The organism is Synechococcus sp. KORDI-100 (assembly GCF_000737535.1).
Taxonomy (GTDB): domain Bacteria; phylum Cyanobacteriota; class Cyanobacteriia; order PCC-6307; family Cyanobiaceae; genus Parasynechococcus.
In genome coordinates this window covers 2242964-2353667 of record NZ_CP006269.1, presented here as the reverse complement: position 1 = coordinate 2353667, position 110704 = coordinate 2242964, and the positions used below count along the sequence as shown (strand labels likewise).

Below are 110704 nucleotides of genomic sequence, written 5' to 3'. Positions count from 1 at the left end.
CAATATCGGCGACTTTGAATAGATAGACTCAACTGAATAATCACATGCATTCCGTCATCAGTTCTTTCAGGCTAATCCTATGAAACTTCTTCCACTCATCGGTTCACTCCCTATCTCAGCAGTTCCAGTTCAGGCTTTTGTAGCATATGAGGAAGTGGAAAAAGCTTGTGATGCTTCAGAAGAAATCGGTAATTTGTGCGTAGTTGCTGCACAACTCGGTGCTGGAATGATGACGATGACTATGCTTTGTTGCTTAGAAGAAAAAGGCAGGATTACAAAAGAGAATTTAGATTTGACTTTGGATGAAGTTGTTGCGTTGAATGGTTGGGCACCACTGCCGGATGAAGCAGTAGAGATGACATTAGAAAAATTCCCAGACTGTCCAATTAAACCTATACCCTAGTTGTCATAACAGTTCTTTCAGGCTAGTCCTATGAAACTCTTTCCGCTACTTGGCGCACTGCTTCTTTCAACAGCTCCAGTTCAGGCGTTTGAAACATATGAGGAGCTAGATAAAGCTTGCCTAGCTACAGAAGAAACTACTAATTTGTGCGAAGGTGCTGGTGATTATGTTTCTTCGTCGATGGTGGCGTATTTGCTTTGTGATTCAGAAGAAAAAGGTATACTTACAAAAGAGGAATTATTTTTATCTTGGGATAAAGTGAATAAGATAATGGCTGAGAATAATGCGAGCCCTATGTGGAATGCAGGAGCAGAAAATATGCTAGAGAGCTTCCCTGAATGTTCACTTAAACCTTAGTTGTAGGTTCCAGCAAAAAGGCTCAATAACAAACGACGATGATTTACCGTTTAAATGGGATTTGTTGAAGCAATAAAAAACCACTGTCAAGCAGGGGCTTTGAGGGCGTAAGCTACGGTTGTCTTTTAGTTAGCTGTGAGCCAGAGTCTGCAGCCTCTATTTTGACCGCCAGGTGCACCTTCCAGCTCATCGTCTGACAATTCTTTTCCCTTAGATTGAATATCCTCTGCGCTAATTGCAAACCCAGCTTCTTTAGCGATTTCAATAGCAGCTTCAGGGGAGGCTGCTGGCTTGAGCTTTTCCTGCAATTCGGTGTCAGCTTTGATCTTCTCTAGAAAGGCGTTGAGTTGCTCTTCTGACATTGGTAACGGAGGGAGTATGCGCTGTGTTAATCAATATCAGTCGTCGGGTGGTGTTCCGTGAGGCACAGATCACCTCGCATTAAAAAACACGCCATTACTGACGGGGTGGTGGGTGTGAGGTTTAGTCGGGAGATCGATCAGCACAATCAAACTGCCATGTCTTTCCCTTCAAGGGTTTTGTATAACTTTCAGCCGCTCTGCTGAGGCATCAGCGAACAGGAGTGCGAGAAAAGACAAACCATAAATATAATATAAAAAAGGGCAAATCAACCACGATCCAGTTGTCAACCCTTGTCTGCTCGTATGTTTTGCAAAAAGGTATTTTAATTCTCCAGCCACCAGCCCTTTCAATCCAATAGTTATGCTCTCTTTGTTTGTATCAAATCTCTCTGAAGAAGATGAAGTATTTCGTTTCGCGAACTCTTACCCCCAACCTGCGCTCATTCTCAGCGTCGCACCATTCATAGCTTTCATCTTCGACAAATTTACCTTTTTCCCATCGATTCCATGACCAATGACTGGTGCTGATGCTGCCGCTTTCGTCGTACTGCTCCCACATCTCTGTTCCTACCGGGAATCGACTTCCTCGTCTGAAGGATTTTCCAAAGTGATCTTATCCATAATCTGGAAGGGGGCAAGCCAGTACAAGATCACTTTTGACCTTGCTCACATGGACGACAAGGCAATAAAAAAACTTGCCATTGCTGACGGGGATAAGTGTTGATAGTGCTAAGTAATGGATGCTGTTTGATGAGCTTTTGGATGTGTGTGAAGAACAAAAACCAGTGATTGAAAGGTTTTGATTTCTTATTCGAACCCATACCTCTATCGCGCACATTAACTTAAGTTGCCCGGCTGTGCTGAACAACATCCAAGCCAGGCCGAATTAAATCGTCCAGCACTCAGCTCCGCCAGCCGCAGCATCGAGCTGTTCGTCCGAAAGCTCCACTTGAGCTGCCTGTAGATCCTCCGCAGAAATCGTAAAGCCTGCTTCTTTAGCAATGTCCACAATGGCACCAGGGTCAGTGACGCCTTGGAGCTTTTGTTGAAGCGCTGAATCTGCCTGAATAGCTTCCCAGAAAGCCTTAAGTTGGTCTTCTGACATTGGTGAAGAAGGACGCCTACGAATCCATAGCAATATCAGCCATCAGGTGGTGTTCCGTGAGGTACCTTTTAAGGGCTCTTGGACAAGAGATGCCTGCCTGACAGTTTGTACCTAAAACACACATTCGACCTGCTACGGAGCCACATAGGACCATCTGAAGCAAGGCTACGCAGAGCATGTTTAGAAGCAAATACTTGTATCTAAGGCTGCAGACCAAGCTTTAAGCTGTGAATTCCCTGTGCATACCGGGTGGTTGAGAACCCTGGTGAGCACTGGACTGTTACAGCTTGTGGACCTTCATGACGAAAGTTCTGGTTTCCGATCCCATCGACCAGGCCGGAATCGACATCCTCAGCCAAGTGGCGCAGGTTGATCAGCGCACCGGTCTTTCCCCGGAGGATCTGATCGGGATCATCGGTGACTACGACGGCCTGATGATCCGCTCGGGTACGCAAGTCACAGCTGATGTGATTGCTGCGGCGAATCAGCTCAAGATCATCGGCAGAGCCGGGGTCGGTGTCGACAACGTCGATGTCCCCGCCGCCACCCAGCGGGGAGTGCTCGTGGTGAATTCACCGGAGGGAAACACGATTGCGGCTGCGGAGCATGCGCTGGCCATGATGCTGTCTCTCTCACGTCATGTACCGCAGGCCCACGCGGGAATGCGAAACGGACAGTGGGATCGCAAGAACTACGTCGGCAACGAGCTCTACAAGAAGACCCTCGGTGTGGTCGGCCTGGGCAAGATCGGCTCCCATGTCGCCCGTGTGGCCAGGGCGATGGGGATGGATGTGATTGCCTACGACCCCTTCATTGCCGCCGATCGCGCGCAGCAGATGCAGGTGCGCCTGACCCAGCTGGATGAGCTGTTCCGCATGGCCGATTACGTCACACTGCACATCCCCCGCACCAAGGACACCGAAAACCTGGTGAATGCGGAGCTTCTGCGCTCGATGAAATCGACGGCTAGGATCGTCAACTGTGCCCGTGGGGGCATCGTCGATGAAGCGGATCTCGCCGAAGCGGTCGACAACGGCGTCATTGCTGGAGCCGGATTGGATGTGTACGCGAGCGAACCACTGGCGGCGGATTCACCTCTGCGATCCGTGGAGCGTGGCCTGGTCCTGACGCCCCATCTCGGCGCTTCCACCGAAGAGGCTCAGGAGAATGTCGCCATTGATGTGGCGGAGCAGATCCGGGATGTCCTGCTCGGGCTGCCGGCCCGCAGTGCTGTGAACATTCCCGGGTTGAGCGCCGAGATCATGGAACGGCTCAAGCCCCAGCTGCAGCTGTCGGAAACGCTGGGTCTACTCGTCAGTCAGCTCGCTGGCGGACAGGTGCAGGAATTGGAGCTTCGCCTTCAGGGTGAATTCGCGAAGCATCCTTCCCAGCCGCTGGTGATTGCGGCGCTCAAGGGAATGTTGAGTTCAGCTCTGGGGGACAGCATCAATTACGTGAATGCATCCCTGGAAGCCAAGGCCCGCGGTATTCATGTGCTGGAGGTGAAGGATGAATCGAGCCGGGATTTCGCTGGTGGTTCCGTGCAGCTCACGTCCCGTGGTGCGCAGGGTGGACACAGTGTGACCGGCGCTGTCTTCAGCGACGGAGAACTTCGCATCACCAGCATCGACGAATTCCCTGTGAACGTGTCACCCAGCCGGCACATGCTGTTCACCCGTCACCGGGATATGCCCGGGATCATCGGCCACCTCGGATCACTGCTTGGTGAACACAACGTCAACATCGCTTCGATGCAGGTGGGGCGACGCATTGTTCGAGGCGATGCGGTGATGGTGCTGAGCATTGACGACCCGGTTCCCAGCGCTGTTCTGGACACCATCAGGGCGGTCGATGGCATTCAGGAAGCCCATCCGGTGACGCTTTGATGTGGTGGCGTCTGGCGCTGCCCTGTCCCGCTGAGCTCGAAGAATCCCTGTTGTGGAAGCTGAGCGACCTCGGCCTCCATCGTCATGCCCTGCAGCACGCCCCCGAACAACGGGATCAAGTCTCGTTATTGCTGTGGCTGCCGCAGTCGGAGTGGTCAGTCAGCGATCGCAGCCAGCTGATGCTCAGTCTGGCTGCTCTGGCGGAACCCTTCGGGTTGGTGTTTCCCCAGGGACGCTGGGACGAGGTGGTCGATGAGGACTGGAGCCTGAGCTGGAAGCAACACTGGCAGCCCGATCCCGTGGGAACGCGATTCCTGATCCTGCCTGCCTGGCTGGAGGCCCCGCCGGAACACCAGTCGCGCCTCGTGATCAAGATGGATCCCGGCAGTGCCTTCGGCACCGGCAGCCATCCCACCACCCGTCTTTGTTTGGAGTCTCTTGAGGCCCACCCCCCGGTCGGGGCTTTGGTGGCGGATCTTGGTTGCGGCAGTGGTGTGCTCGGGCTGGCGGCCCTGGGACTCGGTGCTGAGGCCGTGGTCAGTGCTGATACGGATTCGATGGCCGTGCGTGCGACGACCGACAATCGCGACCTCAACGCATGGGAGACGTCCCGGCTGAGAGTCGGCCTGGGATCCCTGGATGAGCTTGTGCAGCTGCTGGAGGGGCGGCAGGCCGACGTGCTGCTCTGCAACATCCTGGCACCGGTGATCGAGGCGCTTGCTCCAGGCTTCAAACGTCTGCTGTCTTGCGAGGGCCGGGCGCTGCTCAGCGGCCTGCTGGTGGATCAGGCCCCACGTCTGAAGCAGGTGTTGAGCGATCTGGGTTGGCAGGTCACCAGGGAAGCCGAGCAGGGACGCTGGGGATTACTGGAGATCAGCCGCAGCGAGAGTTCAGGCATAAGTTGAACTTATCAGTGCATCCCCTCCGATTGGACCTTGCCGGCTAGGGCCTGTGAACCGACTGGATTGGGCCTGATTGAAGTAGACAAGATCGGTCCTGCAGGCTCGGCCCTACGGGCACCTGTACGTAATCAACCATCCATGGCTTCCTACAAGGTCACCCTGGTCAACGACAGCGAAGGTCTGAACGAGACCATCGATGTGCCTGACGACCAGTACATCCTCGATGCCGCTGAAGAGCAGGGCATCGACCTTCCCTATTCCTGCCGCGCCGGTGCCTGCTCCACCTGTGCAGGCAAGATCACCGCTGGCACCGTTGATCAGTCCGATCAGAGTTTCCTGGACGACGACCAGATCGAAGCCGGCTTTGTGCTGACCTGCGTGGCCTATCCCACATCCGACTGCACGATCAAAACCCACGCTGAGGAAGAGCTTTACTGAGCTCTGTCCAACCGGGGGTGTCCTTCTTGCTGCGTCGCCCCCGCCAGCACCACCCTTCGGGGTGGTTTTTTGTTGGCTGCCCGTCTTCCATAGTCACGTTCACCTTCGCCAGCCGTGAGCCGTCCTGTCGTTGATGCTCTGCTGGCCGCCGGCAGCATCCATACCAGCCCTGGGGGCCAATACAGCTTCAGGGTCCTGGGACCCTGCTGTCGCCTGTTCGATCGTGAGGAATTGCCCTGGCCCTGTTGCAGGCTGGCATGGCGCAGCAAAGAGCCGAGCTGGCGGCGGGTGGGTCGACGGTTTGTGCCCGATCTGGCGGCCCGTCGATCCCCCTCTTACGCGGTGGAACTTCTTCAACCTGGTTCGAGGCCAACATCAACTGTGTTGACACTGTTCTCCCAGCAATTCAGCAGGGAGTTTCAGGAGTGGTGGTACAGCAAACATCCCCGTTCGATGGAGGCTGTCAACGGCATGCCTCCATCACAGACCGGCGAGGTTTTGCCGGCCGCCGGAGATCAGAAGTAGATCTTGCCGCCACCCCAGGCCGTGCCCTGAACCTTGGGGGCCACCAGAATGTATCCAGCCATCAGGCGGAGATCTTCATCGGTGAGGTCCCGCATGGCGGGATAGAGCTCGGCGCTGCGGATGCTGGGATGCAGTTCCGAAATGCTGTATTCACCGTCGTACGAGGTTGGATCCTTCATGTAATCCACCAGTGCGTCGACGTTGTCCCGCGGTGGTGTCGCCAGGGCGAGAGTCTCGGGATCCAGTCCGACGTTGTGGTTTGTTTTGGTGATCCCTCCGGCATGACAGGTGCCGCAGCTGGTGTTGAACACCTTGCGGCCGGTGTTGATTTCCTGCTCAGAGAAGGTGACCTGCACACCGTCCGGATTGTTGGGGACCGTGAGGGTCTCCGCATCCCAGCGCGCGGCATCCGCAGGGCTGGCGAGCACCAGGCCGATGGTCAACGGCCCCAGGATCATCAGCCCCATCAGGGACCGTCGCAGAAGGGAAAGGAAGGAGTCCATAAAGGATGCCGGGATCTGACGGGTGCACAGCACCAGGCTCTTGTATCACGGGGGAGTGGCCCTCCGCGTCGGGATCACGAACTGTTGCAGCGGGCTGTCACGTCCAGTTGCATGAAGTCGCGGGCCAGAACCGTGTTGGGAAAGATCGCCCGAGCTTCTGCCAGCAGGTCGTCAGCGGTCACGGCATTGCCTGGGGCGTAGCGGGGACTGAGGTGGGTGAGCGCCAGTTGCCCGACACCGGCTTCCGCAGCGGTCTGCGCTGCCATCGTGCTGGTCGAGTGCTGCTTCTGTAAGGCCATCTCAGCTTCCTCATGGGCGAAGGTGGCTTCATGGATCAGCAGATCCGCTCCCAAGGCCAGATTGACCGCCGCTTCGCTGAACACCGTGTCGGTGCAGTAAACGACGCTCACACCGTCCCGATCCGGTCCGCAAAGACTGCGTCCATCGATCACGCGGCCGTCTTCGAGCTTCACCGATTCGCCGCGTTTCAGCTGGGCGTAGATCGGCCCTGGTGCAATGCCGAGTTGTTTGGCTCTGTCCACGTCAAATCGTCCGGCCAGGGGCTTCTGTTCCACCCGGTAGGCGTAGGCCGGGACGCGATGGGTCAGTGGAGTGCAGCGAACGAGAAGTTCATCGTCTTCGTACAGGACGGTTCCCGTCTCGGCGGCTGGTCGGCTGCGATGGACTGTCAGGGGGTAACCGATGCGGGTGGAGCTGTTGCGCAGGGCCCCGCTGAGGAATCCCTCCAGGGGATCCGGTCCGTAAAGATCGATTCCCTCGTTGCTGTTGCCGGAGAGTCCCAGGCTGGCCAGCAGGCCTGGAAGGCCGAAAACATGGTCCCCGTGCATGTGTGTGATGAAGATCCGGCGCAACTGTGAGAGCCGCAGATCACTGCGCAGAAACTGGTGCTGGGTACCTTCGCCGCAGTCGAACAGCCACATCTCCGCCCGCTGCGGAAGTCGCAGTGCAACCGCAGAGACGTTGCGGGCCCGAGTGGGGACGCCGGAGCTGGTGCCGAGAAACGTGACCTGCAAGGCCGCTGACCCTCAATGCTCATGCTGACACCTAGCTGACCCGTGGCGATCACGTCACACTGGGTTGTCGAGTCCAAGGCCGTGCGTTCTGTTCCCTGCTTCGGAGCTGCTGCCCTGACGGGTCTTGCTGCCGTGGTGATGTTGCCGGGGGTGGCTGTGCCCGCCGCGAGGGAACCGCAGATGCGGGTGTTGCTCAAGCAGGGTCCCCGTTTGATCCTGCGGGCGGATGGCAACGAGCCGATGCGGGTCCGGGGCCTCAGCGGTTCAGAGCAGAGGTTGCTGCGTCTGGAGCTGGATCAGCGCCAGCTGGCGCCCGGTGTCGTCGTGCGCGTGGAGAACGATGACCCGCGTGGCATCTGGCTCGGACAACGCCGCTACCGGGGGACCTTGCTGATTCAGTCACACGCTGGTCAGCTGCAGGTCGTGAATCAGCTGGGGATCGAGACCTATCTCGCCAGTGTCGTCGGCAGCGAAATGCCCCATCAGTGGCCGTTGGCAGCTCTGCAGGCGCAGGCTGTGGCGGCGCGAACCTATGCCCTCAAGCAGCGTGGTGGCGGGAAGGGCTGGGACGTCAAAGCCACGGTGGCCAGTCAGGTGTACCGCGGCGTGGAATCTGAGACCGACAGCACTCGGGAAGCGGTGCGCAGCACCCGCTCCCTGGTGTTGGTGCACCGAGGACAGCTGATCGATGCGGTGTTTCACAGCAGTTCCGGAGGGGCCACAGAGGAGAGCGGCATGGTGTGGCGCCAAAAGCTGCCCTATCTGGTGAGTGTTCCCGATCACGATCAGCACAGTCCAGTGCATCGCTGGCAGGAGCGATTCGATGCCGTCAGCCTCCGCCAACGCCTGCCTGAGACCGGTGGCCTGGATTCCGTTGACGTGCTGAGTCGCAGCGGCAGCGGCAGGGTTCGTCAGGCGCGCATCCGCGGCCCACGGGGAGTGCTTCTGCTGACGGGCTCGGAACTGAGACGCCGGCTCGGTCTCAAGAGCACCCTGGTGGACTTCGAGATGGTGAGTGCCCTGGACCGGCCAGGGCTGCAGCCTCTTCCTGCCATCGCGGCACCAGCAGCGGCGTCAGGATCCGGAGGCTCCCGGATTGATCGGATCACCGCATCTGTGGCTTCATCAGGAGCTGCGGTCACCCCCGTCCTGCGTTCATCACCCCCATCGCTGCTGCCGATGAGGATCCAGGGCCAACCCGCCGCGGGGCAGCAGCTTCTCGTTCGTGGCCAGGGCTATGGCCATGGCGTCGGGATGAGTCAGTGGGGTGCCCACGGTCTGGCAGAGCAGGGAGCCGATTTCCGCACGATTCTTCAGCACTACTACCGGGGTGCTGAGATTGTCCCGTTCCGGACCCATCACGATCCGTCCATGGCGCAGCAGCCGCAGATCAAGCCACTCTGGAGAGGTTGAGCCGGCAGGGCACGTGCAGGGTTTCCCCCACCGGCTGGAACAGCGGTCGACGAAAGCTGCCCTAATCGAGGCTCTGTCGGCCCATCTGGAGGACCAGCTCCGCCAGCGACTGATGCCGGATGCCCGATGCAAGCCCCTGGGGCTGGCCACCGGCCGGACGATGGAACCCCTCTACGCCACTCTTGCTGAACGGCTCTGCGCCTGGGATCCGATCGATCTGGCCGCCCTTAGAGCCAGATGGTGCAGCTTCAATCTGGATGAATACCTGGGGCTCCCCGCCGCTGACCCGCGCAGTTATCGCTGTTTCATGGAGCTGCATCTGGGTGGTCCGTTGGGGCTCCCAACGACAGCGCTGCAGTTGCCCGATGGCCAGGCGGAGGATGCTGAGACGGAGGCAGAGCGCTACAGCGCGTCCCTGCAGGCTGCCGGCGGGATCGGTCTGCAGTTGCTGGGTTTGGGGAGCAACGGTCATGTGGGGTTCAACGAACCACCCTGCGGACCTCGAACCGGTTGCCGCGTTGTGACGTTGTCCAGCTCCACACGGGAGCAGAACGCTGGCATGTTCGGGGGTGATTCAGCCTCGGTTCCAACGCGGGCGATCACGCTTGGGCTTGATGAAATCCTGATGGCAGACGACATTCACCTCGTTGTGACCGGTGCCTCGAAGGCGCCGATTCTCCGATCGCTCTTGATGCTGAAGCGTCCAGATGAGCGGTTGCCGGCGAGTTGGCTCGGTAACCATCGCCAGGTCTGTCTGTGGGCGGACGCAGAGGCACTTCAGCATCTTTAGCGTCATCCCAATCGCACCAGACTCCTGAGCATCGATCCCCTCGAACGAGGCCTCGAACAGAGCTTCGAGACGGAACGCCTGAGTCGTTTCATCCGCGACTGTCAGGACATCGAAGAACTCCGCCAGACCGCTCTGTTTCTGGTTCAGCAGATTGCTCAGCAGAAGGCCGCCAGCAACTGGATGGCCAGTCGGGCCTCCGAATCGGAGAACGCCCGTCTGGAAATGCTGGCAAAGATGATCCGTCGTCCTGATCAGGAGGAATCATGAACCCCCATCCAGGTGATGCGTCGCTGGCTCTGCAGCGTCACATTGCGGACATCAGCTGATCCTTACCGTGAATGTCTCCACTCTGGCGATGTATCTGCAACTCCTCGAGCGCGTTGAGGAGCTGCTTCCTTGTCGGCAGGAGCGGCGACTCAAGGCGGCGTTGAACGAGGCCAAAATTCATTTCCTCACGCTGGAACCCGAAGATCTCCGTGCTGTCTGGCAAGAATTCTGCTGAGTCGCTAAGCCTTGTTCAGCCCTCTTGGCAGGGTCCATTGGCCGTGATTTCAACGACGTCTCCAACCTCAAGATTCTTCAGCAAGACCTCCAGGTCTGCCCCCTTCGCATTGAGGCAGCCTCCGGTCACTTTCTGCCCCACTCGGCTGTCGTTGTTGGTGCCGTGAATGGCGAAGCTGTACCAGCGAAACGTTCCGGCGTACTCATTGAATTCGAACGGCTGAGGCGTTTCTGGGATCGGAGCCAGGCTGACGTATCCAATGCCGTACTCACCGGTTTCACCGTCTCCCTTGAAGTCGATGCTGTTCATGTTGCTGAACAGCGTTGTCTTCAGAAACTCCTCGCTTTTACCGGATGTCTTGATCAGCTCCGGATCCATCACGAAGTTGTCATCGCTGAGTAAGGCATTCACGCGAAAGCGACCCACCGGTGTGACGCCTTCGGTGAAGGTGCTTCCTTCGCAGGCGATGCCGTTCTTGCCATAGCCAACGTTGAAGGCATGGTTGCTGTCCGTCGTCTGAAGAACGCCCATGCTCTTGGCCGGTTCCTCGACGTCGAGTGTGACGCGCAGGACAGGCTCTCCCTCTTTCGGCACTGCAGCGCCCGACGACGGATCGTTCGACGAGCTCTGACAGCCTGTCGATGCTGCGAAGACGCCGATAGCCACGGCCAGAAGAACTCGGCGCATTACTGAGTGCCAGATGCCGACATCATGGCCCGGAAAACTCGCCGAGGTTGGCGTTGACGCTGCGAACGTCATCGAGGCCTTCCAGTGTCTCCAGCAATTTCAGGCATTGCTCGGAGAGGTCCGATTCTTCGATGTCGATCGAGGTGAGTGGATGCCAGTTGTGGCCCCATTCACGGATCGTCCATCCCCGGTGTCGCAAGCCGTCCTGCAGGTCTTCCAGGGCCGCGAAGGGGCCATGCACCAAGGCTGTGGAACCATCGTCAACAAGCTCGTAGCCATCGGCGTCGAGGTCCAGCAAAGACTCCAGCAATTGCTCCTCCTTGGAGGCGTCTGCGCTGAGAAGCACTTCGCTGCGATGTTCAAACAGAAAGGCGACGCAGCCCGACTCGCCGAGGTTGCCACCGTTTTTGCTGAAGGCCAGGCGAAGGTCTGCTGCGGTTCGGTTGCGATTGTCGGTGAGTGCTTCCACAAGGATCGCCACGCCGCCGGGGCCATAGCCCTCGTAACGCACCTCCTCGAGTTGGCTGCCATCACCTCCCTGGCCAGACCCCTTGGCGATGGCCCGTTCGATGTTGGTTGCCGGTACCCCTGCTGCTTTGGCTTTGGTGATGGCCGTGCGCAGCTGGAAATTGCCGGCCGGATCAGCTCCGCCGCGAGCCGCCACCGTGATTTCGCGGGCCAATCGCGTGAACACGGCGCCACGCTTGGCATCGACCACCGCCTTGGTGCGTTTGATCTGGGCCCATTTGCTGTGGCCCGCCATGGCAGCAAGGTCAGAAGTTGTTCCAATTTTGTCGGCTGTTAGGCAAGCAAGCTGTTGCCCTGAACATGCACCTCGGTCTGAATTGGATAGGGAATCACGGTCTCCATCTTTCGCAGACGGCTGATCACTGCAAGGGGTTTCATCCGACAGCATCGAACACAACTTTCGGTATCAATCGCTCGTCGTCCCAATGACCAATCCCCGCGATTGACCCGTTTGGGTTGCGCACAACGACGGCATCGCCTCTCCCCGGCTTCATGGAGATTGGTCGTCCGCATCGCCAGTCCATCTGCTCCCCATCGTCCAGCTGGCGTTGTGGCAAGTGGCTCAAGGCGAGAAGTGGCGATAGGGGTTCTGGACGTTGTTCAGGCTGCTCCGATTCCGGCAGGGCCTGTGCCAGGTCTTCGTGGAAGCCGAGGGCTTGGATGCGGCGCAGCGAGGCAAGGCTTCCGCCACACTCAAAAAGGGCACCGAGATCTCTTGCGATCGAGCGGATGTACGTTCCAGAGGAGCAGTGCACTTCTAGCTCCAATTGCCCGCTGTCCTGCTCCCAGCGCAAGGGTGTGAGCCGATGGATGGTGACTTCACGGGCTGGGATGTCCATCACCTCTCCCCTTCGTGCTCTCGCGTAGGCCCGTTCGCCGGCGATGTGAACGGCTGACACCTGTGGGGGCCTCTGAAGAATGCTGCCGCGGAATTGATCTAGCGCAGCGTCGATGGCATCGGCGCGAAGCACAGGCCAGTGTTGCTTGCGTAGAACCTCACCTTGAAGGTCATCGGTTCTGGTGCTCACGCCCAGCTGAATCACCCCCCGGTAGGTTTTGTCCCCTGGCAGGTAAGGCAGCAACCGTGTGGCCTGCCCCAGTGCGATCGGCAGCACGCCGGTGACTGCAGGATCCAAGGTCCCGCCATGGCCGACGCGTTTCAGCCCGTAGCAGCGCCGCAGGCGGCTGACGCAGTCGTGGGAGGTCAGGCCTGCGGGCTTGTCGATCACCACAAAGCCGAAGGGGCCGTTCACGTCCGCTGGTCGTTCGCCACTCCGACTGTTGCACCCGGCCGGATGCGACAGTGACGCGCTCGATGTTGAAACGCCATGCCGCAGCTGTGCAGCAGTCGTGAGGTGGATGTTTCGGCCTTCCTTGCTGATGGCCTGAATCTCAAGGCGCACCTTGGCAGCTATCTGAACCTGTCGATCGACGCTGTCGAGCAGCGGCTGCCCAGCAGCACGGAGGAGCTGGCGGATCTGCATCCAGGCGCTTTCCGCGCCGAAGATGCCACAGCGTTTTATGAGGACACCGTCGGCACCGGGCATCTGCTTGAGCTGGCCGCCTGGCACCTGAGCAGTGCTGACTACATCGCCGACACCCTTCGCCTGCAGGGCATGTGCGCACGAGGGCAGGTTCTGGATTTCGGCGGTGGCATCGGCACCCATGCCCTGTCAGCTGCCTTGCTCCCTAAGGTCGACCATGTCTGGTTCGTGGACCTGAATCCCCACAACCGTGCCTTTGTGCAACAGCGGGCGGAGGCCCTGGCAATCAGCCACAAGCTCTCAACGCATCGCGACCTTGCCGAAACAGCGGCCGTTCGCTTCGACACGGTGGTTTGCCTGGATGTTCTGGAACATCTGCCGGACCCTTCCGCCCAACTCCTCGACTTCCACAGCCGGATGCAACCAGGTTCGCTGGCCTTGCTGAATTGGTATTTCTTCAAGGGGGATCATGGGCAGTACCCCTTTCATTTCGATGATCCAGGGCTTGTGGAGCAGTTCTTCCAGACCTTGCAGAGTCGATTCCTTGAGATCTTCCATCCTTTGTTGATCACCACGCGCGCCTATCAGCCGATCGGATGACATGAAACTGCAGGGCCTTCTCATCCGCTTGATCGTGATCAAGAAGGTGGTGGTGGCCACGTTGCTGCTGCTGGTGAGTGTGGCGGCGTCGATCAGCAGTCAGGACATGGGGCGGCTGGCTCTGCTGGCTGATGATCTTGTGGCTGGTGACCGCATGCTGTTGGCCAGCCTGGCTCGACGAGCGCTGGATCTCGGACCCGATTCCCTGCGGGCGATTGCCTTGATCAGTGGTTCTTACGCGTTGCTGGTGTATCTGGCAGCTTGGGCGGCCTGGAACGAGCGCCGTTGGGGCGACTGGTTGCTGGTGGCCTTGATGGCGCTGCCCCTGCCCTATGAGGTGTTCAAACTGGTTCAACAACAAAGCCCCAGCGACGCCATCGTGCTGGGGCTGAATGTGCTGGGGTTGCTGATTGTGTTGACGCGGGCGCGGCGTCATGGACGCACCGCCTCGGGCGTCTGAAGCGTCAGGTCAGACGGTTTGAGCGATGTTGATGCGCTTGCGATTGCGCAGGCCGCGGCGGATGGTTTCAAATTTCACCACCCCATCGGTGAGGGCAAACAAGGTGTCGTCCTTGCCTTTGCCGACGTTGACGCCGGGCAGCACGGACGTACCGCGCTGACGAATCAGGATGGAGCCTGCGGAAACCGTTTCACCGCCATAGGCCTTCACGCCCAGGCGTTTGGAGTTGGAATCGCGACCGTTGCGTGTGGAGCCTGTGCCTTTCTTATGTGCCATGGGGTGGAAGGGATGGGAGGGCGGTGAATCAGAGGTTTGGGGGGTCTCAGCTGATCGGCTTGCCGCCCACGCTGATGGACTCCACCATCACACGGGTGAGCTCCTGCCGGTGACCATTCTTGCGCCTGGTCTTCTTTTTCGGGCGCATCTTGTAAACGATGATCTTCGGGCCACGACGGTGGGCCATCACCTTCAGTGACACACTCGCGTCCTTGACGTATGGCTGGCCGAGGGTTGTGCCCTTGCTGTTTTTCACCAGCAGGACATTGTCCAGGGTGACGGTGTCATCAACCTCGGCATGGATTCTGTCGAGGTCGTAATACCTGTTCGGTTGAAGCCACATCTGGGTGCCTGAGGCTTCAACGATCGCGAAGGCGTCTGAGGAGTCTCCAGAGGCGGGTTTGGCTTTGGCGGCTGCTTTGGGAGCGGCTCCAGCAGCCTTTTCAGCGGTGGTGTCCTCAGCAGAGGGCTTGGTGTCGGCCATGGGTGGGGGACGCAGTCAGGCTCGGATGAAACCGATTCGGCCTGAGCCGCAATCGAAAGACAAACCAAGATCTTCGATCCTCGAGCGCCCCCTCGTCAAGATTCACGTATTGAGTCGAACCCCGCCGAAGGATGGCCCGGCCGGCCCTCACGATTGCGTTGCTGCTGAGGACCCCAGATCTGGTCCAGGCTTGTTGCCAATGGCTGCCGGGAAATCGCTACAAGCCGATCGTTGTCGACCTTGCCGAGGGGGGTGGCCTGGTTGAACTGATCGAGCGCCGCCAGGAGGACATCGACGCAGTGGTCGTGGAACAACCTCTACTGGATCCTGAGACCCGTGAGCGGCTTGTCAGTGCTGGCTTGCTGTTTCCAGCCGTGGTGGTGGGTGAGGTGAAGGGCCATGTGGATTACCACTCAGAGGAGCTGCATCTGCCGGCCGATCAGCTGGAACAGCTTGGATACAACGTTGATGCCTCGATTTCCCGCTTCCTGCGCCAGGGGCGGGCGGACGGGCGTCAGGATGACGCTGGATCCGGCGAAGTCTGGAGGCTCTCCAGTCGCCTCCAGGAACGGCTCGGCTACCTCGGGGTTTTTTACAAACGCGATCCATCCCGATTCCTGGGCAGCCTCCTGCCGGATGAACGCAAGGAGCTGCTCCAGTCGTTGCATCGCACCTACAGGGATCTGCTGATCAGCTACTTCCGCGATCCCGCTGCTGCCAATCAGGCCCTGGAGAGTTTTGTGAACACGGCGTTCTTCAGCGATCTGCCGATCACACGCACCGTGGAAATCCACGTTGATCTGATCGATGAGTTCTGGAAACAACTGAGGCTTGAAGGACATAAGAACGACTTTCTTCAGGATTACCGCCTTGCGCTTCTCGATGTGATGGCCCATCTGTGTGAGATGTATCGGCGTTCGATCCCGCCGGACATCCCTCTGTCCGGGTCGGCCTCTGGTCGCGCCCGCCGGGAGATCGAGCCCCCCGATGCCCCGGAGATGTCGTTATGAGCCCGCGCAAGACCTACATCCTCAAGCTCTACGTGGCAGGGAACACGCCCAACTCGATGCGGGCGTTGAAAACCCTTCGCAACATCCTTGAAACCGAGTTTCGCGGTGTGTACGCCCTCAAGGTGATCGATGTGCTGAAGAATCCGCAGCTGGCAGAAGAGGACAAAATCCTTGCCACACCAACGTTGTCCAAAATTCTTCCGCCACCGGTGCGGCGCATCATCGGCGATCTCTCAGACCGTGAACGCGTGCTGATCGGTCTCGATCTGCTCTACGACGAGCTGGCGGACAACGCGCTCAGCTCGAGTCTGATCGACACAATCGATGACGAGGACGACACATCTCTCGGGGATTCTTAAGCGAGATGGTGATCAACGGCTCCCGTCGCGGTGTTCTCACTAGCGTCGGATCGTGAACGTGTAGGCATGCAGTTCCCCCCCGCCAGTGGCCCTGCTCAGATGCAGGTACAAAAGCTCCCGACCGGGATCGAGGGCTTTGATGATGTCTGTCAGGGCGGTCTTCCGATTGGACGCAGCACGCTGATCAGCGGCACGTCCGGCACCGGCAAGACCGTGTTCTCGCTGCATTTCCTTCACAACGGCATCAAGCAATTCGACGAGCCCGGCATCTTCGTCACCTTCGAGGAGTCGCCTCTCGACATCCTGCGCAATGCCGCCAGCTTCGGCTGGAACCTGCAGGACATGGTTGAGCAGGACAAGCTCTTCATTCTGGATGCCTCGCCGGATCCGGATGGACAGGATGTGGCGGGAAGTTTTGATCTTTCCGGTCTGATCGAGCGGATTAACTACGCCATCCGCAAGTACAAAGCCAAACGGGTCGCGATCGATTCGATCACGGCGGTGTTTCAGCAGTACGACGCCGTCTTCGTCGTGCGACGGGAGATCTTCCGGCTGATTGCCCGCCTCAAGGAGATCGGGGTCACCACGGTGATGACCACCGAGCGGATTGATGAATACGGACCAATCGCCCGCTACGGCGTTGAGGAATTTGTCTCCGACAACGTTGTGATCCTGCGCAATGTTCTCGAAGGGGAACGTCGCCGTCGCACGGTCGAGATTCTCAAGCTGCGCGGAACCACCCATATGAAGGGCGAGTTCCCCTTCACGATGGGGACCCACGGCATCAGCATCTTCCCGTTGGGAGCGATGCGTCTCACCCAGCGCTCCTCCAATGTGCGGGTCAGCTCCGGCGTCCCCCGTCTCGATGAGATGTGTGGCGGTGGTTTCTTCAAGGATTCGATCATCCTGGCCACAGGCGCCACGGGAACCGGCAAGACCTTGTTGGTGTCCAAGTTCATTGAGGATGCCTGTCGCAACAAGGAACGGGCGATCCTGTTCGCCTATGAGGAATCCAGAGCTCAACTGCTGCGCAACGGCACCAGCTGGGGGATTGATTTCGAGCAGATGGAGCAGGACGGCCAGCTCAAGATCATCTGCGCCTATCCCGAGTCAACCGGCCTCGAGGATCACCTCCAGATCATCAAGACCGAGATCAGTCAGTTCAAACCATCACGTATGGCGATTGATTCGCTGTCGGCCCTGGCGCGTGGTGTCAGTCACAACGCGTTCCGTCAGTTTGTGATCGGTGTGACCGGTTACGCCAAGCAGGAGGAGATTGCCGGTTTCTTCACGAACACCTCTGAGGAATTCATGGGAAGTCATTCGATCACGGATTCCCATATCTCCACCATCACCGACACGATCCTGCTGCTGCAATACGTGGAGATTCGCGGTGAGATGGCCAGGGCCTTGAACGTGTTCAAGATGCGCGGTTCATGGCACGACAAGGGAATCCGTGAATTCGTGATCACCGGAAACGGTCCGCAGATTCAGGATTCGTTCTCCAACTTCGAACGGATCATCTCGGGTGTGCCCCATCGGGTGACCACCGATGAACGCAACGAGCTGTCCAGGATCGCTCGCGGGGTGTCGAGCGAGGACTGATTCCTCAGATCTCCTGTTCAACCAGAGAGCGCCGCTCGGACTGAAGCTGCAGTTCATCGGCATCGGCCTGCTGCAGCGGCAGATCAAACCAGAAGGTCGTGCCCACCTCCAGCTCGCTCGCCATCTGCACTTTGGAGCCGTGCTTTTCGAGGATGCCGCGAACGATCGAAAGGCCAAGGCCCGTGCCCACCTCTGTGTGCACCGAATTTTCAACGCGGTAGAACCGATCGAAAATCCTTTCCTGATCGGTTTGATTGATGCCGCAGCCCGTGTCAGCCACCTCGACCCTCAGGCGCGGCAGTGGTGAAGTCAACTGGCAGGTCGGTCCGTCTGCTGCGGTCGTCTCCTGCAGCTCCACCCGACAGCTGTCCGGCCAGGGGTAGGCGCGCAAGGCAAGAACACCCCCGGCACGGCTGAATTTCAGGGCGTTGCCGACGAGATTGTCCAGAACCTGAAGCAGCAGATCCCAGTTGCCGAGAACCTCCGGCAGGTCGGCGTGCACGTCGAGTTCGAGGCGCACCTGTTTCTCGTCCGCATTGAGGCGGTAGGTGCGCAGGGTCTGCTCCATGGCCGGCCGCAGGCTCATCGGCTCAAACTGCACGGCACGTCCTGATTCCAGGCGGGAGAGGTCCAGAACGTCGTTCACCAGACGGGTCAGACGATCGGTTTCAGCATTGGCAACGCCGAGAAATTCCCGCTTCTCCTCGTCACTGAGTTGGTCGCCGAGGTCGTAGAGGGTCTCGACGTAGCTCTTGATGTTGAACAGCGGTGTGCGCAGCTCGTGGGAGACGTTGCTGATGAATCGACTCTGGGCTGCGTTCAGCTCCACTTCGCGGGTGAGGTCCTGAACGGTGACGGCGATCCCCTTGAGCGATTCACCGCTGGCATCGCGCACCGCCTGCATCACGATGCGCAAGGTTCGGGCGGGCTCACCGACGTTGCAGCGCAGATCCTCGCTGTCAGCACCATTGAGAAGCAGGGCATCCAGGGGAGCATGCACCTCGATCGCCAGCAGATCGGGGAGCTCCTCCACCAGCTCCTGGCCCTCGAGATTGCGTCCCTCCCAGCGGAACAGCCGTCTGGCCGTGGGGTTCGCCAACACGATGCGTCCCTCGGCATCAAGCAGGATGGCCCCATCGGCCATGGTGGCGATCAAGGACTGCTGCTTCACCTGGGCGGCTGTCAGCTCCTCGATGTTGGCCTCGTCGTAGGCCTCCAGCTGAGAGGCCATGGCGTTGAATCCGGTGAGCAGTTCCCCGAGTTCCCCGCCGACAGGTAAGGCGATGCGGGCCTGGAAATTGCCGGAGGCGATGGAACGGACGCCGCGCAGCAGCTCCTTCACCGGACGCGTGATGGTGAGGGCGTTGAAGACCGCCCCAAGAATCACCAGCACCCAGATGGAGATGAATACGGCCACCGTCACCTCGCGGGTGAGGGCTGCGCTGGCCAGGGCGGTTTCGTTGGGGTTCACCCCCAATCCCAGAACTCCGTAGTAGCGACCGTTGCGAATCAGCGGCACGAAAACGTCGATCACCCGTCCCTGGGGTGTCAGGTGTTGGCGGACCAGGGGGTTTTGGGGGCGACGGCGCAGCTCATCCGGCAGTTCAAGGCGACGGTTGAGACGTAATTCCCCTTCACCACCGGCGGGTGTAGCGCTGATCGGTATCCCCAAGTAGATGACCCCATCGGGATCGGCGAAGAAGATGTAGCGAACGCTGCGGCTGGAACGCCAGAACTTCTCGGCGACATCCGCCAGCTCCCGATCCTGTTCCTGAGCCACGAGCTCGGTGACGTTCCCTGCCAGCAGCAGGCCCAGGTCCCGGGCATATCGGGTGTCATTCATCACGGCATCGCGCTGGATGCCGTTGAGGGCGAAGAACGTGATGCCGGTCATCATCAGGCTCACCACCAGGGTGGCGATGGCGAGCAGCTTGGTCTGGAGGCTGAATTCCTCCCACCAGAGAACAATGCGGCGCCAGACCCCGTCCTGATCGTCGGGAGGCCCACCTTGTGGAGGGAGGGCCCAGTCAGCGGTGGCTTGCGTGCCGCTGGTCATCAGTCGGTCCGTACCTGATGGCCGATATCGCGACGGTAATGGATTCCATCGAAATGGACTTGTTCGAGACCGCCATAGGCCGCGGTAAAGGCCTGATCGAAGTCAGCACCCTGGGCCACCACGGCAAGCACGCGTCCCCCCGAGCTCACCAGGGCGCCGGATGGATCACGGCGGGTGCCGGCATGGAACAGCTGCAACTGGGCGTCAGTCGTGATGGAGAGATTGATGGCATCGCCGGTCCGGGTGGCGGTCGGGTAACCCTTGGCAGCCGCCACGATGCAGGCACTGCAGTGGTTGTCGATTGTCAGCGTTGGTGCCAGATCCAAGCGACCGTGAGCACAGGCCTGTAGGACAAGGGCCAGCTCCGGTCCCAGCAGTGGCACCAGGGTTTGACATTCCGGATCGCCGAATCGGCAGTTGAATTCGATCACCTGCGGTCCATCGTCTGTGAGCATCAACCCGGCATAGATGACTCCGCGGTAGTCGATTCCGCGCCCACGCAGTGCCTGAACAGTGGGCTCGAGCACGATGCGGCGCACTTGCTCAAGACCGTCCTGATCCAGGAGTGGTGCGGGCGCGTAGGCCCCCATCCCTCCGGTGTTGGGGCCACGATCGCCCTCCTCAAGTCGCTTGTGATCCTGGGCTGGCGGCAGCAGCTCCATCCGCTCTCCGTCGCAGAGTGCGAACACGGACACCTCCGGCCCCTGCAGTCGTTCCTCGAGAACGAGCTGGGTACCGGCCACCCCAAACCGTCCACCAAAGGCCTCCTGAATGGCGGCCTTCGTTTCGGCGATGCTCTCCGCCACGGTGACGCCTTTCCCCGCCGCCAGGCCATCGGCCTTCACCACCAAGGGGCTGTCCACCTGCTCAAGCACTGCCAGGGCGTCGGCTTCGCTGCTCACCGCCCAATGTCTGGCGGTGGGAATGCCGGCGTCCTGCATTAGCTGTTTGGCCCAGGCTTTGCTGGCCTCCAGCTGCGCCCCGTCAGCACCCGGGCCGAAGACGGCGATGCCAGCGTCCCGAAGCGAGTCGGCCAGACCGGCTGCCAGGGGGGCTTCCGGACCCACGATCACCAGATCGATCGCTTCGGTGCGGCAGTGCTCCACCAGACGTTCAGCATCGGTTTCAGCGATCGAAACCTGCTGGGCACTGGTTCCGCCGTTGCCCGGTGCAATCCAGACCGCGTCCACGGAGGGACAGCGCCGCAGCCCCCAGCTGAGAGCGTGCTCACGGCCACCGCTGCCGACGATTAACAGCCGCCGAAGTGCCGGCAGGGTGTTGGGACGGGTGCTCGAAATGGCCATGGGCGCAGGCGGAGCGTGATGTGCCTCGTAGGTTTCCTTTGTAGACCGCAGACCGTCATGGGGACCGCACCCTTTGCTCTGGTAATGCTGCTGCTGGCTGCGGCACCCTCAGCTGCGGACCAGAGTTCCGTGCAGGAGCTCCAGCCCATGGCTGAGGAGTCGTTCCAGACCTTGCTGGTCGAGGGAACTCTTTCCGACCTGGAACAGGGCTGTGTGGAAGCCGCTGCATTCGGATTGTCAGATCGCCAGCAGCAGCTGCGGGATCGTCTGCTCAGCGTCTACCCGACGCCTCAGACGATGGACGAGGTGCTGAGCAATGCGCGGGTGTTGCTGACCTGTCGCTCCCCCGAAGGAGCTCGCATGGTGTTAGGTCGCTATCTCCCAGGAGCGGGAGCTGATCGGGAACGGTGGTTGCGGCTCAGTTGGCAGGCGGCAGATGCTGCCTTGGATCATCCGCGTGCGGCCCGGGCGTTGCGGCGGTTGGTGAATGGCGATCTGCTGGCGCTTGAGCAGCTGGAACTGATCGAAGCTCCGGGTGCTTCAGCTGAGCCTGGGGAGCCGGTCATGGTGAATGGTCTGGATCAGCTGGCACACCATGAGGAGGCTGCCGGTGATCGGCTCGCCGCGGCGGAGGTGCTGTTGTCAGGACGTTCGATCGGACGGATGGCGGCACGTCGACTGGGACGGGCGGCGGAACTTCTGGCGGAGGAGGATTTTGATCGCGCGGATCAGTTACTGGAGCTGGCTCTGGATCAGGCCGCTGCCGATGAAGCCTGGGGATTGGCGGTGGATCTGCTGCGTGTTCAGCTGCGCCTGCAGCTCGCTGCCGGTGGCGATGGGGAACGTCCGAGACAGCGATTGGAACGACTGACGGCCCGTCTGGATGATCAGTACAGCAGTTGGCAGCTTCAGGACGTCGGGGAACCGGGGCCTGCCTTGCGCTCCCCGCGTGATCCCGGAGGACACGCTGCTGTAGATCCGCTTACGGATGCACCGTTGCCCTGACGTTCTCAGGGGTTGCTGAGGGGGGCAGCTATGCACAGCGCTATCACGGATTTACGTTGATGGGTGATGAGAGAATGTCCCTTGAATGGCATTAACGTGGACTGTTTGTTGGGTCAATCTTGATAAATTTCCCAGGTTAATCAAATGCTGTTTCTAAAGCCTGAGCTGGTGCTGTTGAAAGAAGGAGTGCGCCGGTGAGTGGGAATAATTTTACAGGTTAAAAAATAAGATCATATGCGATAATAATAAGTCAGATTGAATGTCCTTCGAAGGCCACACCTTCGTCACCCATGCGTTTTCATGCTTGCTCCGCCCTTTACGTAGCGAGTTTGTATGCTTAGCTAGCTTTTGTTGAGTGCGCTTCTTTTAGTATCGACATTGAGATCGGTAAGATGGTATTTTTTTATGCAATTTTGTTGCGTATTTCCGCAATGTAGATTGCCTTTGCATGAACATTCAGAGGCCATCCTTTGTGTGCAAAGCTATATGTTAATGCCATTGACCAGGAACAAAGAAACACTCCTCAACCCTCAGGATGCATCAACAGGCCGAGGAGCTGGAATACGTGAGAACTAGGCTTATGGCTTGGAACTTTGGACTTTCGATGGGAGCCCTCTCTCTTAGCCAGCTTCCGGTGTCCACTTGACGTCTTTGAAATCTGCAAATCTGATTGCCCAAAGCTCTTCGTCGGTGACATTGCCGTTCTCATCCAACAATTCAGGATGAATGGTTCGTAAACCAGTTCTGTCTTTCTTGGCTGCCAAGCCTGAGCCAGCAGAACGCCGCATCAATTGGAAAACTTGAACCAGAAGGCCAATAAAAACAGAGGCATAAGCAATTGGAAAAAGGACTGACATCATCAGAACTTACAATTATTACGAAATATTAACTACTCGGATCGCCTGACGTGACTCTGCATGTTGGCTTCATGGGCCAACCCGATCGCCTTCCGCCAGGTGGGTGCCAGAGCTTGCAGCTCTTCTTAAAGACATGACATTGCATAGAGATGCTCGCCGAGGCTCAGATCAGGGGGTACGGAGGTGCAGGACCTGCGGGACAGGAGGGCCTCCTAAGGGCTGTCTTGCCTCGCTGCGAGCCAGGCCCAGGCTTTGACGCTTGTCAACGTGACCTCAATATCGGAACAGCAGGGGTAGCGCTTGGAGTGGTCGCATTCATTGGTGTCGCCGGAGGTGCCTGCTGGTTTGTCTTGTCGGGTCAGCGGTCTCTGATGCTGATGAAGCTTGAGCAGACGATTCGATCATGACGCCGTTAGTTCGCCCCTGGAGCTCAGCCCATCTCCTTATTTTTTTATGACGTGATGGACATGACGCGCCAGTGGAAGCTGAGCATCAAGACAGCGCGTGAGCTCCATTCAATGAATCAGCAGGCATCTCGTCAGCAACGTCTTGAACTTGAACAATCATCCCGTTATCCGCTGACGGCTCATGCGTGACTGCTTGATGGCTCTTGTGTATTGCGATAGGCATACGCTCATGAGGATCGATGGGGATGATGGAACTCTCTGAAACTGTTGAGAGGCTTGAACATGCCGTCCTCAAGTTTTGAATTCACCGATACCATTTGCTCTGCACAGGAAAGGCTGACATCAACTGAACCTGTCTCAATCGGTGGTATGGGGAATGACCATAAAGACATTTCAGATCATGCAGAGAGATTGGTTCGCGTTCTCGTCAAGATCAACGACGCAATCAATCCATCTGAAATGAATCGTTGGAAGTTCGTAAGGTTCCGGAGCTGTTGTTGAACGACCGATTGCTCGTCCTGCTGTCGCTGAGTCAAGGCAGAACCTTTCACCAGTTTCTGGTTTCACCTGAAGTCAAGTTCTACGCCAAGGATTTGATTGCATTCGGCAATGCCCATGTTCAGCCCAAGCTTCTGATATTCAAACAAGTAATCATTAAATTCGGACCGCACTTTTGAAAGGAGTGAGCTTGAAAGACCATTCAAATTGTCGACGGTGATTGGTCCTTCACCCGGCACAATAACGCCCTCTTTGGCCATAATGCAGAATGAAGACATTGAACCAGCCATCATCCCCAGTTGCATGCCCTGCCGGAAATCGCCCTTAGGCATTAAACGTTTTGCATTGTCTTGAAGCTTTTGTGGAAGCACAAGATCGGCCGAAACCTTCGAAGAGGTCAGGGTCATAACGGTAGGCATAAGAAAGCCGTACAGCAAAAGTTTTGCCCACTTCATGATCGCTGAGATAGTGTGATTGTACCAACAATAGCTACAAAAGGATGATCTGTTGTTGTTAGCGTGAATAGCATATGAACTTAACTGCTCTGCATGCCCAGCTCCTTAACAGCAGCCAGATAGGCCTCATTTGATTCATGTCTTCAATGTTTGCCCCTTGGCTTCCACGATGACTCGACTTATCGGCGCAAGTCGATGTTTTGGAAGTCTGTCCAAGGATCGCTCCTGACACTCTTTCGTTGACACCAGCCTCCCTCACTCTGTTGCTACGGCATCTCCACAGATTCTCGGGCTTGTGACAATCCTGTGCTCCCAGTTCATGTCTGCAACCCACCTTGCCGACGTTGCTCTCTACAGACCTGCGACGGTGTGACCACTGTTTTGTTGAGGGAGTGGCTCCTGCAGCCTTCCTGTCCTCTTGTGGCGCATCACCTGCTTTTTATCTCCGCATGGACTTGCCCATGGATTTGACTGGATCCGACGGCACTCGCCGTTCAAACACCAAAGCCGCTTCGGCGCTTGCTGCATCTGGGGGTTATGCCTGATCACGGAGACCTGCTGTACGAGGGAAAAGCCAAGCGGATTTATGCCACGACCAACCCCGATCAGGTGTTGGTGGAGTTCAAGAACGATGCAACGGCATTCAATGCGCAGAAAAAGGCTCAGCTGGCAGACAAGGGGCGATTGAACTGTCAGATCTCAGCGCGCTTGTTCGAGTTGCTGGAAGCCGCCGGCATTCCAAGCCATTACATCGGTTTGGCGGGGGAGACCTGGATGAAGGTCAGACGGGTGGAGATCATTCCGCTCGAGGTGGTGTTGCGCAACATCTCCACCGGATCCCTCTGTCGCCAGACGCCGATTGCCGAAGGAACCCCGATCAGCCCGGCCCTGCTGGATCTCTATTACAAGGATGATGCTCTTGCTGATCCGTTGCTCACCGAAGCGCGTGTGCGTTTGATCGGGATCGCTGACGCAAATCAATTGTTAGCGATTGAACAACTGGCGCGCCGCGTCAATGCCGCATTGATTCCTTTTTTCGAGGGAATCGGCCTGCAATTGGTTGATTTCAAGCTCGAACTTGGCATCACTGCCTCAGGTGAGCTGCTGCTGGCTGATGAAATCAGCCCAGACACCTGCAGGCTCTGGGACCGCAACAGCACGGATGCCAAGGATCGGATCCTGGACAAGGATCGTTTTCGTAAGGATCTCGGGGGTGTCATGGAGGCCTACGGGGAGGTCCTTAAACGGGTCCAAGCCTCGACCTCCAACCCCCGGAACTGCATGTAAGTTCGGCGGACGTTTTATGGCTCTGCCCGGACTCCGTCTCGATGATCCGACGTTCCTCCTGCCGCCCAACAGTTGCTGTCCGGCAGGGTGCTCTCGGATTGGCTCTGGGTTTGCCGCTGCTGGCCGCACCGTTACGGGCCGAGTCGGTGCCGTACATCGCTCAATCGGAGTCTCTTTCGGTGGACGTGATTCCAGAAGAGGAGATTTCACAGGACGTCGAGGAGACAGTCACGGAGACCGAGTCGGTTGAGGTCGACCAGGTTCCGGGTGACGCACCGGTTGTCACCGAGCAGGAGACGCTGACTGAGCAGGAGACGGTGATTGAGGAACCTCGGGTTCTGATCTCCGAGATTCTGATTGAGGGGATCAGCGGCCACCCCGAGGAGGAACGTCTTCAGATCGCCGCCTACGACGCCATGCAGGTGCGACCAGGCAGCCGCGTGACGCGCTCGGAACTCCAGCGTGATCTCGATGCCATCCAGGCCACGGGTTGGTTTTCCGATGTGCGGATCACTCCGGTGAATGGTCCCCTGGGTGTCCAGGTGATCGTGCAGGTTGAGCCGTTCCCCACGCTCTCCGCCGTTGAGCTGAACCCTCCCTCCGAGCAGCTCCCCACCGAGGTGCTTGAAGACACGTTTGGATCCGATTACGGACGCACGTTGAATCTCAACGACCTTCAGAAACGCATGAAGGAGTTGCAGAAGTGGTTTGCAGACGAGGGTTATTCACTCGCCAGGATCACGGGACCGGAGCGGGTCAGTCCCGATGGTCTGGTCACCCTGAAGCTCACCCAGGGAACGGTGGCGGGTGTGGAAGTCGACTTCATCAATAACGAAGGGGAAAGCGAGGACGAAAACGGCAATCCGATTGAGGGGAAAACCAAGGAATGGGTTGTCACCAGGGAAATCTCCACCAAACCCGGAGATATCTTCAATCGCAAAACGCTCGAGGCAGACATCCGTCGCCTATACGGAACGAGCCTGTTCAGCGACGTGAAGGTGACGCTGAAGCCGGTGCCGGAGGCGCCCGGAGAGGTGATCATCGTTCTTGGGATCGTCGAGCAGTCCACCGGTCAGCTCTCCGGAGGCCTCGGCTACAGCCAGAGCCAAGGTGTGTTCGGCCAGGTCCAGCTCCAGGACACCAACCTGTTCGGTCGTGCCTGGAACCTCGGTCTGAATCTCACCTACGGCCAGTACGGCGGTCTGGCGAATCTCACCTTCACGGATCCCTGGATTTACGGCGATCCCCACCGCACCTCGTTCTCCGGTGCACTGTTCCTCAGCCAGGAGGTGCCTCAGGGTTTCCAGAGTGAAAACAACGGCAACATCCGCACCGTCGACGGCTACATCGATAACGGCAACAAGTACGCCTACAACATCAGATCCAGTAACAACCCCGCTGACCGCAAATTCAATTCAGTCAACAAGGCTGAAGATGACTATCCCAACAAAAGCTGGTTCGATTTCGAGGGCGACTCCATCGCTCTCCGCAAGACCGGTGGTCGCATCTTCTTCTCCCGCCCATTGAATGGAAGCCCCTACGAAGCGGGACCCTGGAGGGGCCTGCTGGGATTCTCCGTTGCCAATGTCCGGCCCATCAACTTCCTGGGTGAGTCCCGTCCATACGGAGCGTCCACCAACAATTACAAGAACGGTCGAACCAAAAACAAGGACGTGATTTGCGTCTCCTACAACTGTGCGGACACCAACAATCTCGTTTCGTTCCGCATCGGTGCCACGTACAACAACTTCAACGATCCACGCAATCCAACCAGCGGTAATTTCTTCACGGCAACGACCGAGCAGTTCATTGGCGTGAACGAGGATTCCCCCACCTTCAACCGGTTGAGGGGGACCTACACGCAGTTCTTCCCTGTGAACTGGTTGAAGTTTCACAAGGGGTGTCGTCCCAAGCCCGGCGAGGAGGCTGATTGCCCTCAGGCCATTGGCGTTCAGGTGAAGGCCGGCACCATCGTGGGCGAAGTTCCTCCCTATGAAGCGTTCTGCATGGGTGGGTCGAACTCCATCCGAGGCTGGTACGACTGTGATCTGGGTGTGTCCCAGAGTTTTGGTGAAATCACGGTGGAATATCGCTTCCCCCTGATCAGCATCTTCCAGGGCGAGGTGTTCGTTGATGCCGGCACCGACTTCGGGACCCAGAGCAATGTCCCGGGAAAACCGGGCCTCCTGCTGGACAAGGACGGCTCCGGCGTGTCGGTTGGAACCGGCGTGATTGTGTCCACACCGGTCGGGCCGCTTCGTCTGGAAGTGGCCAGCAAGGATTTCAGTGGCGACTGGCGCTTCAATCTCGGAGTCGGCTGGAAGTTCTAGTGACCAACTGGCCACAGGACTATTCAGGAGCCTGGACTCTCAGTCGCCCTGTGGCGCGCTCGGGAGTTGGTCTGCACAGCGGTCGCGATGCCGAGGTCGTGTTGCGTCCTTCTGATCGGCCAGGAATTCACCTGAGTTTCTCCGGGGACCCTCGGCCAGCAATCCGCCTGCGTCCTGATCAGGTTCGCGACAGTTCCCTGTGCACAACCCTGGAACTGGGTCACAGGAGAGTCGCCACGGTGGAGCATCTGCTGGCGGCCCTGGCGGGCTGTGGTCTCAGCCATGTGGAGATCCAGCTGAGTGGTAATGAAGTGCCGCTGCTGGATGGTTCGGCCCAGGACTGGGTTGAAGCGATCGCTGAGGCGGGCATGACACCGGCAGGCAGCCCCCGCCCCCAACAGGCACCGTTGCAGCAACCTCTGGTGCGCTCAAGGGGCAGCAGCGTGATCACAGCGACTCCAGCGGAGCGCTTCTCTCTGGTTGGTGTGATCGACTTTCCCCAGGCAGCGATTGGGCGTCAGCAGCTGGCGATCGAGCTCACCCCCGATCGTTTCGTGAGCGAGATCGCACCGGCACGGACCTTCGGCTTTCGTGATCAGGTGGAACAGTTGCGTGCAGCAGGCCTGATCCAAGGAGGTGCCCTGGACAACGCCCTGGTTTGCGATGGTGACGGCTGGCTCAATCCACCCCTGCGGTTCCCGGATGAACCCGTGCGCCATAAGATCCTTGACCTGATCGGTGACCTGGCCTTGGTGGGTTTTCCGCAGGCCCAGGTGCTCGTGTACCGCGGATCCCACGGACTGCACACCGAGCTTGCCGCCGCACTTCAGGACGCCAGCCTCACTCCCGCTCTGTGACTGATTCCCCCGCCGTCGATGTTGTGCTCAACAGTGAGCAGATCGCTGGCTTGCTGCCCCACCGTTATCCCTTTGCTCTGGTGGATCGGGTGATCGCTTACGAGCCTGGCGTCTCGGCCGTTGCGATCAAGAACATCACCATCAATGAACCGCATTTTCAGGGACATTTCCCCGATCGCCCGCTGATGCCGGGTGTTCTGATTGTTGAGGCCATGGCCCAGGTGGGTGGGCTGATCGTGACCCAGATGCCAGATCTCCCGAAGGGGTTGTTTGTGTTTGCCGGAATCGATGGGGTTCGGTTTCGTCGTCCTGTGGTTCCGGGCGATCAGTTGACCATCAGTTGCGAATTGCTCAGTCTCAAGCGCAAGCGCTTCGGTAAGGTCCGCGCCGAGGCAACCGTTGATGGTCAGCTGGTTTGTTCCGGTGAGCTGATGTTCTCTCTGGTGGACTGAGACCCATGAGCGAGACGCGATCCATCCAGATTCATGACAAGGCGGTGGTGGATGCCAAAGCGCAGATCGCTGCCGGGGTGGTGATCGGTCCAGGTGCCGTGGTTGGACCGGATGTGGTGATCGGCGAAAACTGCTGGATCGGACCGAATGCGGTCCTGGAGGGGCGACTCACGTTGGGGCGCGACAACAAGGTGTTTCCCGGTGCCTGCCTTGGCCAGGAGCCTCAGGATCTCAAATATCGCGGAGCCTCGACGGAGGTGGTCATCGGCGATGGCAACACGATTCGGGAGTGCGTCACGATCAACCGCGCCACTGACGAAGGAGAGCGCACCAGCATCGGGGATCGCAACCTCCTGATGGCATATTGCCACCTCGGTCACAACTGCGAGCTGGGCAATGGCATCGTGATGTCCAATGCAATCCAGGTTGCTGGCCACGTGATCATTGAAGATCGAGCAGTGATCGGCGGTTGCCTTGGCATCCATCAGTTCGTGCACATCGGTGGCATGGCGATGGTGGGCGGGATGACTCGGGTGGACCGGGATGTACCGCCGTATTGCCTGGTGGAGGGCCACCCCGGCAGGGTGCGGGCCTTGAACAAAGTGGGTCTTCGTCGCAGCGGTCTGGCCTCCAGGCAAGGGGGACAGGAACTGAAGCAGTTGCAGGAGGTCTGGAATCTGATTTATCGCTCCGATCAGGTCATCGCCGAGGGTCTCAAGCAGGCTCGTGAGCTGGAGCTTCTGCCCGCAGCGGAACACCTCTGCAGTTTTCTGGAGGCCTCGATCAGCAAGGGCCGACGAGGGCCGATGCCAGCCTTGGGCAGCCGCTGATGGTTCGGCTGCTGATCAGCACCGGGGAAGTGTCCGGTGATCTGCAGGGCAGCCTGTTGATTGATGCTCTGCACCGGGAAGCCTCCCGACGGAACATCAGCCTCGAGTTGCTGGCCCTTGGTGGTGTGCGGATGCAGCAGGCCGGGGCGGAACTGCTCGAGGACACTGCACCGATGGGTGCCATTGGCCTCTGGGAGGCCATCCCCCTGATCCTTCCGACCCTGCGCCTGCAGGCGCGGGTGGACCGGTTGCTGCGCTCCCGTCCTCTCGACGGTGTGGTGCTGATTGATTACGTGGGGGCAAATGTGCGGCTTGGACGCAAGTTGCGGAAGCAGCACGCGCACTTGCCGATCACGTATTACATCGCTCCTCAGGAATGGGCCTGGCGTTTCGGCGATGGCAGCACCACCGAGCTGCTCGGATTCACCGATCGGATCCTGGCGATTTTCCCGGCGGAGGCGGAGTTCTACTCCTCCCGCGGAGCCGATGTCACCTGGGTGGGCCATCCATTGCTGGACAGTGTGCGGGATTTGCCGGACCGACGAGCAGCGCGGAATCGCCTCGGCCTCGCTCCGGATGCACCGGTGCTGCTGCTGTTGCCTGCGTCCCGTCCACAGGAGCTCAAATACCTGATGCCGCATCTGGCGGATGCGGCTGCACAGCTGCAAGTCCGTTTCCCTGACTTGCAGGTGCTGGTGCCAGCGGGATTGAAGCGATTTGAACAACCGCTGGAGGAGGCGCTGCAGCAGGCCGGCGTTCGACAGGCGCGGGTGATTGCTGCCGCCGAGGCTGATGGCCTGAAGAAATCCCTGTTTGCGGCTGCTGATCTGGCTCTCGGCAAGTCCGGGACGGTGAATCTTGAGTTGGCGCTCCAGGGGGTTCCACAGGTGGTGGGCTATCGCGTCAGTCGGGTCACGGCCCTTGTGGCCAGACATCTGCTGCGATTCCAGGTGGATCACATCTCTCCTGTGAACCTGCTGCTGAAGGAGCGACTGGTGCCGGAGCTGCTGCAGGATCAACTCACCGCCGATGCACTGGTCGCCGAAGCGCTCCCCCTGTTGGAGGAGGCGTCCGTTCGGCAGCAGATGCTCGACGGTTACGACCGTCTGCGCGCCACCCTGGGTCAACCTGGCGTCACCGATCGTGCCGCCGCGGCGATTCTCGATCAGGTAACGGCATGACGCGTGCGCTGGCCCTTTTGATGACGATCTGGTTCTGGTGGGCGCTGCCCTCTGGGGCGGCGGATCTTGAGACAGCGGTTTTCGCCGGGGGCTGTTTCTGGTGCATGGAGCACGACCTGGAGTCGCTTCCCGGTGTTGTGGAGGTGATCAGCGGCTACAGCGGTGGCCATGTCGACAACCCCACCTATCGCCAGGTGACCAGTGAGACCACCGGCCATCAGGAAGTAGTGCAGGTGCGCTTCGATCCGGCTGAGATTCGATACAGCTCTCTGCTTCGCAGTTACTGGCGCAATGTCGATCCCCTCGATGGTGAGGGGCAGTTCTGTGATCGAGGCGACTCCTATCGCCCGGTGATCTTCACCGCAGACGGGGCCCAGGCCCACGAAGCCGAGGCCAGTGCCCAGGCCGCAGCGCTGGAGCTGGGACGACGGCGCTCAGATCTGAGGGTGGAGTTGCGCAATACGGAGCGTTTCTGGCCGGCCGAGGACTACCACCAGGATTACGCCGAACACAATGCCGTGAGATACAACTTCTACCGTCTGAGCTGTGGTCGCGATCGCCGACTCGACACGGTGTGGGGAGAGCGGGCACGACAGTCAACGGCGTGGACAACTCCTGGCAAATCCGAGTGAATCCTTAAGAAGCTGTATATCAACCTTTGAAAAATATAAAATATGCAACAGGTTTTGAGGCTTCCAGTTCTCAGTGAACATCAGGGTTCTTGCCTCTAGTCCATGCTTGGAGCAGCTCGTACCATCAGAGGCGAGAGAGCGGGAGGAAATGTATGTATTTGCTGACCATTAAGGATGGTCTCGGGACCCGTCACGTTGGTCCATACGACTCTCCGAAGCACGCTTCCGACGACCTCGATCGCGTTCTGTCGACCTGTTCAGACCGTGCCCGCTGGCAGATCCATGCCCTTGAGACCCCTGAACGTCGCGGTGCAGCTGCCGAATTAGCTGTCGCATCCTGACCAGTTTCTGGTCCTGATCAGTTTCTGTGCCGGCGGCCGGGGAACCCCTTGGTCATGCCGCTGTCGATCATCAGGCCGAGGCCTGCGTTGATGCAGACGAGGCTGATAGTTCCGTACCAGAACCATGGTCCGGCCTCTTTCCCCAGCATCTGAAGAACACGTCGGCTGACGGCTTCACCGAACAGGCATAGCCCCACCGGAAGCAGGAGCACCCCCAGCTGTGCCTTCAAGTACCAGCGGAGCGGTGAGGGATCCATGATTCAGCTCGCCTGACCGCAGACCCAGTTCACAAGAGTACGGACGCCATAGCCAGTCGCTCCGGCCGGATCAGCTCCCCGGCCTTTGTCCGACCAGACCGTTCCGGCGATGTCGATGTGGGCCCATGCCGTGCCCTTGGCCACGAAATGCTGGAGGAACAGTGCAGCGGTGATGGAGCCGCCAGGTCGTGGACCTGTGTTTTTCAGATCCGCCAGTTTTGATTTCAGTCCTTCCTTGTAGGACTGACGCAGCGGCATTCTCCAAAGCCCCTCACAGGCGGTCTCGGCTGCCCCCTGCAGCCCCTCGGCCAGCGCTTCGTCGTTGCTCCAGAATCCCGCCATCTCATCGCCCAGGGCGATCACACAGGCTCCGGTCAGGGTGGCGAGGTCGACAACGGCATCGGGTTGCTGTTCGCAGGCGAATAACAGGGCATCGGCCAGGGTCAGGCGGCCTTCGGCATCGGTGTTGTTGATTTCGATGCTGGTGCCGTCGGAGGCCGTCACGATGTCGCCGGGATGCACAGCGGATCCGTTGATCATGTTTTCGCAGGCGGCCACCACCATGTGCACCTCAACGCCTGCAGGCCGTCGTTCGGCAATCGAGCGCATGGCTCCGAGCACGGCAGCGCTGCCACCCATGTCGAACTTCATCATGTCGATCTGGGCGGCGCCGACTTTGAGGTTGTAGCCGCCGGAATCAAACGTGAGGCCCTTGCCCACCAGGGCCAGGCGTCGCTTGACCTCACCAGCGGGCCTGTAGATGAGGTGGATGAATTTGGGGTCGAGATCGGAACCCTGGCTGACCGACAGATAGGCACCCATCCCCCGCGCTTCACAGTCGCTGCGCTCCAGCACGGTGAGCTCCAGGTTGTGATCCTTGGCCAGTTGCTCAGCAGTGTCTGCCAGCACCTTCGGGGTTACCTCATTGGGGGGGGCGGCCACGAGCTGACGGGCCAGCTCCACCCCGGCGCAGTCGGCGTCCACACTGGCGAGGCTCGTTTCTGCCGCAGAGGGCAGCCCGATCAACTCGAGATTACCGGGCATGCGTCTCGGTTCAGGTTCCTTCCGGAAGCGTTGGTCGGCATAGAGCGCCAGGCGCACGGCTTCTGCGGCGGCGGCGGCAGCGGCCGCTGGCTCAAAGCCATCCCACGGCAGCATCAGGCCCAATGTTCCGGTGCAGCCGCTCGATGCCTTGGCCCCTTTGGCGGCGGCATTGCGAAGCCAATTCAGGGTGAAGGATTCCGGCTCTCCTAGGCCAAGGACGACCAGGCGTCTGGGGCCCTGATCAGCCAGCAGGTTGAACACCACCTGCTCGCCGGATTTGGCTTTGAACTCCTGTTGCTCGAGGGCGCTGCCGAGGCCGTTGAAACGCTGTTCAAGGTTGCTGCGGCTGTCGCTGGCATCGTCCTTGAGCAGGCCAACGACAAGAACATCTCCGCTCCAGTCCTGCAGAGCGGCGGAAGACAGGGAAGGCCGCATGGTGAGAGCCAATGCAAGCTGCGAGCGTAGCGAGCCCCGTTGATTCCCCGGTACGGTCAGCCCCAGCTGATCAGCCTTCGGTGCTTCAGAACGTCACGCTGCTGGCGATCGCGGCCCTCGTTGGGGTCACTCCCCTGGTGTGGGTGATTCTGTATCCCCCTGGATCCTGAGCAGGTGACAACGCAGGAGTCTTGGCCGCTCAGGTGGCAGGCGGGCGATGTTCGGTGTGCAGATTTAGGTCGGTTTCAGAGTCGGGATTCAAGAGTTCACCTTCAGGAGTTCACTTTCAGGAGTTCATTCTCAGAAGTTGACGATCAAGGCTCAGCTGTCCCCTTAATCCTGTCCTTTCCTGTCGTGTCATGTCGTCGGTCGACCTGGTTGAAGCGACGACACGACAGGTTTGATGAGAGTTCAACAGTGAAGGGTTCGATGCTCTGTTCGACGACAAAAAGCCAAAAGTCATCAATGGATGGACCAACACAGATGAAATAGGTATTCATTGAGCTGAAGTTGGTCATGTCCGTGGAGGTAAACGAAAGATGCCTTGGCTTTTAGGCTCTTTCCGTGGCATGACTGGTGCCATCGATGGATTAGAGGAGCCGAAACTAGACTTCCTGAATTTGCATGGTGACTGACATCCGGAGTGAAGTTGTGGAAGCCTCGCTTGAAAAAAACTTAGGTACGAAGGCAGTATATGAAGGTAGTAATTAAATTATCATCAATCTGATCAGCTGAAGGAATTGATTAAAGTATTGAAGTTAATTCCCGGCTTGATGAAAAGGCAAACGACGAGACTAATGATCGCAGCATTGAAACATAAAAATATTGTGACAAGCCTGATGTCATTTTGCATTTGGTTACGTTGGCAAGCGTCCTTGCTCGCCTGTGGCTTGAATCCTTAGGACAATCCAAAGATCAAGGTTGTTGAAAGCTCGTGCATACGCTGCTGTCTCCCTGGTTGCTAGCAATGGCCTCAGTGAATACGCCGAGATGCCCTTTGAATCGCCACCGCCGGAGGCGCGACTATGCAGCAGTTGCGGTGATCTGCAATCACTCAACTTCTTTGCGTTGGATAACGACGAATGCCGACGTTGTGAAGCCTCAAACCAGCAAAAGCAGGTCGTCCTGCAGGCCGACGAAGCAGTTGAGTGAAGCTTGAATTGTTAAGAGCTCATCAATAGGTATCTGTGCCATTGCTTGTGTGATTCAGTCCAGTTATCAACGAGATAGACGCGGAAGAGCTCCTGTGAGTAAAGTCCTTTCAGTTGCCAAATGGTCGTTCGATCTCCTGGCAAGACGCATCGCTGTCCTTCGCTCGAAGAGGATCTTTCGTTCTTCAACGATCTACAGCATGTCCGCATACGATGAGTCTCAAATGCGGGAAGCGGACGCTTTGATACGGCAGCAGAGATCAGAACTTGAATACGATTGTTGACACGTCCATTTTGGTCTTCATTCTCTAAAGTAGGTGAATTGGGTTCGTTCCATTGGCCTCAAGCACAATCCGTCGGCTCGTCCTTACTCTGGCAACGGGATACCTCACAATTTTTGGGGCACGACAAATTCCTTATCAGTTCGAGAATGAATGGTTAGTCATCCTGCCGGCATTGATTGTTGTTTATTCCTTGACCGTCTGGTTTGAAGGATTGATTTTCAAAGTGGATGCCCCTGAACCGAGGCTCAAATCTGATCAAGCCAGAAAGAAGCCCGTGCTGAAAAGCAGGGGCTTTGGGTCTGATTGACTCCGCCTTGATGGCCCCCCAGGCGTTGAAATCGCTTCAGCAGTTCGTCCGTCTGCTTATGTGTGAAGCACGTTTCATCGGCTCATCAGGCTGCATTCAAGCTTTTGGCAGCGCGTTGTTTAAGCAAAGGTGATCGCCATCTACTCTTCAATGACTTGAGTCAGGTGTGTGATGGTCGATCACAGAGGCAAGATGCGTTGGAGCCCCGCACAAGGAAAGCGACTCATCTTTCTGGTGATCCTGGTCGGTTGTCTTCCAGTGATTGCGAAAGCGATTGAAGAAAACACCTATGCGTCACTGGAAAAGGCGGAAGAGGCGTGTATCGGTTGGCGCCAATCCGGTGATGTGCATGAATCACTCTCAGAAGAGAATGCCTGGCGAACCTATGGATTTGAAGTGGGTCAAGGAAGTTGCGATTATGTCAACCCTTCACTGAAAAGACGCTTCGCCAGTCAGATGATTGGAAAGGAGCTTGTGCTGTCGCGTTACTGCTTCAATGATAAGGCAAACAATAGGATTGAAGGACGAAAAAACGTCGTGATGGAGGATGGTACGTGGGTTGAGGGTGAGAACGAGGGGAGTTACATGCATGCCGAAACCTTTCGATATTGATTCTCTGCGGGAGTTGGAATCAAGCGCTTTGTTTGAAGGGGCATCTTGGTGAAACATTTCCCTGTTGCTGACACTCCCAGAACAGTTGCGTGATCAACGTCAGCGACAAAAGATGGTTCAGCTCACCAGGTCATCCCTTGTTGTCGTTGTCTCAATGGTCAAGGTCGCTGGTGAACGGTGTCGCCCAGCGTTGACGCGTTTCCTTGTTGAACGGCGGCAGCCAATGCTGGATCAGTTGTTGCTCCAGGTCTCGTCTGTCGCGGGTGGCTTGGGGAACATCCGTGCAGAAACGGATGCTGAGCCGTTGGCTGATTCCGCAGCGCTGCAGGGCTTCTCCGTAGGCAGCTAGGTAAGCCTTGCAATCGTGGTCTCCCTTCCAGCGCTGATCGGCAGCCTTGGTTTCTCCCACGTAAAGCAAAAGCGGTTGTTCCAGATCGACCGGGCGATCCAGCACCAGGTAGATCGCAGCTCCCTGGTGCGGACTGTCGGGCCAACGCCAGAAGCTCAAGGGAAGGGGCGTTAAGGCCAGGGGTTGGATGGCAGAGACTGGATCCGGGCTGACATCCCCGAACAGTGAGCCCTGCTGCAACCCGGCGGATTCCCCACGAAACAGCGGCGCCTGATGCTGATGCAGCCGTTCCTGCCAGGCGAGTAGCTGCCCGCGCTGGAGCGGCAGCTCAGCCTCCGGTTGCTGGCCAGCAGTGGCCTCTGCCGGGTTGAATAGGTCTCCTTGCCCGCGGCTGCCCAGCATCGGTTCAGGTGTGTGGCGGCAGGGAGGGACCGGCGCGTCGTGTCCCGAAGCACACCCGCCCGATCAGGCTTTCAACGGTGCTGGCGGGCAGGCAGAGCCGTTCCTGCAGGTCGGCCAGATTCTGGAAGCCTTGGCGGCGACGTTCGCGCAGAAGCCGTTGCAGGCGATCATCGGGCCATTGCAGCCGTTGCAGTTCGCCGGCGGCCGCACGGTTGAGGTCAAGGGGAGCCTCCACGGGTTGCAGCGGTGCATCGCCATGCCAATGAAAGATCAGGTGGGGGTGCCAGAGGGCGGCGAGATCCTCCGGCAGGTCCAGCAGTCGGAAAAGATCGTCGGCGCAACTGAACTGAACGCCACCCTGCTGGAGCCGCACCAGCAGATCAGCTTTGTCGGCGTCGCAGCCTGGCAGCTGGCACCACTGCTCCCGGGATGCCCGGTTCACGTCCATGGTCCAGCCCGGTGCAGCTGCCGGTTCAGGACCTCCTGGCTGAGGTGTTGCAACCACAGGCCTCGGCAATTGGCCCGTGGCCTGCAGGACCTGCCTGGCCAGAGGATCCAACCAGTGGCGCTGGGGCATCGGGCTGGAGGGCTGGTAGGCGTCGGGCTGACATTAACGACTGGTTCCAGTGGCTGTCACTGCTTTATCTCTGTCACTGCTTTGTCTCTGTCACTGCTTCAAAAGACGCACAAGGGCATCGCAACCGCCCTGGTCAGCGATGTAAGCCTGCATCAGCTCCTCCACATCGTCCCGTTTGTTCACCGCCCGGCGTTGACCTGCGGAGATGTTTTCCTGATCGAGGAAGCGGTTGCCAATGTCCAGGGCGTCCTGGGCTGCCATGCTGCCGGTGCTGCTCAGGCAGCGGACGTTGGCCTGGGTCACGATCACCAGCACGGTGGTTCGATCCAGCTCGGCAGCTTTCAGCGGCTCGAGCCAGCTGAGGAAGGTCAATCCAGCCAGCAGAACGGCCCCTGTCAGAGACCAGAGGGCGAATGTCATGGGATCAAGCGCTCCAACGCGGCAGCGTGGCGGGTAAATCCACGAGGTCGTTGCGGAAGGCGATCAACACGGCCTGGGTGCGATCGCGCGCCTCCAGTTTGCCGAGCAGGGCCGTCACGGCATGTTTCACGGTGTCGATCGAGAGGTGCAGCTGATCGGCGATCTCCTGGTTGGTGAGGCCGCGGCAGATTCCCCGCAGCACGTCCTCCTCCCGCAGGCTCAGGGTGCTGGACAGGGACTGGGAATGTCCTCTGCTGAGCCGGCTGTGGCGCAGCACGCCGGCGATCACGGGATCGATGTAGGTGTCGTCACTGTCGATCGCCTGCATGGCTCTGAGCAGATGGCCGTTGCCAACCCTTTCGCGACTGCAGAGGCCGTTGCAGCCCGCCGCTATGGCCGCCTCGATCGTGCTGCGCAGGGGGCGTTGGATCAGCATCAGACAGACCAGGTCCGGTCGGATGCTGCGCGCGGCGGCCACCAGGGAGGGGCCGCTGCCGGAATCGAGCAGGTCGGTGCAGAGGAGCAGGTCGGCCGTGCCATGGCGCAGGCAGGTGAGTGCCTCGCGTTCGCCGGTGGCGGCCCCCTCGATCCGGCCGCTGTCACCGACCATGTTCACCAGGCTGGTGATCAGCACCCGATCAGCGCTGGCGATCACGGTGCGCCGGCGCAGCAACAGGTTGCGTCCGCTTTGCATGAACTCACGCATGGCGGGCAGATGCTGTGTGAGATTCATCTCCTGCAAGGTGGAAGGGGCTTTCTCGCATGGTGGACATGGGGTGAATCCGCACTGCCGCTGGTTGCGGGAAGTCTGCAGAATTCTCGTTAAGGAAACGAAATTTGTACGGATGGCCTTCTTCGACTCCGACATCGTCCAGGACGAGGCCAAGCGTCTGTTTGGCGACTACCAGCAGCTGATGCAGCTGGGCAGTGAGTACGGAAAGTTCGATCGCGAAGGCAAGAAAAAATTCATCGAAACCATGGAAGAGCTGATGGGCCGCTACCGGGTGTTCATGAAGCGGTTTGAGCTCTCGGAAGATTTCCAGGCCAAGCTCACGGTGGAGCAGCTGCGCACCCAGTTGAGCCAGTTCGGGATCACGCCGGAGCAGATGTTCGAGCAGATGCAGTCCACCCTGGAGCGGATGAAATCCCAGATTGAGCCGCCGCCGGCCGGCTGAAGGCCCGCCGGCATCACTCGTACGATCCTCAGCGCTTGTGCGTAGCGCCGATGCCGGAGTCGTCCCCAACCCTGCCGCAGTGGCTGGCGCGCGGCATGGCCGATCTATTCCCTGCTGGCGATCCCAGCGACGCCGATCAGGCCCTGGCGGCCCGGCTGGCCCAGGCCGACAAGGAGGGACGACCGCTCAGGGTGAAGCTGGGCATCGACCCCACCGGCAGCAACATTCACCTGGGCCACAGCATCCTGTTCCGCAAGCTGAGGGCCTTCCAGGATGCGGGTCATACGGGGGTGTTAATCATCGGCGACTTCACCGCACGGATCGGGGATCCCACTGGCAAGAGCACCACGCGGGTGCTGCTCAGCAAGGAGGACGTGGCTGCCAATGCTTCCACTTATCTGCGCCAGCTGGGACAGGACCAGCCCAAGGAGACGGCGCTCCTCGATTTCGAGACCCCCGGGCGCCTGGAGGTTCGATACAACAGCGAATGGCTGGAGGGGATGGACCTGCCTGCGGTGATCGGCTTGCTGGGCACCGGCACCGTGGGCCAGATGCTGGCCAAGGACGACTTCTCCAAGCGCTACAGCAGCGGTACACCGATCGCCCTGCATGAATTCCTCTATCCGTTGCTGCAGGGCTACGACTCGGTGGCGGTGGACGCCGATGTGGAACTAGGCGGCACCGACCAGAAGTTCAATGTGGCCATGGGCCGTGACCTGCAGCGCCATTTCGGCAGGAGCACCCAGTTCGGCTTGCTGTTGCCGATTCTGGTGGGGCTCGATGGCGTTCAGAAAATGAGCAAAAGCCTCGGCAATGTGGTGGGGCTGGAGGAGGATCCCCTCTCGATGTACTCCAAGCTGGAGAAGGTCGGCGATGCGGCGATCAACGACTACCTCACGTTGCTGACCGACCTGGATCTGGCGACGTTGCCGCAGAATCCCCGCGAGAAGCAGAAGGCGATGGCCCTGGCGGTGACCGCCAGCCGCCATGGTCTTGAGGCAGCCCGGAAGGCCCAGCGTGATGCCGCCACCTTGGTGGGCGGCGTGGGAGATGCGACTGCGGAGGTGCCCGAGGCGTCCTTGGCGCAGGTGAACTTCCCGGCCAAGGCCTTTTATCTGCTCAGCGCCGTCGGCATCTGTGCCAGCAGCAGTGAGGCCCGCCGACAGATCAAGGGTGGCGCTGTGCGCCTTGAGGGAGACAAGATCACCGACCCCAACCAGGAGTTCGCCGCAGCGGCGGAGCTGGATGGCAAGGTGCTGCAGCTGGGCAAGAAAACCTTCCGGAGGCTCGTGGCCTGAGCCGCCAGCGTTCCCTCTTTTGGGGGATTCGCTGATGGAGTTCTGCGGCGATGGTGATCTCATCTGGGCCAAGATCAATGCAAACTCTTGAATCTGAAATCAAATCCGATCAGCAGATTGCTGCTGATTTCTTGTCTTATCTGCAATCTGAATCGTCAGACCGTGTCGCTTATGAGGTTGAGCCGACGCGGCTGACTGGGGGCTTCGATGCCCGGCTGTATCGCTACAAGCTGGTTGACCAGGAGCCGAGAGTCCTTCGCGTTCTGCGTCCTGCGCGTGAGGTGGAGGAGCTTTTGCATCTTCAGCTTGCGCATCAGATTCTGAATCAGCAGGGCCTGAAAACGCCTGTGATTCATCGCGTTTGTGGAGACCAATCAGTCTTGGGGGGTGTTTTTGCGGTGATGGATCTGGTGCCAGGTCGGCCTTTGGTTGAGCAGAAGCCAGCGGTCTTTGCGTCGGTCTTGGGTGAGTCAATGGCCCGCATGCATGAGCTTGATGTGAGGCCCATTGTTGAAGCCTTCAGGCGGGCTGGTGTTCCAGATGAGCGGTTTTTAAGTCCTGCTATTGATCAAAAGGCTTTTGATTTTTGTGAACAGAAGATTCCTTGGGCATCTGAACTGATTGGCTGGCTTCGCGATCACTTGCCCCTTGATGGTGAGAACCTTGCTGTGATTCATGGCGACTATCACGGAGCCAATGTGATGTTTGACAATGGCTCCATATCAGGCGTATTGGACTGGGGATTTCGTATTTCTGATCCAGCAATAGATCTGGCGCATACGATGAATCTTTGCCTGATTACTCCTCGCCAGGTTTATCCAGGAATTTCGCCCCATGTTTGTGAACAGGTTACTGATGGGGTTCTTAAGGCTTATCAATCCATCAGGCCTTTGAATCAGGAGCGCATCCAGGCCTGCCGTGTTGCTCACCTTTTTGGCTTTTTAGCTCTCGGTGTCACTGGTGTTGGCCCCGAATTCATGCGAAAGCCTGAATCCCAGCGCGACTATCTGAGCTTCATTGAGCAAACAACAGGCATCAGGCTGTCGCCCTCAGCCTGAACTCCGGTTGAGATGCTCCAGCCAGGGCGACAGGATGGGTTACGGATCAATCGCTTGCCTTGGCTCCGTCGCTCTCCGCTGATCCCGCCGATCGGATCATCGTGGCCCTCGATGGCATGGCGCCCGAGCAGGCCCTGGCGTTCAGCCGCCAAATCAAGTCTTTGCGCTGGGTGAAGGTGGGCCTGGAGCTGTTTGTGCAGTCGGGCCCGCAAGTGGTGGCCGAGTTGCGGGAGCAGGGCCTGCGGGTGTTCCTTGACCTCAAGTTTCACGACATTCCGGCCACGATGGCGGGAGCCTGCCGGCGGGCGGCAGCAGTGGGGGCGGAGCTGATAACGGTGCACGCCTGTGCCGGCAGCGAAGCGCTGCAGGCGGCCCAGGCCGCAGCAGTCGAGGGGGCCCAAACTGCAGGTCTCGATGCCCCCACCCTGCTGGCGGTGACGGTGCTGACCAGCTGGGAAGAGCAAAGACTGCAACAGGAACTTGCCATTGCCCAGGGCATCGCCGAACGGGTACCGGCGTTGGCGCAGCTGTCGGCGACCGCTGGCATCGGCGGCTGCGTCTGCTCACCTCTGGAGGCCGCGGCGTTGCGGGAGCAGCATCCTGAACCCTTTGCGTTGGTCACGCCAGGCATTCGTCCTAAGGGAGCCGCGGTGGGTGATCAGGCCCGGGTGATGGGGCCGGCTGAGGCGATGGCGGCTGGAGCCAGCCAGCTGGTGATCGGCCGGCCGATCACCAAAGCCAACGATCCCACTGCCGCGTTTGAGGCTTGTTGCGCCGAACTCAGAACTTGAAGTTCAGGCCACCGGACACCTGCCAAGCGGTGCCGCGGTCTCCACCCCAAAGCACCACACCACTGCGGGCGTAGACGCCCATCGAGGTGTCGCTGAAGTTGTAGGTGGTGTAATCGAGGCCGATTTCCACGAGGGCGCCGTGATCGGAATCGCCGTTGATGCTCCAGTTGTCGTTGCGATCGGCGTTGATGAAGCTCACTTTCTGGCTGCCGCCGCTCTGGCCCCAGTCGGCGACCCAGCCAACGCGGAGAAAGGGCATGAACAGGGAGCGCTGCCCATCTCGGATCGGATGGGCAAATGTCATGGAGAGCTCGCTGTCGAAGCGGTCGAGCTCCATCTCGTTGTAGAGCAGTCGATCATCGCGGTTACCCGTTGATTCGCTGTAGCGATCGAGGCTGGTGTTGGTGTAGCTGATCAGGGCCTGGGGTTCGAGGATCCAGTCGCCGGAGTCGAAGGGGGCTCCCACACTCACAACCCCCGTCCAGGAATTGCCGCTGCGCTCGCCTCGATAGATCTCGCCATCATTGCTGCGGCGCTGGTCGCCCGAGTAGCCGCCGGCACTCACCATGCCGCGCAGGTAGAAGTTTTCCGACCAGTATTCGGCGTATCCGCCACCACCCCAGCCGTCGGTGTCCCAGGTGCCGCGGGAGCCATCGTCACCATCGTTGACGGCGTAGGTGCCGAACAGTCCAATGCGGGAGCTGTTGCTTAAGGGAACGTCGAACCCGAGCTGTGCCCCACCTCCACTGATGTCGGCTATCCGACCGCGTGACGACGGTGCTTTGCTCTCACCGCCGAAGCCGCGCACCCAAACATTCACCCCTGGCTCGTTGGTGGTCTGGGAGTAGAGCAGCGTGTTGGGGGTTAACAGCTCGGCGTAGCGAATCCCGTCGAAGACCACGATCGGAGCGTCCCCGAGATCGATCACGGCTTGATTTGTCTGGGCGAGGAAATAGTCGTTCAACTTGCGCTCGAGGTAAGCCTCTGCCACCTCGGATTCCAGCGCATCGCTTTTGAACCAGAGGGGCTGGATCGGTTCGGCCGGCGGTGCAGGCATCAAGGGCGGTTCTTCCGCTGGCTCTGGCGTGGGTTCGGGATCAGCAGCTGCTTCAAAGGCCCGATACGGAGGAGCCGGTGGGAATTCCCAGCAGGGCCCGAAGCACTCCGGGATGATCACGAAGGGCGGCGGTGTGTTCGGAGGATCGTTGGGGGGCTCGATTGATTCGTCTGGCGGTAAGCAGACTTCAGCACCGAAGGGATCCACCGTGCATGTTTGTGCCTTGGCGGGTGACGAGTCGAGGGCAATCAGGTTAAGGAGTGCGGCGGTCGCTGAGGGGAGCAGTTGCCACAGCGTTGGTGTGATCCGCATCCAGCACTTTTAAGTCCTCCGGAAATTCTGTTGAGGCCTCTTCTGGTCTGCGGCTTGGCCCTGCCGATTGATGAATTGGTCCTCTGCCACAACGTTTCGGCTTGCCTGAATTCGAGAGTTGACCCTATTGAATGCTCACAATCGTTGCCGTTACTAAGTTGCTGGCAGCGTCTGTGAGTCCCTTGCTGATCGATACCGGCTCGCCTCGTTGTTGCGATGAATCTCTGGTTCTGGGTGATGCAAGTAGCCCGGAGATCCGTCAGCTTCTTGCGGCATCGCGGCTGCCAGCATCAGCGCTGCCCCCGGCGCTGAATCCGCTTGAGGTGATCGGTGAGGCGTTGCAGCAGCAGCGAGCCAACGGCCAAGCCGTGCGGAGTTTGCACCTGATGGCCCACGGCGCTCCCGGTGTGGTGTGGGTTGGTGATAAGCCGATTGACCGCGCTGCCCTGCTGGCAAATTCGGAGCTACTGGCTGGCTGGGGTCTTGAGGAGATCGCGCTTTGGAGTTGCCATGTGGGTGCCGATGCCGATTTCGTTGCCTTGTTGGAGGAGCTCACAGGCGCTGTTGTTTACAGCAGCCCCAATTCTTTAGGTCGTTTCAACGCTCTGAATGAAAGGTTGACGGCTACACATCGTGCGTTGAAGAAAGTCAAGATCTCGCTGGCTTCCGTCACTGATCCATTGCATTGGCCTGAAGCATTTCAATTGGGACGCAAAAGAAAGCGCAAGAACAGAGTTGCTGCTCAGAATCTAGACGTGATGTCGATTGGAGATACGTTTTTTGGAGTTGATCAAGTTAATGATGTTTGGCAGATTAATCCAACATTTGAGAACCAACCTGATGTAGGACAACCATTTATCAGGGTTTTAAATCTTTCGGACCCTATTCCCACGCCCGCCAATCCGAATCCTACAAAGCTAGAAACGCATCAAGGCAGTGGATCAGGGGGCAATGGCGTTGCTTTCGATACGACAAAAGATTATCTTTATTTCTTTTATAAGGGTGCAGTGGTTGGGGATGCCCAGCCACCGTCATCAAATTCAGTATGGAATATTGTCTGGTGGCCTATCGGAGAGGTACAAGAATGGGGATGGATAGATCCGCCTGGAAATAATTTTGGTTCGAAAAATAGTATTCCTGCTAACGCTTCGTTTTACGACCGTTCGCTTTGGTACTTTGGAGGAGGTAAAAGTAATAAGTTATATCAATTAAAGCTAGACTATGAAGTTGGTCCTGCGCCTGCTGCGAGTCAATTAATTGAGCATGAAGTAAAGGGCTATCCCCCAGGCAGTTACGGGGATATTGCTATAGATGCAGAAGGCGTTTTGTATGGGTCGCAATCAAATAATGACAATGGAAGAAAGTTTTTTAGTATTGATCTCAAGCAGTTGACTTCGCCCGATGATTGCCCTGATGGAGGTTGTAATCCCTACAAACTTTTGAATCCCAATTTGAAGGTTGTGACCCCAGATTCTGAGGAGGAAATATCTGTTGGCTTGCAGCTTTCGTTCAACGAGACTTACGAAAATTTGTTTGGGCAAACTTATGGAAATACAGGGGGTGGAAATATACCCGGAGCCTTTTACGTATTTGATTTTGAAAAAAATGGCGAAGTTTTTAAAAGAGATGAATTAGGCAATCGAATCATCAATCCGGTCCCTCGATATACAGGGTACAGCGTTCCCGACTTGAATAAGTACGTCGGCAGGGGGTTTACGGATCTTGGCGGGGCTACAAATTCACCGGCACCTCCGCTCCCACCTGATTTCACTCTCGAAGCTGCTGGTGCCAGCTGTGACATTGAAAGTGGTGCTGGCTTAAACGCAAAAGGGTTGTTCAAGTTTGATGTAATCCTCGATAATCTCAGTGATTGGGAGCATGTGTTTAGGGGCGAAGACTTTTATGGGCCATTCGATTTTGATCTGACTCTGGTTGGAGACGGCGGATCCAGCGAAGCTCTTTCTCTGGACTCTAGTGATATTAAGATATTGAATTCTAGCGGGAAAAGTATTGGTGGAGTTGGCTCTCCTGACTTGGATGCCAATGAATTTGTCGTTGACAAAGACGAAGCCAATGGCTCCGAAATTTCTCAATTTATTTTCGAGGCTTCTCTACCAATCGCCTCTCTTAATCCTGGCGATGCACTGAAGCTGGATTTGATGCTCGCGATGACTGGGGAAGAAAAGAGTGCACAGGTTAATGGTGCCGGATTGGAAGATTGTTTTCCTGGGACGATTGAATCGATCCAGGGCAAGGCTGTTTGTGATGATGAGGCTGCAAGTTCTGAGCAGGAAGCTGCGCGATTTTTGTTCAATGTTGAACGTGAGGAAACCAATGATATTCAGTATTACGCGTATCAATTAAATGCTGAAGGTTTGGGGGGAGGAACATACGAGATTCAAAACTCAGATATCGTTGCTTTCGATAGTGGCGGCATTCAAGTGCATGATGGGGTCGAGATCATTCAGCAGGCTGATCAAGATGTGGTGGATGGAGAGTCTGATGAAGCATATTCGGGTTACATCAAAGTTCAAGGAAATGTGCGGTCATTTGATGCTGAGATCTTGCTGACAGGCGATAACTTCTTTGGCGATGAGGAGATCACGCTGACGCTCACCAATGTCTATGAGGTGTCAGAAAATAAATTTCAAACGATTCCGCTGACTGAGACCTCTGGTGAGGCAGAGCTGACAGCCGATTGCATTCTTCCACTGCCATCTGCTGGAGAGGTGCAACGCGTGGAGGCAACATCAGCGTGTGAGCTTGATGGCACGCCAAGCAAAAAAGATGCGGTGTTCAAATTTGAGGTGTCGTTTGATCCGGCTGGCACAGAAGCGCAGTTGTATGGATACAGCTTTGAAGCCTTGGGTGATTGGAGCGAGAGTGGCTATCGCCTCCAGGAGATTGTCTTCCCTGATGATGTGACATTAAGGCCAACAAGTAAGACCGCTGGAGAGATTGTTGTGCCTGCGGGCATGGAGACCTTTGAAGTGGATGTGGTTGTGAAATCCAACCAGGTGCTGACCGGTGAGGAGGCATTGGCACTCACGATCAGCAACGACTCCAGTGAGGCAACAGGGGCAACCAGCCTGAAGGATGCCGACTGTGCACCCACGATTGGAGAGGTGGATCAGGTGACGGGCGTGGCGGCCTGTGAGCGGGAAGGCCTCACGAACAAGCAGAAGGCCACATTCAGTTTTGATGTTGTTGTGCAGCCCGGTGATCTGCCCCAGATCTACGAGTACAGCTTTGTGCTATCGGGTTTTCAAGCTGGCACCTCAGGTGATCAGGTTGAGATCACCGGCATTGAAGTTGCCAACAGTGATGGCGTTGAGTTTTTAAAGCAGCCCGGCAGAGAGGGGCAACTGCAGGTGGATGCCGGTGTGGAGTCGTTCCGGGTGGATGTCTCGGTGACCTCCAAAGGGGCGATCACCGGTGAGGAAGCACTGGAGTTATCCCTCGCCAACGAGCTGTCGTCGGCCTCGGGCACGGCGAGTTTGGCTGATCATGAGTGCAAGCAAAGTGCTGTTCTCGAGGCTGTTGATGGTCTTGGCTACTGCAGTGATTCGGATGACGGCAACACAGATCTGAGGTTTTTCTACCGCGCCTCATTTGATCCAGGTTTACCGACGCTGTACGGCTACGAACTGGGAATTGACAACTTGTCGTTGACGGCTGATTACACGATCAATGATCTGGAATTCACAGATTTGCAGGGGGACGCGGTGGATGTGGAGATCCAGCGTGAGTCCAGTGGAGCCGGAACGATTCTGGTGGGTGAGGATGTGAGTGATGTGGTGGTGTCTGTTGAGGCCAATGCGACGGGCGAGATCACAGGACAGGAAGCACTCACTCTCTCCATCGGTGAGCCTCAGGAGGGTGGCGGAGTTGAGGATGGAACGGGGCTGACCGCCAGCGTTGGGTTTGGTGATGTTCTCGACATCTGTGATCCGCTCGGCCCCCAGGTGACCTCCATCAAGGCGCAGGTGGATTGCAGTCCGGATGATGATGAGAATGTTCTGGTGTCCAGGTTTATTTACGACGTCAATCTGATTGCGGATAACGCAGGGCCCAAGACCTATGAGTATTCCTTTGTGCCATCGGGGTTTGAGGAAGACCGAGCTGATTACAGCGTTACGGTGATTCCATCAGAGGATTACAGCTCCAAGGATCTCCAATCTGGAGCACTGCAGGGCGAGATACGTGTGGCGGAGGGTGTGGATAACTTCAAGCTGGAGCTTGATATCCAGGCTGGAGAAAATCTCGTTGAAACGGAATCTCTGTCGCTGACGCTTGCTGATGAACGTTCCTCTGTTGAGGCGACTGCAAGCCTGGCGACCAGCGACTGCATCGAGCAGGTGCCGGATTCTCATCTTTATCTGTTGATGAACAATTCAACATCGATGTTGTCTCCGGAGCCATCCACCAGCCAAACCTCGGCCCCCACGATGTTGGAGGCCCAGAACCGGATCGCCTTCTATTCCTTTGAGCAGGCAGCCGCCAAGGCGGGCTATGGATTCCGCAATATCAACGATGACAGTTTTGAAAGCTTTGGTGAAACCTCGAGAAATGCGATCCTCTCCAACTCATCACAGTCCCTGGCACGCACACTGCAGGACTATGAGCTGGTTGATGATCCATACGATGGCAAAAAGGCAGGTAATTTAACGGTTCACCTGATTACCTATGGCTATGTTGTTGATTATCGCCGGGAAGATTTCCGGTCGACCAATTTGCTCGCTGGTGCAACGCCCGGTGGAGAGGGCTTGAATCTCGCCCAGAGAATCCTGTTGACATCGACGCCCAATAAAATCTATGGAAACAGCATCGAGAACAATCCGAATTGGGAGTCCTACGACCTGCCGGAGCCAACAGAGGATGATTACTTTCCGCGCAATTGGAAGGAATTGGGGGTGAATGCCTCCAACCTGTATTCCGGCACGGAGATGTTGGGTGCGTTCACGGGCTTAACCCATCTGCTGCGCGAGAAGCGCCGCTCGAATGACATTCAAGCGGATGAGTCTGTGGGGATCACGGTGGCGACTGATGGCCGTCCGGAACGACGCCCATGGTGGGACAACCGGGGTGATGAAGGTACCGGTGTTCCCATTCCTCTGCCTGACTCGTTGGGCGGCGATGAGATCACGGCGGCAGGTCTGCTTTACAACAACGACGGTTCCTTTCGATACAACCTTGATAACGACGGGATTGCTCAGTGGCCAAAGATGCAGGGCAAGTTGAACAAGCAGTTGAATCGTCTGGCCAGGCAACTCAATGATCCCAGTGAACAGTTTGAAGTGGATGTGATTGGTTTAGGCGAGGAGGATGTGATTGGAGGAGGGGCGGATGATGTTGTGAATTTCCCGGCGATTTATGAGAATCTCTTTAACGAGCAAACCTTTGACGACAGTAAGAACACCTGGACTTACAACGTGGTCGAAGACCTGCCTGATTTCTTTGACTGAGAGAGTTCAGGTTGCGGTCTGCTTCTGGCCGATCCTTGGTTCTGTTCCGGCGATCAGCCGTTGAACGTTGCTGCGGTGTCGCCACAGCACCAGCAGCGCCGCCACCAGCGATACGGCGAGGTAGGCGCTGCTCTGGCCAGCCGCCAGCATCAGCAACGGCAGTCCCAGGGCAGCTACCACGCTGGCCAGGGACACGATCCGGAAGATCGAGATCACGGCCATGAACAGCCCGAAGCAGGCCAGACCCACCGGCCAGGCCAGGCCAAGAAACATGCCGAAGCCCGTGGCCACCGCTTTGCCTCCCTTGAAGCCAAGCCAGATCGGCCAGATGTGACCGGCCAGGGCGGCCAAGCCAGCCAGCACCTGCAGCCAGTCGTTCAGGCCAAAGGCTTTGGTCAACAGAACGGCGAGGGCTCCTTTGCCCACATCGATGAGGAACACCACCAGGGCAGGCACCTTGCCGACATTGCGCAGCACGTTGGTGGCGCCGGTGCTGCCGGAGCCGCAATCACGTAGATCGATGCCCTTCATCCAGCGAGCTGCGAGGTAACCACTGGGAATGGCTCCCAGCACGTAGCCGATCGCAATCAGCAGCAGCGTCGTCAGGATCACAGCAGGTCGTCGTCGTCGAGGCGTTCATTGGCTCCAGCTGCAAAGGCCAGCCAGAGCGGGAACTGAAGCACGGGAATGTCGACGCTGCGTTCGGCAGCATCGATCAGGATCAATGGCACTTCGCCCCGTTCCTCCAGGCGATCGGCACGTTCCACCAGTGCTTCCGGGCGTTCGAACAGCACGACGCCGCTGCTGGGGCCGAAGTCTTCCCGGCTCAGTCCGAGGGCATCCTGGAGGCCGCGTCGCCACTCACCAAGTCGTTCCGGTCCGCCTGCCAGCACCAGGCACTGGAACTGGTCGCCGTAGAGCTCGCCGATGATTGAAATCAGGCCTGCGCTCACGAGGATGTTGCGGGGACGATTGCCGCGGCTGGGCTGCGCTCCGCGACCCCCCTGGTTGAAGAACCAATCCTCCAGCAGTGCCGTGTCGCGCGCGTCGATGCTGCGGCGCAGGGTCCAGGGATCGGCGTAGACATCCGGTTGCTTTAAAAACCGCTCCAGCGCATCGCGAATCAGCTGTTCATCCGGCTTGAAGGTGTCTGCCACGGCTGCAGCTGGGGCCGCTGGTTCCGTGTTCGTTGCCGTGTTGCCATCGGCGCCCTGCTGATCCAGCGGTGAGGGCTTCACGACCATGGGCTGCACCACAAGCTCCAGGCTTTCCACGCTCTGGACAAGGTCCTGCAGGGCTCCGCCGAGGTACTCCTGAAAGCCCTTCACGCGCCGGGCCATCGCATCGGACTGGCCGGCGAATGAAGTTTTCAGCTCGCTCTCAAGCTGTTGCTTGCGGTTGGCGAGCTCTCTGATCTCCGCTTCCAGAGCGTCTCGACGGGATTGCAGATCCTTGAGAGCGAGCGCAAGGACTGGATTGTCGGATGCTGCCGCTGTTGAAGCTTGCTGTTCTGAATGGACTTCTTCTGGCGATTCTGTCGAGACAGGTTCCTGTGGCGTCAGGTCGGTGTCGTCGGGCATCTCGGCTTGGCCTGATGTCGTCACATCCCCATTCAAATCAATCGACTGAACCCGAAACAGGGGTCAACATGGGGTGGAACGCTGAGACGCGGCTCAGGAAGCCTGGGAGCGCTCGCTGATTACGTCACGCCACTCGGGGCCGAAGGCTTTGCAGAGCTCCTGCTCTTCAGATTTCAGGTAACGCTTGCGCTGGGCTGATTCGTAGCCAAACCACTGGGGTGCCGTTCTTTTGAGAAAATCTTTTTGTTTCATAAGCGAATTTTGGCCGGTCGCCATAACTAGATCAGTTCAGCCTGAACTGTCTTGATCTCTTTTAACTATCTACAGGTTCCGGTGCTGTTTTGTTACCGATTGCTGGTCTGTTCTGGCTGTTCCTGCTGACAAGGCTGTTCCAGCGCCCCCACCCGCAGCTCCAGTTGTTCCCGCAGCTCCTTCGGGCTGAACAGGATCGGCAGGAAATGGATGCTCTGGGTTTCGCGGAAATACAGCAGCCCCGGCAACCAGGGGGCAAACAGCCTCCAGCTGAGCCATTGGTCGTAGGGGAAGCGGCGCAGCTCCCGTCCGTTCTGCCACACGATCAAAGCCCGTTCCTCGAACTCCAGCCGCAAACTTGCGCTCTGAATCAGCAGAAACACCCCGAACAGCACCACCACCAGGGTGGGCCAGGGATGCAGGGGCAGCGGCAGCAGCACAGCTCCGAGGACAACCACCAGCAGCGGCAGCCGTACATCCGGCTTCAAGGTGACGTTTGCGGGATTAGAGCTCATGCGCCGAACAGCACCTGGGTGAGAATCACATCCATGATCGACACCAGGATCAGGATCATGACGACGGCGCCGGTGGTGCTGGTGCCCACCTCCTTCGGACCACCACGGGTGGTCAGCCCCCAGCCGCAGGCAATGATCGCGATGATCAGCCCGAACACCACGGCTTTCACCAGCATGAAGGGGAGATCCTCGGGGTCCATCCAGGTGCGCACCGAGGTCCAGAACACCGCAGGTGGGATGTTGTAGAACTCGGTGCTGGTGATCTGCCCGCTCCAGATCGCCATGATGAAAAAGAAGAAGCACTGCACCGGTGCCATCACCACCATGGCGATCATCCGGGGGACCACCAGGTACTCCACAGGATCGGTTCGAAGCATGGTGATCGCGTCGATCTGCTCGGTGACCTTCATCGTGCCCAGCTGGGCAGCGTAAGCCGTTGCAACCTTTCCAGCCAGCAGGCAGGCGGTGAGCAACGGTGCAATTTCCCGGGCCAGGCCGATGGCCAGGATGCCGCCCACCGTCGAGCCGGCCCCCTGACGGGTCAGTTCGGCTGCCACCTGGATGTTGAACACCGACCCCGCGGCTACCGAGATGATCAACACGATCAGCACGCTGCCGGGGCCAGCCTCCATCAGTTGATCCTGGAGATCCACCGTGTTGATTCGGCCTTTCAGGGTGGCTGCCACGGCTTGTCCACCGATCAGGCAGCTTGCCCCAAGTCGTTTCAGCCAGCGAGGAGTGTTCATCCGGCGTTGGCCTGCAGGTGAGCTCCTCGATCAGGCCAGCCTCGCATCACCACAAGTCCAAGCACCACGAGGACCGCTGGAACCAATCCCATGCAGAGCCGGATCGCCAGCAGGGCTGTGTCAGGTTGATCAATGAAACTCAGGGCACCGCTGCAGTCTCCCTGGCTGGAGATGTAGCCCGTGAGAGAGAGCAGGCTGCCGAACACCGTCATGGTGAGGCCGATGATCAGCTTCTGGCCGAACACCATCCAGGCGGTGTAGATCCCAGCTGGTTTTTCAGGATCGGCATCGATCGCGTCCGGCAGCAGGGACCAGGGAATCAGATAGGCCGTGGCGGCTCCGAAACCCACCAGTGCGATCAGCCCCACAAGAGGCAGCAGCTCCAGCACTCCGGCTGCATCAGGAAGGGTGGGATACGCCATTGAGATCAGGCAGGCCGCGATCCAGAGCCCTGCCCCCCAGCGCAGTGAGGTGATCCGTCCTCTCCGGTTGCTCATCAGGCTCCAAAGCTGTAATCCCAGCAAGGCGGCGATGTTGAACGCAAGGAGCAGAAGGGTCGCCTGGGAGGACGGCACATGCACCACCTGCACCAACCAGATCAAAGCCACCACCTGCATCAGCTGGACGGCGAACCAGAGCAGCAGATAGAGGCCCAGCACGCGAATAAAGCGGGGATTGGCCAGCACGCGCTTCAGCTGCTGCTGCGGTCGCTCGCTGTTGGGGCTCGGCCGCTGGGCCCGTTTGGCATAGGGCGCCAATCCCCAGCAGCAGAACAGAGTGGCGGCGGCAGCCACCGAACCCGTGATCTGGCCCATCAGGGCATAACCGCCCCCGCCTTCCCGCAGCACGACCACCGCCACCGTCAGGCCGATGGTTCCAGCCAGGATGGAACCCGTGAAGCGGGCTGCGTTCAGCCTTGTTCGCACGGTGGTGTCCGGCGTCAGCTCGGTCGCGAGGGCCGCATAGGGCAGGTTGACGCTGGTGTAAGCCGTCATCAGCAGGATCGCCATCAGGACGTAGTAGGCCGTGCGCTGCCATGGGTCCCCGGGAGGCACCCACCACATCGCCGCCAGGCTGATGCCGAGTGGCAGTGCTGCAGTCAGCATCCAGGGGAGGCGTGGCCCCCAACGGCTGTTGGTGTGGTCGCTCAGCCAGCCGATCAACGGGTCGTTAAGGGCATCCCACACCTTGATCACCGTCAGCAGGGATCCCGCAATGAAGGCTGGCAAACCCGCTTCGCAAGTGAAAAAAGGAAACAGGTAGAAGCCAAGTTGGGTGGCAGCCAGTCCGGTGCCGGCATCACCAAGCCCGTAAGCCAGCATCAGGCGCTGGCGAGAACCGCCTTGGACTGTTTCAGGCACTGTCAAGCGAAGGCTGGGGTCGGGCGGACCGTCATAATGAATGCGTGCTAACGCTTCTTCCACCCTCTTGGGGATATGGAACAGGTGTACCAGCGCGGGCGTTGTGTAATGGTAAGACCTCAGCCTTCCAAGCTGATGACGCGGGTTCGATTCCCGCCGCCCGCTTCGATCAGAGAGAGAGGTTCGAGGCTTCTTCGCGTGCCAGCAGCAGCACGAAGCTTCGGCTTTCCAGGGGAATGTCCACTCCGGTGAAGGGCACCGGCTGAGCCGGAAAGTCTTTGTCGCTGGGCAGGGATGTGTCGATCACCCGCATCCAGGGAGAGGCCGGCACGGGCAGCTCATAGCTCATGCCTTTTTCGTAGGCGTTGAACCCCATCCACAACAGGGCGCCACGGCTGCCCATGTGCAGGCTGGTTGCCAGGGTGCGGGACCATTCGGCCCAGTCCGGTTTACTCAGCTCCACACCGTGCCACTGGCGCCAGATGTCTCCTTGTTCGTGGGGATGTTTGCTCACGGTTTCCCGTGGCGCCGTCAGCGGATTAAACAGTTGCGGGAGGGCGCGGCGCAGGGCGAGCAGGCGTTTGAGAAACAGCTGCAGATCAAGATCGCACTGGTCCTGATTCCAGATCATCCAGCTGATCGGACTGTCCTGACACCAGCTGTTGTTGTTGCCGCCCTGGCTGCGGCCGACTTCGTCACCCATCAGCAGCATTGGCACGCCGCGGGCCAGAAGCAGCGTGCTCAGCAGGTTGCGTTGCTGGCGACGCCGCAGGGCGATCAGCCTTGCATCGCTGCTGGGTCCTTCAACACCGTGGTTCCAGCTGTTGTTGTGGTTTTCGCCGTCGCGGTTGTCCTCACCGTTGGCCAGGTTGTGCTTGCGGTTGTAACTGACCAGGTCCGCCAGGGTGAAGCCGTCGTGGGCCGTGATCAGATTCACCGAACGGCCGAGCGCCGCAGTTTTGTTCCTGTAAAGGTCTGGCGAGCCCTTGAACCGTTGCGCCAGGGTCCAGGTGCTGTGGTCATCCCCTTTCCAGAAGCGACGCAGGCCATCGCGGAAGTGGCCGTTCCAGGTGCCGATGCGCCGGGCCGGGAAATCCTCAAGGCGGTAGAGACCACCGCAGTCCCAGGGCTCACTGACCAGTTTGAGATCACTCAGAACTGGATCGGCTTCGATCGCTTCAAACAGCGGCGGATGGTCGAGGGGTTTGAGCCCTTCACCACGGCTCAGGGCGATTCCAAGATCAAATCGGAAGCCATCCACGCCCAGTTCAAGGGCCCAGCAGCGCATTGACTCCAGGATCAACTGGGTGCTGATCGGCTGGTTGGCGGCGATTGAATTCCCGCAACCGCTCACATCCAGATAGTCGCCATCCTCTCCCTGGTGGTAGTAGATGAGATCCGCAAAGCCTCGCCAGCTCAGGATCGGACCGTTGCGGTTGCCTTCCGTGGTGTGGTTGTAAACCACATCCAGCAGCACCTCGATGCCGGCGTCATGGCAGGCCGCCACGAGGGCGCGGAACTCTTGACGCGTTTTCAGAGGATCGGGTTCCTTGACGTAGCCGGCGTGGGGCGTGAACCAACTCAGGGGGCTGTATCCCCAGACGTTGTCACGACCTGGGGGGGCATCGGCGGGGTCAAAGGCGAACACCGGCAGCAGCTCGATCGCCGTGATGCCCAGCTCCTGCAGGTACGGCAGTTTTTCGATCAGCCCCAGGTAGGTTCCGCGCCGGGCTTCCTCCACGCCCGAATCGGCCCGATTGGTGAAGCTGCCCACGTGCAGCTCGTAGATCACGGTCCGCTGCCAGCTGTTCCGGGGTCGGGGATGGGCCTGAAAGTCAAAGGCCTCGCGTTCGGTCACCATCGCCTTGAGGCAGGCATGGGCGTTGGTGGATGGCCCGGACGCCAACAGGCGGTCGTAGACGTCCCACCCGGTGATCGCTCGCGCCGCAGGATCGAGCAGCACCTTTGAGGGCTGGAAGCCATGGGCTCCCGGCGCCAGCGGTCCGAAGGCGCGATAGCCGTAGCAGCATCCTTCGCCGAGGCCTTCGACCTCCACATGCCAGTAATCGCCGGACCGGTGCTTGCGGCAATCCAGTTCAATCACCCTCTGCGGTGAGCGCGAACTGCCGTGCTCAAACAGGAGCAGTTCCATCCGATCTGCGGCCGGTGCAGCCACAGAGAAGTTCACGCCACGGCTGGTGAGGCTGCTGCCCAGGGGCCAGGGCGTGCCTGGGTGCGTGCTGCTCAACGCTGAAGGACCAGTCGATTTCAAACTAGTGGTTTGCCCCGGTGCTGAACGTCATGTCGATGACCATGGCCCTGGAGGCCGGCCGGCCGCCGCAGCAGTTACGACCCGATCTCTGGTTGTTCCCGCCGAACCGCGATTGTCAGGGCGGTAGTTCCTGGTGGTTGGAGCATGCAGATGAACCGGTCCTGATCGACTGTCCACCACTGACGCAAGCCACGCTTGAGGCCCTCGAGCAGCTGGGGGCGGGACGCAACCCCTGGATCCTGCTAACCAGTCGTGAGGGCCATGGTCGATTGCGCCGCCTGCAGGAGCGTTTCGGTTGGCCGGTTCTGGTGCAGGAGCAGGAGGCGTATCTGCTTCCCGGTGTTCAACCCATGCAAACCTTCGCTGAGGAGCACAGCACGGCAACCGGTCTGCGGCTGCTCTGGACCCCAGGCCCCACGCCAGGAAGTTGTGTGGTGTTCGCCCCGTCACCCGCAAACCTGCTCTTCTGCGGGCGTTTGCTGACGCCACTGTCCGCAGGACGCCTTGGCCCATTGCGCCATGGCCGCACATTTCACTGGCCGCGCCAGCTGCGCAGTCTCGAGAATCTGCGCGATTGGCTTCCTTCAGAAGCCAGTCCTGATCTTGCTTCTGGGGCGGGCCTCGGCGCCTTGCGCGGTGAGCGCCTCGTGGCCTTCAGCGGTTGGGAGACGTCCCCGCCATCGTCCTAAAGCGTTGCGGCACAGGACTTGTCGCTTGCAGCTCCATCGCACCCTCCATACGATTGGCGCGCACGGGAAGGCAGCGGCGCTTTTATTTCGCCGTATCAGAGCCGTCTCCGCCTCCACTCCCCCCTTCAAATGAACAAAGCTGACCTGGTGAATCTGGTGGCCGCTCGTACGGAACTCACCAAAACTGATGTCTCCCTCGTCGTAGACGCCGCAATCGAGACCATTATCGACTCTGTTGTTGAGGGCAAGAAAGTTTCCATCCTTGGTTTCGGGTCGTTCGAGCCCCGTGAGCGTTCTGCCCGTCAGGGTCTGAATCCGAAGACCGGTGAAAAGATCGCCATCCCTGCCAAGCGTGTTCCAGCCTTCACTGCCGGCAAGATGTTCAAGGATCGCGTTCAGGGCTGATCCGCCACTGTCTTGTTTGCTGCAACGGGCGGTCCCGCTGGGCCGCCCTTTTTGATGGATCGCAATGGTCTTGATCTGCCCGATCATCTCCTCCACGGTCTTGAACAGGGGCACGCCCTTCGTTCGGGGGGGTATCGGGGTCGTTTCGCACCATCTCCGACGGGGGAGATGCATCTCGGCAACCTCAGGACAGCGCTCGTCTCATGGTTGGAGGCCAGGCGCCACGGCGGAACCTGGCTGCTGCGCATCGATGACCTCGACACTCCCCGCAACAGACCGGGATCCCAGGCGTCGATCCTGAGTGATCTGATGTGGTTGGGGCTGGACTGGGATGGTCCAGCGATTCTCCAGAGCCATTACCGCGGCCGTTACCACGCCTGGCTTTCCTGGTTGCGACGCAGTGGGGCCCTGTTCCCATGCCGATGTTCCCGTCGCATGCTCCTCGACCACCCCATCTATCCGGGGACCTGTCGGGACCGTCAGCAGACCTGGGGTTGGCAGGGGACGCGACTGCCCAGCTGGCGCTTGCGCGTTCCTGCAGGCGACCCCCACGGCAGTGGTGATGTGATCCTGCGCCGTGCGGATGGTTTTGTCGCCTACCAGCTGTCCACGGTGATTGATGAGCTGTGTTTCGGGATCACGGATGTGGTTCGTGGCGAGGATCTGCGTGCCTCCCTGCCGGCGCAGTTCAGCGTCTACGCGGCCCTCGCCCAGCAGCCGCCACGGTTTCTGCACGTGCCGCTGCTGCGGGATCAACAGGGCCAGAAGTTGTCGAAACGTGAAGCGAGCGCAGGCCTGGCTCCGTTGCGGGATGCCGGGTTGGATGCGGCGGCAGTGACGGGTCAGCTGGCCGCAAGCCTTTCCCTTGTGGAGCCAGGAGCACGGCTTTCAACCCATGAGCTTTTGCAGCACTTGATGCATCAAAGCGCTGATGCAGTGGATTCTTAAGAAAGCCTTCGGGATCGAGGGCCGAGATTCCGCTCACACTGTTTGGAACACGAATTGAGTTGATATGCACACGTGCTCCACCTGTGGAGGCAGCGGGATCCAACGCGTTTCAGGACAGCGCTTTCGCACATGCCTCGTCTGCCTCGGGACAGGGCAGCTGACATCGGCTCTGGAGCCAGCTCCCATTCTCTTGAACGCCTCCGCAGATCCTGAGCAGTCGCGCCTCAGCGTTGTGACCCGTCCTGCCCGCTGAGTTCAGCCGAGGGGAGCCTTCTCCTTGTTCTGCAGCACGAAAAATGTGGCCGTACCCACCACTGCGAGCAAAGGCACAGCCGTGAAGAGCAGCAGAGCAATCGCAGTCCAGTCGGTGTACACGGAGTTCGAGCGGAATTCAGTCATCATCTCAGCAAATTGCCCGCTGAGTGCATGCGCAGCAGCCCCGTCACAGTCCTGATCGTTTTTTTGTTCACAGGCTCATGGGCAGCGCCCGTTCAGGCGTCGAGTTGGTCGGGTCTGCGCTCGAATGCCATGCGCTGTTTGCAAGCGGGCCAGAACGCCGCCTGCCAGACAGCGATCCTGCAGGCGGAATCCCTGGCTCAGCGGGCAACAGCGCGGAATGCCTTTCCCTGTCAGACCCTGCTGCTGGGGCTGCAGGCAGATCTGATCATGCAACAACTCGGTGATGGACGAGGAGAGAAAGCAATTGCTGCAGTGGCCACCACTGGTCGTGGTTGTGCAGGCCTTTAGACCATGCCCGGGCCATGACCACGCAAACCTGATGAGCTGGATCCACAGCGGGTTAAAGGGGCAGGGCCTTCAGTTTTTGATAGCCAAAAGCCTTGAATTCGTCGTCGAAGTAATCGTTGATCATCTGTAGTTGATCCGCATCAGCAACATCGAGAATGGCCTCGTCTGGAAGATTCTGACCTTTCTTGAGGTGGGGTAGAGAAACGTCTTCTGAGATGTTCAGACTTGCCAGGAACTGGTTGAGTTCGGTTTGAAGATGTTCAAATTTAAGGTAGGTCACCTCCAGTGGGATCGATGCATGGCTGGGGGGTGTGTAGTGACTGATGTTTTTCGGATAGGAATCCTTGTTTAACTTCTTGATGAACAGGTTCAATTCTTCTCGTAATTGCTCTTTTGAGGCGCGAATGGCTTGACCGCTTTTCTTGTAGTCCTCAAAGCGCGCCATGTGGTTCAGGCGAGAAAGAATTGTCTGGTAGGGATTTCGAGCAATGGCGATGACCCTTATGCCACGTAAGCGTTCACCAAAAAAATCCCAGGCTTCCTCGAAAGTGCAATGGTCATTGACAGTTCCTTTGGGCTTTTTGATGTGCTCGAACTGGTCGGCTTTTGCATGTTTGACAGCTTCAATGTAGGCCTTGAGTCTGTCGGGATCGGCTCCGAAATTCTGAGCGTGTCGATAGCCGAGATCAATGCGATGTCGTTCATCAACTGGAGTGATCGGAGTGATCACGTCAGCGGCACCACAGATTTTGGATAAGGCCACTTCAAAACTTGTGCTGGCAACTTTGCGCCCTTTCAGGAACAGAAAGTTGTGCAGCTCGGAAAAAATCATGGCTGATATCGAAACGATGGCGATGGCAGGACGCTGCCTGCAGTCTCAGATTGGGCTTGGGCCGTTAATCAGGACCATTCATCGATGAATGGCGATAACTAGCACATCTGGAGTTGTCATCTCGATCTGGTTCAGGCGAGGGGCCTAACCCTGTCATGATCGTTCGCGATGCATCCAGCTGATGCGTTACAAAAACCTAAAAGCCCAGTAGTGAATTGGGTTTGACCTAGATAAGGTGTCTTTTAAAGGTGTCTTTATCGGTCATGGGGAGGCGTAGAGCAGGGCCAAGACAGCTCAAACCTGGCGGTCCTTACTGCGCTGTCCTTCATGTCCCAAAAGACCTAAGGGCAAGGGTTTGTAAGGAACGTCTGATCAGGTCCCTCAAGACCCACAACCACTCCGAAGCCCTCAGAAGGTATGGGAATACCATCCGAGAGCTAGAGGATGAGCTAGTAGCCCTGCTAGGTGGCGGCAGCCTCAGGACACGTGTTGAGAACAATCGTGAGATAGAGCTGACCAAAAACATCCTTGGTCCGACTTCTGGGAAGCCTCACCCACTTACACCCTTGGAACTAGCTGAGGGGATGCTTGGGACCTTTAACCCAGATGACCCAGTACACCAAGACATCTATGAGGCCTTTGAATCCGGTAAACCACTGCTGACCTGGGACGAAGCACTAGAGACACACGTCAAGGTCTCCAACAGAAACAGGGCCATGAGCTTCTCTGACAGCTCCCTGTACAAGTAAAGACAAGCCATCAAGTTCTTTAGTCCTTACTCCACACCACTCAAGACAACACCCGCAATCATCCGCCAGTGGATAGCGGACCATGAAGAGGAGTATGATCCCGTCACTGTTGCTCAAAGGTTCAGATACCTAAGAGCTATCTACAAGAGCTGCATAGCAGAAGGGAAGATAGAGATTCACTCACCCTTTGACCTTGTTATCTACAAAGCAACAGCACCAGTAGAACGTAAGAGAAGGTCCTATACACATGAAGAGATTCGTCTTATCCACAAGGTTTTTCCGTACATCTTTAGTCTGTTGATGACAGGCCTTAGAGCTGGTGAATACTTCTCACGTGATCCAGAAGATCTGAAGGATGGTATCCTTAGAGAGGATGAGAAGAAGAAGATCAACTGGAGACCTAAGTACTACTCATCCTCAGTCAGGAATGTCGCTGTACCTGATGAGTTTGTGCTTTATGACAGTCCTAAAAAGGTTGGTACTTGTATCAGAGATGTTGGTCTACAACTGAGGGAAAACATCACAGATGACCCTACTGCTTCCCTTCACTCCATACGCCACACCTTCCTTACTCTTTCCAGGCTTGCAGGGTGTGACACTGCCGTGATCACTGCTCAGACTGGTTATCACAGTAAAGATACTTCCCGTGTTGCTCAGCAGTATGGGCAGTTTCCTGATGAAGTGTTGATTAGAGAGGCAACGAAGGTTTGGGACTACGTGTACGACAAGATCCTGTGACGTTTTAGCTGTTTGCTATATGAAGTGTAAGAACTGCTGAACGGGATAGAACAAATAATAATAGGTTTACTCATGAAAAAGAAAGATCAAGAACGTGCCGAAAGGCATATAGCTGCTTTGTCTAAAGAGATCAGCGTGAAAGAGTTTGACTACCTATGTGGTCAGGCTGCTGTGAGGGGTTCTTTTTAAGACAGGTGAACGTGTTGTCTTCCCTCTTCCTGTTGACTGGGTGACCGTCATGAATATCAGACCTGGCATGAAGCTACCTCCACTCATGGAGGTCAGCTACTGGAATGGCAAAGAGACAGCCTTAAAGCCAGGAAATAAGAACTATGGAAGAGCCATTACACACGCTTTCAGTGCATGCGGTGTTATTAAGTTCAATGCTTATGACCTAAGACATGCTTATGCTCTGATAACCATCAGTAAAGGCATGAAGCTAGCTGCAGCTTCGAAGCTTATGGGTCATTCTTTACAAATTCACTCTCAAGTTTACTATCATCATCTATATCTTTCACAGTTAGAAGAAGAGATGTCTATGTATAGCGTCTGAGATGTAGCTAGAAGGCTCTGTAGCAGACTTAATCTTCACATTTAGTCAAATCATCAGGCAAGTATTAACGCTTGTTATGGAGCCCAACAAAACGTTCCCTGATGGACATTGCAAACTGATATAGCATAAGTATTTTCACCTAAGCCGAAAGCCCACGCTTAGTACGAGCATGTTGTTAAGTTCAATGTACCTACTAGCTCAAAATGTCATTCTTCAACACTTGGTTTCGTCTTGGAATTGCTGCTTTGTCATTGAGTCTTCTGACCTCTACGAGTGCTTACTCGGGTGGTCACATGGGCGACAAAGATCACACTATGCCCTCCAAGGACGTAGTTGAAACTGCTATTTCAGCAGGCAACTTCGAAACATTGGCTGCTGCGCTTAGCGCGGCTGGGCTTGTTGAAACTTTAAAGAGTGAAGGACCTTTCACCGTCTTTGCTCCAACCGATGAGGCTTTTGCAATGCTTCCTGCTGGCACGGTCGAAATGTTATTAATGCCTGCTAATAAGCAAAAACTTATCGATATTCTTACATATCACGTCGTGGCAGGTGATGTTAAAGCTGCTGATGTTATTAAGTTGTCAAGTGCTGAAACATTAAATGGTCAAACGGTCTCGATCAAAATATTAGACGGTAAAGTTTTTATCAATAACGCCACTGTTACAGCAACCGATATTGAAAGTACGAATGGCATTATTCATGTGATTGATACAGTATTAATACCAGAGTGAATACTTATTGGCCTTTCGTTTTCTGTCATATCGAGGGAAATTAAAGCCACGCCAGAAGTCTACGATAAGGTTTCGGATTTATAATCCTATAATTAAAATAGTTAATACTTAATTTTGAAGTTTTATTTTCTTTGGCTAACATCGAGACATGAAATGTTGGTGGTCTATGTATGTTCGCTGCCTGCGTTTTAACCGCTGGCCTGTACATTCCCCTGAAGAATTATATTTAGCCGAAAAAAAGAGACAGCTCAGCCGCCTCTACGGAAAGTAATAGTTGATGCAATGCATATACGTTCATCCAAAGAATTATCTTACTCGCTTTTATGCATCATCCTTTGCTGGTTGGAAATAAGAGGTGGGATGTCTTTAGGATCATTCGGCTTTGTACGGACACCACCTGATGTCTGATATTGTTTTGTAACGACACTCACCAACGATACGCAGAGCATTGGCTGAAGTCTTCAGTCGGCAGATCATCTTTGATATCAGGATCACCATTCATGTAGGCCTTACAAATTTCATAAGGCGTGTAGTTGTCGTAAGGATCTCCGTCATCGAAAGGACTGCCTGCATAGACTGATGCTGTTGAAAGAAAGAGTGCACCGATGAGTGGGAAGAGTTTCATTGAAAAACCTCTTTACAAGCTACATCTTGGATTATGTCCATATAGGCGATGTCTATACTGGAAGCATAGTCTTTGGCATGTGGATCTTTCTTAACCATATCAGGTATTTCTGCAAATAGCTTTTGGGCATATTCTTTTGTGATTAGTTTGTCGGCTGCCAATCCGCACAAGGTATTCCCTATTCCATAGACATAGCCTTAGTAGAAGCCTTTGTTTCTTTAATCATCTGCTGATTTGTCAGGTGTAGCAAACAGAATCGCAGGTGCTGTTGAAAGGAGGAGTGCACCAAGCGCTGGAATAATTCCTAAGCATGACCTCATAAAAAATGACATAATTTTGTGAAGCCTATTATCGTAGTAGCAGGGACGCTTTACCCCCTCGGGGGGGGTCTATCGCTGCCAGGTTGCTGCCAGAACACGCGTTAGTCTCTTAAACTAGTCGTCAACACTGAATCTTTTAGCGGGCCGGCGGTTGGTTCGTACTCAACGGCAGGGAGAACATAACAGTACAAATGTACTAATCTATTTCACAGTCATCTGTGTAGTTTTTCACCGCTACATATGGTGTACTGACTAACACCTAGCACTGTATATAGTTATGCAGTGTGTTACGTCCACTCACTCATAAACCTTACTTTCTATAAACACCATGGCACCACGTAGGAAGAACAAGTGAAGAGAACAAGACACAACCATTGAATGAAGGCTCAACAAAGGCATCAAAGGCAACACGACACGAAAACCAACAGGTAAATCATCATGTCGCCCTAAAGTAAAACAGAGAAAAAACAGGAGGCCTACGGCTCCGATCATTACGACTGAATTAGAAGGTAACAAAATTGCTACTGAAATCCTTCGTCGAACGACAAACAAAACGCCTGCACGTCGGTGATCCCAAGTCCGATGGTTGACAGATACTCAGCTGCAAAGCTTTGTCTGAAGTAGATGAGCTGTACAAGTCTTGAGAAGACGGCAGCCTCTGTTTGACGTCTTGCGAGTAGTTGCTTGGACTCGACGCGTCTTCCCATAGCAGATTCTCATATAACTGCCATTACAACAGATGAGGAGGGCAGGTCAAGTTCGATCCCAAGTCACTGCTAGGAGATCTCAAGAGACTTGCGGCCAAGAAGATCACGGCAAGGCTTCGAGGTCCGAAGGTTCAAGCAGCCATGGCAGTTGACGAGACGATTGGCAGCCTCACTGGTGAGCGGCTGACTGAACGCATCAGGCGTGGCTTCAACAGTGAGAAGACAAAAGAGATCGAGAGACGACTGCGGAAAGGAGAGCGTGTCATCCCTCTCGGTATGCAGTTCTGAGTCATAACGAATCACCCAGGCAGTCCAACCCTCACTGCTTTGAACATGGCTTCATGCTTTGTCGGCTGATGCTCCAGAGGAGACAGCTCCAGCCTCTCCAGCTGGCGACCTGACAGAGGAAGACATCGCAACCTTCCCTCAGTTCAGAAAGTTCCAGGCGTTTCAACAGATGCAGGCTGCTGGCTTGCTGTAAGAGGTGTGGCGCTTAGGCCGTATCACCTCCAAAGCTTCCCTTGCTTTGCTTGTGGCCCAACTTGGAACGGTCCATTGCTGGAGCTGGAGTACGGACTGCTTTTCCTATAGGACAGAGCCTTCGTGAATTCCCCTAGCGGCCACTGAAACTCACGTGCACAAGAGAGGAACGCATCGTTCAAATAGTGAACCTCGTCGAAACCTTTGCCTCCAATCGGAACCAATCCCCGGCTGCGGAGCACGGCTTTAAAACGATCCTCAGCCTTTTCTGAATCGCGTTGGAAGGCGATGATCTCCCAACCTTTTCTTTCGTGCTCCTTTCGCCGGCGGTCCCAGTCCTTGGTTCTTCCGTACTGGATCAGGTTCTCTTTTCTCTTGACCGCTGTGTAGATAACTGTGTTGACAGTCTCCGCGACGAGATCACTCAGCCTTGTGTTCTCTCGTCGTAGAGCCTTGATCTCATTCCACAGATCTTCGTTTGTTACTGGAGTGGTGACGATTGTTTCCGGCTGTCCGGCGTTGTTCGTGGTCATGGGCTTGACAGGTCTGAAGGTGAGACCCGTTTGATTGGAGACACAGCCTAGTGCCAAACCTTCTCATTGCAGCAACCTTTGACACCACGGGTGGTGTGCTGTCCATCTTTTTCGGCTGATAGACACTTTTTTGAGACTTGCCGACAAGAAAAACCCCGGCTGACCGGACCGGGGCACCGTTTTCTCATGAGACTGGTCTAACGAGTCCGGTGAGTATTTATGCGTACGGTTCTCACCACCTGCCGAGTGGTGTCTTTATAGGTGTCTTTATGTGGTGTCTTTATCACTATGAGCCAAACCTAGACACATGTCAGTCACTGTCTGGCTTTAGCGCCTGCTTTCTCGATTCATCCAGCTGATCCAATCCGCTGAGATCTCCTGGGGACAAACCGCCTCACACTCGAGGTTGCTGCTGCAACTGCCGAATCCTTCCTGCTGCATGCGTTCCTGCATCGCCCGGGACCGCTTGCCTCGCTCGGGCTGACCTTGCGGCAGTTGGCCGAGATGGGCCAGCTTGGCGGCCACGAACAGGCTGGCGGAGGCATTGCGACAGCTGGCAACGCAGGCGCCGCAACCGATACAGGTGGCGGTGTCGAAGGCGCGGGTGGCCTGATCCCGTCCAATGGGTAAGGCATTTCCATCCGGTGCCTGGCCCGTGCCTGTTGAGCAGTAACCCCCTGCGGCGATCAGTCGATCGAGGCTGGACCGATCCACCATCAGATCCTGAATCAGCGGGAAGGCTGTGGCACGCCAAGGCTCCAGCGTCAGCACCTCGCCATCCCCAAACGAGCGCAGGTAGAGCTGGCAGACGGAGGTGGCGGTCCTCGGCCCATGGGCCTGACCGTTCACCAGAAAGCCGCAGCTTCCGCAGATGCCCTCGCGGCAGTCGTGTTCAAAACTCACGGGTCGTTGCCCATCGCTGATCAGTTGTTCGTTGAGCTGATCGAGGGCTTCCAGCAGCGAGAGCTCAGGAGAGACGCTCTCCAGCACGTGCTCTTCGTAGGCACCCGACTGCTTCCTGTCCTGCTGTCTCCAGATCCGGAGGGTGAGTTTCATCGGTAACTCCTGGTGGTGGGTTGCAGATCCGTGAATTGCAGAGGTTCCTGATGACGGATGGGGTCTCCGTAGTCGTTGAATTCCCAGGCGGCGATGTGGGCGAAGTTCACGTCATCGCGTTGTGCTTCCCCTTCGGCGCTCTGATGCTCTTCACGGAAATGCGCACCGCAGGATTCCTCCCGGGCAAGCGCATCACGCAGCATCAGCTGTGCCAGTCCGAAGAAATCGTTCACCCGCAGGGCTTTCTCCAGTTCCGGATTGGGACCTTCCGGTCCGCCAGGGACGCGCACCTCGTTCTGGAACTGAGCCTCCAGCTGGGCCACGCGCTGGAGACCGTCCCGCAATCCTTCGGCGTGGCGACTGATCCCGCAGCGGTCGATCATGAGGGCACCTAGCTCGCGGTGAAAGACATCCACCGGCCTGTGGCCCCCGTTATCGAGCAACTGGCCAATGCGGGCCCGTGCACTGTTGAGGGCCTCTCGGCAAGCGGGATGATCGCTGGTCAGATCTGAGCCGGGTGTTCCGGCCAGCCAGGCCGTCACCGTTGCCGGAGCGATGAAGTAACCATCCGCCAGGCCCTGCATCAGGGCACTGGCTCCAAGCCGGTTGGCGCCGTGTTCGGAGTAGTTGGCTTCACCGAGGACGAACAAGCCAGGGATCGAACTCATCAGCTGATAGTCCACCCACAGCCCCCCCATCGTGTAGTGAGGTGCTGGATAGATGCGCATCGGCGTGCGATAGGGATCGTCGCCACTGATTCGCTCGTACATCGTCATCAAGTTGCCGTAGCGCGCTGCGATGGCGTCGCGTCCTTCTGTCTTGATCGCATCTGTGAGATCGAGGTACACCGAACGCCCGCCTGGACCAACGCCGTGGCCTGCGTTGCAGAGCTCCCGTGCCCGTCTTGAAGCCACATCCCGCGGTGTCATGTTGCCGTAGGTGGGATACATCCGTTCCAGAAAATAATCCCGCTCCTGTTCCGGAATCTCGTGGGCGGTTCGATTGTCGCCAGCTTGCTTCGGCAGCCAGATGCGTCCGTCGTTACGCAGGCTTTCGCTCATCAGCGTCAGCTTGCTCTGGTAGGCATCGCCGCTTGGAATGCAGGTGGGATGAATCTGCGTGAAGCAGGGATTGGCGAACAACGCCCCTTTGCGATGGGCTCTCCAGATGGCACTGGCGTTGGATTTCAGCGCATTCGTCGACAGGAAGTAGACGTTGCTGTACCCACCAGTGCACAACAGCACGGCACGGGCCGTGTGGACCTCGAGTTCTCCGGTGTGGGTCTGTCGGGTCACCACCCCGCGCGCGACGCCATCCACCGTGATCAGCTCCAGCAGATCGTGGCGGGGGAGCAGCGTCACCCGTCCAAGCTCCACCTGTCGCATCAGGGCCTGATAAGCCCCGTAGAGCAACTGCTGACCGGTCTGTCCCCGGGCGTAGAAGGTGCGACTCACAAGGGCTCCTCCGAAGCTGCGGGTCGCCAGGCTGCCGCCGTATTCCCGGGCGAAGGGCACTCCCTGGGCGACGCATTGGTCGATGATGCCGCTGCTGATTTCTGCCAGCCGCCGGCAACCGGCTTCCCGCGCCCGGAAATCGCCACCTCGCAGCGTGTCAGCGAAGAGCCGATGGATGCTGTCGCCATCGACAGCCACGGGTCGAGCGGCATTGATACCGCCCTGGGCAGCGACAGAATGGGCACGTCGGGGGCTGTCGTGATAAGTCAGCACGGTGACGCGATAGCCCTGCTGCGCCAGGGTCGCTGCTGCTGAGGCACCCGCCAGTCCGGTGCCCACCACAAGCAGGTCGATCTGGCCTTTCCGCACCGGGCTGATCAGGGGAAAGCCTTCTTTGCATCTTTGCCAGGCACCGGCAGTCGGACCGCCAGGCAGGCGTGGATCGGGACATCCGCTCATGGCACGGCAGCCAACATCAGGGCGAGGTTGATCAGCAGAAAACCGCTGCCAAGACCGACGGCCAGCCATCGTCCGCCGCCGCGGATCACGTTGCTGTTCATTGGTGTGAGCCAACCGAGGTTTCTGTGGGCGGCTTCATTGCCGTGGTGGAGATGCAGGGTGATGGTGATCGCTGCTGCGCAGTACAGAGCGGCATTCATAGGGTTGTGAAGCACCCCCGCAAGCGCGGCTCGTTCGCTGCCGTCCACCGGGCGAGGCCAGCGCAACTGCTGCAGATGAATCATCAGGAAAGCGAGTGTGATGATTCCACCGGCAACTTTGCTGCGCGCGGCCAGTGCCGCCAATGGCTGGTCTCGGCGGCTCACCAGGAGAGCACCGTTGCCGGCCTGGCGATTGCCGATGGCTTTGGAAATGGTTGTTGTGATGTGGAGGATGGCCGTCGCGACAAGACCGATCTCCAGCAGCGGCAGCCAGCTCGCGTGGTGCAAGGAGCTGGCGTAGGCCTCAAAGAAGGCCGGTGCGATCAGAGCCGGAACCAGTCCTGCAAGATGTGCGACGAGGAACAGGCAGAGCAGCAGGCCGCTGCCTGCCGATCCGTAGCGCAGCAGGTTGTTGGCGAGCAGTCCCCTCATCAATCCCATGACGGCTGTTGCCGGCAGTGGCAAAGGCGGCATCCATCCAGATCGCCCTGCATGGCTTTCCCATGATCTTTTCGAATCGTATTCATCTGCGACGAGGAGCCGATGACGTTCATCAGGTGACGTGCGTCTCCGAGCTGAACCCTGCGTTCATCTGGCCATGGCTGTTGATCGGTGATTGATGTGGAGACTGTTGTTTGGAAATGATTGAAGAGTGGATCTCTAGGCGTGGTGATGTGTTGGCGATTGTTTGACTGTGGTTGTTGAGTCGCAGACGTTGACCCGAGCGATGTTGGGATGGCTGCTCTCCTCACATTGAGGAAACACATGTGTTGGCAAGATGACTGTTGGTTGATCTCTGCTGGTTGATCAACATCCGTCGCAGTCCATTGGTATGGCCATGTCATGAGTCATTCGGTGTGATCTCGACAACCAGCAGGCAGAGGCATCGATGGTCACGACCTGCCAGCAGAGTCTTGTTGTATGCGCGACGACTTTGAGGCAGACAAGGGGGTGTGCACAGACCGAGAAAGACCAATTCTGTGCACTCAGGTGTGAGATCGCCAGTGTCTCAGGAAGGAATCGATCGCATCCTGTTTGAAGCTCAGGAACAGGAAGAGAATTACGAGAAGTGCGGGAGGAAAGGGGACCGGTCTGCCAAAGGCAACCGGGATCCAAAACAGGGACGATCCCAGAAAATACAAACTTCGGATCTGAAGCTGTCTTGTTTAAAGATGCAAATCCTGGGATTCGTCATGGCTGTCACAGTTGCAACACAACAGGCTCATCAGGAAAAACATCAAGGCCAGCATCAGCATGGCGCCAGTCCAAGGGCATCGTGATTACTGACCCAGTCGTGAAGGAGTTCAATTCCAGTGCTTTTCGGATTGATCTGTGACGTCACAGCCTTCGTCTTTTCATTTCAAATAATATGATGTTGCCTGCACCCAGTGATGTGAGTGAAGAATCAAGCTGTTCAGAAGGCTCTAAATCTTCTGTTTAAGACCGCCGATTTTGAGAATGCTTTTTGGACTGCCCAAAGCTCATAGAGCGTCAGAAAAGTGATCGTGTAGGCAATGAATTCATATCCAATCAGAATCGAGATCAGTTCGGCGCCAATATTCTTTTCCCTAAGGCTAGCGAGAGAAATAATCAGTTCAGGTAATTCAATGGCAATCAATGTCATGGCGATGGCGTAAACACCATCAATCAGTCCCATCCGGACTCACCATTGTCACTGTCGAGATGGTGGACTGGGTATTTCGTTGATGCGAACTCGTCCTTACTCATGACGCATCAGTCGTTAAAGCCGATGACCTGACTTGAACAGGCGACCCACGCTTTACGAAAGCGTTGCTCTACCAGCTGAGCTACATCGGCAACACAATCAATTTATCATTTGGGAGCAAAGATTTGGTCCCACTTGGCTGATCCGCAAAAGCGAGAGAGCAATTTGGATCCTGAGCTGCGGCGTCGGTTGATTCAGGAATCACAGACCCCCTGGCGAGGTCTCCGTCGTGCCCTTTGGTTCGCTCTGTTCGCTTCCGCTGGCCTGGGACTCTTCACGATGGCCTTCCGGGCGTCCGCTGGTGGAACTGTCGCGGTCGGGGACCTTGGGATTCAGGTCGGGGCTCTCATCCTCTTCGCTGCTTTGCTCTGGTTCGACCGCCAACGCTCCACCACCTGATTCGGGTTCGATCGCGTCTTCGGCGTTGGCTCCAGGTTCGGATTCCGTTTCAGGTTCAGGTTCAGGTTCAGGTTCTGAACTCTGTTCAGCCTCGGCTGCGACTGCAGGGTCGGCGTCCGGGGTTGATCCAGGGTCTGGATCCTGCGTTGGTTCCGCTGTGGGGTGTGGCTCAGGTCCGGGCTCGTCGGTCGTCTCTTGCACTGGTTCTGCCTCTGCAACGGCTGCAACCTCAGCCTCAACCAAACCTTCAGGTTCAGAATCCAGGTCAGCGTCCCCGTTCTGTTCAGCCTCGGCTGCGACTGCAGGGTCGGCGTCCGGGGTTGATCCAGGGTCTGGATCCTGCGTTGGTTCCGCTGTGGGGTGTGGCTCAGGTCCGGGCTCGTCGGTCGTCTCTTGCACTGGTTCTGCCTCTGCAACGGCTGCAACCTCAGCCTCAACCAAACCTTCAGGTTCAGAATCCAGGTCAGCGTCCCCGTTCTGTTCAGGCTCGGCTGCGACTGCAGGGTCGGCGTCCGGGGTTGATCCAGGGTCTGGTTTCTGCGTTAATTCCGGTGTGGGTTCAGGCCATACCAGCGGCTCGAATCTGAGCAGCTGCAATCCAAGGCTGGTGCGTTCGAGCAACAGTGACTGTTGATCAAGAGACTCTTCATTCTGTTTCAGTTCGCCCTGGGCCAGCCAGACAACAGCCTGGATCAGCTGCTGCAGTTGCCAGACCGTCAGGGCAAGCAGCGGGGCACTCAGCAACAGGGTCACCAGGCGCGACTGCCCCTGAAGCGGTGAAAACTCCTGAATCAACCCAGCGGAGTTGTCCAGCCACCACAGCACTGGAAGCAGCAATGCGGCAGCCAGCAGCGCAGCGAAGCGACTGAGTGTTCCCTGCAGGCCGCTGAGGCTTTGCTGTTCGAGGCTTCGGGTTGCTGTTGGGACCCGCACCAGCAGCAGGGAGCCCCAGTCCGCCGGACGTTTCCATAACGCCACGGCCGTGGCCAGGCTTCCGACACTCCAGATCAGCAAACGCTCGACCGCCGGCACAGGGCCTGGGTCTGCGCCAGACAAGACCAATCTGATCAGGAGCAGTTCCAAGGGAACCGCTCCGATTGCGAGACATTGAAGCCAGAGCGATGGCTCGCGGCGGGAGTTCACGGCGTCTCGCAGCGTCAGGTGGTGAGTTTGCGGCGCTGGGTCACCATCTTGAAGCCTTCGATGATGTCGCCGTCTTCCCAGTTGGCAAACCGATCGCAGCCAATGCCGCATTCGAAGCCACTGGCCACTTCCTTGACGTCATCCTTGTTGCGGCGCAAGGAGTCGAGATCTCCTTCAAAGACCACCTCCTTGCCGCGTCGGACACGCACTCGGCAGTTGCGCTGCAGCTTGCCATTGGTGATGTAGCAACCAGCCACTGCACTCTTGCCGATGGTGAACACGGCGCGCACCTCGGCTTCGCCAAGGGCTTCCTCCACCAACTCAGGTTCCAGCAGACCCTCCATGGCCATCTGGATGTCCTCCAGCAGTTTGTAGATCACGTCGTAATCGCGCACATCCACGCCGGTGGCATCAGCAGCCTTGCGGGCGCCCGATGCCATGGAGGTGTTGAAGCCAACGATCACAGCTCCGGATGCGGCCGCTAGATCCACATCCGTTTCCGTGATCTCGCCAGGAGCGGAAAGGAGAACGCGCACCTGAACCTCGTCTTTGGGCAGCTGTTCCAGCGAGCCAAGGATCGCCTCGACGGAACCCTGAACGTCGGCCTTGAGGATCAGATTCAGCTCCTTGAGCTCGCCTTCGCTGGCCTGACCCGACATTGCAGTCAGCGAGACCCGTCGTGAGGCCATCTGCTGGGCCAGGCGGGTGGCCCGTGCATCGGAGGCTCGATCGCCAACCACCGAGCGAGCCGATTTCTCATCTGGATAGACCTCGAACTCGTCTCCAGCCGTTGGAACTTCACTGAAGCCCAGCGCCTCGACGGCGTAGGACGGCCCGGCTGACTTCATGCGTTTGCCATTGTCGTCAACCATGGCGCGCACCTTGCCCAGCACCGGTCCGGCGGCCACCACGTCACCGGTTTTAAGGGTGCCGTTCTGCACCAGCAGCGTGGCGACCGGGCCTTTGGCCTTGTCGAGGTGCGCTTCGATTACGGTGCCGCGAGCCAGACGATCCGGATTGGCCTGCAGGTCTTCCACCTCGGTGACCAGCAGGATCATCTCCAGGAGCTTGTCGATGTTTTCGCCCTTGATGGCGCTGACCGGCACCATCACCACTTCTCCACCCCAGTCTTCCGCCAGGAGGTTCTGTTCGGAGAGCTCCTGTTTGACGCGATCGGGAGAGGAACCTTCCTTGTCGATCTTGTTGATCGCCACAACGATCGGCACCTCCGCAGCGCGGGCGTGGCTGATCGCCTCGAGTGTCTGGGGACGCACGCCATCGTCGGCGGCCACCACCAGAACCGCCACGTCGGTGACTTTGGTTCCCCGTGCGCGCATGGCGGTGAAGGCCGCGTGGCCTGGTGTGTCCAGGAAGGTGAGCTTGCGTTGCTCCTGGTTGTGCTCGATCTCCACCTGGTACGCACCGATGTGCTGGGTGATCCCACCGGCTTCGCCGGCGGCAACCCGCGCCTTGCGGATGGCATCGAGCAGGCTGGTTTTGCCGTGGTCGACGTGACCCATCACCGTGACTACAGGTGGACGGCGAATCAGATGTTCGAGGTCTTTTTCCTCGATCATCTCCACCGTCTTCTTCGCAGCCTCCTCGACGTCGTCCTGGAGAACCGGCACGCCGAATTCCTCGGCCACCGTCTCGATTGTGTTCATGTCCAGGGTCTGGGTGACCGTGGCGATGATTCCCTTGAAGAAGAGGGATTTGATGATCTCGGAGCTCTCGACGCTGAGCATGTCCGCCAGCTCCTGCACCGTGAGGTTGTCCTCCGGCACCACCAGCATTTCCGGCCTGACCTGCTTGGCTTCCCTGGCCGCACGCAATTCCATGGCCCGCCGCCTCTGACGTTGTCGGGTGGTTTCCTTCTTGCGTTTGCGAATCGCCGCCACCGGCTTCGGCGCACTTCTCTGCTGGGATTTCGGTTTGGCTGGTCGAGCCAGGCTGGCGGAGAGCACCATGGCCTGCTGTTCTCCAGCAAAGCCACCGGTTTCGGCCGTCAGCGCATCGTCGTTCTCGCCAATGATGTGTACTTTCTGGCGCTGCTTCTGGGGCGAACGACTGCGCAGCGCTTCGAGCTTGGCGCTGTCGTCCCAGTCGGGGCGGCCAGGACGTCGTTGTCCTGGGGCGCCTGGTCGAGCTCCATAGGGTCGACGCGGGGCTGACGGTGCGGTCGGTCGAGAAACCGGAGGTGCCGCCTCCGCTCCCGACCCGGTCTTGCTGCCGGGCTCAGGACGTCTGGGAGGCGGTGCGGTGGGACGCCCCACCGGCTTCTGGAGTTGCATGAGCTCTCCAGGTGCCACGGGCTTGCGCATCCCGCTGGGCATACCTGGTCTGGATGGCGCACCAGGGCGGGTGGGTGCACCCGGTCTGGATCCTCCCGGGCGTGCACCGCCTCCCGCGGTGCTGCCATCGCGGCGGATGGGTTTGCCGACGAGTTCCAGGGTGTTGCCACCAGGCCGACCGGGGGTCCCTGGACGACCGCCTGGGGAGGTTGGTCGGCCTTGCCGTTGTGGAGCCCCTGGTCGAGCCATACCTCCCTGGCGCCCCCCTGGGCCAGGACGAACCGGAGCACCAGGACGTCCTGGAACACCGGTCCCGGGTCGAGAGGGTGCCCCTGGTCGTGAGGGCATGCCACCGGCTTCTGGACGCCGAGGTTGGGGCTTCCCGACAAGCTCAGGGCGAGGTGCCGGGCGGGCTGGAGTCCCGGCTTTGGAGGGAGCCCCTGGTTTCGGTGCCGAGCCGCTTCGCGTTGGAGCGCCTGGCCGCTGAGCATTGCCCTGGCCGGGTCTGGAAACAATCTGCGGATTTTGAGGGCGTGCTGGCGCTCCTTGTGGTCGACCGGCTGATGCAGGTCGAGGCGTTGGTCTGGCAGGAGCGGGTCTCGCCGGTGCTGGCTTGGCAGCGGCTGCTGGGGTGCTTGGGCGTGCTGGTGGTGCCGACGGTTTCGACGCTGCCACCGCAGGTCTCGGTGGGGGTGATTTGACCGGCGTGCCTGGTGAGATGGGACGTGTGGGTGCTGCTGGTTTCTCAGCCGCTGGCCTGGCGGGCGTTGGGCGGGCCGGCGGCGCCTGGCTGATGATGGGTTTCGCTGCGGCTGGTTTTGCCGCAGTCGGTTTTGCCGCAGTCGGTTTGGCTGCCGTAAGTTTTGCCGCCGTTGGCTTGACCGGAGAAGCAGGGGCTGCAGGGGGGTTGGAGGCCGGCGTTGGAGCTGCCGCCTTCTTCACAGACAGGATGGCCTTGCCTGCAGGGGGCTTGGCGGGGGCTGAGGCTTGCGCGCCAGCCGCGTTGGCTGTCTTGGAGGACCCGTTCTTCAGCAGGTTGCGGATCCGACCGGCCTCGTCATCACTGATGGAACTGCTGTGGCTTTTGGCCGCGATCGACAGCTTGTCGGCAGCATCCAGCACGTCCTTGTTCTCAAGGCCTAGGTCCTTGGACAGCTCGTAAATTCTGACTTTGCCGCTGCTGGTCATTCAGGTGGGGTCTCCGGTCGTGCCGGGCACGAAGTGCCGCGGTGGCCCTACGCAAAGCAAGGCCAATGTTCAGTCTGCCTCAGCGGATTCTCCAGTCGTTGAACTGAGCCGCTCCTGCATCGTCGAGAGGACCGTTTCGGGCACCTGGCAACGCAGGGCCTTCTGCAGACGTTTCCGTCGACGAGCGTCTTCAAGACAACTCTCCTCGGGGCAGAGATAGGCCGAACGACCCATGCCCTGCTCAAGGAGAACCCCATCCCTGTGGTCGCGGACCACCCGCCAGAGCAGGCGGCGGTCCAGAAGCTGGCGACAGGCCACGCAGCGACGAAGGATGGGTCGATCGTTCACCGGGCTCCATGGGGATCGTTCTCAGGTTGCACCTCCTGCTCTTCAGCTTCAACAGGCTGGTCATCTGTGCTCTGTTCCGCATACGCCTGAGCGTCGCCTGCGGGCGCGTCGAACGCTTCTCCCTCTGCAGGCTGTTCGGCATAGGCCTCCTGCTCTTCGAGGTAATCCTCGTCATCTTCAGGAAGGGGATACAGCTCGCGCAGGCGGGCATCCTCCTCAGCCCGTGCCGCCTGTTCGGCAGCCAGGCGTTCCTCGGCCTCCTGCTGCAGGGCTTCTTCCTGCTCCCGCTGGGCAATCAGTTCAGCCACGACGGCGTCTTCGGCAGCCTGGTCGTATTCAGTTGAATTCTTGATGTCGATTTTCCAGCCGGTCAGACGTGCCGCGAGCCGTACGTTCTGACCCTCCCGGCCGATCGCCAGGCTCAGTTGATCGGGGGGAACCAGCACATGGGCATGCTGACCAACGGGATCCACAAGTCGCACCATCTCGACCCGGGCTGGACTCAGTGAGTTGGCGATGTACTGACCGGGATCGGGTGACCAGCGGATCACGTCGATTTTCTCGCCGCGCAACTCATTCACGACCTGCTGGATTCGTGAGCCGCGAGCTCCGATGCAGGCGCCGACGGGATCCACCTCCCGCTCGATGCTGTCGACGGCCACTTTGGTCCGGGGGCCCACGGAACGCGAGGGTGGGTTGGCTTCCCGCGCAACGGCGACGATGCGGACTGATCCTTCCTGGATCTCCGGCACCTCGTTCTCAAAGAGATAAACCACAAGACCGGCATTGGATCGGCTGACAAAAAGCTGGGGTCCGCGCCGGGGGACTTCACTCACCTCCTTGAGGAACACCTTGAAGGTGGCGTTGGCCCGGTAGTTGTCGTTGGGCAGCTGGTCGCGGCGGGGGAGTTCGGCTTCCACCTCCGGTCGACCCAGTCCGGAACTGACGGCCATGATCACGCTCTGGCGTTCGAAACGAATCACCCTGGCGGTCAGGACGGGATCTTCGAGGTCGGCGAATTCCTCCTGGATCATCCGACGCTGCTGGTCACGCAGTTTCTGCGCCAGCACCTGTTTGGTGGTGGCTGCCGCCATTCGTCCGAAGTCGTCCTTCTCCGGAGTGACATCCAGGACAACGGTGTCTCCCACCTGGGCGTCTTCGGCCACCTGCATCACTTCAGCGATGGCGATCTGGTGGTCTTCGCTTTCGACCTCATCCACGATGATCTTGCTGGCCAGAACCCTGTATCCCTCCTCATCGAGATCCAGGCCGACGTCGAAGTTGCTGAAGTATTCCTCATCAAAGGGGTCTTCACTGATCCCGATGTACAAGGTGCGTCGGTATCGCTCATAGCCCTTCAGCAGCGCTTCGCGCAGGGCCGCCTCCACCACCTGCGGCGGCAGTTTTTTCTCATCGCTGATGTCGTCGATCAGATTGCTGAGACCGGGAAGAAGGACGAGAGCCATCGAAGGGAGACAGGGAGGAGAAAGGGGGGTCGAGCGTTTAAGCGCCGGGACTTGTGAGCCGAACGCCGATGACCTGGTTGCGAGGGATGCGCTTGATGCGTCCGCGGATATTGATCTGCAGACTTTCGTCGTCGCGCTCGAGCAGCAACCCATCAAAACGATTCTCGGCATCGTCGAGATCACGATGGGTGACCTCCACAGGAAACCCACGGAAGGTTTGGAAGTCTCTGTCTGTGGCGAGCTGTTCACCGATCCCTGGACTGCTGATTTCCAGCACGTAGGCCTCGTTCAGGAGCTCTGAAGTCTCCAGAGCCGCTCCCAACACTCCGCTGAACTGGGCGCAGTCGTCCAGGCTCACATCAGCACCGCTGCTGTGTCGGATCTGCACTTCCAGCGTCATTGGGCTCATGTGCGTGAGCAGTTGGATACCGCACAGCTCGTAAGCCTGGGTTGACGCCACCTGGGTGGACAGCGTCTCAAGCTCTGGCAGGAGAGGATGCGGCAAGGAGGACGGGGATCGGGCGTCGGACCGACGCGCGTTTCAGTTGTGAACTGTCCCCCGAAGGAGATGCCCGCCGGACACCTCTTCAATGTAGAAGACCGCCGGCCCGCCCTTGTTTGATCGTTTGGCCTGGGGGCTAGTTGCAGCCCTGAACGGAGATTCGGTAGCTGAACCCGGTCCCGCCGGGATCGTTGTTGGCGCCGATTTTGAAGTTCACCTGGCTGATGCCCTGGCCTTGCGGTGGACTGAAGGGCCCGAACTGGGCGCCAGTGCCGGTGGGAGGTTTCATCCTTTCATCCACAACCTTCATGGATCCCCCTCCGGCAAACTTCAGGAATGCTTCGATCGGATACTCGCCAGGCTGCCCATCGGTTGAATCCGCTGTGAAAAACAACTTGTAGCTTCGATAAGGCTGATCCACCACAAAGTCGGTGTTCCAGTTCGTGCGGCCCACCGCGTTGCCGATCAGGCCTTTGGGACGTTGAACCCGTTTCTTCACGATGTAGGGTTCAGGTCCGCTGCCGTTACCGCCGAGCGGCATCAGAAACTTGCAGGCCGCGAGGCTGTGAGCAGGGGCGATCAGGCTGATGCCAACCGTGGCGCCAAGCAGAAGACAGTGGGTGCGGTTCATCGGGTGCGAATCAATCGAATCAAAGAATCAAACAGCTTGTTTGACAGTTGGTTGTGGAAGAGGCGGACCTTCTTCAAAGCGCTCAAGCAGGACTTGAACAGGGATCTGGGTGCCGAATCGACAGGCGTTTGTTTCGCTGGAGGCAAGGGTGCCGTGTTCCCAGAATTTGTTGCTGCCGTTGCCACCACCGCAGAGGCCGAAGTACTCACAGCCTTTTTGGCAGGTGTCCACGCCGCTGGTCATGTCGGCCATCAGCCGACGGAACTGTTCGGTGTGGGTGGACTCCACCAACGACAGATCCTTCAGATTGCCGAGGTTGAAGCTGCCATAGCGGTCGCTGGCCACCGACAACAGCTCAGGGTCGAAGGTGGAGAAATTTCCCTCCCAATCCACGCTGAGGATTGAGAACGGGCGATTCAGCTCGTTCTGGGTCATCCGAGCGTTGCCTTGAATCAGGCTGATCACCTGCTCGAATTCACGCAGCACCACGGGGTAGCCGTCCTGCTCACTGAGGCGCCAGAAGGCCCGCAGGAAGTCGCGATAGTTCTCCTCCATCGCTGAGCCCTGCATCGAGGAGCTGGTGTTGATCCCCTCCTGCTCCTCAACGTTGAAGCCCACATCGTTGATGCCGTTGTCGCGGAAGAAGCGGTACATCCGCTCCGGTTGCTCCATGGCATCGGACGTCACCACTGAGATGCAGTGGAAGGGCAGATCGTTGCGATGCAGGGCCTCAATCCCCTTCATCGCCATGGCGTGAGATCCACGTCCATTACGGAAGCGCCGGTGTGCGTCGTGAATGTCCTCGGGTCCATCAACGCTGATACCCACCACGATGCGGTTGCGCCGGAAGCAGTCGCACCAGGCGTCGTTGATCAGGGTGGCGTTGGTCTGCACGTGCTGGGTGAACTCCAGCTCCTCGGCACCGTGTTCCTTCAGGCTGCGCTGCAGGATCGTCGTGGCTTCGTCGTACCAGCTCGTCGGCAGGGTGAGCGGCTCTCCGGCATGCCACACCAGAGAAAATTCCGGACCGGCATAGGGGCTTTCCAGAATGCGGCTCACCAAGAGGGGCAGCATGTCCAGATCAAAAACCCGCTTCTTCTGTCGATCAGGCAGGTAGCAGTAGGAACAATCGAGGTTGCACAGCGAGGTCGACTGCACAACCACGAGGCCGATGGGCCCGAACCGGTTGAGGTCGGGCCTGCCGTTGGAGGAGACGTTGGAAGAAACGATCACCAGTTCACGAATCCGCCGCCGCCGTTCTTCCAGCCTCCGCCACCGTTGCGCCAGCCACCGCTGTAACCACCGTTGCCCCAGGTGGGCCGGCTGTTACCCCACTTGCTGCCGCTCTTGCCGTTGCCCCACTTGCCTTTGCCGTAGCTGTTGCCGAATTTCTTGCCTTTGCCGTTCTTCCACTTGCTCTTGGCGATCAACTCGCCTTCGATCTCAGGATCCTGGAGCAGGCTGCTCCAGTCGGTGTTCCGCACCGCTTCGATCCGGGCTTCGATGCTGTTGGCTTTGGCCTGCCCGTTCAGCTGCTCAGGTGTGCTGTAGGTGGAGCTGGCTTCAACGGTCTGGCAGAGCACGGCGCTGGAGGCCAGCAGTGCTTGGAAGGCAATCAGTGAACGCTTCATGGCTGTTGATAAAAGAGGAACGAAAGCAATCGAGGAACAGTCAGATCCCTGGTGTCGCTGCGGTGTTGAGTTCTGCGGTAATGCTGAGGATCAGTCCGTACAGAGAGCGAATCGTCTCTTGGCTCAGTCCCACATCGCTGCCAGGACCAATCCAGCGATTGATCATTTCTCTCGTGCCGGCATCACCGTCCATATAGGCCTGCATCATCTGGCCTAGGGCAATGTTGGTGGAGGAGAGCAGCTTGCCGTTGTTCTGTTTGACGATGCAGCTGATGCCGGAGCGGCCGTAGGGACGGAAGGGCAGCAGAGCCGTTTTATCAATCCGGCTGTTGGCGGCGAGCCAGAGGGTTCCTCCCCCCAGAATTGAGACTTCACCGGAGTAGAACGCTTCTAATGCTTCCTCTGGGGTGTCAAAGCTCAACAGCGTTGCGCCGGGAACCACGCCACTCAGCACCTTGGCGGACTGGGAGTCCTTCACCACGCCGATGGTTTCACCGACCAGCGACTCTGGGGTGCCATCGATGGCGGTATCGAAAGCCATCAGCAGTCGGGTGCCGCCGACGCTGAAGGGAAGGCTGTAGGTGACCTTGGTGGAGCGGTCCCAGTTGAAGGCCACGCCACAGGCGATGTCGGCTTCACCAGAGATCACAGCGCCCACGCCGTCTTCGACTGACGACGCCAGCCGGTACGTCACCGTGCTGCGATTGGCCTGCATCCTGATCTGTTCGAGAACATCAACCCCGAATCCTTCGTAGCCCGTCTCCGTTTTCTGATAGAGCGGCTTCGCGTCCTCAAAGATCACAGCCTTGAGCGTGTTGCTTTGCGCGAAAGCTTGTGGGGAGAAGGCAACCGGGGCGGCCAGGGCAAGCAGGGCTGCCGCTGGAGCCAGAAATGCACGCATGCGAAAACTGCGTTTGTTTTTTCTTAGCGGTGTAGGCAGCACGCGTCAGCGAAGGTTTCGATTTGTGTTCTTAAGCACATTTTGGTGGCGCGTTTGCATCGGATCAGGCTCCTGGACGAGATAACCAGTTCACTAAACCGCCGCTGCCGTTCTTCCAGCCACCGCCGTTCTTCCAGCCGCCGTAGTAGGAGCCGTTCCCCCACTTGGGCCGACTGTTGCTCCACTTGCTGCCGCCCTTGCCGTTTTTCCACTTGCCGGAGCCGCGGCTGTTTTTGAACTTGTGGCCGCCGCCATTGCCCCATTTGCCCTTGGCGATGAGCTCTCCATCGAGATCAACGGACTTGAGCAGGCTGCTCCAGTTGCCGTTGCGGGCGTTTTCGATGCGAGATTCGAGGGGTTTGTCTGATCAGGAGTGCTGTAAACGGTGGAGGCTTCTGCGCTCTGGCAGAGAACGGCGCTGGAGGCCAGCAGAGCGTGGAAGGCGATCAATGAGCGTTTCATCGGTTGTTATGAGGTTGATGGGAAGCGGGTTGCCTGTTGCTTCTGGCTGGTTAATCGGCGGCAGGTTCTGCTTCAGTTGCTTTCAGAGTCGGCAGCGTCTGTGGTCTCCGCCTCGGAGACGGTCTCTTCAACGGCGGCGAGTTCGGCTGGATCCTGCACGTTGGTTGAGATCTCGGCCGTGGAGGCCAACATCACCCGGTAGAGGGCGCTGATCGTGGCTTCTGAAAGATCAATCGCACTTCCAGGACCCACCCAACGGTTGATCATTTCCCGGGACCCGGCGTCGCCGTCCACGTAGGCCTGCATCATCTGGCCGATCGCCAGGCTGGCGGCCGACAGCAGCTTGCCGTTGTCCTGTTTCACGATGCAGCCGACCCCCGAGCTGCCGTACGGACGGACGGGCACCAGCGTCTTGCCGCTGTCTCCTCGGTTGGATGCCAGCCAGAGCGAGGGGCCACCGTTTATATCCACCTTCTCTTCCGCGAGCGCATCGAGTGCTTCGGTCGGTGTGGCGAAGTTGGTGAGCTCGATGTCTGGCACGACATCGCTCAACACCTTGGCTGAGGCGGAATCCTTTACGACGCCGATGCTCTTACCTTGCAGAGATTCAGGTGTGCCATCCACATCGGGCCCGGCCAGCAAGCGGGTGCCACCGATGGCGTACGGCAGGCTGTAATTCACTTTTTCGGCCCGCTCCCAGGTGAAGGCAACGCCGCAGGCGATGTCCGCTGCACCGGAGGTGATGGCTTCAAACCCTTCATCGACGCTGGAGGCCACGCTGAAATCCACCGAGCCAAGTCCGGCTTCATCCTTGACGGCGTTGATGACGTCCACGGACCAGCCCTCAAAGCCATCGCCTTTTTTGATGGCAAAGGGTTTGCCTTCAAGCAGAGCAGCCTTGAGCTTGCCGCCCCCATCGGATGACTCGCCGCCGCTTGCGTCCGATTGAGATCCATTAGGGACTCCACTGCAGGCGCTGAGCATGGCCACTGCGCTCAACAGTCCAAAGATCCGAAACCGCATGTCGCGAAAGTTGTTTTATGTCGTCCTTTACACAGTGACGACGACGTCCGAACCCCAGCAACCACATTTCTCTGCGAATGACGTTGGATCCGGACCAAGATGGTGCCGTCGTTGATGCCGGTGACCTGTTGAGAACCCTGTTGGCACTGGTTCTGAGTCTGCTGTTTGTCGTGCCGCGGGCTGAGGCTCTTGAGCACAGTTTCGTGGCTGACGTGGTGCAACGGGTCGCCCCCTCCGTGGTTCGCATCGACACGGAACGACCTGTGGAGCGCCAGCCCTTTGATCCCACCTTGATCGATCCGCTTCTGCGTGATCTTCTGGGAGACCCCCCGCAGGGACCCGAACGGGAGCGGGGGCAGGGCTCAGGAGTTCTGATCGACAACAAGGGATTGGTGCTGACCAATGCCCATGTCGTCGAGCGGGTGGACACCGTCACGCTCACCCTGGCGGATGGTGAACAGCGCGATGGTCAGGTCATTGGCACGGATTCAGTCACCGATCTCGCCCTTGTTCGCCTTGAGGGGCGGTCGGTCCCTCCATCGGCTCCGCTCGGGGATTCCGAAGCGCTCGAGGTGGGTGACTGGGCGATCGCGTTGGGAACGCCCTACGGCCTTGAACGGACGGTGACGCTTGGCATCGTCAGCAGCCTTCACCGCAACATCAACAGCCTCGGTTTCTCCGACAAAAGGCTGGATCTGATCCAGACCGATGCCGCCATCAACCCTGGCAATTCAGGTGGCCCCCTGGTTGATGCCGCCGGCAATGTGATCGGAATCAACACCCTGGTTCGCTCCGGACCCGGGGCTGGTCTTGGCTTTGCCATTCCGATCAATCTGGCCAGACGGGTGGTGGACCAATTGCTCGAGCAGGGGGAGGTGGTGCATCCTTATATCGGCCTCCAGCTCGTTCCCTTGACGGCCAGGATCGCCCGTGAGCACAACAAGGATCCAAACTCTCTCGTGCAGTTGCCTGAGCGTTCGGGTGCCTTGGTTCAGAGTGTTCTGCCGGATGGCCCGGCAGAGAGTGCTGGTCTGCGACGTGGAGACCTGGTTGTCGGGGTCGAGGACACCAAGGTGTCAGATCCGCAGGTCTTGCTCGAAGTGGTTGATTCCGCTCGCCTTGGAGAACCCCTTGCTCTCCATGTCCTGCGACAGGGCCGTGAGTTGAGTCTTTCGGTGAAACCGGCTGCGCTTCCCGGGATGAGCTGACCTCCTTGCTACGTTCCCGCCAGTCACTGGTGGCCCGTTGGCTGATCTTCAGACACAGATGAAACAGGCGGTCGCTGATGCCGCCGTTGAACAGATCAAGGACGGGATGGTTCTCGGCCTTGGATCCGGTTCGACCGCTGCCTTGATGATCAAAGCGCTGGGATCGAAGCTCGCCAGTGGAGAACTCAAAAATATCGTCGGTGTCACCACCTCGTTTCAGGGCGAGGTTCTTGCAGCTGAGCTCAACATCCCCCTGCTCAGTCTCAATGCCGTGGAGCGCATCGATCTGGCGATCGATGGTGCGGATGAGGTTGATCCGGGGTTTCAGCTGATCAAGGGCGGAGGAGCATGCCACGTCCAGGAAAAACTCGTTGCTGCTCGAGCTGAGCGCTTTGTGGTGGTGGTTGATTCCACCAAACTGGTCGAACGCCTCAATCTCGGCTTTCTGCTGCCGGTTGAGGTGTTGCCGGGGGCTTGGCGTCAGGTTCAGCAGCAGCTCTCATCCATGGACGGGAGTGCAGAGCTGCGCATGGCCCAGCGCAAGGCGGGACCTGTCGTCACGGATCAGGGCAATCTTGTCCTGGACGTCAAATTCGATGGGGGAATTGCTGACGCTGTTGCTCTCGAACTGGCGATCAACAACATCCCAGGTGTCCTGGAGAACGGCCTTTTCGTCAACCTTGCCGATGAAATCCTGGTCGGAGAAATCAACGGAGATGTCGCGGGGGTCCGCAGTCTCGACAGGCGTTAGTTGAGCCTCAGCCGCACCGATTCGGCGTGGCTGTGCAACCCCTCGCTGCCAGCGAGCTGTTGAACGGCTGAACCGGTCGCCTCCAGCGCCGCCCGGTTGAATCCGATCATGGAACTGTGGCGCATGAACGTCTCCACGCTGAGAGCTCCGCTGAAGCGAGCCGCACCGCAGGTCGGCAGGGTGTGGTTCGGGCCAGCGAGATAGTCCCCGACCGCTTCCGGGGACCATGGGCCCAGGAAGATGGCGCCGGCGTTTCGGATCCGCTCCGCCAGTGGCTCGGGACGTTCCACGAGAAGCTCGAGATGTTCCGGGGCAAAGCTGTCGCTCAGCTGGGCACAGGTCTCCAGGTCTTCACAGAGGATCACCAATCCCCAGTCGCGCAGTGATGCCTCGCAGATCTCGCGTCTTGGGTGATCCAGGAGCTGCTGGCTGATCGCGACTCCGATGGTTTCAGCCAGGCCGGAATCCGTCGTGATCAGAACAGCTGCAGCCAGGGGGTCATGTTCGGCCTGGGCGAGCAGATCAGCGGCAACCATCGCTGGATCAGCGCTTTGATCGGCGATCACCAGAACCTCGCTCGGACCGGCCAGGGAATCGATGCCGACGCGTCCGTAAACGGCTTGTTTCGCAAGCGTCACATAGAGGTTTCCTGGCCCGCTGATGACATCGACTTTCGGGACACTGTCTGTTCCGAAGGCCATGGCGGCGATCGCCTGGGCTCCACCGATGCGCATCACCCGACTGACGCCGGCGAGGTGAGCGGCTCCCAGCACAACTGGGTTCACGCAACCGTCCGATCCGGCGGGAGAACAGATCACAATCTCCTCAACGCCCGCCACCCTCGCGGGAACGGCATTCATCAAAACGGTGCTGGGGTAGGAGGCCCGTCCGCCAGGTACATAAAGGCCAGCCCGTTGAACCGGTCTCCAGCGCCGTCCCAGCTGCTCCCCATGGGGCCCCTTCATGGAGATGTCAGCGGGGCGTTGTCGCTGATGAAATTCCTGAATGCGGCGGCAGGCCAGCTCGAGGGCATCCCGCAAATCAAGCGGCAGCTCTCGCCAGGCCTGCTCAAGACGTTCGGCAGGCACCGCAATCGGTTCGGGACGAAAGCCATCGAAGCGTTCGGTGAAGTCCCTCACGGCGGTGTCCCCGCGGCGCTGGACCTCCTCCAGAATTTGATCCACCCGACCGCGAGCCTCGCCTTGCTGGTCGCTTGTTGTCCGCGAGGTCAGACGCTGCAGTTCATGGTGTGCAGTCTCGGGATCCCGCACCAGGCGCAGCGGGAAGGGAGTCGTGGTGTCAACCTCGTTGACCGCTCTGCTCACAGGCAAGTGAAAGAGGTAAGGAGTCTCTTCAAACTAATTGCCGGCTCGTGTGCTGGAAGGCTGGTCGGTATGGTGGTGGATTGTTCGCATCGTTTTCGCCTCAGTGGCCAATAACAAAGCAGCGAAAAAGCGGATTGAGGTTGCCGAACGCAATCGAGTGCGCAATCGCACCTACAAATCCTCCCTTCGCACCTTGATGAAGCGTTGCTTCCTCGCCTGTGACGCTTACAGCGAGAAGCCCGGTGATGCTGCCAAGGCATCTGTTCAGAGCTCGATGAACGCGGCCTTCAGCAAAATCGACAAGGCCGTCAAGGTGGGCGTTCTGCATCGCAACAACGGTGCCAACCAGAAGTCAAGACTCTCGGCAGCTGTCCGACGGGTTCTGGAACCCAGCACCTGAGGCGCACTCGGCACAATGGGGGGTGAAGGCGAGTTTCAGCCCCCCGTGACGTCCACTCCCACGCTGATTGACAGTCACTGTCACATCGTGTTCCGCAACTTCGATGAGGATCTCGATGACGTCGCGGCGCGCTGGCGCGAAGCGGGCGTGACGGCTCTGCTTCATGCCTGTGTTGAGCCGTCTGAGATTCCTGCGATCAGAGCGCTTGCTGATCGATTCCCGGAGCTGCGCTATTCCGTCGGGGTTCATCCGCTTGACACCCAGCACTGGCAGGCGGACACGCAGGCAGTCCTGAGGCGCTCAGCCCTGGAGGATGAACGCGTCGTCGCCATCGGTGAGCTTGGACTTGATCTGTTCCGGCAGAAGAATCTGGACGAACAGCTTGCGGTGCTGCGTCCGCAGCTCGATCTGGCCGTTGAGCTTGATCTTCCGGTGATCATTCATTGCCGGGATGCGGCGGAGCCGATGCTGGCGGAGCTGCGCACCCGCCAGGCACAAGGCCGTTGTCCAGCCGGAGTGATGCATTGCTGGGGCGGGACGCCAGACGAAATGGATGGCTTCCTTGCGCTCGGTTTTCACATCAGCTTCAGCGGCACCGTCACCTTCCCCAAGGCCGCTCCAACCCATGAATGTGCCCGCCGGGTTCCTGAGGATCGCTTCCTGGTGGAAACGGATTGTCCATTTCTCGCCCCCGTTCCACGCCGGGGCAAGCGCAATGAACCGGCGTTTGTGGCATCCGTTGCGGCGCGGGTGGCCGAGCTTCGCGGCGTTGATCTCGAATGCGTGGCCGCCAGCAGCACCGCCAACGCACGCCGCCTGTTTCGTTTGCCGTGATCTGGTAAGCCGGCCTGGTATCAGCAACTTCGATGTGTAAGATGTTGCATTGGCCTGGCCATGGATTGGATTTCCCCATTCCGTGGGCCCCGAAGCGTCCATTCCCTTCCGGTGCACTTGTTGTTGTCAGCTGATCTGACCCGCGATCTCTGAACTCCATCACCCTGTGGCCGCTCTTTGAGGGGTGGTTTGCAGTGCCTGTGATGGTTTTCGATCCTTGTCGGTGATCTGATTTCGTTTGTTCAGGTCTCTCGTCCCATTCGTCCTCTCAGTCGGGTTCCCGCATGAGCAGCAGCGCGATTCAGGTCGCCAAGACCGCCACCTACCTTCCAGATCTGGTGGAGGTGCAGCGGGCCAGTTTCAAGTGGTTTTTAGATAAAGGTCTGATCGAGGAGCTGGAAAGCTTCTCTCCGATCACCGATTACACCGGGAAGTTAGAGCTGCACTTCATCGGTAGCGAGTACCGACTCAAGCGTCCTCGCCACGACGTGGAAGAGGCCAAGCGTCGCGATGCCACGTTCGCGTCTCAGATGTATGTGACCTGCCGTCTCGTGAACAAGGAGACCGGCGAGATCAAGGAACAGGAGGTTTTCATCGGCGAACTCCCGCTGATGACTGAGCGCGGCACGTTCATCATCAACGGTGCCGAGCGGGTGATCGTCAATCAGATCGTTCGCAGCCCAGGGGTTTATTTCAAGGACGAGCAGGACAAGAACGGACGTCGCACCTACAACGCCAGCGTCATCCCCAACCGGGGCGCCTGGTTGAAGTTCGAGACCGATAAGAACTCACTTCTTCATGTCCGCGTCGACAAGACCCGCAAGATCAATGCCCATGTGTTGATGCGGGCCATGGGCCTGTCGGACAATGACGTGGTCGACAAGCTGCGTCACCCGGAGTTCTACAAGAAGTCGATTGATGCCGCCAACGATGAAGGCATCAGCTCCGAAGATCAGGCACTGCTGGAGCTGTACAAGAAGCTCAGGCCCGGCGAGCCCCCCTCGGTCAGCGGTGGCCAACAGCTGTTGCAGACCCGCTTCTTTGATCCCAAGCGGTACGACCTCGGTCGTGTCGGCCGCTACAAGATCAACAAGAAGCTGCGGCTCACAATCCCAGACACGGTGCGCACCCTCACCCATGAGGACGTGCTGTCCACCCTTGATTACCTGATCAATCTGGAACTCGATGTCGGCGGCGCGAGTCTCGATGACATCGACCACCTCGGCAACCGCCGCGTGCGTTCGGTGGGTGAATTGCTTCAGAACCAGGTTCGCGTCGGTCTGAACCGTCTTGAAAGGATCATCAAGGAGCGGATGACCGTTGGTGAGACCGATTCACTCACCCCGGCACAGCTGGTCAATCCCAAGCCCCTGGTGGCGGCGATCAAGGAGTTCTTCGGATCCAGTCAGCTGAGCCAGTTCATGGATCAGACCAATCCGCTGGCTGAGCTCACCCACAAACGCCGTATCTCTGCTCTCGGACCAGGTGGTCTCACCAGGGAACGCGCCGGTTTTGCTGTCCGCGACATTCATCCATCGCACTACGGGCGCCTTTGTCCGATTGAAACGCCTGAAGGCCCCAATGCAGGGCTGATCAATTCTCTGGCGACCCACGCGAGGGTGAATGAGTACGGCTTCATCGAGACCCCCTTCTGGAAGGTCGAGAACGGTGTTGTTCTCAGGGATGGCGATCCCATCTATCTCTCCGCCGATCGTGAGGACGAGGTGCGGGTGGCTCCCGGTGATGTGGCGACGGATGACGACGGCCGGATCAAGGCGGACTTGATTCCAGTCCGCTACAGGCAGGATTTTGAGAAGGTGCCTCCGGAACAGGTCGACTACGTCGCCCTGTCTCCGGTGCAGGTGATTTCGGTGGCCGCCTCACTGATCCCCTTCCTTGAGCACGACGATGCCAACCGCGCCCTGATGGGGTCAAACATGCAGCGGCAAGCGGTTCCCCTGCTGCGTCCGGAACGGGCCCTCGTCGGGACAGGTCTTGAGACCCAGGTTGCCCGCGACTCCGGCATGGTGCCGATCTCCCGGGTCAACGGCACGGTCACGTTCGTGGATGCAACGGCCATCGTCGTCAATGACGAGGACGGAAACGACCACACCCACTACCTGCAGAAATATCAGCGTTCCAACCAGGACACCTGTCTGAATCACCGCCCGATCGTGCGGTGCGGTGATCCTGTGATCGTCGGTCAGGTCCTGGCGGATGGTTCCGCCTGCGAAGGGGGCGAGATCGCTCTTGGCCAGAACGTTCTGATCGCCTACATGCCCTGGGAGGGATACAACTTTGAGGATGCTTTGCTGGTGAGCGAGCGTCTGGTGACGGATGATCTCTACACCTCGGTGCACATCGAGAAATACGAGATCGAAGCTCGTCAGACCAAGCTCGGACCTGAGGAGATCACCCGTGAGATCCCCAATGTCGCCGAGGAAAGTCTTGGAAACCTCGACGAGATGGGCATCATCCGCGTCGGTGCTTTCGTCGAGAGCGGCGACATTCTCGTGGGCAAGGTGACGCCGAAAGGGGAATCCGATCAGCCCCCTGAGGAAAAGTTGCTCCGTGCGATCTTCGGCGAGAAGGCTCGCGACGTTCGCGATAACTCTCTGCGGGTGCCAGGCACCGAGCGTGGTCGCGTGGTGGATGTTCGGATCTACACCCGAGAGCAGGGTGATGAACTGCCACCGGGCGCCAACATGGTTGTCCGGGTTTACGTCGCCCAGCGCCGCAAGATTCAGGTCGGCGACAAGATGGCCGGACGTCACGGCAACAAAGGCATCATCAGCCGCATCCTTCCCCGGGAGGACATGCCATACCTGCCTGACGGCACGCCGGTTGACATCTGCCTCAATCCCCTCGGTGTGCCCAGCCGCATGAATGTGGGTCAGGTTTTCGAGCTGTTGATGGGATGGGCCGCCTCAAACCTCGATTCACGGGTTCGGATTGTTCCCTTTGATGAGATGCACGGCGCCGAGATGTCGCAGGAAACCTGTGAGGCATTCCTCAAGGAAGCGGCCAAACAGCCAGGCAAGGCCTGGGTCTACAACCCGGAGGACCCCGGCAAGCTCGTTCTGCGTGACGGCCGCACAGGCCAGCCCTTTGATCAGCCTGTCGCCGTGGGCTACGCCCATTTCCTCAAGCTTGTGCACCTGGTTGATGACAAGATCCACGCCCGCTCAACCGGCCCGTACTCCCTGGTGACCCAGCAGCCCCTCGGGGGCAAGGCTCAGCAGGGCGGCCAGCGTCTTGGAGAAATGGAAGTGTGGGCTCTGGAGGCCTACGGCGCGGCCTACACCCTCCAGGAACTGCTTACGGTCAAGTCCGACGACATGCAGGGTCGGAACGAGGCGCTCAACGCCATCGTCAAAGGCAAACCAATTCCCCGCCCTGGCACTCCGGAATCCTTCAAGGTGCTGATGCGCGAATTGCAGTCCCTGGGACTCGATATCGCGGTCTACACCGATGAAGGCAAGGAGGTGGATCTGATGCAGGACGTGAACCCACGTCGCAGCACGCCCAGCCGCCCCACCTACGAATCCCTCGGCGTTGCGGATTACGACGAGGACTGACGGGCCAAACGCTCCCAATGCGTTCGCACTGACTGACAGCCCTTCCTTTCCCATCCGTCCATGACCAACAGCAACCTCCGCACCGAGAACCACTTCGATTACGTCAAGATCACCCTGGCCTCACCGGAGCGAGTGATGGAGTGGGGTCAGCGCACCCTGCCCAATGGCCAGGTTGTGGGTGAGGTCACCAAACCGGAGACCATCAACTACCGCACCCTCAAGCCCGAGATGGATGGGCTGTTTTGCGAGAAAATTTTCGGTCCCTCCAAGGACTGGGAGTGCCATTGCGGCAAGTACAAGCGTGTGCGGCACCGCGGCATCGTTTGCGAGCGTTGCGGCGTTGAGGTCACAGAAAGCCGTGTGCGCCGTCACCGCATGGGCTTCATCAAGCTGGCTGCTCCGGTCTCCCACGTCTGGTACCTGAAGGGCATCCCCAGCTACGTGGCGATCCTGCTGGACATGCCGTTGCGGGATGTGGAGCAGATCGTCTACTTCAACTGCTATGTGGTGCTCGATCCCGGCGACCACAAGGACCTCAAGTACAAGCAACTGCTCACTGAGGATGAATGGCTGGAGATTGAGGATGAGATCTACGCCGAGGAGTCGGAGATCGAGAACGAGCCCGTGGTGGGCATCGGTGCTGAGGCTCTGAAGCAACTTCTCGAGGACCTCACGCTCAATGAGGTGGCCGAGCAACTGCGGGAAGAGATCAACGGCAGCAAAGGTCAGAAGCGAGCGAAGCTGATCAAGCGTCTGCGGGTGATCGACAACTTCATCGCGACCGATGCCCGCCCTGAGTGGATGGTGCTGGATGTGATCCCGGTGATCCCCCCTGACCTCCGGCCGATGGTTCAGCTCGACGGCGGTCGCTTCGCCACCAGCGATCTCAATGATCTGTATCGCCGGGTCATCAACCGCAACAACCGCCTGGCGCGGCTTCAGGAGATCCTCGCCCCCGAAATCATCGTCCGCAACGAGAAGCGGATGCTCCAGGAGGCTGTCGATGCCCTGATCGACAACGGTCGCCGTGGTCGCACAGTGGTCGGTGCCAACAACCGTCCGCTCAAGTCACTGAGCGACATCATTGAAGGGAAACAGGGTCGCTTCCGCCAGAACCTTCTCGGCAAGCGGGTCGACTACTCCGGTCGTTCCGTGATCGTGGTGGGTCCCAAGCTGAAGATGCATCAGTGCGGTCTGCCCAAGGAAATGGCGATCGAGCTGTTCCAGCCGTTCGTGATTCATCGCCTGATCCGTCAGAACATCGTTAACAACATCAAGGCGGCCAAGAAGCTGATCCAGCGCGCCGACGATGAGGTGATGCAGGTGCTGCAGGAGGTGATCGATGGTCACCCGATCATGCTCAACCGTGCTCCGACCCTTCACCGGCTTGGCATTCAGGCCTTCGAGCCGAAATTGGTTGATGGTCGCGCCATTCAGCTGCATCCCCTGGTCTGTCCTGCATTCAACGCCGACTTCGACGGTGACCAGATGGCCGTACACGTTCCCCTGGCGATCGAAGCCCAGACCGAGGCCCGGATGTTGATGCTCGCCAGCAACAACATTCTTTCGCCTGCCACCGGCCAGCCCATCGTCACGCCCTCCCAGGACATGGTGCTGGGTTCCTATTACCTGACGGCCCTCAAACCGCACCTGGACCAGCCGGACTTTGGGGATCGCAGCCGCACGTTCGCCAGCCTGGACGATGTGATCCATGCCTTTGAAGATCAGCGAATCGATCTGCATGCATGGGTCTGGGTGCGTTTCAACGGAGAGGTTGACGACGACGACGAGCTGGATCAGCCGCTCAAGACGGAAGACCTCGGAGATGGAACACGGATTGAGCAGTGGACCCTCCGTCGTGATCGATTCGACGAGGACGGTGCCCTGATCAGCCGTTATCTGCTCACCACTGTTGGCCGTGTGGTGATGAATCACACCATCATCGAAGCGGTGGCCGCCGCCTGATCCGCCTGATTTCCAACCTCCCCTCCGACCGCGCGCAGCCATGACCTCCTCCTCCAAATCCCGTAAATCCTCCAAGGCCAAAAAGGCCGCAGCTGCGGCTGAGGCCGCTTCCCGCCAGCTGGCTCAGACGCCGCCTCCATTCCGCAACCGGGTTGTGGACAAAAAGGCCCTCAAGCAACTGGTGGCCTGGTCATACAAGAACCACGGCACGGCTGTAACCGCGTCGATGGCGGACAAACTCAAGGATCTCGGCTTCCGTTACGCCACCCAGGCCGCTGTCTCGATCTCGGTGAACGACCTACAGGTTCCCGAAGCCAAGAAAGCTCTTCTGGGAGAGGCAGAGGAACAGATCACAGCCACCGAAGAGCGCTACCGGCTGGGGGAAATCACCGAGGTGGAACGGCACACCAAGGTGATCGACACCTGGACGGAGACCAACGAGCGACTGGTGGACGCAGTCAAAAAGAACTTCAACCAGAACGCGCCTCTGAACTCGGTCTGGATGATGGCCAACTCCGGTGCCCGCGGAAACATGTCGCAGGTGCGCCAGCTAGTTGGCATGCGCGGTCTGATGGCCAACCCCCAGGGCGAAATCATCGACCTTCCGATTCGCACCAACTTCCGTGAGGGCCTCACGGTGACTGAGTACGTCATTTCCTCCTACGGCGCCCGTAAGGGTCTGGTGGATACGGCACTGCGCACCGCTGACTCCGGCTACCTGACCCGTCGACTGGTGGATGTGGCTCAGGACGTGATCGTCCGTGAGGACGACTGCGGCACCATGCGCCACATCAATGTTGACGCTGAGGACGGCAGGTTCGGTAACCGCCTGGTTGGACGCTTGACGGCATCACAGGTGGTTGGTGCCGATGGTGAGGTGCTCGCCGAGCGGGATACCGAGATTGGTCCTCCTCTTTCCGATCGCTTTGAGAAAGCAGGAGTGTCCAGCGTCAGTGTGCGATCACCTCTGACCTGTGAAGCCAATCGTTCGGTCTGCCGCAAGTGCTATGGCTGGGCCCTGGCTCACAACGAGCTTGTTGATCTCGGTGAAGCCGTTGGCATCATTGCGGCCCAGTCGATCGGGGAACCCGGGACCCAGCTCACGATGCGCACCTTCCATACCGGAGGTGTGTCGACAGCCGAAACAGGGGTGGTTCGCTCGACGATTGCAGGAACGGTCGAGTTCACCTCAAAAGCCAGGGTGCGTCCCTACCGGACACCGCACGGTGTGGAGGCCCAGCAGGCTGAAGTTGATTTCACCCTCTCGATCAAACCCTCCGGTAAGGGACGCACCCAGAAGATCGAAGTCAGCAATGGTTCGCTGCTGTTCGTCAGCAACGGTCAGGAGATCGAGTCCGACGTCACCGTCGCTCAGATCGCCGCAGGTGCGGTGAAGAAGAGCGTCGAGAAGGCCACCAAGGACGTGATCTGCGACCTCGCCGGACAGGTTCGTTACGAGGAGAAGATCCAGCCCAGGGAAGTGACTGACCGTCAGGGCAACATTACCGTCAAGGCCCAGCGGCTGGGTCGCCTTTGGGTTCTGGCCGGTGATGTCTACAACCTGCCTCCCAACGCCCAGCCGGTCGTTGCCGGACAGACCTCCGTCCATGAGGGTCAGGTGTTGGCTGAGGCCAGTCAGCGCAGTGAGTTCGGCGGAGAGGTGAGGCTCAGGGATTCCATCGGTGATTCCCGTGAGGTGCAGATCGTCACCACGGCGATGACGCTTAAGGACTTCAAGCTGCTTGAGGAATCCACCCACTCCGGCGAGATCTGGAATCTCGAGGCCAAGGACGGCACCCGCTACCGCCTTAACACCATTCCAGGCAGCAAGATCGGTTCAGGGGAAGTGATCGCCGAACTCGCGGATGACCGTTTCCGCACGAACACCGGTGGTCTGGTGCGTTTTGCACCCGGTCTGGCCATCAAGAAAGCCCGATCCGCCAAGAACGGTTACGAGGTGAGCAAAGGCGGCACTCTGCTCTGGATCCCCCAGGAGACCCACGAGATCAACAAGGACATTTCCCTGTTGATGATCGAGGACGGCCAGTGGATTGAAGCCGGCACCGAGGTGGTGAAGGACATCTTCAGTCAGACCGCAGGCATTGTTTCAGTCACCCAGAAAAACGACATCCTGCGCGAGATCATCGTGCGTGGTGGTGATTTCCATCTCTCCAGCGACAGCAAGGCGGTGGAGCGTTTCCAGGGCGACGGCCAGATGGTCAACCCGGGAGAGGAGATCGCCAAGGGGTTGAGCATCGACACCATGAAGTTCGTGCAGACGGTTGAAACCCCGGAGGGCACCGGCCTGCTGTTACGCCCTGTCGAGGAATACACCATTCCCAACGAGGCGCAGCTGCCCGAGCTGGCCCATGTGAAGCAGGCCAATGGTCCTCACCTGGGCATCAAGGCAACCCAGCGCCTTGCCTTCAAAGACGGTGAACTGATCAAGTCTGTTGAGGGTGTGGAACTGCTGAAAACACAGCTTCTGCTCGAAACCTTCGACACCACGCCACAGATGACGGTGGATGTGGAGAAAGCCCCCGACAAGCGGGCCAAGACGATCTCCCGCCTGCGTTTGGTGATCCTCGAGTCGATCCTCGTCCGTCGGGACACCATGTCCGATTCCAGCCATGGCTCGACCCACACGGAGCTGCAGGTCGAAGACGGCATCTCCGTCAAGGCCGGAGATGTGGTTGCCACCACTCAGATTCTCTGCAAGCAGCAGGGCCTGGCTCAGCTCCCAGATCCTCCAGAAGGAGAGCCTGTCCGACGTCTCATCGTGGAGCGTCCGGAAGACACCACCACGCTGCAGACCTCTGGCGCTCCGCTGGTCACCGTGGGGCAACGCATCGTCGATGGCGAACCGCTGGCAGAGGGTGAACTGGCCAGCTGCTGCGGTGAGGTCGAGAAGGTTGAGGGCAACAACGTCACCATGCGCCTCGGACGTCCTTACATGGTGTCCCCCGATTCCGTGCTGCATGTGCGAGACGGGGATCTGGTGCAGCGGGGCGATGGCCTGGCCCTGCTTGTGTTCGAACGTCAGAAAACCGGGGATATCGTCCAGGGTCTTCCGAGGATCGAGGAGTTGCTGGAGGCCCGTCGCCCCCGTGAATCGGCGATTCTCTGCAAGAAGCCCGGAACGGTTGAGATCAAGCAGGACGATGAGAACGAGTCACTCACCGTCACCGTGATCGAGGCCGATGATGCCATCGGCGAATACCCGATTCTGCTTGGACGCAATGTCATGGTCAGTGACGGCCAGCAGGTGAGTGCCGGTGAACTGCTCACGGATGGTCCGATCAATCCCCATGAGCTGCTCGAGTGCTTCTTTGAAGACCTGCGCAGTCGTAAACCCCTGATGGATGCGGCTCAGGAGGCGATCGCCAACCTCCAGCACCGCCTGGTCACCGAGGTGCAGAACGTCTACAAGTCCCAGGGCGTGTCGATCGACGACAAACACATCGAGGTGATTGTGCGTCAGATGACCAGCAAGGTGCGTGTGGAGGATGCAGGGGACACCACGCTTCTGCCGGGTGAATTGATTGAGCTTCGACAGGTGGAGGACACCAACCAGGCCATGTCGATCACCGGGGGAGCACCCGCGGAGTTCACACCGGTGCTGCTTGGCATCACGAAAGCTTCGCTCAACACCGACAGCTTCATCTCCGCCGCGTCCTTCCAGGAAACCACCCGCGTGCTCACAGAGGCAGCGATTGAAGGAAAGAGCGACTGGTTGCGCGGCCTCAAGGAGAACGTGATCATCGGTCGCCTGATTCCGGCAGGAACCGGCTTCAGCGGCTTTGAGGAAGAACTGCAGAAAGAGGCAGGTCCCCACCCGGACATCCTTGCGGAGGATCCCACCGGCTATCGCCGGATGCAGAACCTTCGTCCTGATTACACGGTGGAAATGCCCCCGGCCTCCACAGCCAGCGCTGTGCTGGATGATCCCAGCGATGCTGATCTGGAAGCCACGCGCACGCGGCACAACATCGAGGCCTCCAGCAGCAACTTTGCCGCGTTTGCGCGCCCAGACGCCGACAATGAGCTTGCGGAGGAGCAGGTGGTTGATGCCGAAGCCGTGGAGGGTCTTCAGGAAGAAGGTCTGCTTTCTGATGAGTGATCACTGTTCCATTCGCTTTCGACTTCACGCACGACATGCTTGAGCCCAAGGAAATTCCCCAGCGTCGCTTGCCGCGCTATGGCTTCCATGGCCATACCGAGAGGCTCAATGGCCGCCTGGCCATGCTCGGGTTCATTGCCCTTCTCGCAGTTGAATTCAAGCTTGGCCATGGATTGCTGATCTGGTGACGCATCCTCTGCTCGGCCGCAGCGCAGCCGAGCTCGAGGACTGGGCCGTTGCTCAGGGACAGCAGCCCTTCCGGGGTCGTCAGCTGCATGACTGGCTTTACAGCAAGGGTGCCCATTCCTTGAACGACATCACGGTGCTCCCGAAGCTCTGGCGTCAGCAGCTGCAGGACACCGATGTTGTGGTCGGTCGCCTCAAGGAAGTGCATCGGTCGGTGGCCACGGATGCCACAACCAAGCTTCTGCTGTCCACCGACGATGGCGAGACGATTGAAACCGTTGGGATCCCCACGGATCAGCGCCTCACGGTCTGCGTGTCCAGTCAGGTTGGTTGTCCGATGGCCTGTCGTTTTTGCGCCACCGGCAAGGGCGGTCTGCAGCGTTCACTTAAAACCCACGAGATCGTTGATCAGGTCTTGAGTGTGCGGGAAGCCATGGATCGTCGTCCATCCCATGTGGTCTTCATGGGAATGGGAGAGCCGTTGCTGAACAGTGAGGCTGTACTGGATGCCATTCGCTGTTTCAACAACGATCTCGGGATCGGCCAGCGCAGAATCACGGTGAGCACGGTTGGCGTGCCCCGTACGCTGCCGCGTCTGGCCGAACTGGCGATGCAACGTCTCGGGCGTACCCAGTTCACCCTTGCGGTGAGTCTGCATGCACCGAACCAGGCGCTTCGTGAAGAGCTGATTCCAACAGCTGGTGCTTATCCCTTGGATGTTCTGCTTGATGACTGCCGTCGATACCTCAAAGTCACAGGTCGTCGCGTCAGTTTTGAGTACATCCTTCTGGGTGGCTTGAACGATGCTCCTGAACATGCTGTTGAGTTAGCCGATCGTGTGGGCGGATTTCAGAGCCACGTGAATCTGATCGCCTACAACCCGATCGAGGAGGAAAATTTCAAACGGCCTGAACCCAGAAGTGTTGATACTTTTCAGCGCGTGTTGGAACGCCGTGGCATCGCCGTGAGTGTGCGGGCAAGCCGTGGGCTCGATCAGAATGCAGCCTGTGGTCAGCTAAGGCGGCAACGGTCGTCATCAGGATCATCACGGTGACCTGTAACGACTGCGACTTGAAATATCCAATATTGAGCACTGCCTGTTGATTTGAGGCTGTTAAGTCGAGACGACCTCATGTACGTGAGCCGTCTCAACTTAAAACGTCCAGTTGTACATCCTGCAGCGAACAACCTCCTGCGCATCAGCCGGGACACCACGACGTTGAGACTCGCATATGTTGGTATCGGCATAGTTTGGGTTGCGTGAATCAAATCCACTTGGCCTCGCCCAGACAGCGACAGCACCGCTTTTCTTGGGGATTTTGCTGCACTCGTCGCTGGCTTTCAGCGCGTGAATTGTATTTTCGTGGTAATAGGTGAGGTCATGCTCAAGCGGTGATGATGAAAGCCAAAAATGGTCTTTGATGGCTGGAGAATTGGCATCAAATTCGATGATTCGGTAATTTTTTTCCTTCTTGACGGTACGGATCAGTGGATTTCCCTCTCTCATCGCAAAAACCTCAACTTCGTCGGCGCATTGTGGCTTCTTGATGCTGTAATAAATTTCGGTGGCGTCGTGCGTATGGAATGTATAGAAACTGTCAAGCTTCTGGACCGTCATGCCGATTTCCGCTTTGACTGGATCTCCATCAATCTCTTTGATTCGTAGCAAGCCCGTTGTTCCAAGGACTTCTGCGTAGACAAAGCCTCCACGAGCACTGGCTTGATTTGTCGCGAATCGTCCTTCTTTTTTGGCACACATTGGTATCCAACCGACAGAAGCCCATAGATTAGGAAGCGTTTTTGCGCTGATATCGGACGGGAAGGACCCGGGTGACATGATGTCTTCTCCGATCAGGATCTCTGAAAAGTGATTGGCCAGAACGAGGCCGTGATCTTTGACATCATCAATCTCAATATTTTCGAAAAAATCTTTTAGAGAGGGTCTCGCCTGAGCCTGCGCAGATGGAGATTTTGCGACAAGTTTTTCCCCGGGGCTGTAGACGCCAGAGTCATTTGTGTTGAGACTGAAGCATTGTTTTGCAGCTTCTTGGTTTTCAAGAATTGCATAAATTTCATTCACCATTTCTCGCGTATCACGCCTGTCCATTAAGCACATGTTTCTTGGTCTGCTGTTTTCAGCTCGTCCTGTTTCATAGGTTGCAAGATCATAGTGTATGCAAAACCGATCAGTTGTGGTCATCGCGATTGCAAGATTTTTAAGGTAAATCATTGCTTCTTGCCACACGGTCTCATGTAATTCAGGATTGCTGGAGAACCCTGATTCGTTGTTCGGATTTTCAGAGCATGTGATTTGAACATTCCGCACTGTTTGCGAGCTGATGAAATCCGGTAATTTTGATCTTATTTGAGCCCTCAGGTTTGGGATGGTGAACCATGCAACGAATCACACAAGTCCTGGAGAGGAGGCAATCAAGACGTCGCGGAGAATCTTTGAATGAGTTTTCATTTGCTGCTGTCTGATATCAAAATGCTTAATCGGGTTTTGCATATCGTCAACTTGGTGTTTCGATATCGGTGTGAAAGACTTCGGCCTGCCGATCACCGTTCTTGGCGTTTCAGATTTTGTATTTTTTCCCAGGGCTGAATGGCATCGGTTGATTGGTTCCTCTTAGGTCTCTACCTCGTTCTCACGCTGGTGCTGGGCCTTTGGTTGGCTCGTCGTAACAGCGGAGAGGATGATTTTTTTGTGGCCGGCCGCAGCCTCAGTGGCTGGCTGGCTGGCGCCTCCATGGCGGCCACCACTTTTTCGATCGATACGCCTCTCTACGTCGCGGGTCTGGTCGGTACGCGGGGACTCGCTGGCAACTGGGAGTGGTGGAGTTTCGGCCTTGCCCACGTGGCGATGGCGGTCGTTTTCGCACCGTTGTGGCGTCGCAGCGGCGTTCTTACGGATGCGGCTTTCACTGAGCTTCGTTACGGCGGGCCCATCGCAGCCTGGTTGCGGGGGGTCAAGGCGTTTCTGCTGGCCCTGCCGGTGAACTGCATCGGGATCGGGTATGCCTTCCTTGCGCTTCGCAAGGTGGTGGAAGCGCTCGGCATCGTCTCCGGTCAACCAGCGGCTCTGGGTGTGAGCGATACGGTCTGGCTGATGGCCGTGGTGGCGTTGCTGGTGGTCAGCTACACGGTTGCTGGTGGCCTCTGGGCTGTTGTCGTCAACGATCTTGTGCAATTGCTGCTGGCTCTAGCCGGTGCTCTTGCCGTCGCGGTCGCGGCGCTGCATGCGGCGGGCGGGATGGATCAGCTGCTCGGTCGACTGGATGCCCTCGGGCGTCCTGAGCTGCTCAGCCTGGTGCCCTGGACCTGGGACGGCAATGGAATCAGCTGGCTCGAAGGTGCAGGCATCAGCGTGCCGATGTTCACCGCTTATCTCGCGATTCAGTGGTGGAGTTTTCGACGCAGCGACGGCGGCGGTGAATTCATCCAGAGGATGCTGGCCACCCGGGATGAGCAGCAGGCCGGACTCGCCGGCTGGGTTTTTCTGGTCGTCAATTACCTCTTGCGTAGCTGGTTGTGGGTGGTGGTGGCCTTGTCCGCCCTGGTGTTGCTCCCGGCGCAGAGTGATTGGGAGCTGAGCTACCCCGCGCTTGCGGTTGAGCTGTTGCCCCCTGTGGCCCTTGGCCTTGTGGTGGTGTCCCTGGTGGCCGCGTTCATGAGCACGGTCAGCACCTCGGTGAACTGGGGGGCCAGCTACCTCACCCATGACCTTTATCAGCGGTTTCTGCGCCCTGATGCCAGTTCCAGGGAGTTGTTGCTGATCGGTCAGCTCACCACAATCCTTCTTCTGGTGCTTGGGGTGATCACCGCTCTGGTGAGCGATAGCATCGGGACGGTGTTTCGGCTGGTGATCGCGATCGGATCGGGGCCCGGGGTTGTTCTGGTGTTGCGCTGGTTCTGGTGGCGGGTGAATGCGGCAGCTGAGCTCGCTGCCATGCTCTGCGGTTTCGTGGTTGGTCTGTTCACGTCGGTGATCCCCCTGTTGCGCATCGATGACTTCGGCATTCGTCTGACGGTGATCACAGTCAGCTCCGCCGTCGTCTGGCTGGCGGTGATGCTGCTCACTCCTCCGGAATCCGATGAGGTGCTTGAGCGTTTTGTACGTCAGGTTCAGCCCCCAGGCCCGGGTTGGGCACGCTGGCGCGAGCGTTGTGGTGTCGACACGGTCGACACCCTTCCGGAGCTGATTCAACGGTTCGTTCTGGCGAACGGGGTTCTGTTCGGAGGATTGCTGGGGATCGGTGCCTTCCTGCTGCATCAGCAGTGGCTTGGTTGGGGATGCCTGGTTTTGCTCGTTGTCTGTGCCCTCGCGCTCCGGCCGAGGTCAGCATCCTCAGCGTTCTGAGCAGAATGCCGCCACCAGCTTCTGATCCGTGGCCTTTTTCCGTTCAACTGTCCTGCCGGCCCTGATCGTGATTCTGTTCTCAGTCGCATTGTTCGCTGTAAGCGCCAGGATCTGGCTGCCTGGAGACATGCTGGAACCCGCTCCGCTGGGCTGATGCAGCGGGAGCCAGCCCTACGATCGCCTCCATGACAGACGGTTCCGGCCAGCAACGTGATCAGAGCCTTTCGAGGTTGTCGATCGATCCGGATCTGCTGGCTCAGGAACTGGCTGCTGAGGAAAACCTGGATCCACTCGATTCGATCGAGCCGGACAGTGAGGCCGGGAATTCACTGGACGTGGCCCGAGCCTGTGATCAGGCACTGGTCTGTCTGGGACTCGGCCATGAGGAGCGGCTGCAGGGTCTGCGGGTGTTTTGTGAACATCGCGACCCAAGAGCTGTTCCACAGCTGTTGTCTCTCCTGAAGCTGCCCTGTCCGGTTGAGCGGATGAGTGCGGTGTATGCGCTTGGCAGGAACCCATCTCCTCCAGCGGTCGAGCCGCTGCTGCAGCTGCTCCAGCTCGACAGCAATGCCTATGTGCGCAAGGCGGCTGCCTGGAGTCTTGGCAACTATCCGGACGCACCCATTCTGAATCCACTGATGCGCGCGCTCCAGACGGATGTGGCTGCCGTGCGTCTCTGGTGTCCAGGATCCCTGGCGGAAGCCGGCAGCCGTTCACCCGCCAAGGCTGATCCCGCGGCAGGGCAGCTGCTTATCAGCCTGCGTATCGACAGCGAGCCCGTGGTGCGCAGCAACTGCATCTGGGCCCTGGGACGGTTGCACGAACTTCTGGTGGAGCCGCGTCAGCAGGAAATCGTCGAAGCCTGTGTCTCCGCCCTGCTTCATGACGGGGAAGCCTCGGTTCGCGATGAGGCCCGTACAGCGTTGGAACAGCTTGAGGATCCAGATGTTCTGGCCCGACTGCACACCTTGATCGAAGATGGATTCTTCCCTTGATGGGATTGGTCCATCTCGGTGTTACAACCCCATCAACGAAGCGGGCCAATCGCCCTTAGCATGCGCGCCTCAGCACCTTGCAGGGATGCCCCAGAGAACCATCCGCTTCACGATCAGACCTGACGGTCGTGTCGAAGAGACGGTTGAAGGGTTCACCGGCGAAGCGTGTCAGCAACTCACCGAACGCGTGGAGAACGCTCTCGGCAGCGTCCAGCGGCGTGAGCCCACTGCTGATGCCTTCGTGAAGCAGGAGTCTCAGTCCCAGGCCCTCACCACCTCTTTCTCCTGATGTCGCACTTCAGCACCGTCAAGACCGAACTGCGTCAGTTGGAGCCCCTGGTGAAATCCCTCAAGGAGCTCGGTTATTCCCCGGAACAGGGTCAATATCCGGTGCGTGGCTACCAGGGCCAAACCGTGACAGCGGACATCGCAGTGCCGATGTCATCCAGTGGTGATCTTGGTTTTCGCTGGAATGAGCAGAGTGGTTCCTACGAGCTCGTGACCGATCTGGATCTCTGGAAACAGACGATTCCAGTGGAACGCTTTCTGGCACAACTGACCCAGCGTTATGCCCTGAACACGGTTCTTGCCGCCACCAGTCTCGAGGGATTCGAAGTGGCTGAGCAGACGGTCGCCGTTGATGGTGCCATCGAGCTGGTGGTGACCCGCTGGGACGCCTGAATCCGATAGACCCGGCGCAGCAGGCATTCTCTGCTCAGGCCCACCGTCCATCCGCGGCGAATGGCCGAGAGCCATTGCTCGGGGGTGAGTTGCGTGATCAGGCTGTCTGGGTGGATGAAGCGGTCTGCATCGGATGCAGATATTGCGCTCACGTGGCCTGCAACACCTTTGTGGTCGAAGCCAATCACGGCCGTTCCCGAGCGATCCGTCAGGACGGGGACACCACCGAAAGGATCCAGGAAGCCATCGACACCTGTCCGGTGGATTGCATTCACTGGGTTCCCTTTGAAGACCTTGACGCCCTGCGCGCAGAGCTGGCCACCCAGACCTTGCAGCCCCTGGGGATGCCCCGACCGACAGGACATCGACGGCTGAAACCTCGCGCACGGGGATGACGAACTCGATTCCGACCCGTCGGTTCGGACGCACCGACCTGGCCATGCCGGTTCTGTCGCTTGGGGGAATGCGCTTTCAGAAGAGTTGGAGCGATCTGCCTGCGAAAGACATCGACACCCAGTCCCAGCGCAACCTTCAGGACACCCTTCAACGTGCGGCGGATTGCGGCTTTCATCACGTTGAAACCGCCCGTCATTACGGCAGCTCAGAGCGCCAACTGGGTTGGGCCATTCCTCAGGTGCCGGATTCAGATCGCATCCTGCAGAGCAAGGTCCCACCTCGGGATGACCCCGACGAGTTCGAAGAGATGTTGGCCCTCACCTTTCAAAGACTGGGGTGCCAGCGACTTGATCTCCTGGCCCTCCATGGCATCAATCTGCCCCGTCATCTCGACCAGACCCTGCGTCCAGGCGGTTGCCTGGAGGTGGTGCGCCGCTGGCAGCAGGAGGGACGGATCGGTCATGTCGGGTTCTCCACCCACGGCCCCACCGACCTCATCACAGCGGCGATTCAGTCCGACGTCTTCGACTACGTCAACCTTCACTGGTATTACATCGACCAGGCCAATGCAGCGGCGCTCGATGCTGCACGTCAGCAGGACATCGGCGTGTTCATTATCAGCCCGACGGACAAGGGAGGCCATCTACACACTCCCTCTCAGCGACTCAGGGACCTGTGTTCGCCATTGCACCCGATCGTCTTCAACGACCTGTTCTGTCTCAACGATCCCCGGGTGCACACCATCAGCATCGGTGCGGCTCGTCCCTCTGATCTCGACCTCCATCTGGAGGCCCTCGAGCGCCTGGCCGATGCCTCGGCGCTGATCGAACCGGTGCATCGACGCCTCTGCAAGGCAGCAGCTGACGCCCTCGGCGAAGACTGGCTGGGCAGCTGGCGTCAGGGCTTGCCCAACTGGCGTGAGACGCCAGGTCAGATCAACGTTCCCATCCTGCTCTGGCTGCACAACCTTCTGGAAGCCTGGGACCTGGAGAGTTACACCCAGTCCCGTTACCGGCTGCTCGGCCAGGGCAGCCACTGGTTCCCTGGGGCCAATGCCGATGCCCTGGACGCATCTGTCTCGGAGGATGAACTGCGCCAGGTCCTGACGCGAAGCCCTTGGTCGAATCGCATTCCAGACCTTCTCAGAGGTCTGCGGCACCGGCTTGCCGGGGATCCTCAACAGAGGCTGACCACCGCCTGATCTCACGGTTTGTCAGGTCGCGGTCCATCACGGAGCGCTTCCCAGAGGCACTTTGCTGGGTATGCCGACCGGCCTTGGATAGATGTCCGGACAGCGGCTGACACACCGAATGCGCAGCACATGCCGAATGCCGCGACCGGAGGGCAGCTGCAGCCTCTGAACATCGTGGATTCTTGCCCTCAACGGCTCCAGAGCCTTGGTCAGATCGGCTGAATCGGTGTCACCCCACTGGCCTCGATACAACAGTGCTTCGCCATTGCTTCGCAGCAACGGCACCAGATATTCCGCAACCACGGGAGCGGCAGCGACGGCCCGGGCCACGGCCAGATCGAAGCGGCCGCGGCAGTCCCTGTCATGACCGCTGGCTTCAATTCTCTCGGTGCGGATCCGGATGCGCTTTGAAAGCCCCAGGGCTGATGCCATGGCCTGCACTGCAGCCGTTTTGCGGCCAACCGAATCAACCAGGGTCATCCGAGTTCCGGGCAGGGCGATCGCAATCGCTAGCCCGGGGAATCCGCCTCCCGTTCCCACATCGATGCATTCCCGCAATGAGCTGCTCGACTTCAGTTCTTCCGTCAACGGCCAGAGGCTGTCGAACACCTGGTTGATCCAGTAGTCCTCACCCTCCACCAATCGGGTCAGATTGAGTTGTTGGTTCCACTGCCGCAGCAGCTCCTGCAGCCTGATCAGATCCTGCAACTGGTCCGGCGATGGCTCCCATCCCAGCGCTGTCCAGAGATCGCGCGCGGGTCCACTGGACTGCTCCATCGGCCACAGCAGCGACTCTTCCTACGATGAAACACCATCTGGAGTGTCGTTGTTGAACTCCCGCTGCCATTACGAGCGGTTGGGAGTCGCCAGTACGGCGGATTCCGAAACCCTGCGCCAGGCATTCCGACGGCGGAGCAAGGATCTGCATCCAGACACCACAGCACTTCCTGCTGATCAGGCGGCGTCTGAGTTTCAGATGCTGCGTCAGTCTTATGAGCTTCTGCAGGATCCAGAGCGCCGCCGTCGTTACGACGAGCAGCGTGCTCATGATCGAGCAGCCGCTTCCACGACCGGTTCGCCGCCACCGGTTCGGTCAGGGGATGGCTGGAGTGGCATTGGGGAGCGTCGACCCCTCTCCGGTGGTGAATGGTTCTCCTTGTTGCTGCTGTTGCTGGCGCTGCTGATCAGCGTGGTGCTCGGGCTTGGTGTGGCATCGGCACAGGGTCGTTCCTGGCAGGTTTCTCCAGGCTGGATGTCCACTGGCCAGACTCAGGGGGTGATGTCCTCCCAGCCGCCCGATGCCAGCCCTGCCGACGGATCGGACACCTCTGAATCAGCACTCGCTGATGGCCCTTGAGCAATGGCTGCGCAATCTCGGTGCTGAGCCCGCGCCGGAAGCTCCGAGTCGTTGGCTCCTGAACACGCCAACCTGGACTGCCGAACTGGTTCTCGAGCAGGAGGATCTGCGCGTGACCTGGCTGCAGCCCGACGATGAGACGCGTCAGTGTTGCCTGCCCTATGGCCTCTCCAGGGCGGATGTGGAGGCGGCGATTCAGGCCGGACCCTGATTCAGAGCTGATCCAAGGCGTTGCGAAGCACCAGATAGCACTTGTCCAGCTGTTCATCGGTGATGCACAACGGAGGCATCAGATACACCACCTGACCCAGTGGCCGGAGAAACACTCCCTGACGCATGGCGAGCCGTTTCACGGTGGGACCTGCTGGATTCAGATACCCGGAACAACCCTCCACATTGAGGTCGAAGGCCGCCACCGTCCCGAGCAGCCTTGGTCGCTTCACCCGCGGATGGGACGCCAGGTCTTCGAGATGGCGGCGGTGTCGTCGCTCGAAGCTCAGAAAGCGTTCGGGGGCGGCCTCGAGAAGGTCAAGGCTGGCGTTGGCAGCGGCGCAGCCGAGGGGATTGGCGGTGAAGCTGTGGCCGTGCCAGAAGGTGTCCTGTGGCTCTCCGCCCAGGAATCCCTCGAAGACGCGTTCGCTCGCCATGGTCACCCCCATCGGCAGGCAGCCGCCGGTGAGTCCCTTTGACAAGGCCATCAGGTCTGGCTGGATCCCCGCCCGTCTGCTCGCGAACCAGTCGCCGCAGCGGCCGAACCCTGTCAGGACCTCATCCGCGATCAACAGCGCCCCCGCCCGGCGCACACGCTGCTGTACCTGGATCAGGAAGTCCGGGCGCACCATCGACATGCCGCCTGCGCCCTGTAGCAGTGGCTCCAGAATCACTGCGGCTGTTGGTCTTTCGAGGCAGGTCTCCAGCAGGTCGAGAGCGGCTTGCTCGCGGTCATCAACCGCATCGTCATCCCACCAGGTGGCAGGCCAGGGCACTCTGGCGACCGGAAACAGCTTGTCGTTGAAGGGAGCGCTGAAAAGGTTGCGTTCCCCTACGGCCATCGCGCCGAAGGTGTCCCCGTGATAAGCGCCGTCGAAGGCGATGATCTGATGGCGGGCTTCGCCGCGGTTGAACCACCACTGGCAGGCCATCTTGATGGCAACCTCCACTGCGGTAGAGCCGTTGTCGGAAAAGAACAGACGCTCAAGGCCGGTGATCTGGCTGAGACGTTCTGCCAGCCTTTCCGCCGGTTCATGGCAGAAGTCAGCGAAGATCACCTGTTCCAGACGATGGGCCTGCTGTGCGATGGCCTCGGCCAGCACAGGGTGACCATGCCCGTGCAGGGTGACCCACCAGCTGCTGATGGCATCAATCAGGGGGACACCATTTCCCTCCGGGAACAGCAGGGCTCCCTGGCCGGCTTGGATCCGTTGCTGCGGCGCTGCCGAACCGATCTGGGTGAAGGGGGGCCACAGGTTCGGATGTCGTGTCACAGGTCCCACCGAAACCATGGTCAACTCCGCTGGTTTTGTCATATTGGAACGTGAGGGTGCTCACCCCAGACGATCTGATGCGGTCCAGGCGACTATCAAAACGATTCATCGCCACCGCACCTTCGGTAGGCAAGATCACCGGCCTGGGGTCGGTTCGCCGGGAAGTGTTCGCTGACGGTGGCTGGTTGTCGATTCGTGTGATGCTCGAAGAGCGGGGTTGGTCCCCATCCCATGTCGATCTGATCCACGAGCAACTGCGACAGGGCTGGCCTCTGGCCATGGCTGTGCGTCAGGTTGCGATGCGCATGGGGACCTGCCCGATGCGCTCGAAATCCCTGGGCTAGGGCTCTGATTCAGCGGCAGACCTCGCTGGCCTGTTCCGCGTCCGTCGAGAGAGGGCCGCAGTTCACCCATCGAACCATCTGAACTTCGATGTCTGTGAACAGCACCAGAACCCCTCCGCAAAGAAGGGCCACCGCCAGGCTGACCAGGGACTGTCGTCGGCTCATTGCGATACCTGATCCTCCAGTTGCCGGAATTTAGGGCCAAGGCTCTGCTGCTGCCATTGCTCCGCCAGCGTCTCCGCTGACAGCGGGACAAGCGGAGGCAGTTCCGCCAGGACCGGAACGCCTCCGAACTGTTCCAGGGTTCGTGGGTTATCGGCATGGCGCGGCCCATTGAGGATCAGTCCCAGGACATTGAGCTCCCGTTTCCTCAACGCTTCCAGACTCAGCAGGGTGTGGTTCAAGGTGCCCAACCCGCTGCGGGCCACCAGCACGATCGGCAGGTTCCAGACCTGCAGCTGATCGATCTGCAGCCAGTTGCGGTTGAGGGGAACCAAAAGACCGCCTGCGGTTTCCACAACCAGAGCTCCCGGATGTGTCGGCAGAGCCAGACGCACTGGTTCCAGTGGTGATGCGTCAAGCTCAGAGGCCCAGTGCGGCGACACCGGTTGGCTGAAGGCATAGGCCTCAGGCAGCATTCGGTCGTCCCTGAGGCCCAGGAGCTGCCGAACACGGCTGCGATCGCCGCCGCCCTCCAGTCCGCTCTGGACAGGTTTCCAGTAACTCGCTTGGAGTCCTTGGACGAGAAGCGCACTCACCACGGTCTTGCCGACATCCGTATCGGTGCCGCACACCACCAGTTGCATCGCGGATCGCATCATCGACGGAGCAGCAGAATCAGAATCCGCCAGGTGAGGCCTGGACGCCTTGAGCCCAGGTCTTGGGGCCAGGCGCGGAACAGTCGGCGCCAGGATGCCGCCGTCAGCCCCTGGGATGGAGTGGATCCAGCTCCAATCGCCGACATGGGTTTCAGGAGATGAATGGCATGGTCAGACCGCTGGGTGAACCGAAGCACTGAGCAGTGCTGAACGGCGGACGGGGAGACGCAGGTGAGCAGGTCGTCCTGATTCGGAAGCGGCATGGCCGTGCAGGCGACACCGGCGCGAGCTGCAGCCTGATGCCATTGCTGAAAGCTGCCATCAACCGGAACGCTCAGAGCCATCCATCCATCGGCGGCCAGGCTGTCGAACCAGTGCTGCAGGGTCCCCGGCGGGCATGTCAGCCAGTGCAACACAAAGCTCGAAGCCAGCAGCGACGGAGGAGCTGGCCAGGTCGGCAGCGGGTTGTTGAGATCGAACGCCATCACCGATGGTCGTCGCCCCTGTTGACAGAGCATGGCGGGACTGCCATCGAGTCGCAGCACCTGCTGTCCCGGGCACCGACGTTCCAGGGCATCCGCCAACAGCCCCGTACCGCTTCCCAGGTCAACCCAGAGCCCTGCTGGAATCGCCACCCGTGAGCAGAGGCATGCCAACCGTTCGGCAATCGCACGCTGCAGGCTTGCTTCACCGTCGTAGTGGCTGGCGGCCCTGTCAAATCGTGTGAGGACCTGCTGCCTCCAGAACTGACTCATGGTCTTTCAAGCCAGGCCAGCACCCGTTGCAATGCATCAGCCGTCAGGAGGGCGTGACCGCAGCCGGCCTGCAGCAGCACGGTCGGCCGTCTCCCCAGGCGATCCTCCAAAGACCGGGTCAGCAGCTCCTGGGTCTCGGCAGGAACAATCTGATCAAGGTCGCCCTGAAGAACCAGAACCGACGCGTGATCAGGGCAGCCTGCTGGCAAGGCGCTGAGGTTGGCCAGCAGGTTCAGGTCGTCGCGCAGGCGTTGCCGGCCCGTTTCGCTGATTCCCTGCAGAAGCGCATTCGGAGGTAAGGCCGACAGTGGGAATGGCGATGCCGCACGGTCCAGGAAGCGCCGAAGCATCACAGTCTCCTGATCCGTTCCCAGTGCCTGGCCCATCCCCTTCAGCGCGGTTTTCTGGCGTCGGCCCTGGACTCCCTCGGGAGCAAAACAAGCGAATCCACCCAGCAGAACCAGGTCGGTGGCAACCGAGAGGACGGAGGCTGGCAGGAGGTGGAAGCCCAGCGAATGGCAGATCACAAGTCGGCGAGTCGAGCCATCCATCCAGGCGGGGATCTGAGCTGATCGGGAGCCATAGCCCCGTTCTCCACTGAGCCACCGCCATCCCCTTTGCTCGAAGTGGCGGCTCCAGAGCATCCAGACACTGCTGTCTCCCGCCCATCCATGCATCGCGATCACCTGCCTCATGGATTGGAGAGAGCTGTCAGAAATCTCTCCAGCGTGTTATCTGGCAGATCGCGCCGGACAACGATGCGCAGCCTGGCCTGTCCCTCTGGAACGGTGGGTGGTCTGATGGCGATGCAGAGAAGTCCCGCCGTTTCCAGTTTCTGCTGAAGGCCCAGTGCGACCTCGTCTGCACCCACGATCAGCGGCAGGATCGGCCCTGCGCCTGCCGGCCTGCTCCAGCCACTCCGTTCCAGGGCATCCCGCCAGCGCGATGCTCTGGTCTGCAGTTGATCGCCCCAGCTGGGATGCGCCTCGATCCGCTTCAGGGCTGCCAGTGCTCCAGCCACCAGTGGTGGAGCCATCGCCGTGGTGTATCGGAATGCCCCGCTGGTCTGCAGCAGTTGCTCCCCCATGGCGTCATCAGCGGCCAGAAAGGCACCACCGCTGCCAAAGGCTTTGCCGAAGGTGCCACTGATCAGATGCACTGGATGCCTGAGTCCATGACACAGTCCGCGTCCGCCGTTTCCCAGCACGCCCAGGGCATGGGCTTCATCGATGAGAAGCCGCGCACCGTATGCAGCACAGAGGCTTGCGAGCGAGTCCAGATCCGGGCTTGTCCCTTCCATGCTGAACAGGCTTTCGCTGATCACCACCGCAGGCCCACCGTCACTGCAGGCAGCCAGACGTCGTTCGAGATCGACAAGATCGTTGTGGGCGAAGCGCTGCAGCCGCGCGCCGCTGGCCCGAACGCCGACCAGGAGCGAGTTGTGAATCAACCGATCGGCCAGCACCGTGCTGTGTCGATTGGCCAGGGCGCTGACGGCGGCGATATTGGCCTGGAAACCACTGGGGAACAGCAGCACACGCCCACGATTCAGCCAGCTGGCCAGGGCCTGCTCCAGTTCGTCATGGCTCGGCCGGCTCCCCGTCACAAGCCGAGAACCCCCTGCTCCCACTCCCTCCAGCCGCAGGGCGGCGGTTGCCGCGTTCACCAGGTCGGGATGGCGGCTGAGACCGAGATAGTCATTGCTTGCCAGATCCAGCAGCGGTGTGCCGGATCCGGTCACGCTGTGCAGGTGCCAGTGCTCCTGGCCTGGGCGCCAGGTGCGCAGGTGGCGACGTCGGGCCGGGTCGACATGGCTCATTGCATCAGTCTGCGCGCTGCCTCGACGGAGGATGGCGGTTTCAGCCAGGCAGGCAGCTCATGTCGCTGGAGCGTTTCACGCTGTGGTTCCCGCTTTGGACACTGCTTGGAGCGGTTCTTGCCTTGCTCTGCCCCCCTCTGTTCGTCTGGTTCCGCGGCCCGCTGATCACCGTGGGGCTGGGGGTGATCATGCTGGGGATGGGTCTGGGTCTGGCGCCGCAGGATTTCGTCAGAGT

Annotated in this window: 121 protein-coding genes, 2 tRNA genes and 1 pseudogene (1 of these 124 only partly in view); 66 read left to right on the top strand and 58 right to left on the bottom strand. The window is 58.7% G+C overall.

What is annotated here, in order from left to right; all coding sequences use genetic code 11:
- The first annotated feature begins 79 nt into the window (after window positions 1-79).
- Window positions 80-403, top strand: a complete 324-nt coding sequence (locus KR100_RS16160) for a hypothetical protein (protein ID WP_156098099.1) — start codon at window positions 80-82, stop codon at window positions 401-403.
- Window positions 404-433: 30 nt separating this feature from the next.
- Window positions 434-760 (top strand): hypothetical protein, encoded by a 327-nt coding sequence (locus KR100_RS16155; RefSeq protein WP_156098098.1) that lies wholly within the window; start codon window positions 434-436, stop codon window positions 758-760.
- 125 nt (window positions 761-885) lie between these two features.
- Here the strand turns inward: KR100_RS16155 and KR100_RS12160 are convergent, their stop codons facing one another.
- The 3 genes from KR100_RS12160 to KR100_RS12150 all read right to left on the bottom strand — a co-directional run bounded on the left by KR100_RS12160 (window position 886) and on the right by KR100_RS12150 (window position 2227).
- Window positions 886-1122: a Nif11-like leader peptide family natural product precursor gene (locus KR100_RS12160; protein WP_038546393.1), complete on the bottom strand. Its 237-nt coding sequence runs from the start codon at window positions 1120-1122 to the stop codon at window positions 886-888.
- A gap of 379 nt (window positions 1123-1501) precedes the next feature.
- Window positions 1502-1681 carry a hypothetical protein gene (locus tag KR100_RS12155; RefSeq protein WP_038546388.1) on the bottom strand — a complete coding sequence of 60 codons (180 nt, stop codon included), beginning with the start codon at window positions 1679-1681 and terminating at the stop codon, window positions 1502-1504.
- 327 nt (window positions 1682-2008) lie between these two features.
- On the bottom strand, window positions 2009-2227 hold the full coding sequence (locus KR100_RS12150; RefSeq protein ID WP_038546385.1) for a Nif11-like leader peptide family natural product precursor: 219 nt from the start codon (window positions 2225-2227) through the stop codon (window positions 2009-2011).
- A 299-nt stretch (window positions 2228-2526) separates the two neighbouring features.
- Here KR100_RS12150 and serA point away from each other — a divergent pair, with 299 nt between their 5' ends.
- From serA to KR100_RS12130, 4 genes are all read left to right on the top strand, one after another.
- On the top strand, window positions 2527-4113 hold the full coding sequence (gene serA / locus KR100_RS12145) for a phosphoglycerate dehydrogenase (RefSeq protein WP_038546383.1): 1587 nt from the start codon (window positions 2527-2529) through the stop codon (window positions 4111-4113).
- The gene (prmA, locus tag KR100_RS12140) at window positions 4113-5018 is read left to right on the top strand and encodes a 50S ribosomal protein L11 methyltransferase (protein ID WP_038546381.1); all 906 of its coding nucleotides are present in this window, start codon (window positions 4113-4115) and stop codon (window positions 5016-5018) included. The genes serA and prmA overlap by 1 nt, the downstream gene beginning before the upstream one ends.
- Before the next feature lie 135 nt (window positions 5019-5153).
- Window positions 5154-5453: a ferredoxin gene (locus tag KR100_RS12135; protein WP_038546379.1), complete on the top strand. Its 300-nt coding sequence runs from the start codon at window positions 5154-5156 to the stop codon at window positions 5451-5453.
- A gap of 114 nt (window positions 5454-5567) precedes the next feature.
- A complete protein-coding gene (locus KR100_RS12130) occupies window positions 5568-5978 on the top strand; it encodes a hypothetical protein (protein ID WP_051847535.1) in 411 nt (136 codons plus the stop codon).
- Here the strand turns inward: KR100_RS12130 and psbV are convergent.
- Together psbV and rnz are read right to left on the bottom strand one after the other, a co-directional pair.
- On the bottom strand, window positions 5969-6481 hold the full coding sequence (psbV, locus tag KR100_RS12125) for a photosystem II cytochrome c-550 (protein WP_038546377.1): 513 nt from the start codon (window positions 6479-6481) through the stop codon (window positions 5969-5971). The two genes, KR100_RS12130 and psbV, sit on opposite strands and share 10 nt — an antisense overlap.
- 74 nt (window positions 6482-6555) lie before the next feature.
- Entirely contained in the window at window positions 6556-7515 is a 960-nt protein-coding gene (gene rnz / locus KR100_RS12120) for a ribonuclease Z (protein ID WP_038546375.1), read from the bottom strand.
- A gap of 138 nt (window positions 7516-7653) precedes the next feature.
- Here rnz and KR100_RS12115 point away from each other — a divergent pair, with 138 nt between their 5' ends.
- From KR100_RS12115 to KR100_RS16150, 4 genes are all read left to right on the top strand, one after another.
- The gene (locus KR100_RS12115) at window positions 7654-8928 is read left to right on the top strand and encodes a SpoIID/LytB domain-containing protein (protein WP_051847679.1); all 1275 of its coding nucleotides are present in this window, start codon (window positions 7654-7656) and stop codon (window positions 8926-8928) included.
- A gap of 13 nt (window positions 8929-8941) precedes the next feature.
- Window positions 8942-9718, top strand: a complete 777-nt coding sequence (locus KR100_RS12110) for a glucosamine-6-phosphate deaminase (protein ID WP_038546373.1) — start codon at window positions 8942-8944, stop codon at window positions 9716-9718.
- A 24-nt stretch (window positions 9719-9742) separates the two neighbouring features.
- Window positions 9743-9985: a hypothetical protein gene (locus KR100_RS16820; RefSeq protein WP_038546371.1), complete on the top strand. Its 243-nt coding sequence runs from the start codon at window positions 9743-9745 to the stop codon at window positions 9983-9985.
- Window positions 9986-10052: 67 nt separating this feature from the next.
- Entirely contained in the window at window positions 10053-10220 is a 168-nt protein-coding gene (locus KR100_RS16150; RefSeq protein WP_156098096.1) for a hypothetical protein, read from the top strand.
- 15 nt (window positions 10221-10235) lie between these two features.
- Here KR100_RS16150 and KR100_RS12100 read toward each other — a convergent pair whose 3' ends face one another.
- From KR100_RS12100 to truB, 3 genes are all read right to left on the bottom strand, one after another.
- Window positions 10236-10907: a L,D-transpeptidase gene (locus KR100_RS12100; RefSeq protein WP_038546368.1), complete on the bottom strand. Its 672-nt coding sequence runs from the start codon at window positions 10905-10907 to the stop codon at window positions 10236-10238.
- 22 nt (window positions 10908-10929) lie between these two features.
- Window positions 10930-11670 (bottom strand): YebC/PmpR family DNA-binding transcriptional regulator, encoded by a 741-nt coding sequence (locus KR100_RS12095; RefSeq protein ID WP_038546365.1) that lies wholly within the window; start codon window positions 11668-11670, stop codon window positions 10930-10932.
- A gap of 139 nt (window positions 11671-11809) precedes the next feature.
- Window positions 11810-12688: a tRNA pseudouridine(55) synthase TruB gene (gene truB / locus KR100_RS12090; protein ID WP_038546362.1), complete on the bottom strand. Its 879-nt coding sequence runs from the start codon at window positions 12686-12688 to the stop codon at window positions 11810-11812.
- A gap of 75 nt (window positions 12689-12763) precedes the next feature.
- Here truB and KR100_RS12085 point away from each other — a divergent pair, with 75 nt between their 5' ends.
- Together KR100_RS12085 and KR100_RS12080 are read left to right on the top strand one after the other, a co-directional pair.
- Complete coding sequence (locus KR100_RS12085) at window positions 12764-13519, top strand: bifunctional 2-polyprenyl-6-hydroxyphenol methylase/3-demethylubiquinol 3-O-methyltransferase UbiG (protein ID WP_038546359.1); 756 nt, start codon at window positions 12764-12766, stop codon at window positions 13517-13519.
- Between the two features lies 1 nt (window position 13520).
- Window positions 13521-13979 carry a DUF2127 domain-containing protein gene (locus KR100_RS12080; RefSeq protein ID WP_038546357.1) on the top strand — a complete coding sequence of 153 codons (459 nt, stop codon included), beginning with the start codon at window positions 13521-13523 and terminating at the stop codon, window positions 13977-13979.
- A 9-nt stretch (window positions 13980-13988) separates the two neighbouring features.
- On the opposite strand, the gene rpmA is transcribed toward KR100_RS12080, so the two are convergent.
- Entirely contained in the window at window positions 13989-14255 is a 267-nt protein-coding gene (gene rpmA, locus KR100_RS12075) for a 50S ribosomal protein L27 (protein WP_038546353.1), read from the bottom strand.
- 46 nt (window positions 14256-14301) lie between these two features.
- Window positions 14302-14739 carry a 50S ribosomal protein L21 gene (gene rplU / locus KR100_RS12070; RefSeq protein ID WP_038546350.1) on the bottom strand — a complete coding sequence of 146 codons (438 nt, stop codon included), beginning with the start codon at window positions 14737-14739 and terminating at the stop codon, window positions 14302-14304.
- Between the two features lie 131 nt (window positions 14740-14870).
- Between rplU and KR100_RS12065 the strand changes: the two genes are divergently transcribed.
- From KR100_RS12065 to kaiC, 3 genes are all read left to right on the top strand, one after another.
- Window positions 14871-15749, top strand: a complete 879-nt coding sequence (locus KR100_RS12065; protein ID WP_038546347.1) for a circadian clock protein KaiA — start codon at window positions 14871-14873, stop codon at window positions 15747-15749.
- On the top strand, window positions 15746-16108 hold the full coding sequence (gene kaiB, locus KR100_RS12060) for a circadian clock protein KaiB (RefSeq protein WP_038546343.1): 363 nt from the start codon (window positions 15746-15748) through the stop codon (window positions 16106-16108). Before KR100_RS12065 ends, kaiB begins: the two co-directional genes overlap by 4 nt.
- A 66-nt stretch (window positions 16109-16174) precedes the next feature.
- On the top strand, window positions 16175-17713 hold the full coding sequence (gene kaiC / locus KR100_RS12055; RefSeq protein WP_038546340.1) for a circadian clock protein KaiC: 1539 nt from the start codon (window positions 16175-16177) through the stop codon (window positions 17711-17713).
- Window positions 17714-17717: 4 nt separating this feature from the next.
- Here the strand turns inward: kaiC and KR100_RS12050 are convergent, their stop codons facing one another.
- Both KR100_RS12050 and purD read right to left on the bottom strand, forming a co-directional pair.
- The gene (locus KR100_RS12050; protein WP_038546337.1) at window positions 17718-19769 is read right to left on the bottom strand and encodes an ATP-binding protein; all 2052 of its coding nucleotides are present in this window, start codon (window positions 19767-19769) and stop codon (window positions 17718-17720) included.
- A complete protein-coding gene (purD, locus tag KR100_RS12045) occupies window positions 19769-21073 on the bottom strand; it encodes a phosphoribosylamine--glycine ligase (RefSeq protein WP_038546333.1) in 1305 nt (434 codons plus the stop codon). The genes KR100_RS12050 and purD overlap by 1 nt, the downstream gene beginning before the upstream one ends.
- A 57-nt stretch (window positions 21074-21130) precedes the next feature.
- Between purD and KR100_RS12040 the strand changes: the two genes are divergently transcribed.
- Complete coding sequence (locus KR100_RS12040; protein WP_038546330.1) at window positions 21131-22078, top strand: hypothetical protein; 948 nt, start codon at window positions 21131-21133, stop codon at window positions 22076-22078.
- 620 nt (window positions 22079-22698) lie between these two features.
- Here the strand turns inward: KR100_RS12040 and KR100_RS12035 are convergent.
- Window positions 22699-22938: a DUF2973 domain-containing protein gene (locus KR100_RS12035; RefSeq protein WP_038546327.1), complete on the bottom strand. Its 240-nt coding sequence runs from the start codon at window positions 22936-22938 to the stop codon at window positions 22699-22701.
- Between the two features lie 458 nt (window positions 22939-23396).
- Between KR100_RS12035 and KR100_RS16960 the strand changes: the two genes are divergently transcribed.
- Window positions 23397-23531, top strand: coding sequence for a hypothetical protein (locus KR100_RS16960; protein WP_255347481.1), 135 nt, complete (start codon window positions 23397-23399; stop codon window positions 23529-23531).
- Between the two features lie 374 nt (window positions 23532-23905).
- On the opposite strand, the gene KR100_RS12030 is transcribed toward KR100_RS16960, so the two are convergent.
- The gene (locus tag KR100_RS12030; RefSeq protein WP_038546324.1) at window positions 23906-24295 is read right to left on the bottom strand and encodes a hypothetical protein; all 390 of its coding nucleotides are present in this window, start codon (window positions 24293-24295) and stop codon (window positions 23906-23908) included.
- Window positions 24296-24832: 537 nt separating this feature from the next.
- On the opposite strand from KR100_RS12030, the gene purC reads away from it, so the two are divergent.
- The 8 genes from purC to KR100_RS11990 all read left to right on the top strand — a co-directional run bounded on the left by purC (window position 24833) and on the right by KR100_RS11990 (window position 32205).
- Window positions 24833-25582 (top strand): phosphoribosylaminoimidazolesuccinocarboxamide synthase, encoded by a 750-nt coding sequence (purC, locus tag KR100_RS12025; RefSeq protein WP_038546320.1) that lies wholly within the window; start codon window positions 24833-24835, stop codon window positions 25580-25582.
- Between the two features lie 41 nt (window positions 25583-25623).
- A complete protein-coding gene (locus KR100_RS12020) occupies window positions 25624-27912 on the top strand; it encodes a BamA/TamA family outer membrane protein (RefSeq protein ID WP_038546317.1) in 2289 nt (762 codons plus the stop codon).
- Window positions 27912-28769: a UDP-3-O-acyl-N-acetylglucosamine deacetylase gene (lpxC, locus tag KR100_RS12015; RefSeq protein WP_038546315.1), complete on the top strand. Its 858-nt coding sequence runs from the start codon at window positions 27912-27914 to the stop codon at window positions 28767-28769. The genes KR100_RS12020 and lpxC overlap by 1 nt, the downstream gene beginning before the upstream one ends.
- Entirely contained in the window at window positions 28766-29221 is a 456-nt protein-coding gene (fabZ, locus tag KR100_RS12010) for a 3-hydroxyacyl-ACP dehydratase FabZ (protein ID WP_038546312.1), read from the top strand. The genes lpxC and fabZ overlap by 4 nt, the downstream gene beginning before the upstream one ends.
- A 5-nt stretch (window positions 29222-29226) precedes the next feature.
- A complete protein-coding gene (gene lpxA / locus KR100_RS12005; RefSeq protein ID WP_038546310.1) occupies window positions 29227-30051 on the top strand; it encodes an acyl-ACP--UDP-N-acetylglucosamine O-acyltransferase in 825 nt (274 codons plus the stop codon).
- Window positions 30051-31232: a lipid-A-disaccharide synthase gene (gene lpxB / locus KR100_RS12000; RefSeq protein WP_038546308.1), complete on the top strand. Its 1182-nt coding sequence runs from the start codon at window positions 30051-30053 to the stop codon at window positions 31230-31232. Before lpxA ends, lpxB begins: the two co-directional genes overlap by 1 nt.
- On the top strand, window positions 31229-31864 hold the full coding sequence (gene msrA, locus KR100_RS11995) for a peptide-methionine (S)-S-oxide reductase MsrA (protein ID WP_051847534.1): 636 nt from the start codon (window positions 31229-31231) through the stop codon (window positions 31862-31864). Before lpxB ends, msrA begins: the two co-directional genes overlap by 4 nt.
- A gap of 152 nt (window positions 31865-32016) precedes the next feature.
- Window positions 32017-32205 carry a hypothetical protein gene (locus KR100_RS11990; RefSeq protein WP_038546306.1) on the top strand — a complete coding sequence of 63 codons (189 nt, stop codon included), beginning with the start codon at window positions 32017-32019 and terminating at the stop codon, window positions 32203-32205.
- Window positions 32206-32222: 17 nt separating this feature from the next.
- Here the strand turns inward: KR100_RS11990 and KR100_RS11985 are convergent, their stop codons facing one another.
- Together KR100_RS11985 and KR100_RS11980 are read right to left on the bottom strand one after the other, a co-directional pair.
- Window positions 32223-32462, bottom strand: a complete 240-nt coding sequence (locus KR100_RS11985) for a hypothetical protein (protein WP_038546304.1) — start codon at window positions 32460-32462, stop codon at window positions 32223-32225.
- A 3-nt stretch (window positions 32463-32465) separates the two neighbouring features.
- Window positions 32466-33941 (bottom strand): leucyl aminopeptidase, encoded by a 1476-nt coding sequence (locus KR100_RS11980; RefSeq protein ID WP_038548803.1) that lies wholly within the window; start codon window positions 33939-33941, stop codon window positions 32466-32468.
- Between the two features lie 990 nt (window positions 33942-34931).
- On the opposite strand from KR100_RS11980, the gene KR100_RS11975 reads away from it, so the two are divergent.
- From KR100_RS11975 to KR100_RS11970, 3 genes are all read left to right on the top strand, one after another.
- Window positions 34932-35093, top strand: coding sequence for a hypothetical protein (locus tag KR100_RS11975; protein WP_156098095.1), 162 nt, complete (start codon window positions 34932-34934; stop codon window positions 35091-35093).
- Window positions 35094-35428: 335 nt separating this feature from the next.
- Window positions 35429-35683, top strand: a complete 255-nt coding sequence (locus KR100_RS15135; RefSeq protein WP_071839919.1) for a hypothetical protein — start codon at window positions 35429-35431, stop codon at window positions 35681-35683.
- Between the two features lie 171 nt (window positions 35684-35854).
- Complete coding sequence (locus tag KR100_RS11970; protein WP_156098093.1) at window positions 35855-36295, top strand: hypothetical protein; 441 nt, start codon at window positions 35855-35857, stop codon at window positions 36293-36295.
- Window positions 36296-36446: 151 nt separating this feature from the next.
- Here KR100_RS11970 and KR100_RS11965 read toward each other — a convergent pair whose 3' ends face one another.
- The 4 genes from KR100_RS11965 to KR100_RS11950 all read right to left on the bottom strand — a co-directional run bounded on the left by KR100_RS11965 (window position 36447) and on the right by KR100_RS11950 (window position 38776).
- A complete protein-coding gene (locus KR100_RS11965) occupies window positions 36447-37046 on the bottom strand; it encodes a hypothetical protein (RefSeq protein ID WP_038546297.1) in 600 nt (199 codons plus the stop codon).
- A 4-nt stretch (window positions 37047-37050) separates the two neighbouring features.
- The gene (locus KR100_RS11960) at window positions 37051-37623 is read right to left on the bottom strand and encodes a hypothetical protein (protein ID WP_038546295.1); all 573 of its coding nucleotides are present in this window, start codon (window positions 37621-37623) and stop codon (window positions 37051-37053) included.
- Between the two features lie 90 nt (window positions 37624-37713).
- Window positions 37714-38043, bottom strand: coding sequence for a hypothetical protein (locus KR100_RS11955; RefSeq protein ID WP_038546292.1), 330 nt, complete (start codon window positions 38041-38043; stop codon window positions 37714-37716).
- Between the two features lie 4 nt (window positions 38044-38047).
- Complete coding sequence (locus KR100_RS11950) at window positions 38048-38776, bottom strand: response regulator transcription factor (RefSeq protein WP_239420333.1); 729 nt, start codon at window positions 38774-38776, stop codon at window positions 38048-38050.
- 112 nt (window positions 38777-38888) lie between these two features.
- Here KR100_RS11950 and KR100_RS11945 point away from each other — a divergent pair, with 112 nt between their 5' ends.
- The 4 genes from KR100_RS11945 to pyrF all read left to right on the top strand — a co-directional run bounded on the left by KR100_RS11945 (window position 38889) and on the right by pyrF (window position 42365).
- Window positions 38889-39218: a DUF1825 family protein gene (locus KR100_RS11945; RefSeq protein WP_038546289.1), complete on the top strand. Its 330-nt coding sequence runs from the start codon at window positions 38889-38891 to the stop codon at window positions 39216-39218.
- A gap of 50 nt (window positions 39219-39268) precedes the next feature.
- Window positions 39269-40516, top strand: a complete 1248-nt coding sequence (gene tyrS / locus KR100_RS11940; RefSeq protein WP_038546286.1) for a tyrosine--tRNA ligase — start codon at window positions 39269-39271, stop codon at window positions 40514-40516.
- 77 nt (window positions 40517-40593) lie between these two features.
- The gene (locus KR100_RS11935; RefSeq protein ID WP_239420332.1) at window positions 40594-41574 is read left to right on the top strand and encodes a phosphotransferase family protein; all 981 of its coding nucleotides are present in this window, start codon (window positions 40594-40596) and stop codon (window positions 41572-41574) included.
- Between the two features lie 59 nt (window positions 41575-41633).
- Window positions 41634-42365, top strand: coding sequence for an orotidine-5'-phosphate decarboxylase (gene pyrF, locus KR100_RS11930; protein WP_038546281.1), 732 nt, complete (start codon window positions 41634-41636; stop codon window positions 42363-42365).
- Here the strand turns inward: pyrF and KR100_RS11925 are convergent.
- Complete coding sequence (locus KR100_RS11925) at window positions 42355-43734, bottom strand: autotransporter outer membrane beta-barrel domain-containing protein (RefSeq protein WP_038546278.1); 1380 nt, start codon at window positions 43732-43734, stop codon at window positions 42355-42357. The two genes, pyrF and KR100_RS11925, sit on opposite strands and share 11 nt — an antisense overlap.
- Before the next feature lie 182 nt (window positions 43735-43916).
- On the opposite strand from KR100_RS11925, the gene KR100_RS15130 reads away from it, so the two are divergent.
- Window positions 43917-49199 carry a DUF4347 domain-containing protein gene (locus KR100_RS15130; protein WP_162176537.1) on the top strand — a complete coding sequence of 1761 codons (5283 nt, stop codon included), beginning with the start codon at window positions 43917-43919 and terminating at the stop codon, window positions 49197-49199.
- Between the two features lie 6 nt (window positions 49200-49205).
- On the opposite strand, the gene plsY is transcribed toward KR100_RS15130, so the two are convergent.
- The 6 genes from plsY to KR100_RS11890 all read right to left on the bottom strand — a co-directional run bounded on the left by plsY (window position 49206) and on the right by KR100_RS11890 (window position 53614).
- Window positions 49206-49811, bottom strand: coding sequence for a glycerol-3-phosphate 1-O-acyltransferase PlsY (gene plsY, locus KR100_RS11910; protein ID WP_038546269.1), 606 nt, complete (start codon window positions 49809-49811; stop codon window positions 49206-49208).
- Window positions 49808-50779 carry a DUF3086 domain-containing protein gene (locus KR100_RS11905; RefSeq protein ID WP_038548797.1) on the bottom strand — a complete coding sequence of 324 codons (972 nt, stop codon included), beginning with the start codon at window positions 50777-50779 and terminating at the stop codon, window positions 49808-49810. Before KR100_RS11905 ends, plsY begins: the two co-directional genes overlap by 4 nt.
- Window positions 50780-50872: 93 nt before the next feature.
- Complete coding sequence (locus tag KR100_RS16145; protein ID WP_156098092.1) at window positions 50873-51055, bottom strand: hypothetical protein; 183 nt, start codon at window positions 51053-51055, stop codon at window positions 50873-50875.
- Window positions 51056-51123: 68 nt separating this feature from the next.
- Window positions 51124-51546 (bottom strand): DUF3119 family protein, encoded by a 423-nt coding sequence (locus tag KR100_RS11900; protein WP_038546267.1) that lies wholly within the window; start codon window positions 51544-51546, stop codon window positions 51124-51126.
- Complete coding sequence (locus tag KR100_RS11895) at window positions 51543-52292, bottom strand: ABC transporter permease (protein WP_038546265.1); 750 nt, start codon at window positions 52290-52292, stop codon at window positions 51543-51545. Before KR100_RS11895 ends, KR100_RS11900 begins: the two co-directional genes overlap by 4 nt.
- Window positions 52289-53614, bottom strand: coding sequence for an MFS transporter (locus tag KR100_RS11890; protein WP_038548795.1), 1326 nt, complete (start codon window positions 53612-53614; stop codon window positions 52289-52291). The genes KR100_RS11895 and KR100_RS11890 overlap by 4 nt, the downstream gene beginning before the upstream one ends.
- A 133-nt stretch (window positions 53615-53747) precedes the next feature.
- Between KR100_RS11890 and KR100_RS11885 the strand changes: the two genes are divergently transcribed.
- Window positions 53748-53818 (top strand) — tRNA-Gly (locus tag KR100_RS11885).
- A 4-nt stretch (window positions 53819-53822) separates the two neighbouring features.
- Here KR100_RS11885 and KR100_RS11880 read toward each other — a convergent pair.
- Window positions 53823-55901 carry a glycogen-debranching protein gene (locus KR100_RS11880; protein ID WP_038546263.1) on the bottom strand — a complete coding sequence of 693 codons (2079 nt, stop codon included), beginning with the start codon at window positions 55899-55901 and terminating at the stop codon, window positions 53823-53825.
- Window positions 55902-55954: 53 nt separating this feature from the next.
- Between KR100_RS11880 and KR100_RS11875 the strand changes: the two genes are divergently transcribed.
- From KR100_RS11875 to KR100_RS11860, 4 genes are all read left to right on the top strand, one after another.
- Window positions 55955-56614 (top strand): MBL fold metallo-hydrolase, encoded by a 660-nt coding sequence (locus KR100_RS11875; RefSeq protein WP_038546261.1) that lies wholly within the window; start codon window positions 55955-55957, stop codon window positions 56612-56614.
- 84 nt (window positions 56615-56698) lie between these two features.
- Window positions 56699-57019, top strand: coding sequence for an HU family DNA-binding protein (locus KR100_RS11870; RefSeq protein ID WP_255347506.1), 321 nt, complete (start codon window positions 56699-56701; stop codon window positions 57017-57019).
- 54 nt (window positions 57020-57073) lie between these two features.
- Window positions 57074-57967, top strand: a complete 894-nt coding sequence (gene gluQRS / locus KR100_RS11865; protein ID WP_038548792.1) for a tRNA glutamyl-Q(34) synthetase GluQRS — start codon at window positions 57074-57076, stop codon at window positions 57965-57967.
- Window positions 57968-58031: 64 nt separating this feature from the next.
- Window positions 58032-58220, top strand: a complete 189-nt coding sequence (locus KR100_RS11860; protein WP_038546257.1) for a hypothetical protein — start codon at window positions 58032-58034, stop codon at window positions 58218-58220.
- A gap of 2 nt (window positions 58221-58222) precedes the next feature.
- Here KR100_RS11860 and KR100_RS16140 read toward each other — a convergent pair whose 3' ends face one another.
- Complete coding sequence (locus KR100_RS16140) at window positions 58223-58366, bottom strand: hypothetical protein (RefSeq protein ID WP_162176440.1); 144 nt, start codon at window positions 58364-58366, stop codon at window positions 58223-58225.
- Window positions 58367-58393: 27 nt separating this feature from the next.
- On the opposite strand from KR100_RS16140, the gene KR100_RS11855 reads away from it, so the two are divergent.
- Window positions 58394-58714 carry a hypothetical protein gene (locus KR100_RS11855; RefSeq protein ID WP_071839915.1) on the top strand — a complete coding sequence of 107 codons (321 nt, stop codon included), beginning with the start codon at window positions 58394-58396 and terminating at the stop codon, window positions 58712-58714.
- Window positions 58715-58766: 52 nt separating this feature from the next.
- Here KR100_RS11855 and KR100_RS11850 read toward each other — a convergent pair whose 3' ends face one another.
- On the bottom strand, window positions 58767-59546 hold the full coding sequence (locus KR100_RS11850; protein ID WP_038546254.1) for a sulfotransferase family 2 domain-containing protein: 780 nt from the start codon (window positions 59544-59546) through the stop codon (window positions 58767-58769).
- 248 nt (window positions 59547-59794) lie between these two features.
- Here KR100_RS11850 and KR100_RS11845 point away from each other — a divergent pair, with 248 nt between their 5' ends.
- The 4 genes from KR100_RS11845 to KR100_RS11830 all read left to right on the top strand — a co-directional run bounded on the left by KR100_RS11845 (window position 59795) and on the right by KR100_RS11830 (window position 62317).
- Entirely contained in the window at window positions 59795-60295 is a 501-nt protein-coding gene (locus KR100_RS11845) for a DUF6538 domain-containing protein (protein WP_038546251.1), read from the top strand.
- A 297-nt stretch (window positions 60296-60592) separates the two neighbouring features.
- Window positions 60593-61033, top strand: a complete 441-nt coding sequence (locus KR100_RS11840) for a hypothetical protein (protein WP_156098090.1) — start codon at window positions 60593-60595, stop codon at window positions 61031-61033.
- A gap of 274 nt (window positions 61034-61307) precedes the next feature.
- Complete coding sequence (locus tag KR100_RS11835; RefSeq protein ID WP_162176536.1) at window positions 61308-61586, top strand: hypothetical protein; 279 nt, start codon at window positions 61308-61310, stop codon at window positions 61584-61586.
- A gap of 203 nt (window positions 61587-61789) precedes the next feature.
- Window positions 61790-62317, top strand: a complete 528-nt coding sequence (locus tag KR100_RS11830) for a fasciclin domain-containing protein (RefSeq protein WP_038546242.1) — start codon at window positions 61790-61792, stop codon at window positions 62315-62317.
- Between the two features lie 427 nt (window positions 62318-62744).
- Here KR100_RS11830 and KR100_RS16135 read toward each other — a convergent pair whose 3' ends face one another.
- Window positions 62745-62942 (bottom strand): hypothetical protein, encoded by a 198-nt coding sequence (locus KR100_RS16135; RefSeq protein ID WP_156098088.1) that lies wholly within the window; start codon window positions 62940-62942, stop codon window positions 62745-62747.
- Window positions 62939-63103 (bottom strand): hypothetical protein, encoded by a 165-nt coding sequence (locus KR100_RS16410; protein ID WP_162176535.1) that lies wholly within the window; start codon window positions 63101-63103, stop codon window positions 62939-62941. Before KR100_RS16410 ends, KR100_RS16135 begins: the two co-directional genes overlap by 4 nt.
- A gap of 1007 nt (window positions 63104-64110) precedes the next feature.
- On the opposite strand from KR100_RS16410, the gene KR100_RS16405 reads away from it, so the two are divergent.
- Window positions 64111-64257, top strand: coding sequence for a hypothetical protein (locus KR100_RS16405; RefSeq protein ID WP_162176534.1), 147 nt, complete (start codon window positions 64111-64113; stop codon window positions 64255-64257).
- 215 nt (window positions 64258-64472) lie between these two features.
- Here the strand turns inward: KR100_RS16405 and KR100_RS11815 are convergent, their stop codons facing one another.
- The 4 genes from KR100_RS11815 to KR100_RS11800 all read right to left on the bottom strand — a co-directional run bounded on the left by KR100_RS11815 (window position 64473) and on the right by KR100_RS11800 (window position 68625).
- Window positions 64473-64982, bottom strand: coding sequence for a hypothetical protein (locus tag KR100_RS11815; protein WP_038546233.1), 510 nt, complete (start codon window positions 64980-64982; stop codon window positions 64473-64475).
- A gap of 327 nt (window positions 64983-65309) precedes the next feature.
- On the bottom strand, window positions 65310-66038 hold the full coding sequence (locus KR100_RS11810) for a succinate dehydrogenase/fumarate reductase iron-sulfur subunit (RefSeq protein ID WP_038546229.1): 729 nt from the start codon (window positions 66036-66038) through the stop codon (window positions 65310-65312).
- Window positions 66035-67951: a fumarate reductase/succinate dehydrogenase flavoprotein subunit gene (locus tag KR100_RS11805; RefSeq protein WP_038546226.1), complete on the bottom strand. Its 1917-nt coding sequence runs from the start codon at window positions 67949-67951 to the stop codon at window positions 66035-66037. Before KR100_RS11805 ends, KR100_RS11810 begins: the two co-directional genes overlap by 4 nt.
- Window positions 67948-68625, bottom strand: a complete 678-nt coding sequence (locus KR100_RS11800; protein WP_239420331.1) for a succinate dehydrogenase cytochrome b subunit — start codon at window positions 68623-68625, stop codon at window positions 67948-67950. The genes KR100_RS11805 and KR100_RS11800 overlap by 4 nt, the downstream gene beginning before the upstream one ends.
- 530 nt (window positions 68626-69155) lie before the next feature.
- On the opposite strand from KR100_RS11800, the gene KR100_RS16130 reads away from it, so the two are divergent.
- The gene (locus KR100_RS16130; protein WP_156098087.1) at window positions 69156-69431 is read left to right on the top strand and encodes a hypothetical protein; all 276 of its coding nucleotides are present in this window, start codon (window positions 69156-69158) and stop codon (window positions 69429-69431) included.
- A 134-nt stretch (window positions 69432-69565) separates the two neighbouring features.
- Here KR100_RS16130 and KR100_RS11795 read toward each other — a convergent pair whose 3' ends face one another.
- Together KR100_RS11795 and KR100_RS11790 are read right to left on the bottom strand one after the other, a co-directional pair.
- A complete protein-coding gene (locus tag KR100_RS11795; protein ID WP_038546223.1) occupies window positions 69566-69808 on the bottom strand; it encodes a TMEM175 family protein in 243 nt (80 codons plus the stop codon).
- Between the two features lie 88 nt (window positions 69809-69896).
- Window positions 69897-69969, bottom strand: a tRNA-Thr gene (locus tag KR100_RS11790).
- Window positions 69970-69988: 19 nt separating this feature from the next.
- Here KR100_RS11790 and KR100_RS15125 point away from each other — a divergent pair.
- Window positions 69989-70276, top strand: coding sequence for a DUF3493 domain-containing protein (locus tag KR100_RS15125; RefSeq protein WP_369793798.1), 288 nt, complete (start codon window positions 69989-69991; stop codon window positions 70274-70276).
- A gap of 585 nt (window positions 70277-70861) precedes the next feature.
- Here the strand turns inward: KR100_RS15125 and KR100_RS16815 are convergent.
- From KR100_RS16815 to grrP (KR100_RS11740), 11 genes and pseudogenes are all read right to left on the bottom strand, one after another.
- A pseudogene (locus tag KR100_RS16815) lies at window positions 70862-71530 on the bottom strand (low-complexity tail membrane protein); the annotation flags it as partial.
- Entirely contained in the window at window positions 71434-74898 is a 3465-nt protein-coding gene (gene infB / locus KR100_RS11780) for a translation initiation factor IF-2 (RefSeq protein WP_038546216.1), read from the bottom strand. The pseudogene KR100_RS16815 and the gene infB, both read right to left, overlap by 97 nt.
- 69 nt (window positions 74899-74967) lie before the next feature.
- Window positions 74968-75246 (bottom strand): YlxR family protein, encoded by a 279-nt coding sequence (locus tag KR100_RS11775; protein WP_038546212.1) that lies wholly within the window; start codon window positions 75244-75246, stop codon window positions 74968-74970.
- Entirely contained in the window at window positions 75243-76712 is a 1470-nt protein-coding gene (gene nusA, locus KR100_RS11770) for a transcription termination factor NusA (protein ID WP_038546210.1), read from the bottom strand. The genes KR100_RS11775 and nusA overlap by 4 nt, the downstream gene beginning before the upstream one ends.
- A gap of 37 nt (window positions 76713-76749) precedes the next feature.
- A complete protein-coding gene (rimP, locus tag KR100_RS11765; protein ID WP_038546207.1) occupies window positions 76750-77217 on the bottom strand; it encodes a ribosome maturation factor RimP in 468 nt (155 codons plus the stop codon).
- Window positions 77218-77350: 133 nt separating this feature from the next.
- Window positions 77351-77845: a hypothetical protein gene (locus KR100_RS11760; RefSeq protein ID WP_038546204.1), complete on the bottom strand. Its 495-nt coding sequence runs from the start codon at window positions 77843-77845 to the stop codon at window positions 77351-77353.
- Between the two features lie 27 nt (window positions 77846-77872).
- Window positions 77873-79081, bottom strand: a complete 1209-nt coding sequence (gene grrM, locus KR100_RS11755; protein WP_051847531.1) for a cyclophane-forming radical SAM/SPASM peptide maturase GrrM/OscB — start codon at window positions 79079-79081, stop codon at window positions 77873-77875.
- Window positions 79075-79476: a GrrA/OscA1 family cyclophane-containing rSAM-modified RiPP gene (gene grrA / locus KR100_RS11750; RefSeq protein ID WP_038546202.1), complete on the bottom strand. Its 402-nt coding sequence runs from the start codon at window positions 79474-79476 to the stop codon at window positions 79075-79077. Before grrA ends, grrM begins: the two co-directional genes overlap by 7 nt.
- Window positions 79477-79516: 40 nt before the next feature.
- On the bottom strand, window positions 79517-80377 hold the full coding sequence (gene grrP / locus KR100_RS11745; protein WP_038546199.1) for an extracellular substrate binding-like orphan protein GrrP: 861 nt from the start codon (window positions 80375-80377) through the stop codon (window positions 79517-79519).
- Between the two features lie 103 nt (window positions 80378-80480).
- On the bottom strand, window positions 80481-80726 hold the full coding sequence (locus KR100_RS17070) for a hypothetical protein (protein WP_369793845.1): 246 nt from the start codon (window positions 80724-80726) through the stop codon (window positions 80481-80483).
- Window positions 80727-80950: 224 nt separating this feature from the next.
- On the bottom strand, window positions 80951-81901 hold the full coding sequence (gene grrP / locus KR100_RS11740) for an extracellular substrate binding-like orphan protein GrrP (protein ID WP_051847527.1): 951 nt from the start codon (window positions 81899-81901) through the stop codon (window positions 80951-80953).
- Between the two features lie 77 nt (window positions 81902-81978).
- Between grrP (KR100_RS11740) and KR100_RS11735 the strand changes: the two genes are divergently transcribed.
- Together KR100_RS11735 and rpiA are read left to right on the top strand one after the other, a co-directional pair.
- On the top strand, window positions 81979-83109 hold the full coding sequence (locus tag KR100_RS11735) for a trypsin-like peptidase domain-containing protein (protein WP_051847525.1): 1131 nt from the start codon (window positions 81979-81981) through the stop codon (window positions 83107-83109).
- Between the two features lie 37 nt (window positions 83110-83146).
- Window positions 83147-83860 carry a ribose-5-phosphate isomerase RpiA gene (gene rpiA, locus KR100_RS11730; protein ID WP_038546196.1) on the top strand — a complete coding sequence of 238 codons (714 nt, stop codon included), beginning with the start codon at window positions 83147-83149 and terminating at the stop codon, window positions 83858-83860.
- On the opposite strand, the gene hisD is transcribed toward rpiA, so the two are convergent.
- Window positions 83857-85191: a histidinol dehydrogenase gene (gene hisD / locus KR100_RS11725; RefSeq protein WP_369793797.1), complete on the bottom strand. Its 1335-nt coding sequence runs from the start codon at window positions 85189-85191 to the stop codon at window positions 83857-83859. The two genes, rpiA and hisD, sit on opposite strands and share 4 nt — an antisense overlap.
- Window positions 85192-85288: 97 nt before the next feature.
- Here hisD and rpsT point away from each other — a divergent pair, with 97 nt between their 5' ends.
- From rpsT to rlmN, 7 genes are all read left to right on the top strand, one after another.
- Window positions 85289-85585, top strand: coding sequence for a 30S ribosomal protein S20 (rpsT, locus tag KR100_RS11720; RefSeq protein WP_038548775.1), 297 nt, complete (start codon window positions 85289-85291; stop codon window positions 85583-85585).
- A 15-nt stretch (window positions 85586-85600) separates the two neighbouring features.
- On the top strand, window positions 85601-86419 hold the full coding sequence (locus KR100_RS11715) for a TatD family hydrolase (RefSeq protein WP_204207709.1): 819 nt from the start codon (window positions 85601-85603) through the stop codon (window positions 86417-86419).
- A 284-nt stretch (window positions 86420-86703) separates the two neighbouring features.
- Window positions 86704-89997, top strand: coding sequence for a DNA-directed RNA polymerase subunit beta (gene rpoB / locus KR100_RS11710; RefSeq protein WP_038546193.1), 3294 nt, complete (start codon window positions 86704-86706; stop codon window positions 89995-89997).
- 60 nt (window positions 89998-90057) lie between these two features.
- A complete protein-coding gene (locus KR100_RS11705; RefSeq protein WP_038546190.1) occupies window positions 90058-91962 on the top strand; it encodes a DNA-directed RNA polymerase subunit gamma in 1905 nt (634 codons plus the stop codon).
- Between the two features lie 40 nt (window positions 91963-92002).
- Entirely contained in the window at window positions 92003-96082 is a 4080-nt protein-coding gene (locus KR100_RS11700) for a DNA-directed RNA polymerase subunit beta' (protein WP_038546187.1), read from the top strand.
- Window positions 96083-96117: 35 nt separating this feature from the next.
- On the top strand, window positions 96118-96270 hold the full coding sequence (locus tag KR100_RS11695) for a hypothetical protein (RefSeq protein WP_038548770.1): 153 nt from the start codon (window positions 96118-96120) through the stop codon (window positions 96268-96270).
- Window positions 96267-97322: a 23S rRNA (adenine(2503)-C(2))-methyltransferase RlmN gene (gene rlmN, locus KR100_RS11690; RefSeq protein ID WP_038546184.1), complete on the top strand. Its 1056-nt coding sequence runs from the start codon at window positions 96267-96269 to the stop codon at window positions 97320-97322. Before KR100_RS11695 ends, rlmN begins: the two co-directional genes overlap by 4 nt.
- Window positions 97323-97421: 99 nt before the next feature.
- On the opposite strand, the gene KR100_RS11685 is transcribed toward rlmN, so the two are convergent.
- A complete protein-coding gene (locus tag KR100_RS11685) occupies window positions 97422-98594 on the bottom strand; it encodes a hypothetical protein (protein ID WP_162176533.1) in 1173 nt (390 codons plus the stop codon).
- Window positions 98595-98873: 279 nt separating this feature from the next.
- Between KR100_RS11685 and KR100_RS11680 the strand changes: the two genes are divergently transcribed.
- The 7 genes from KR100_RS11680 (at window position 98874) to KR100_RS11655 (ending at window position 103901) form a co-directional block, all read left to right on the top strand.
- Window positions 98874-100628, top strand: coding sequence for a sodium:solute symporter family protein (locus KR100_RS11680; protein WP_038546178.1), 1755 nt, complete (start codon window positions 98874-98876; stop codon window positions 100626-100628).
- Window positions 100629-100656: 28 nt separating this feature from the next.
- A complete protein-coding gene (locus KR100_RS16955; protein WP_255347480.1) occupies window positions 100657-100782 on the top strand; it encodes a hypothetical protein in 126 nt (41 codons plus the stop codon).
- 31 nt (window positions 100783-100813) lie between these two features.
- Window positions 100814-101623, top strand: coding sequence for a HEAT repeat domain-containing protein (locus KR100_RS11675; protein ID WP_038546175.1), 810 nt, complete (start codon window positions 100814-100816; stop codon window positions 101621-101623).
- An 85-nt stretch (window positions 101624-101708) separates the two neighbouring features.
- A complete protein-coding gene (locus KR100_RS11670) occupies window positions 101709-101912 on the top strand; it encodes a DUF2997 domain-containing protein (protein ID WP_038546172.1) in 204 nt (67 codons plus the stop codon).
- Window positions 101912-102304, top strand: coding sequence for a DUF1257 domain-containing protein (locus KR100_RS11665; RefSeq protein ID WP_038546169.1), 393 nt, complete (start codon window positions 101912-101914; stop codon window positions 102302-102304). Before KR100_RS11670 ends, KR100_RS11665 begins: the two co-directional genes overlap by 1 nt.
- Complete coding sequence (locus KR100_RS11660; RefSeq protein WP_081858918.1) at window positions 102292-102699, top strand: ferredoxin; 408 nt, start codon at window positions 102292-102294, stop codon at window positions 102697-102699. The genes KR100_RS11665 and KR100_RS11660 overlap by 13 nt, the downstream gene beginning before the upstream one ends.
- A complete protein-coding gene (locus tag KR100_RS11655) occupies window positions 102696-103901 on the top strand; it encodes an aldo/keto reductase (RefSeq protein ID WP_038546163.1) in 1206 nt (401 codons plus the stop codon). Before KR100_RS11660 ends, KR100_RS11655 begins: the two co-directional genes overlap by 4 nt.
- 27 nt (window positions 103902-103928) lie before the next feature.
- Here the strand turns inward: KR100_RS11655 and rsmG are convergent, their stop codons facing one another.
- A complete protein-coding gene (gene rsmG / locus KR100_RS11650; protein WP_038546160.1) occupies window positions 103929-104669 on the bottom strand; it encodes a 16S rRNA (guanine(527)-N(7))-methyltransferase RsmG in 741 nt (246 codons plus the stop codon).
- A 43-nt stretch (window positions 104670-104712) separates the two neighbouring features.
- Between rsmG and KR100_RS11645 the strand changes: the two genes are divergently transcribed.
- Window positions 104713-105249, top strand: coding sequence for a J domain-containing protein (locus KR100_RS11645; RefSeq protein WP_038546157.1), 537 nt, complete (start codon window positions 104713-104715; stop codon window positions 105247-105249).
- Window positions 105239-105460 (top strand): DUF3143 domain-containing protein, encoded by a 222-nt coding sequence (locus tag KR100_RS11640; RefSeq protein WP_051847520.1) that lies wholly within the window; start codon window positions 105239-105241, stop codon window positions 105458-105460. Before KR100_RS11645 ends, KR100_RS11640 begins: the two co-directional genes overlap by 11 nt.
- Before the next feature lies 1 nt (window position 105461).
- On the opposite strand, the gene bioA is transcribed toward KR100_RS11640, so the two are convergent.
- On the bottom strand, window positions 105462-106751 hold the full coding sequence (gene bioA / locus KR100_RS11635; protein ID WP_038548763.1) for an adenosylmethionine--8-amino-7-oxononanoate transaminase: 1290 nt from the start codon (window positions 106749-106751) through the stop codon (window positions 105462-105464).
- Between the two features lie 38 nt (window positions 106752-106789).
- Between bioA and KR100_RS11630 the strand changes: the two genes are divergently transcribed.
- Window positions 106790-107077 (top strand): hypothetical protein, encoded by a 288-nt coding sequence (locus KR100_RS11630; protein ID WP_239420329.1) that lies wholly within the window; start codon window positions 106790-106792, stop codon window positions 107075-107077.
- A 9-nt stretch (window positions 107078-107086) separates the two neighbouring features.
- On the opposite strand, the gene KR100_RS16620 is transcribed toward KR100_RS11630, so the two are convergent.
- Genes KR100_RS16620 through KR100_RS11610 form a run of 5 tightly spaced genes read right to left on the bottom strand, consistent with a single transcriptional unit; the run spans window position 107087 to window position 110469 of the window.
- Window positions 107087-107242, bottom strand: a complete 156-nt coding sequence (locus tag KR100_RS16620; RefSeq protein WP_204207708.1) for a hypothetical protein — start codon at window positions 107240-107242, stop codon at window positions 107087-107089.
- A complete protein-coding gene (gene bioD / locus KR100_RS11625; protein ID WP_239420328.1) occupies window positions 107239-107883 on the bottom strand; it encodes a dethiobiotin synthase in 645 nt (214 codons plus the stop codon). Before bioD ends, KR100_RS16620 begins: the two co-directional genes overlap by 4 nt.
- 11 nt (window positions 107884-107894) lie before the next feature.
- Entirely contained in the window at window positions 107895-108650 is a 756-nt protein-coding gene (locus KR100_RS11620; RefSeq protein ID WP_038546148.1) for a methyltransferase domain-containing protein, read from the bottom strand.
- Window positions 108647-109345 (bottom strand): alpha/beta hydrolase, encoded by a 699-nt coding sequence (locus KR100_RS11615; protein ID WP_038546145.1) that lies wholly within the window; start codon window positions 109343-109345, stop codon window positions 108647-108649. Before KR100_RS11615 ends, KR100_RS11620 begins: the two co-directional genes overlap by 4 nt.
- Window positions 109342-110469, bottom strand: a complete 1128-nt coding sequence (locus tag KR100_RS11610; protein WP_038546141.1) for an 8-amino-7-oxononanoate synthase — start codon at window positions 110467-110469, stop codon at window positions 109342-109344. Before KR100_RS11610 ends, KR100_RS11615 begins: the two co-directional genes overlap by 4 nt.
- A 59-nt stretch (window positions 110470-110528) precedes the next feature.
- Here KR100_RS11610 and KR100_RS11605 point away from each other — a divergent pair, with 59 nt between their 5' ends.
- Window positions 110529-110704: the beginning of a bile acid:sodium symporter family protein gene (locus tag KR100_RS11605; protein WP_038546137.1), read on the top strand. The gene runs 766 nt beyond the window's last position; only the first 176 of its 942 coding nucleotides appear in the window; it begins with the start codon at window positions 110529-110531; the stop codon falls past the right edge of the window.

Bases quoted from the DNA above. Each gene is read 5' to 3' on its own strand.
- KR100_RS16160 (WP_156098099.1), top strand. From the start codon at position 80: ATGAAACTTCTTCCACTCATCGGTTCACTCCCTATCTCAGCAGTTCCA.
- KR100_RS16155 (WP_156098098.1), top strand. From the start codon at position 434: ATGAAACTCTTTCCGCTACTTGGCGCACTGCTTCTTTCAACAGCTCCA.
- KR100_RS12160 (WP_038546393.1), bottom strand. From the start codon at position 1,122: ATGTCAGAAGAGCAACTCAACGCCTTTCTAGAGAAGATCAAAGCTGAC.
- KR100_RS12155 (WP_038546388.1), bottom strand. From the start codon at position 1,681: ATGTGGGAGCAGTACGACGAAAGCGGCAGCATCAGCACCAGTCATTGG.
- KR100_RS12150 (WP_038546385.1), bottom strand. From the start codon at position 2,227: ATGTCAGAAGACCAACTTAAGGCTTTCTGGGAAGCTATTCAGGCAGAT.
- serA (WP_038546383.1), top strand. From the start codon at position 2,527: ATGACGAAAGTTCTGGTTTCCGATCCCATCGACCAGGCCGGAATCGAC.
- prmA (WP_038546381.1), top strand. From the start codon at position 4,113: ATGTGGTGGCGTCTGGCGCTGCCCTGTCCCGCTGAGCTCGAAGAATCC.
- KR100_RS12135 (WP_038546379.1), top strand. From the start codon at position 5,154: ATGGCTTCCTACAAGGTCACCCTGGTCAACGACAGCGAAGGTCTGAAC.
- psbV (WP_038546377.1), bottom strand. From the start codon at position 6,481: ATGGACTCCTTCCTTTCCCTTCTGCGACGGTCCCTGATGGGGCTGATG.
- KR100_RS12115 (WP_051847679.1), top strand. From the start codon at position 7,654: ATGTTGCCGGGGGTGGCTGTGCCCGCCGCGAGGGAACCGCAGATGCGG.
- KR100_RS12100 (WP_038546368.1), bottom strand. From the start codon at position 10,907: ATGCGCCGAGTTCTTCTGGCCGTGGCTATCGGCGTCTTCGCAGCATCG.
- KR100_RS12095 (WP_038546365.1), bottom strand. From the start codon at position 11,670: ATGGCGGGCCACAGCAAATGGGCCCAGATCAAACGCACCAAGGCGGTG.
- KR100_RS12085 (WP_038546359.1), top strand. From the start codon at position 12,764: ATGCCGCAGCTGTGCAGCAGTCGTGAGGTGGATGTTTCGGCCTTCCTT.
- KR100_RS12080 (WP_038546357.1), top strand. From the start codon at position 13,521: ATGAAACTGCAGGGCCTTCTCATCCGCTTGATCGTGATCAAGAAGGTG.
- rpmA (WP_038546353.1), bottom strand. From the start codon at position 14,255: ATGGCACATAAGAAAGGCACAGGCTCCACACGCAACGGTCGCGATTCC.
- rplU (WP_038546350.1), bottom strand. From the start codon at position 14,739: ATGGCCGACACCAAGCCCTCTGCTGAGGACACCACCGCTGAAAAGGCT.
- KR100_RS12065 (WP_038546347.1), top strand. From the start codon at position 14,871: ATGGCCCGGCCGGCCCTCACGATTGCGTTGCTGCTGAGGACCCCAGAT.
- kaiB (WP_038546343.1), top strand. From the start codon at position 15,746: ATGAGCCCGCGCAAGACCTACATCCTCAAGCTCTACGTGGCAGGGAAC.
- kaiC (WP_038546340.1), top strand. From the start codon at position 16,175: ATGCAGTTCCCCCCCGCCAGTGGCCCTGCTCAGATGCAGGTACAAAAG.
- KR100_RS12050 (WP_038546337.1), bottom strand. From the start codon at position 19,769: ATGACCAGCGGCACGCAAGCCACCGCTGACTGGGCCCTCCCTCCACAA.
- purD (WP_038546333.1), bottom strand. From the start codon at position 21,073: ATGGCCATTTCGAGCACCCGTCCCAACACCCTGCCGGCACTTCGGCGG.
- KR100_RS12040 (WP_038546330.1), top strand. From the start codon at position 21,131: ATGGGGACCGCACCCTTTGCTCTGGTAATGCTGCTGCTGGCTGCGGCA.
- KR100_RS12035 (WP_038546327.1), bottom strand. From the start codon at position 22,938: ATGATGTCAGTCCTTTTTCCAATTGCTTATGCCTCTGTTTTTATTGGC.
- KR100_RS16960 (WP_255347481.1), top strand. From the start codon at position 23,397: ATGGACATGACGCGCCAGTGGAAGCTGAGCATCAAGACAGCGCGTGAG.
- KR100_RS12030 (WP_038546324.1), bottom strand. From the start codon at position 24,295: ATGAAGTGGGCAAAACTTTTGCTGTACGGCTTTCTTATGCCTACCGTT.
- purC (WP_038546320.1), top strand. From the start codon at position 24,833: ATGCCTGATCACGGAGACCTGCTGTACGAGGGAAAAGCCAAGCGGATT.
- KR100_RS12020 (WP_038546317.1), top strand. From the start codon at position 25,624: ATGATCCGACGTTCCTCCTGCCGCCCAACAGTTGCTGTCCGGCAGGGT.
- lpxA (WP_038546310.1), top strand. From the start codon at position 29,227: ATGAGCGAGACGCGATCCATCCAGATTCATGACAAGGCGGTGGTGGAT.
- lpxB (WP_038546308.1), top strand. From the start codon at position 30,051: ATGGTTCGGCTGCTGATCAGCACCGGGGAAGTGTCCGGTGATCTGCAG.
- msrA (WP_051847534.1), top strand. From the start codon at position 31,229: ATGACGCGTGCGCTGGCCCTTTTGATGACGATCTGGTTCTGGTGGGCG.
- KR100_RS11990 (WP_038546306.1), top strand. From the start codon at position 32,017: ATGTATTTGCTGACCATTAAGGATGGTCTCGGGACCCGTCACGTTGGT.
- KR100_RS11985 (WP_038546304.1), bottom strand. From the start codon at position 32,462: ATGGATCCCTCACCGCTCCGCTGGTACTTGAAGGCACAGCTGGGGGTG.
- KR100_RS11980 (WP_038548803.1), bottom strand. From the start codon at position 33,941: ATGCGGCCTTCCCTGTCTTCCGCCGCTCTGCAGGACTGGAGCGGAGAT.
- KR100_RS11975 (WP_156098095.1), top strand. From the start codon at position 34,932: ATGCCCTTTGAATCGCCACCGCCGGAGGCGCGACTATGCAGCAGTTGC.
- KR100_RS11970 (WP_156098093.1), top strand. From the start codon at position 35,855: ATGGTCGATCACAGAGGCAAGATGCGTTGGAGCCCCGCACAAGGAAAG.
- KR100_RS11965 (WP_038546297.1), bottom strand. From the start codon at position 37,046: ATGCTGGGCAGCCGCGGGCAAGGAGACCTATTCAACCCGGCAGAGGCC.
- KR100_RS11960 (WP_038546295.1), bottom strand. From the start codon at position 37,623: ATGCCCCAGCGCCACTGGTTGGATCCTCTGGCCAGGCAGGTCCTGCAG.
- KR100_RS11955 (WP_038546292.1), bottom strand. From the start codon at position 38,043: ATGACATTCGCCCTCTGGTCTCTGACAGGGGCCGTTCTGCTGGCTGGA.
- KR100_RS11950 (WP_239420333.1), bottom strand. From the start codon at position 38,776: ATGAATCTCACACAGCATCTGCCCGCCATGCGTGAGTTCATGCAAAGC.
- KR100_RS11945 (WP_038546289.1), top strand. From the start codon at position 38,889: ATGGCCTTCTTCGACTCCGACATCGTCCAGGACGAGGCCAAGCGTCTG.
- tyrS (WP_038546286.1), top strand. From the start codon at position 39,269: ATGCCGGAGTCGTCCCCAACCCTGCCGCAGTGGCTGGCGCGCGGCATG.
- KR100_RS11935 (WP_239420332.1), top strand. From the start codon at position 40,594: ATGCAAACTCTTGAATCTGAAATCAAATCCGATCAGCAGATTGCTGCT.
- KR100_RS11925 (WP_038546278.1), bottom strand. From the start codon at position 43,734: ATGCGGATCACACCAACGCTGTGGCAACTGCTCCCCTCAGCGACCGCC.
- KR100_RS11905 (WP_038548797.1), bottom strand. From the start codon at position 50,779: ATGCCCGACGACACCGACCTGACGCCACAGGAACCTGTCTCGACAGAA.
- KR100_RS16145 (WP_156098092.1), bottom strand. From the start codon at position 51,055: ATGGCGACCGGCCAAAATTCGCTTATGAAACAAAAAGATTTTCTCAAA.
- KR100_RS11900 (WP_038546267.1), bottom strand. From the start codon at position 51,546: ATGAGCTCTAATCCCGCAAACGTCACCTTGAAGCCGGATGTACGGCTG.
- KR100_RS11895 (WP_038546265.1), bottom strand. From the start codon at position 52,292: ATGAACACTCCTCGCTGGCTGAAACGACTTGGGGCAAGCTGCCTGATC.
- KR100_RS11890 (WP_038548795.1), bottom strand. From the start codon at position 53,614: ATGCTGGCTTACGGGCTTGGTGATGCCGGCACCGGACTGGCTGCCACC.
- KR100_RS11875 (WP_038546261.1), top strand. From the start codon at position 55,955: ATGTCGATGACCATGGCCCTGGAGGCCGGCCGGCCGCCGCAGCAGTTA.
- gluQRS (WP_038548792.1), top strand. From the start codon at position 57,074: ATGGATCGCAATGGTCTTGATCTGCCCGATCATCTCCTCCACGGTCTT.
- KR100_RS11860 (WP_038546257.1), top strand. From the start codon at position 58,032: ATGCACACGTGCTCCACCTGTGGAGGCAGCGGGATCCAACGCGTTTCA.
- KR100_RS16140 (WP_162176440.1), bottom strand. From the start codon at position 58,366: ATGACTGAATTCCGCTCGAACTCCGTGTACACCGACTGGACTGCGATT.
- KR100_RS11855 (WP_071839915.1), top strand. From the start codon at position 58,394: ATGCGCAGCAGCCCCGTCACAGTCCTGATCGTTTTTTTGTTCACAGGC.
- KR100_RS11850 (WP_038546254.1), bottom strand. From the start codon at position 59,546: ATGATTTTTTCCGAGCTGCACAACTTTCTGTTCCTGAAAGGGCGCAAA.
- KR100_RS11835 (WP_162176536.1), top strand. From the start codon at position 61,308: ATGGAGGTCAGCTACTGGAATGGCAAAGAGACAGCCTTAAAGCCAGGA.
- KR100_RS11830 (WP_038546242.1), top strand. From the start codon at position 61,790: ATGTCATTCTTCAACACTTGGTTTCGTCTTGGAATTGCTGCTTTGTCA.
- KR100_RS16135 (WP_156098088.1), bottom strand. From the start codon at position 62,942: ATGAAACTCTTCCCACTCATCGGTGCACTCTTTCTTTCAACAGCATCA.
- KR100_RS16405 (WP_162176534.1), top strand. From the start codon at position 64,111: ATGGCAGTTGACGAGACGATTGGCAGCCTCACTGGTGAGCGGCTGACT.
- KR100_RS11815 (WP_038546233.1), bottom strand. From the start codon at position 64,982: ATGACCACGAACAACGCCGGACAGCCGGAAACAATCGTCACCACTCCA.
- KR100_RS11810 (WP_038546229.1), bottom strand. From the start codon at position 66,038: ATGAAACTCACCCTCCGGATCTGGAGACAGCAGGACAGGAAGCAGTCG.
- KR100_RS11805 (WP_038546226.1), bottom strand. From the start codon at position 67,951: ATGAGCGGATGTCCCGATCCACGCCTGCCTGGCGGTCCGACTGCCGGT.
- KR100_RS11800 (WP_239420331.1), bottom strand. From the start codon at position 68,625: ATGCCGCCTTTGCCACTGCCGGCAACAGCCGTCATGGGATTGATGAGG.
- KR100_RS11795 (WP_038546223.1), bottom strand. From the start codon at position 69,808: ATGGGACTGATTGATGGTGTTTACGCCATCGCCATGACATTGATTGCC.
- infB (WP_038546216.1), bottom strand. From the start codon at position 74,898: ATGACCAGCAGCGGCAAAGTCAGAATTTACGAGCTGTCCAAGGACCTA.
- nusA (WP_038546210.1), bottom strand. From the start codon at position 76,712: ATGGCTCTCGTCCTTCTTCCCGGTCTCAGCAATCTGATCGACGACATC.
- KR100_RS11760 (WP_038546204.1), bottom strand. From the start codon at position 77,845: ATGAACCGCACCCACTGTCTTCTGCTTGGCGCCACGGTTGGCATCAGC.
- grrA (WP_038546202.1), bottom strand. From the start codon at position 79,476: ATGAAGCGTTCACTGATTGCCTTCCAAGCACTGCTGGCCTCCAGCGCC.
- grrP (WP_038546199.1), bottom strand. From the start codon at position 80,377: ATGCGTGCATTTCTGGCTCCAGCGGCAGCCCTGCTTGCCCTGGCCGCC.
- grrP (WP_051847527.1), bottom strand. From the start codon at position 81,901: ATGCGGTTTCGGATCTTTGGACTGTTGAGCGCAGTGGCCATGCTCAGC.
- KR100_RS11735 (WP_051847525.1), top strand. From the start codon at position 81,979: ATGACGTTGGATCCGGACCAAGATGGTGCCGTCGTTGATGCCGGTGAC.
- KR100_RS11715 (WP_204207709.1), top strand. From the start codon at position 85,601: ATGGGGGGTGAAGGCGAGTTTCAGCCCCCCGTGACGTCCACTCCCACG.
- rpoB (WP_038546193.1), top strand. From the start codon at position 86,704: ATGAGCAGCAGCGCGATTCAGGTCGCCAAGACCGCCACCTACCTTCCA.
- KR100_RS11705 (WP_038546190.1), top strand. From the start codon at position 90,058: ATGACCAACAGCAACCTCCGCACCGAGAACCACTTCGATTACGTCAAG.
- KR100_RS11700 (WP_038546187.1), top strand. From the start codon at position 92,003: ATGACCTCCTCCTCCAAATCCCGTAAATCCTCCAAGGCCAAAAAGGCC.
- KR100_RS11695 (WP_038548770.1), top strand. From the start codon at position 96,118: ATGCTTGAGCCCAAGGAAATTCCCCAGCGTCGCTTGCCGCGCTATGGC.
- KR100_RS11680 (WP_038546178.1), top strand. From the start codon at position 98,874: ATGGCATCGGTTGATTGGTTCCTCTTAGGTCTCTACCTCGTTCTCACG.
- KR100_RS11675 (WP_038546175.1), top strand. From the start codon at position 100,814: ATGACAGACGGTTCCGGCCAGCAACGTGATCAGAGCCTTTCGAGGTTG.
- KR100_RS11670 (WP_038546172.1), top strand. From the start codon at position 101,709: ATGCCCCAGAGAACCATCCGCTTCACGATCAGACCTGACGGTCGTGTC.
- KR100_RS11665 (WP_038546169.1), top strand. From the start codon at position 101,912: ATGTCGCACTTCAGCACCGTCAAGACCGAACTGCGTCAGTTGGAGCCC.
- KR100_RS11655 (WP_038546163.1), top strand. From the start codon at position 102,696: ATGACGAACTCGATTCCGACCCGTCGGTTCGGACGCACCGACCTGGCC.
- rsmG (WP_038546160.1), bottom strand. From the start codon at position 104,669: ATGGAGCAGTCCAGTGGACCCGCGCGCGATCTCTGGACAGCGCTGGGA.
- KR100_RS11640 (WP_051847520.1), top strand. From the start codon at position 105,239: ATGGCCCTTGAGCAATGGCTGCGCAATCTCGGTGCTGAGCCCGCGCCG.
- bioA (WP_038548763.1), bottom strand. From the start codon at position 106,751: ATGGTTTCGGTGGGACCTGTGACACGACATCCGAACCTGTGGCCCCCC.
- KR100_RS16620 (WP_204207708.1), bottom strand. From the start codon at position 107,242: ATGAGCCGACGACAGTCCCTGGTCAGCCTGGCGGTGGCCCTTCTTTGC.
- bioD (WP_239420328.1), bottom strand. From the start codon at position 107,883: ATGCAACTGGTGGTGTGCGGCACCGATACGGATGTCGGCAAGACCGTG.
- KR100_RS11620 (WP_038546148.1), bottom strand. From the start codon at position 108,650: ATGAGTCAGTTCTGGAGGCAGCAGGTCCTCACACGATTTGACAGGGCC.
- KR100_RS11615 (WP_038546145.1), bottom strand. From the start codon at position 109,345: ATGAGGCAGGTGATCGCGATGCATGGATGGGCGGGAGACAGCAGTGTC.
- KR100_RS11610 (WP_038546141.1), bottom strand. From the start codon at position 110,469: ATGAGCCATGTCGACCCGGCCCGACGTCGCCACCTGCGCACCTGGCGC.